Here is a 115,343-nt window from a genome sequence, read left to right as displayed (position 1 = left end):
TGGCGCGCCAGCACCTGGTGCCAACAATATCAAAGTCGATGACCTGTTCGGCTCTAACTTTGATCTGGAAGAAGGCGAGTTGGCGGAGTCGACGACTGAAGAAGCAGCCGTGGAAGACACATCTACCGAAGAGTTGGTAGAGCTGCTCACTTCGCCTGAGCCGGTTGTCGAGCAAACAATCGAATCGACTGAGACCGAACTGGCCAGCGCACCGGCGGTTGAACCACCGGTCGCCCAAGCCGATTCAGATGATGAATTTGCCAGCTCGCCAGTGCGTACTTGGCGCGACAATACCGGCACTTTCGAAGTCACCGGTCGATTGGTAGTCGTGATGCCTGACAAAGTGCGATTGCTGAAAGACAATGGCCGCTTCACCACGGTTCCCATGCGTCGACTGAGCGACGGTGATCGTCAGTATGTCGAACAAGCCGTAGCCAAGAAGAACAACCAACCAGCCAAGTTCATCTCGGTCAAGTAGCGTCGGTTTGCTTTCGTCGTAGCCGAAGTCGCCAGACTTTGGAATCTTGGTAGCCACCGTCGCCAGACGGTGGACGAATAGAGTTTGATTATCCACCGCTTGGCAGCGGTGGCTACGGGTACAATCGCTCTTTCACTCCAGGGATGACGCGCGCTGCGTTGCCGCTATATATCTTCTTGAGCGCTTCGTCGGGCAGGTCAACTCCATAGATCTGCCAGAAACCCTGAGGGGGATACTCTTTCTCTGAGTAGGGAAAATACTGGTCGCGCGTTTCCAGAAAGCGCCAGTAGCGACTGTAACGCAGTTCGGGCCACGGACCATCGGTGCCAAAGAGGACGCGATCTTGATACTTGATCAGGAAGTCGCGCGCTGTGTACGGTTGACGACCAAGTTCGCTGATGCGCGAGGCCAGTTCGACGACCATGTTGGGGTAGCGATCGAGCCACTGGCTGACCTGCTGCAGATCCTCGGCATCGTTGGCCATATGTGCCGCGATGAAAGTAGTTTGCGGATGATCGGCGATAATGTGATTGCGCGCGGCATGCAGTTGGGCGCGATCCGGAAACTTGTCGGACGGAAAGTGCCAATCGGGGTGACGCGATAACTCCTCATAGCGTTCGTTCTCCGGCGTGATCGGTTCAAAGAACGCGCTGGGGTCGGCCGTGTGCATGATTACTGGCAAGCCCTGCCGACCGCAGGCTTCCCAAATGGGATACCAACGCGGGTCGTCGATCTTGATCAGCGAGCCATCGGGGTTGCGATACTCCAGTCCCAACTGTTTGAAAACTTTCAAACCGCTTATGCCGCGCGCCTTGGCATCTTCCAGTTGCATGACTACGCGATGCGCGAAGTCAGCTCGCTGACAATCCCAGGTGGCGGGCTGGTCGGCTGCGCCTGATCCCTGCCAATCGATATTGGCGTAGATCACAAACCGACTGCGATGTTTGGTCCATAAATAGTCGATATGCTCAGTGAGTTTATCGCCCAGCCCGCCATCCAAACTCACCGCGACTGCGATATTGTTGCGATCCATCAAGCTCACAAACGCCTCCAGTGCATCAGGGTCATGACGCAAGCGGATGCGAAAGTGGCTATGACAATCCACTACGGGAAATCGCGCCGCGGCGAGCTCAGTATGCGGCACCTTCAAACTGGTTTTCGGACGAAACTTGGCCAGAGGTAAATCGGCTTCTTGAGCTTGGACGGATTGCCCAGTTTGCCAAATGGACAAAATCACAGCCAGCATGAGTTTCCGTAAATCGAAGTTGGACATTTTTACATTCTAAACATTTGAAAACAGAGAACGGAGTTCTGTCGACGGAAATCTGACGGTTGAGGAGTGCAGACAGCAGCCTGAAACTGGTCAACACACTAGAATACGAGTGCCAGCCCTTGGGCCCTTTCGTCCGCCGAACCCCCGAATTCTGCATGTCCTCTGATTTTACCCAGCAACAGACCGTTGGCGAATTGCGTCAGGCGGAACGTTTAAGCCTTCAAGCGACCGTGCCACCGGCCGAGGTGCCCGGGGTTCGCATCGAACGCCTGGTAGGCCAGGGCGCATTCGGCCAGGTCTGGATGGGCCGTGATCTCAATACAGGTCGCGAAGTAGCTATAAAGTTCTATTTGCATCGCGGCGGAGTGAATTGGTCGCTCTTGGGCCGCGAAGTCAAACACCTGGTCAATATGTCGACCGGACGTTTCATTGTTCAAGTTCTAACCGTGGGGTGGGAGGCCGAGCCGCCTTACTACGTCATGGAGTACTTGGAAAACGGTTCGCTCGAAGACCTGATTCGGCGGCGCGGACGACTGGGTGTTAATGAGTCGGTCGCACTATTTCGCGAAGTGGCCGAAGGACTCAATTATGCTCACGGCAAAGGTGTCCTGCATTGCGATTTGAAACCAGCAAATATTTTGTTGGACCACGATTGGCGTCCACGCCTGGCTGACTTTGGTCAAAGCCGGATGTCTCACGAGCAATCACCTTCCTTGGGCACGCTGTTCTACATGGCTCCCGAGCAAGCCGATTTGGCTGCCTCGGCCGACGCCCGCTGGGACGTTTATGCGCTGGGCGCGATCTTGTATACCATGCTGGTTGGTGCCCCGCCTTACCGCAATCCTGAAGTTGTGGAAACGCTCGATTCGGCAGACTCACTACCGGCGCGCCTCGAACGATATAGAACGGTGATCTACGATTCACCGGTTCCCAAGCACCATCACAAACAAGCTGGCGTCGACAAGGCTCTCTACCAAATCGTTGATCGCTGCCTGGCTAAGCAACCCGCCGAGCGTTACGCCAACGTACAACAGGTATTAGAGGCGATCGCGCGTCGCGATTCCTCGCGCTTTCGGCGGCCGCTGTACTTGCTCGGGATCGTCGGCCCGCTGTTGTTGTTGCTGATGATGATGCTGTTCTTCTTGCGAGGGATCGCGGTAGCCAAAGGCGAATCGCTCGCGCGTGTGGAACAATGGGCGCAGCGTAGCAATGAGTTTGCTGCCAAGTTTGCGGCCCGCACTTTAGAAAGCGAAATAGCATCGCTGTTCCGCTTGGTGGCCGATGAAGCCGATCGCGGGCGACTAGCGCAGTTCCTTAGCGCGACAGTCGCAAACAATAGGGAGTTCTTGAACTCACTGGCCCAAGGCCATGCCGAAGACAAGCAACGCGATTCCTTCTTGCGATCCGATAGCCGCATGCAATTGGAACAGTACCTGGCGCAGAGGCTAAATGAAGTTGCGCATCGCATGCCCAATAAGGACCAGGCTGCTATTTTCAGCAGCATCTTTGTGCTGGATGCTCAAGGCAACAACTTAGGCATCTCGTTTCTGGAAAGCCAAGACCGATTAGAGAAGAGTCCCGTTTCACGCAACTTCGCGTATCGCAGTTACTTTACGGGCTTGCGCGCGGACTTGCCTCCAAACTCTCCTCATCAACCTCCGACGGAGCATTCGCATTTCTCGGCGAGTTTTCGCAGTACGAGCACTGGGAAATGGAAGGTCGGCATTAGTTGTCCGATCTGGCCCGCAGAAACCGCAGAGACCGACCCCGAAGTAGGTAAAAATGAGGCAACTGCCAAGCCCCAACCGTTGGGTGTGCTGGTGCTGACGATCAACCTGGGCGACTTCCAATTATTGGCGGGCGAAGAGGAGGACGACGACAAGAATCGTTTGGCCGTGCTGGTCGATGGTCGCGAAGGAAACCAACAAGGCACGCTGTTGCAGCATCCATTACTAACCGATTTGTCCTCGCAGGCCTCGAGCGTGCGCGAGGCCATGTTGATTCCCCCCATTGATCCGCGCCAGCTAACCAAGCTTCGTAGCGAGGGCATGCGAAATTATCTTGATCCGGCCGCCCAACATCCCGACGGTGAAATTTATAAAGGGGAGTGGATCGCCGCTATCCAGCAAGTTGCGCTACCCAGTCTGGACCAAGGCCACGCAGGCCGAGGCACCGATCTGTGGGTCCTGGTCCAAGAGCGAGCCAGTCGAGCTCAAGATCCCGTACATCAGCTCGGAAATCGACTGCAGAATGAGAGCATGATCGCCTTGGTAACCGTCGTGTTGGTTATCTGTGTACTATGGTATTTTGTATTTCGGCTTAGCGAAGTACGCGATTTTTCACCGTCTGGGTCTGTCACGCCAAATACGCTAAACTACCCCGTTCTCAAATCTACCGTAGATCACGATTAAGGGACGCTCAGTGGAAACGATCGAAAGTGTGTTGCTCAAGCAGTTGGCCGACAAGTTCGGCGGACAGCCTCAATTGAGCGACTCGTTGATCCTGGTAGGCGTCGATTCGGTAGGCATGGCCGAACTCACTTTCGAAATAGAAAAACAATTTGGCATCAGCGTCGACGATGAAGTCCTGGAAGTCGATACCGTGCAAGATCTGGTCAACTACATCCGCCAACGCCAACAAAGCGCAGCCCAGTAATACTCGCGTAGCGGAATGCGTCAAGCATTTCGAATGTCGTAGCGGAATGCGTCAAGCATTTCGAACTGCATTTCCAAACGCGATATCAAACCTCGAAAGCCTTGACGGCTTCCCCTACATGAGCCTCGAAAGCCTTGACGGCTTCCGCTACGGAGGGCGTTACTCGTCGTCGTGATCGGGGTGCAGTGGATCATCGCTGTCGAAAAAGAAGTCGCCTAGTCCCAGCGGCAAACTGTTGGCACCCAGTTCGCGCGAACGACGTTTGGCTAGCGCGTCGAGGTTGAGCGCATCTTCGCCCAGGCAGTACTTCAGGGCTTCATGCCAGGCCTGATCTTTACTGATGGGATGATCCTTCTCCTGCGCCAATCGCTTGAGCGCGAATCGCAACATGTTCAGGCCATCGCGTGCTGAAAAGTCCAGTTTCAATTGATGCGAGCGTTGCAGAAACTCGACCGTCAACGCCAACATCTCGGGTTCGGCAAATGGCAGGTGATACTGCAAAATCGCCAATTCATCTTGGCGCGTCGGAAAACCCAAGGGAAGAGTCGGTTGTAGGCGCGACAGGATATAGTCGGGAATCTCATACGTCGAATCGTCTTGATTCATCGTTACTGCGCAGCGGAAATCACGATGCGCATGAAGCACCACGCCGGCGACGATTGATTCCACATAGCGACGTTGGTCCAGCAGTGGTGCCAGACTGGCCCACGACTTTTCGTTCATGCGGTTGCCTTCGTCCAGCACACACACGCCACCGCGCAGCATGGCCGTTACCAGCGGCGACGCGTGATAGGCGATCTTGCCATCGTGGCTGAGCACCGGCGTAACCAGCAGGTCTTCGGGGCGTGTGTCGGCGGTGCACTGGAATACGTACAGCTCCTGCCCACGCAAGCGGGCTGCGGCCATTGCCAAAGCGGTCTTGCCGATACCGGGCACGCCAACCAGACGTGGGGACAGCGGCAAGTCCATTTGATCGACCACCAACCAGCAAGCCAGCAGCTGATTGAGTATCTCGCGTTGACCGATCCAATCATGCTCGTTGCTCAGCGGCGCGCTGAGTTTCAACTGCACGGAATCGATCTGCACAACGTTTTCGGACTTCATAGGCTACAACAGTCAACGTGTCGAAGGGCGGGTTTTGGGCTCTGTCTTTACCCAGTCAATCTAATCTGACCGCGCACCGAGGCACAAGACCACGTCGCATCCCCGGCACCCTAAATGAATGCCCAGATAGATGCGCACCGCCGCTCAGAAGTGCAGATTGTCGACGCACGCTACGTTAAAATGGAGGCATCATGAAAACGCAGAACTTAAATCCGATCGATAACTACCTGGCCGGTAGCTGGGAAGCACTAGGCAACGGCGCGCCTGTACTGGTGGCGTTGGCTCAGATGTGCAGTCATACCTGGACGCGTGAGGCGCTCGATTCGGCCAGTCAGTCGTCACCGACCCTCGAAGGGCTTAGCGGCGAAGCGCAAGCGATTCTCTTCGCAGCCAAACAGCGTGGCATCATCGAACTGAAAGCGGTCAACACCGCCTTTGATGCCGCTGCGCGCTTGCTGGCTGTCTACGTCGAGGAATCGGACGAACGCACCATTGCTTTCCGCGATGGCCGCAAACCTGAAATCACGGTGCGATTTCTGGACGGTTTTCGCCAGCTGTGCCAACGTGGACTGGTGATCCACCATATCTTCCGCGACTTTTCACTTTCGCCACGCGGGTTCGAATTGGCACAAACGGTGCAGCAGGCTGCTGTGCAAAGTTACTTGGACATGGCTACAGAATTCGGGCTCCACGACTAATGACAGCAGCAACCACCAACCGGCCAGCCGAGCGATTCGTATGGCTAATGTGCAGTACGCTTGTCGGGCTGATGTGCCTGGCCATGGTTGGCCTTTCGCCCTCCACTCCGAAAGAAAGTCTGGTTGATCAACTGGTCAAACAGACACCTGTTCAATCTCCCAGTCCTTCACTTGAGCTTGGCAATGATGCTTCCGGTTCTGGCGCGACTGCTGCCGGCGAAATTCAAGATGATGCCAACGCATCGGCCCACGCGCTGGATCCCGTCTTACAGATTGCCCGCGATTCTCTGACCCGCTTTCGCAGCCAAGTAAACGACTACAGTGGTGTTATTCTCAAGCGTGAACGCATCAGCGGCAGCTTGGGCGGCGAAGCTCGCATGGAATTCAAGATTCGCACGCGCCGCCTGGAAGGTGACAAACTTGTAAGACCACTGCAAGTCTATTTGAAGTACCTCGATCCCTGGCTCTCGCGCGGGCGTGAAGTTATCTGGATCGAGAACGCCAACTCCGGCAAACTGGTGGCCCACGAAGGCGGCTTGAAGAACGTCATGCGTGTCTCCTTAGCGCCTGCCGACAACCTGGCCATGATGGGCAACAAGTACCCAATCACCGAGATTGGCTTGGAGAAACTGATCGAAAAACTGATTGAAAAGGGCGAACGAGACAAATTGGCTGGACCGTGCCAGGTCACTATTACCGAGGGTTTCGAAGTTGGCGGTAGAAAGTGCCAGCGCATCGAGGTTGCTCATCCCACTCCCGATCCACGCTTTGATTTCCACATCGCGCAGATCTTTATCGACATCGAGCGTCAGATACCACTGCGTTACGCGGCTTACCTCTGGCCTGAAAAACCCGGTACCCCGCCGCCACTGGAAGAGGAGTATACTTATACCGATGTGAAATTGAACGTCGGCTTTGTGGATCGCGATTTTGATCCTGAGAACCCGGCCTACAACTTTCCTTGACAAGAGCCGGGAGTCTGTTTGTGATTTTGGGAATGCTCCGACCTGTGGCAAGCAATTGTCTGTGGCACGCGATGTTGGTCGCGCCAGTGATTGCGTTGGTCCTGATTCTCACTCCCTGTTCTCTCTGCTACTCGCAAACCTCACGCGTGCCTGACTTGGATGATGCGCGTGGCCTGTTTCATCAAGGCCAATACGACAAGTGCATCGCCATGACGCGTGCCGAAGTCGAACGTGGCGTGTGGCACGATGGTTGGTCCAAGTTGCTGATGCGCTCGCTGATGGCCCAAGGCAGATATGCAGAAGCCGTCGAAGTCTACGCCGCCGTCGCCGAAAAATTCAGCGCCAGTTTGCCGCTGCGTTTACTGGCCGTGGAGGCGCTGCGTTTTGCAGGTCAACCCAATGAAGCGCGAACCCTGCTCGGTCAAATCCAAGCCTTAGTGGCCCAAGCTCCTTGGCGATTTACCGATCGAGATAATTTGTTGGCCTTCGGTTACTACGAACTGACCCACGGTCGCGATCCACGCGAAGTATTGAACCTGTACTACGATCGGGCATTGAAGAGCGATCCACGCTACGTTGATGCGCAAATCGCGATTGCCGAGTTGGCCCTCAGCAAAAATGATTTCCAAGAGGCGGCCAATGCTCTTAAACAGGCTGAGAAGCTCTCCCCAAGCGATCCACACATTCAGTACTTGCTCGCCAAGACCTGGGCGCCTTCGGATAGCGCCAAAGCCACGGGCCATCTCCAAAAAGCCCTCGAGCTCAACCCCAATCATGCCGAAAGCCTACTGCTGGAATGCGAAGAGCTGATCGATGGTGAACAGTTTGATGACGCGAATAAACTGATCGACGAAGTGCTCAAGGTCAATCAGCTGCACCCCAAGGCTTGGGCGCTACGAGCGGTGATCAATCACTTGCAAGGCAAGTACCGCGAAGAAGGTGAATGCCGAGCCAAAGCCCTCTCGACCTGGCCACAGAATCCGGAGGTCGATTACGAGATCGGTCGCAAGCTGTCGCGATTCTATCGCTTCAGCGATGCCGTGCAGTACCTGCGTCGCTCGATCACGCTTGATGCCAACTTTACTCCTGCTCGATTTCAGCTGGCTCAAGATCTCCTGCGCATTGGCGCGACCGATGAAGGTTGGACCATGGTCGATCAAGTAACCGTGGCTGACAAGTACAACGTGGTGGCCTCGAACCTGGATACGTTGCGCGATCGCCTGGCCCAGTTTACGACGCTCGAGCACGACGGTTTCATCGTCCGCATGGATCGCAAGGAAGCCGAGATCTATGGCGGGCGAGTGCTCAAACTGCTCAGCGAAGCCAAGGAAGTCTTGACGAAGAAATACGACCACCAAATTGATGAACCTATCAACGTCGAGATCTTTCCTCAGCAGAGTGACTTCGCTATTCGCACGTTCGGCTTGCCCGGTGGTGCCGGTTTCTTGGGAGTCTGTTTTGGCAAACTGATCACGGCCAATAGTCCGGCTTCCCAAGGCGAAACGCCATCTAACTGGGAAAGTGTCCTGTGGCATGAGTTCTGTCACGTGGTGACCTTGCAGAAAACGTCCAACCGCATGCCGCGCTGGTTGAGCGAAGGCATCTCGGTGTACGAAGAACTGCAGCGAGACTCGAGCTGGGGACAAACGATGAACCCCATCTATCACAGCATGATATTGGGCGATGATTTTGTGCCACTGTCCAAGCTCAGCAGTGCGTTCTTGCAACCCAAGACACCAATGCACTTGCAGTTTGCATATTTCGAATCATCGTTGGCGGTCAGTTATATGATCGAGCGTCATGGCCTCGAGCGGCTGAAAAAGTTGCTCGTCGATTTAGGCCTGGGTGTACCCATGCAGGAAGCGCTGGCCCGCATCTACGGCGACTCGGAGGTACTGGATAAAGATTTTCAAGAGTACTGCGTCACCGCAGCCGGCAAGTTGTACAGCCAGCAACCGGACGAAGATGCCGAAGTGCCAACCCGCATCTCACTGGATGATTTGGAGAAGTTGGTCGCGGAACATCCCAAACACTACACCGCCATGCGCCAGTTGGCCGCGCGTTATCTGGCCGATGAAAAGTGGGATAGAGCGCTGGTGGTGCTCGAGAAACTGGACAAAGCCTGGTCGGCCGATGCCGAACTGGGTGGGACGCTCGATCAACTGGCAACCGTCTATCGCCGACTGAAGCGCGAGGATGACGAGCGGGCCACGCTCCAGCGCATACTTCAACATTCCAGCGATCACTTGCCGGCCATAACGCGTTTAATCGAGCTAGCCCAAGCGGCAGAGAACTGGGATGACGTATCGCGCTACGCCCAGCGACTGATGGCGGTACAGCCGTTGATCAGTCTAGGTCACACGGCATTGGCAGAAGCTGCCGCCCAGCGTGGTGACACAGCCGCGCGGGCCGAGGCACTGGCGGCTCTGCTACAACTGCAACCAATCGATGCAGGACGTTTGCATTATGAATTGGCCGAGTCGCAACTGGCACTCGGAGATATTGAACAGGCGCGCAAGCATGTTTTGATTACGCTCGAAGAAACACCTCGCTATCGCGCCGCCCAAAACTTATTGGCAAAAATTGTTCAGCAGCGCACCGCACAACAGGCAGCCACTACGCGCACATTGGCACTGCCCGATGAAGGTCAGCCACCGGCCCCCGATATTAGTTTGCCCAAATGAATTGTGGACGTTAACTAAAATGATGCTAACTCGACGCGGTATGCTTCTGGCAGCTCTGATCGTCATCATGTTCAGCACCTCGCTGCTGGCCTGGCAGTGGCAGCGTCGTGGTCGCCGCTCTTCGGAATTTGCATCGGGTGGCTTTTATATTGATCGCGGCGATGTGCCCGTCTGGCCCGTCGACAAAGACTTCGTCCGCGACACCTTCACGTTTGCTCGACTGCGTTACGATTCGCACTACAACGGACGCGGTGGAGACTGGGCAACTGACTTTCCTGACTGCGATCTGAATTTCTCGCTACGCCTGCAGCAACTTACTTCGCTGAAGGTCAACCCGTATCCTACGATTGTGACACTAACGGAAGAACGCGTGTTTGATTATCCGTTTCTGTACATGATCGAACCTGGTCGATTGTACTTTAGCGACGAAGAGGTCGTGGCCTTGCGCAAATACTGTTTGCGCGGTGGCTTTCTGCTAGTGGATGACTTCTGGGGCGACGAAGAGTACGACAATTTTCGCCAGCAGATCAAACGCGTCTTTCCAGAACGCGAGCCAACAGAGGTGCCACTGGAACACGAGATCTTTCATTGCGTTTATGATCTCAAAGAAAAGCCTCAGTTGCCATCGGTGCATGCTGCCCATCGATCCGGTGGCCAGACGATCTCCTGGGAATATCGACCTGGCAGTGATACGAGCATTCCGTACTACAAAGCCATCTACGACGATGACCAGCGTATCATGGTGTTCATCTGCCATAACACGGATTTGGGAGATGGTTGGGAACGCGAAGGACAGAACCAATGGTACTTTGAAGAGTTCTCTGTAAAAAAAGCCTACCCGATGGGCATCAACATCGTGACTTACGCCATGACTCACTGACGAAAGGCCGCCCCAGCGTGAACTTTGCTACACTTTCGGTAGAAGATGAACAACAAACTGTTCAGCACCTGCGCGATAGCCGAACGCGCATCGACCAAGAATTATCCAAGACGATCGTTGGTCAAAAGGAAGTCGTCAATCAACTGCTGATCAGTCTGCTGGCTGGCGGTCACTGTTTAATCACAGGCGCTCCGGGCTTGGCCAAGACACTGCTGGTGCGCAGCATGGCCCAGATCTTCCATTTGAAGTTCCAGCGCGTGCAATTCACGCCCGACTTGATGCCGTCGGATATTACGGGTACTGAAATTCTGGAGCAAGACGCCGATGGTCGGCGGAGCATGCAGTTTGTGCATGGTCCCATTTTTGCCAACGTGATTTTGGCGGACGAAATCAACCGCACGCCACCCAAGACGCAAGCGGCTCTCCTGGAAGCCATGCAAGAACATCAGGTCACGGTGGCCGGCAAGCTTTATCGCTTGGAAGAACCTTTCTTTGTGTTAGCGACACAGAACCCTATCGAGATGGAAGGCACATATCCCCTGCCGGAAGCGCAGCTTGATCGTTTCATGTTCAATGTGCTGATCGACTACCTGCCCCATGCTGACGAATTGGCAGTAGTCATGCAAACCACATCCGAGCGTCCAGCTCCCATTCAACAACTCTTCTCGGGCGACGATGTGCTCAAGTTCCAGGAAGTCGTGCGCCGCGTGCCTATTGCCAAAGAGACCGCCGACTACGCGGTACGCCTGGTCGCAGCCACTCGACCTGGTCGGCCTGAAGCTACCAAGTTTGTCAACGATTGGGTCAGCTGGGGTGCGGGTTTGCGAGCTGCTCAAACACTAGTGCTCGGCGCCAAGGCTCGCGCTCTGCTGGATTGCCGTGAGCATGCCACCAGCGAAGACATTCGCGCCCTGGCCCCACCCACACTCCGCCATCGCGTTTTGTTGAACTACAAAGCCGAGGCCGAAGGCGTCAATGTCGAGAACGTCATTACGTCGCTACTGGATACAGTGAAAGCGTAGAGCGGCTGTCCTCAGCCGCTCCGCACCCTCTAACCAAATTTTCGACCGACCATTGGCCCGGGAGGGCGAAGGTCCTCCTGAGCCCAACACCGCACCGAACAACGGACAACGTCCCGGGGGTAAGTGGTGATGGAAGGACCTGCGTCGGTGTTTTGATGCCAACGGTTAGTTTCCCCGGACCTATGTCCGTTCCTCATAACGGTGTTTGGCTCAGCAGGAGCCTTCGCCCTCCCCCAGCGCTGCCCTCCCGGTTTGAAAGCGATCTTGACGCATCGCGCGGGCATTGTGTACTTCCATGGCCGGGCGCGGGCTGTCGGCCTGCGCTGCGAGAAACTTGAACCGTTCTGTCAAAAATTTCATTGAGATTCCATCAGTGTCCCCGCTGCCCGCCAACCATTCCAGCTCAACGCCATCCCGGGGACAAATCCCGGTGCGCGCTCGGGGTGTGTCCCCGGTGGTGATGGCTATGCTGGCATTGGTGGCTCTGATCCCTGGCGGCTGCGCGCGGCGAGCTTACACCGACGTCTACGTCGAAAACATGGCCGCCGAAATTCGCGATCTGGAAGATCAGCTGTACGAATACGACGGCGAATACCGCCTGATGGAGCAGCAACTGCAATCCCTCAAATCCGAGAATGCTCAGTTGCGAGGGGCCATGCCATCCAAAGGACTGATGAAGGCTGCTCCTTCGCAGCCTGAAACCTTTGTGCCCCGGTCGGGCTCGGGCAACTATCCCCAGAGTCCCAGCGATAGCTCGAACATTGTGCCCTTTGGCAGCGGCCCCAGTCCTGCGCCTGCGATCGAGATCAGTCCGAACAAGCCCAGCACCCATCCACCCTCGATCAATCCAGCGGCACCGCTGCCCGATCCACTGAAGGTGCCGGGGGCTGATGCGAGCGATCCGATGGATCTGAAGGATCTCTCGCCGCCCACGATCGAGCCAGGCGAGCCGATGCCGCCACTGCTGCCGCCACCCAAACGCGATCCCAATACGCCAGTAACGCTGCACACTGAAAATGATCTCGAAGTCGAACTGGGTCGCGTCAACATACCGGCTCAGCTAGCATCCGACACCACCGGTCGCTTGCCCTCACCGGCTGCCATCGATCAAGCTCGCATTCACCCGCCAGCCGAGATGCCCAGCGATACACGCATCGTCGAAATAAAATTTCACCCCACGCTTTGCAAAGCCGTCAACACCGATCAACAAGATGATGAGGACGCGCTCTATCTGGTTCTGCAACCACTCAACGAGCAAGGTGAGTTCGTTCCGCTACCAGCTGACCTGATGGTGATGGCTCTCGATCTATCACGTGATGAGAAGCATGCGACAATCGGACGCTGGACGCTATCGACCAATGATGTGAAGAGCAAGATACAGCCGATTGGCAGCAGTCAAGGAATTCATGTCTCACTGCCCTTCTCAGGACCAACGCCACAGTGTGATCGCTTACTAGTGTTCGCTTACTACACGCTCAGCGATGGACGGCGAATCGTCGCCGAGCAAGAAGTGATGCTGAATAATCTGCATCGCCAAAGCACCGTATGGGTGCCACGTGCCAAAACCTCATCAGCAGTACGCACTGCCAGCGCCACCGGACCTGCCAAGTAATCTCAACGTCGTTTATCGTAGCGGAATGCGTCAAGCATTTCGTGCTCTGCAGTTGACGACAGGAATCGAAAGCCTTGACGGCTTCCGCTACAAAGCTCGCGTTACATTGCAAGCAATGCGAAAGCTGGCGTAATTATGCCAATGTCCCACAAGCACTATAGGCACACGATTGAGTCGCGTTACAATCGCACGCATCTGAAGTGCAGCACCCGTCAGTGAAGACCACATTTGTCACGGAAGACAACCGCTGCTTCAGAACAGTTGGCAAGAGCCAATCAATCGCACTCCAAGTTCCAGGCATGGCGACTGCAAGGATTGCAGTTCATGTCAAGGATGACAGCCGACGGTCAAGGATGACTGCGCCGGAACTGGAGAACCATCAGGCCAGTACTTCAGGCCAGTACTTCAGGCCAGCACAGCTTGGACAACTTCGCCGTGCACATCGGTCAAGCGAAAATCGCGGCCTGCGTAACGGTAAGTTAGTCGCGTGTGATCCAAGCCTAACAAGTGCAATAGTGTCGCATGCACATCATGAAAGTGGACTTTGTCGCGCACGGCAAAGTAGCCGTACTCATCGGATTCGCCATACTTGAATCCACGTTTGAAGCCCCCGCCGCAAAACCACTGCGTCATCGCGTGTGGGTTATGGTCGCGGCCATTGCGATCGCCTTCGCTAACGGGCGTGCGACCGAACTCGCCGCCCCACCAGACGATCGTATCGTCTAGCAAACCGCGGCGTCGCATGTCCGTCAGCAACGCGGCGATCGGTTGATCGACTTCGGCCGCGTTCTTAGCATGCTCGCGCAACAGGTCGCCGTGTTGATCCCATTTGTAGCTGTGCGATATTTGCACGAAGCGCACGCCGGCTTCGGCATAACGCCGCGCCATCAAACATTGGATCGCAAAATTGCGCGTCACTGGGTTGTTGATACCGTACAACTCCAATGTCTCAGGCGATTCATCTGAGAAGTCTTGTACCAGCGGTACTTCGTTCTGCATGCGAAACGCCAACTCAAACGATTCGATGCGACTCTCCAGTTCCTGATCTTCACCCACAGCGTGCATGTGCCGTTGGTTCAGCTCTTTCATCAAGTCCAACTCCAGACGCTGCAACTGCTCGGGAGTCTGCCGCTCGATGAACGGCACCTTGGCTTTATCCGATTCCAACCCCGCATAACCGATGCGCGTGCCTTGATAAACGGCGGGCAAAAACGCGGAGCCCCAGTTGTTGGCTCCGCCATGCGATAGCGATGGGCAAATGGTGATGAAGCCAGGTAGATCTTGGTTCTCGGTACCCAGTCCATAGGTCAACCAACTGCCAATGCTCGGACGAATGAAGGTATCGCTACCGGTGCTCAGTTCCAACAGGGCCGCGCCGTGGCGCGAATTCGATCCGTGCACCGAGTTGATAAAGCAGATATCGTCGACTTGTTTACCAATATGTGGAAACAAGTCGCTGACATAATATCCCGATTCACCGTACGGCCGAAACTTCCAAGGTGACTTCAGCAAATTGCCGGTCTTGCCCGAAACGACGCGTGGCTTGTCGAAGGGTACCGGTTTGCCATCGTCTTTTTCAAGTTGTGGTTTGTAGTCGAACGTATCCACCTGGGATGGTCCGCCGTGCATGAACAAAAAGATGACGCGCTTGGCCTTGGCCGGATAATGCGGCGCGCGCTCAGCCATCGGATTGTCCGAGTTACGCACGCCGACCTCATCAGCTGCTGACAACTGGTTCATCAAACCAGCCAGCGCCAGTGCGCCAAAGCCAACTCCGCTCTGGGACAGCAACTGTCGACGCGACAAGGGTTGTTGATGGGCGGCGTGCCAATGGCGAGGATTGAAAGCGTTCATAGGATCACTTATCCACTATTCGACGTAACTGAATTCGTTGGAAGCCATCAACACACGAGATAAACTCTGCCAGGCAACCGGTGGTTCCACGCCTTGATCGAGCGCATGCTGTATGAACGCACCTGCCGATTCAAGTTCGATGGATGCCGGCGCGCGTCTCAGGATGCGTTCATACACAGTGGTGATGCGCCGGTGACTATCTTCGGCTTGCGCGAGCAATTGATTGGCCGCCGTGAGCGCTTGCTGCTGAACCAGCTGGCTATTGAGCATCATCAAAGCCTGCGGGGCCACGGTCGACGTTTGACGTTCGCCGCTGATCATCGCTGGATCGGGGAAATCGAGCGTTTGCATTTCGTCCAGCACACCGCTGCGAATGACTGGCAAGTAAACGCTGCGACGTGGTTGGCTGTAATCCAAATCACCGCCCGCCGCCGAGTTCACATAGTTGTGGCTCTCAGTCTTCATTAAAGACCCACGCATAGTTAAATCCAGGCCACCACCCACCGTCAGAATCGCATCGCGCGTCTCTTCTGCGGTCAAGCGACGGCGATTGAATTTCCATAACCATGCATTCTCCGGATCCAGCGTCAAACACTCGTCGATGCGCTGTGCCTCCGCTTCATTCTCAGCCTGAGTTCGCGAACTGCGTTGGTAGGCGGCGCTCATGAGTATCTGTTTATGCAAGTGCTTGATCGACCAGTTGTGCTCGACTAGTTCCACTGCCAGCCAGTCCAGCAGGGGCTGGTTCGTGGGGGCTAAGCCTAACAGGCCAAAGTTATCCGTCGTCGGGACAATACCTCGACCAAAATGCCAGTGCCAAATGCGATTGGCAATCACCCGACTGGTCAGCGGATGATCGCCGCGTGTCATCCACTGAGCCAATTGCAGTCGACCGCTGCTCTCACCATTGATAACCGGATCAGTTGGTCGAGCCAGGATGCCAGGCATACGTCGCGAGACAAGTTTGCCCAAGACGACGTGACTGCCGCGCAAGTGGATCTTCAAATCTTCGGGTTTGGCTTCGGCGACACCCATGGCGCTAGGCAGTTGAGGACGTTCAGCTTCGATGGCTGCCAGTTGATCTCGAATTGTCTGGGCACGCTGTTCGTCCACTTCCGTGTAGTAGCGTTCATAGTCGCGCGTGGGACCATTCAGTGGCGATGCCTTGGCTGAAACATGTTTGCGCAGCTCTTGCATCGACTCGTCGTTTTCTGGGGCGAGTATCTGCTGGATAACTTTCGCATAAGTGTCGGCCAGCGCCGCTAATGACGCAGGCGGCTGACTCAAGAGTGCTTCGCGTAGCACAGCGGGAGTTTGTGCATGCAGCGGTGAGTCTGCAGCCAATTGAGCCCAAACTTGTTCAGCCCGGCTGTGAAACTCTGCGGGATACTCGGCCAGGTTCAGCCAGACACCATAGAAATTAAGTTCCGTCGAGTCGACTTTGGTACTGCGTTGGATCTCGGCCAGGTGCGTTCGCCACAAGGCGATCACCGGGAAGGTCATGCCGCTGGTCAGTCCTGACCGCGACAGGGCGACCGGTTCGGTACCAAAAGGCCAGGCAGTGCCGCTGGGTGTTTGATACACCACGGCCAGTTTGTCGATATGCGGAAACGCGCGGCGCGATTCTAACCGCACAACGTGTTTGCCAGCGCTCAATCGAGCCAATCCAGCCACGCTCCAGATCTGACCTTCGTGATACCAACTATCGGAGGTTTCCGTAGCCACACGCGTGTTGATATCTTTGTCGTCAATCTTCAGGCGTAATGGCCGGCGCTCCAGGGCCGCATAACGCAGTTCAATCGCATAGGTCCCGGCCTGCTGGATTTCAATGTCGTACTCGACGTCAGCTGTGCCACTGCTGCCGATGATGCCGATCTCTTTACCGTATTCATCGTAGTCGCGATCCACGCTGCCCCGCTGGTAACCTTCCGCTTCGATCAACGCGTAGCCGTTTTCGATCACGTAAGGTTGATCGGTTCGGTCAGCGAGGTAACCTGGTCCGCGGCTATCGGTGTGATTGACTCCGGTTTTCAACTGCTCGAGCGAGGCGGTGGTGAATTGATCGTACGCAATGGTGGCTTGCAAAGCTGAGCTGATCGAACTGCGAATCTGTTGCTTCTCGCGCTGGGCCACTGCCTGGTCGAGTTGGTTCAGTTCGCTTTGCTGGGCCGCAATTCGCTCGTCGATCAATTTGGACTGGGCAATGATCTCGGGTTCCGCCAGCTGCCGCTGAAACAGCTTGGCCACAACGTTATGGTTCTCCATCGTTTGCGAACTTTTGAAGATACCAGCCAGTGCATAATAGTCGGCCGCCGTCAGCGGATCGTACTTGTGATCATGGCATCGCGCACAGCCGATCGTCATGCCCATAAACGCCTGGCAGAGCACCGTCAACTGTTCGTCGATGATGTCCATCTGCATCTTGACCGGATCGTCTTCCGCCAACATCTTGGCTCCGATCGCCAGAAAGCCGGTGGCGACCAGTCGATCAAACGGCGAAACACCGGGCACAGGATCGTCGTCGACCAACAAGTCGCCAGCGATCTGCTCTTGCACAAAGCGATCAAACGGTTTGTCGTGATTGAAACTATCGATCACGTAGTCGCGGTAACGAAACGCATGCGGATAACCGATGTTCTCATCCAAGCCATTGGAGTCGGCATACCTGGCGACATCCAACCAATGCCTGCCCCACTTCTCGCCATAACGCGCTGAGGCTAACAGGCGATCGATCACGCGTTCATAAGCGTCGGGATCAGAGTCGTTCACGAAAGACTGAAACTCGTCGGACGTGGGCGACAGACCCGTCAAATCATAAGTCACGCGCCGCAGCAATTCTCGCTGGCCGGCAGGTGGATTGGGGCGCAGGCCGTGAGCGGCTAGTTGAGCATTGATCAATGTATCGATGGCTGTATGGGCCAGATATTGTTCATGGCCAGTGTGTTCGGCCAGGACGGGCTGCACGAGTGGCTGATAAGCCCAAAACGATTTCTGCTGGGGCGTGAATTGTGGTTGGTCGTCAACTGTTGGTATGGGTGGCGCAGGCAACGGAGTGGTTGAGTCTTTATTGGGCCAGGGAGCGCCCATCGCCACCCATTGGCTGAGCGTAGCCAGCTGCGTCGTGGTCAGCTTGCTCTTGGGTGGCATCTTCAGAAATTCATCGTGGTTGACGGCGCTAATCAGCAAACTCTCTTTGGGTTTGCCCGGCGTTATGGCCGCGCCCAGTTCGCCGCCGCGCATCAGCCCCGCATACGATTCCAAACTAAGCCCGCTTTCGGGATGTTCATCACTGTGGCATTCGATGCAATGTTCGTGCAGCAGCGGCCGCACTTTGCTTTCGAAGAACTCGATGGCTTCCGCGTCTGGCTCAGCTGCCTGCGCGATCAGACAATGGCTGAACAAAAGTGCAGCGACGATCAAGCGCTTGATCATGGACATGGCATTGGCACATATTGGAGAGGCGGTTTAACGCATGAGGCGGGACCTTTATTGTACCCGCCACTCGGGTAGGTATTCAATACGTCCCGTGAATGTAGAGCAGCTGTCCCCAGCTGCTCAGCACCCTCTAACCGAATTCTCGACCGACCGCATGATGGGGAGGGCGAAGGTCCTCCTGAGCCAACACCGCAGCGAACAACGGACAAAGGCCCGGAGATGGTGAATATTAAAACGCAGAGTCCGCAGAGTGCGCAGAGAAAACGCAGAGGGATTTTCTCTGCGATCCTCCGCGTCTCTGCGTTCATATATGGGAACCCGCAAACCAAATCCCCGACCGGACCAACGGTCGGTCGATGATTTGGTTAGAGGGTGCTGAGCAGCTGAGGACAGCTGCTCTACACCCGCTCTACCGAAAATCACCATCCAGCAGCTTATATGACTTATCAGGCACATCGCTGTTAGCGTCGTGGGGGGCCAGGAGCGATTGATAGACTCGGTAGTCGATGGTGTTGCTCAGCGTTGAAACGCTGCCGCCTAGAAAGGCGACGTTGGCCAGGCCGGTGTGATGCGAATTGGGTTTGGCCCACTGGATGTTGAAGTGGCGCTGCTTGGACCATGACCCGGGCGGGGCTAACTGTTCGTAGTCGGGCACGCCGGCCACTTTCGGCTGAGCTTTATACAGCCACAAAAGTCCGCCATGCGCGCGGATGGAATCGAAGGCGGATGTTTCGTCACCGTAGTAGTCTTGACCGTCGATCGCGGTCTTGGCCCAACCGGTTCGACGTCCGACGTAAGCCCAACTGTCGGTGTACAAATTCTCCGAAATGCCAATGGTCATCGTCAATCCGTCGCGGATGTCGGCCGCACGGGTGGGCCGGTGAGCGGCCGAGCCTAAGATCTTGGCTGGCTGGTTGCCAGTGAGCGTAGATTGCAGCATCGCGGGCAATTGATTGCTGAAGACACCGTTGGCTGGACGCGTCGACTGGAGCACGATGTCATGGTCGTTCAATGATTCGTAGCCAGGTGGTAAGGTATCGGCAAAGAAACCGCAGTTGACCGCAAAGCTGAGCGGAGCCATGGGCTCGCCAGAGTTTGGATCGCTCGAGCACAACAGCACAGCCAATTTGGGATAGAAGTCGCTGTTCATGGGGTTGGTGCCGCCCCCGCGACGATTCCACTGATCGGTCAGCTGCGCGTCCTGCCAGAGTTCGTACAAATGCTCTTGTTCCAAGTAAGGCAAGAGCGCGACGACCCAGGTGCCCACTTTCACGTTACCCAGTGGGTCTTGCCCAAAGGCTTCCACGTAACCCGGATAGCGCTGACGAGCCATTTCGAACTGCTGAACGGCTTTCATCAGCTCGCCTTGGCGATAAGCACATTGCACGCGCCTAGCACGATCGTGCGTGCCATTGGTGGAAGGCATCAGCAGGCCGAGCAGGACGACGAGCACAACAATCGCGACTGCTAGTTCGAGTCGCGTAAAAGCTGGCCGCCAACTCATAACCAGGCTCTCCGCACAAGCGACGATTGGTAAAAGTGAAATGCTTTATATGTAAAGTAAAATGCTTGATGCATCAAGTAATTACCGAAGGCTGTTGTAGGTTGCTTTACATGTGGCCGGTAAACGAAAAAAGGCCCGGCGAAACCGCCGAGCCTTTTAATGGTTGACTTACACGATCGCTTAGCGATAGTCGTCTTCTTTGAGGATGTACGATTTGATAGGTACATCGCTAGCCCTGGTGTGAGGCGACAACAGGGCTTGGTAGACAACGTAGTCGATACCTTCACTGAGCGTACTGACGCTACCACCGAGGAAGGCAGTATTTACCAATCCCGTGTGACCCGAGGATGGTCGTGCGGTTTCTAAACTCAAGGGCACGGAAAACTTATTCGACCCTGCAGGTGCACCGTTGATCTTGTTAGCTGGTTGGACAAGGGGGATGCCCGAGACTCCGTCTGCGCGGAAGAGCCAAACCATTCCAATGTTCAGTCTCGCCGCAGTTGCACTTGTGTCATCGCCGGCATAGGTTGTTCCGCCAACAGTCGTGGTTGGCCAAGCGGTTTCTGGTAAACCTGCGTAACCCCAAGGGCCTGCTTTAAGGTTTTCCGAAAACGCGATGGTTTGGGTCAAACCGTCTCGGATATTGTCAGCACGTGTGGGTGAGTTTGCTCGTGAAGCCAAAACGGCGAGCGTCGTGTTGCCTGTGTAGCAAGTGTTCACTGTCATTGGCACTTGATTGGAGAAGACACCGTTCTGCGGGCTAACGGCCTTCTGGGCAGCTTTGTCAGCTGTTAAAGCTCCGTAACCAGCATAGCCACCGTCATTAAAGAAGCCAGCATTGCATACAAAGCTGTTCTTGGCAAAATCTTCTTCGCTTACACTATCACTCGCACAGGTAAGCAATCGGAGGTTTGGAAAGAATTGCAAGCCGATATTGGCTGAGTTCGGAGAGAATCCACCATTGGCATTCCAAATCGCAGTCGTTGAGGGATCAGCCCAGAGATCGTAGGTCGGTTCCTGCTCGATGTAGGGGAACAGGGCAACTACCCACGTTCCAATCTTCGATGCTCCAGGAATTTGACCGCCACTGTTCTTACCAAATGACTCGAGGTAGCCAGGGTACCGCTTCTTGGCCAGCTCAAACTGTTGAGTAGCTTTGACCAGTTCACCTAAACGTGAGGCACACTCGGTTCGACGAGCGGCTTCGCGAGCAGCTTGGACGGCTGGTAAGAGCAGGCCGACCAGAACGCCGATGATGGCGATTACCACGAGCAGTTCAACCAGCGTGAACGCGTGGCGTGAGGAGTGACGCATGAGATTCCCCTTTGTGCAACGGACGGGCAGAGTTACGACGAGATTAGACCGGTTCAAAAATTACAAAACTCCCCAGGCTCTATTGTTGCAGCCTCCGTGATCCAAGTCCAGTCTCTTGTACCGCATTTTCCCTATATCCTGCCAGCTGCGTGGGCTATCGCCGCTTTCCCATCCAAGTTTCCCCGATCGACACCTTTTCACTGGCCGACATCTAAATGGTGGATCGCTCTGACCGGTATTGGCCCTTCAGGAATTGAATTCGTCATGCGCACGCTTATCTCGCTGGCCGTATTGGTTATCTGTCTGGCTAATTCGGCTCGAGCTGGCTCGCCCAGCTTTCCCTGGCACGCATCGCGCCCCGTCGGCCACGTACCCGTGCGCGCCCTCAGCCGACCAGCCACCACGCCCGTCGAACTCATGCCACCCAAACAAGCCTACCCCTACGGCTGGTTCGGCCCCAATCCGACCAAACACCCCAAACGCAGCTTCGGCAACGCCAAGAATTACACCCAGTGGTCCTGGTGAATGTTGTAGAGCCGCTGTCCCCAGCCGCTCAGCACCCTCTAACGCAATTCTCGACCGACCGTTGGTCCGGTCGGGGATTGGGTTTGCGGGTTCCCATATATAAACGCAGAGACGCGGAGGATCGCAGAGAAGATCCCGCTGCGATTTCTCCGCGCACTCTGCGGACTCTGCGTTGTAATAATCGTCATCCCCGGGACGTTGTCCGTTGTTCTGAGCGGTGTTGGGCTCAGCAGGAGACTTCGTCCTCCCGGGGTCCAGTGTCGGTCGATGAATGGGTTAGAGGGTGCTGAGCGGCTGGGGACAGCCGCTCTACTTCTGCCGCCCTTCCGCACCAAAACTCGACTATAATGCTCCCTTAGCCCTTATCACCCGCTGTTGGAGTTCTGTCGATGCTTATCGGACTTGTCCGCGGATTCTTCTGCGCTTGTTTAACTGTCCTTTTATCTTGTCTGAGTTTGGTTGGCCCGTGTCCGGCAGCGGACGAGAAACCTCTAAGCGTGCTCTTCTTGGGCGATCGAGGTCATCACAAACCCGCTGCTCTGGCAGATGTGCTTGTTCCGGCACTAAAAGAGCGCGGCATCAATATCACCTACAGCGAGAAGATGTCCGAACTGGCGTTGGACAATCTCAAAAAGTACGACGCGCTGATCATCTATGCCAATACCACCGAGATCTCACGCGAACAAGAATCAGCCTTGCTGGATTATGTCGCGGGTGGCGGTGGCTTTGTGCCCCTGCACTGCGCATCGTACTGCTTTCTGAATTCACCGGCCTACATCGATTTGGTCGGTGCTCAGTTCAGCAAACACGGCGGCGAAGTCTTTGCGACCGAAATCGTCCAGCCTGATCACCCCATCATGAAAGGCTTTGCCGGTTTCCAAAGTTGGGATGAGACTTACATCCACACCAAACATAACGATCGCAATCGCACAGTGCTGGAAGTCCGCAAGCAAGGTGGTCAAGCGGATGATCGTCAAGCCGAGCCGTGGACTTGGGTGCGTACGCAAGGCCAAGGCCGAGTCTTCTATACGGCTTGGGGACATGACACGCGCACCTGGTCCAATCCAGGCTTTCAAAACCTGGTCGAGCGCGGCGTGCGCTGGGCCGCGGGTCGCGACCCCAGCGTAGTGGCCCCGTTTCGCGATAAGTCGCTCTTCACCATTCCGTCGATGACGGCTCAACGAACGGATGTCGCCCCATTTGAATACGAAGAAGTTGGTCCCAAGATACCCAACTATATTCCTAGCAATCGTTGGGGCACGCTGGGTGACAACTTGACGAAGATGCAGAAGCCATTGCCAGCGTCTGAATCGATCAAGCACTACGTCACTCCACAGAAGTTTCATCTTGAACTGTTCGCCTCGGAACCGGAGATCCAAGGCAAACCGATCGCGATGAACTGGGACCATCGCGGTCGCCTGTGGCTGTGCGAAACAATTGATTATCCCAATGAATTAAAAGATGCTGTCGAAGGCCGAGATCGCATTCGCATCTGTGAAGACACCGATGGCGATGGCCGCGCCGACAAGTTCACGGTCTTCGCTGAACAGCTGAGCATTCCCACTTCGATCGAGTTCTATCGCGATGGCATCATCGTTCAAGCGGGCACCGAAACATTGCTGCTGCGAGATAAAGACGGCGATGACAAAGCGGATGAGCGCATCAAGCTGATCACCGGTTGGGCGATGGGCGACACGCACGGCGGTGTCAGTAATTTTATGTATGGACTGGACAACCGTTACTGGGCCATGCAGGGGTACAACGACTCCCATCCAGAATATGCACGCGGTAAACACCCTGGATTCCGCCAAGGTCCCTTCAACTTTACGATGGCTCTTGATAAGCCAGAAGTGGCCGACGTCGAGTTCGTGCGGTCGACCACAAACAACAGTTGGGGTTTAGGCATTTCGGAAGAAGGACTCATCTTCGCTTCAACCGCCAATCGCGCCCCAAGCTTCTTTGTGCCGATTCCGAATCGTTATTACGAGCGCGTCAAAGGTTGGACGCCCAGCCTGATGGCCGATCTGATTTCCGATACGCACATGTATAGCAAACCGATCACCGACAAGATCCGGCAAGTGGATCATCACGGTGGTTACACGGCTGGCGCTGGTCACGCGCTGTATACAGCCCGGGCGTATCCATCCGATTGGTGGAACCGCGTAGCGTTTGTGTGTGGACCCGAAGGTCACCTGGTGGGGTCGTTTGTGATCACGCCCGATGGGGCTTCGTTTAACGACACCAACGCCTTCAACCTGGTATCCAGTGACGACGAATGGGCTGCGCCGATCATGGCGGAGGTTGGTCCCGACGGTCAAGTGTGGCTGATCGATTGGTACAACTACATCATCCAGCACAATCCAACGCCCCAAGGTTTTCAAACGGGCAAGGGCAACGCGTATGAATCCGATCTGCGCGACAAAACGCACGGCCGCATCTACCGAGTGGTCTATGAAGATGCCAGTCCCGAGTCGACCACCACAGCCAAACTCGCCAGCGATAAACCAGCGGAATTGGTAGCGGCCCTCAAGCATAACAATCGCTTGTGGCGTCGTCATGCTCAGCGCCTCTTGGTCGAACGCGGCCAGCAAGATGTGGTGCCCGAGTTGATCAAGTTGATCGCGGACAAGCAGGTCGACGATATCGAACTCAACGCCGGTGCGATTCATGCGCTCTGGACTCTCAAGGGTTTAGGCGCACTGGACAAAGCCGGCACACCGGCCTTCGAGGCGGCCGCCGCGGCACTCAAACATGCATCGCCTGGGGTTCGTCGCAATGCAGCCCTCGTATTGCCATCGACCAAAGAATCGGTCGCCGCGATCGCCGATGCCAAACTGCTCGCCGATCCGCAACCACAAGTGCGCTTAGGCGCGCTGATGGCGCTGGCCGATATGCCCGAAGACGCAGCTGCCGGTCAAGCCCTGGCCGCTGCGGCTCGCGACAATGTCAACATGCTCGATCGTTGGCTGAAAGAAGGCATCATCTGTGCCGGCGCGACCCAAGCCACACCACTGCTCATGGGCCTGCTGACGCAAACGGGCAAGCCTGCCGATCAGAATGTGGTAGACGGTCAAGTTGACATGGCTACAGTTCTGGCTGAGCATTTGGCGCGATCGCAGCCGACCAACGCCCAGTTAATTTCGCTGTTGCAATCGATGACCAGCGGTGATAGCCGCCTGGCTGAAGCCATGGTTACCGGCCTGGCTCAAGGTTGGCCGCGCGATTTCAAACCCGAACTCAACGCTGAGCTGGAAAATACGCTTGATCAACTCGTGTCCAAGCTGCCGCTGGGCGCCCGCGGGCAATTGGTTACGCTGGCCAGTGGCTGGGGTAGCGAGAAACTGAAGAAGTATGCCGACGAAATTATCGCCGGCTTGAATCAAACGATTTCGGATATAGAAAAGTCGGCCGACGCGCGCGTGGAAGCGGTCAAGCAACTCTTGCAAATCAGTGGTGGTAACGATGACGTTATTGTTCAACTGGTCGAGATGTTGACTCCTCAAAATCCACCGCAATTGACTTCGGGCATCGTGCGTTCGCTATCAGCCTCCAAGTCGACCAAGATCGCAGCCACTCTGATCGAGCGATGGTCGACGCTGACGCCAAAGCTGCGTGATGATGCCGTGGCCATGATGTTGGTGCGCCCCGAGTCGGCACGGCAATTGGTCGATGCGCTCAGCACAGGGCCGATCACGATCCAAGATCTAACGCTTGATCAACGTCAAACGCTGAAGAATCATCCCAACCGTTCCTTGCGCGATGCTGCCACCAAGGTCATGGCTGCCTCGGGTGGACTGCCCAGCGCCGATCGAGTGAAAGTCATCGAACGCTTTATGGCTACGACCCACGCTAAGGGTGATGCCAAGATTGGTAAGGAGCTATTCAAGAAAGCGTGTGCGAACTGCCACAAGCATTCGGGCGAGGGCCAGGAGATCGGTCCCGACTTGACCGGCATGGCTGTGCATCCGAAAGAGGAATTGCTGGTGCACATTCTCGATCCTAGCCGCAGCGTCGAAGGCAACTTCCGACGGTACACCGTGCTGACGACCGACAATAAAGTGATCGCCGGCATGTTAGCGGCTGAATCTTTATCGGCCATCGAGATCATCGATGCCGAAGGCAAGAAGCAATCGATCTCGCGCGATGACATCGAAGCCATCACGGCCACGAACAAGTCGCTAATGCCCGAGGGTATGGAAGAGACTTTAAAAGAACCCGAGATGACCAACTTGCTCGAGTTCCTGACCAGCAAGGGACGCTTTGTGCCTCTGCCTCTGGCCACCGTGGCCACAGCGATCAGCACGAAAGGTCTGTTCCATGATGGCGATAACGGCCCGGACCGCATGATCTTCCCCGATTGGAAAGGCAAGAGTTTTCAAGATGTGCCGTTCCAATTGGTCGATCCTCAAGGCAAGGGCCGCGCCAACATTGTGATGCTGTACGGGCCGCAAGGTACCGTGCCGCCCAAGATGCCGCGGAGTGTCAAGCTGCCCTGCAATATGCCGATCGGCAAACTGCACATGCTCGGCGGCGTTAGTGGCTGGGGCTATCCAGCGTCCAAAGAGGGCACGACCACGATGATCGTCAAGTTCTATTACGCCGATGGTGAAACTGAAGAGCAGAAGTTGATCAACGGGGAGCACTTTGCCGACTACATTCGTCGCGTTGACGTACCCAAGTCGACCTTTGCCTTCAACGTTCGCGGCCAGCAAGTGCGTTACCTGGCCGTCGAACCCAGCCGCAAAGAAGTGGTCAAAGAAGTTGAACTGCTCAAGGGCGATGACACCACCGCCCCAATGGTCATCGCGCTAACCGCCGAGCAACCGCAGTAGTGTCAGTGTAGAGCGGCTGTCCCCAGCCGCTCGGCACCCTCTAACTCATTCATCGACCGACCACTGGTCCCGGGAGGAACGTGGGCAGAAAGATGGTTGGGCAAAAAAATGATGAGATGTAGAGCGGCTGCCTCCAGCCGCTCCGCACCCTCTAACCCATTCATAGACCGACCACTGGTCCCGGGCGCTCGGTCGGTAGAGCATTTGGTTAGAGGGTTCAGAGCGGCTGGGGACAGCCGCTCTACAACATACCCAGTAGCCAATCGATAGGCTCGCGGACGTACTCAAGCCAGCTGCGGACGTCAACGGAGCCGCCGTGGGCCCAGGCTAAGAGCAAGCCGAGCACAGCCAGGTTGGCTGTGGGCAAGAACATCCAGCAGAATGTAGCCCCGACGCTCTTGAGATCGGTTTGGTTGCGGTGTGTTTCGCGGTAGGTGCTCATAATATGAAAACCCAGAGCGATGCCCAAGAAGAGTCCTTGCCAGGGTAAGATCGACAGGGGCATCAGATATGCCAAGATCAACAAAGCCAGCGCAGCCGTGGGAAAGAAGTAGGGCGCGAGCGTAATCATCCAGTTACCGCGGCCGACAAAACGCACCTCGCCGCCGCGACCTAATGTCGCCTTGATGGCCACGATGCGATGACCGGTGCCCCAGGCAAAGAGCGCATGCGTCAATTCATGTTCCAGCGTAATCAGCCAGCGCCCGATGGAACTATGATCCAGCCAGCGTCTCCACAGCAAGATGAACCCAAAGGTACCGATGGCGATCGGGACCACGCCCAGCGGTTGCAGCAGAATATGGCGGAGTAAACGCAGCAAACCCCACGCAAATAGTGGCAAGGCGCACAGCATGAAGGCAGCCACGGGCCACTTCATCCACTCGACCACCTGATCGATTCTGGCTGCCCATCGCCGGCGTTTGTTCATTTGCCCAGTTAAGTACGTGCTTAGACCGAAAGTTGCACGAGTTGACTGTCGGTGGTCGAACCGTCTACGGTATCCACGGAACCGAACAGCGTATGACTGCTGGCGTCGTGCACCAACACATTCAGCAGGGCGCCAGCTTGCCGCTGATGACCGTCCCAGACCACGATGCGATCGCAGTGGGTGCGGCCAGTCATTTGACAAAACTCACCAACTTCATTTCGTTTGACGGCTAGTTTGCTTGGCCCTTCGACCAGAACTTCTACCCGCTTTCCGAGAAACTTCAGATTGTCTTCTTGGCAAATGGCGTTCTGGATCTCTAGCAATTCGTTGTTGCGAATCTGCTTGATCTGCGGTGGGACATCATCTTCATACAGTTCGGCACCTTTGGTACCGGGACGAACGGAGTATTGAAAGATGAAACTGTTCTTAAAGCGGCACTCGCGGAGCAGTTGGGCGGTTTGCTGGAAATCGGCGTCGGTTTCGCCGCAGAAGCCTACGATGAAATCGCTCGACACAGCCGCCTCGGGCAGAATCGTGCGAATGCGATCCATCATGTCGCGATAGTCGCCCACGGTATAGCCGCGTTTCATACGTTTGAGAACTTCATCCGAGCCACTCTGAGCCGGCACGTGTAAATAAGGGGAACACTTGGGCAAGTCCCGAATCGTCGTCAACAATTCGGCTGTCATGTCCTTCGGGTAGTTGGTTACGAACTTGATGCGTTCGATGCCGTCTATCGCATGGATCATCTCTAGCAAGTCGGCCAACCGCGTGGTTCGATCACCCTCAACGTAGCGATAACTATTGACGGTCTGACCGAGCAAGATGATTTCTTTGCAGCCTTGATCGGCCAGCACTTGAGCTTCGGCCACAATTTGATCGGGAGCGCGACCTTGCTCGGGACCGCGCGTCATGGGCACGATGCAGTAGGTACAAAACTTGTCGCAGCCAATTTGAATGCGGAGGTACGCTTGGAATGGTGTAGGACGCATGGTCGGATCGCGCAGCGGATCAAACGTTTCATGGCTGCGGCGAATTTCCTCTTGACCTCCATCGCGGCGGCCTAGCGAAACAGCCATCTGCCGCCCTTGGCCGGCAGCCACATTGGTTAGCAGTTCAGGAATGCGTTGCAACTGGCCCGGGCCGACGACGATATCGACGTACGGCGCGCGCTCAAAGACCAGCTTTTGGTCTTTCTGGGCCATGCAGCCCATGACGCCGATGATCTTGTGGGGATGGGCGAGCTTCATGCGTTTGAGATGAGCCAGGTTGGTATACACCTTCTCTTCGGCACCCGCTCGAACGCTGCAGGTGTTGAAGAGAATCGTATCGGCGCGCTCGATCGAAGAGGTCAGTTCGTAGCCCTGCCGTTTCAGGCTGGCGACCACCATTTCGCTGTCCAGCACATTCATCTGGCAGCCAACCGTTTCGATATACAGCTTTTTCGTGCTAGAAGTTTCCGCGGATTCCGACATATCATTCCTGGCACTGGTTTCGCAGACATTGGCAATAAGCTCGCCATTGTACCTCCCGCGGCATTGCCATGGGAGGGCGAAGGCGTAGAGCAGCTGTCCTCAGCTGCTCGGAACCCTCTAACCACAGTATCTTCCGACCGAGCGACCAAAGTTACAGCCGAGCGACTTGCCGGGTGCGGAGCCGTAGAGCAGCTGTCCCCAGCTGCTCGGAGCCCTCTAACCACAGTATCTTCCGACCGAGCGACCAAAGTTACAGCCGAGCGACTTGCCGGGTGCGGAGCCGTAGAGCAGCTGTCCCCAGCTGCTCGGAACCCTCTAACCACAGTATCTTCCGACCGAGCGACCAAAGTTACAGCCGAGCGACTTGCCGGGTGCGGAGCCGTAGAGCAGCTGTCCTCAGCTGCTCGGAGCCCTCTAACCACAGTATCTTCCGACCGAGCGACCAAAGTTACAGCCGAGCGACTTGCCGGGTGCGGAGCCGTAGAGCAGCTGTCCTCAGCTGCTCGGAGCCCTCTAACCACAGTATCTTCCGACCGAGCGACCAAAGTTACAGCCGAGCGACTTGCCGGGTGCGGAGCCGTAGAGCAGCTGTCCTCAGCTGCTCGGAGCCCTCTAACCACAGTATCTTCCGACCGAGCGACCAAAGTTACAGCCGAGCGACTTGCCGGGTGCGGAGCGGCTGGGGACAGCCGCTCTACAACTAGCGTAGAGCAGCTGTCCTCAGCTGCTCGGAGCCCTCTAACCACAGTATCTTCCGACCGAGCGACCAACGTTACAGCCGAGCGACTTGCCGGGTGCTGAGCGGCTGGGGACAGCCGCTCTACGCCCCGGGGCGAAAATCTTCATTTGATCTTAACTTTCTGCGAGGCGGGGTTTGGGAGTTGGGCGGTAATGCTATGCTGGTAGGAAAATTCAACCCAGCAGTGCAACTAATGCGGCGCTAACCCCTAGCCCCATTAACTCATGAGGATTCGATGGCTTACGCGCGATTAATGTTTCTAATGGCGGCAATTGTCGGCCATACAGCCGCTTTCTGTACCGCTCAAGGTGGCGTTACCGTCGACCCCAAGCTGCCGGATTACAAGAAAGCTGTCGGCGTTTCGGGCACGTTGAAGTCGGTCGGTTCGGACACGATGAACAACTTGATGACCCTGTGGGCCGCCGAGTTCAAGAAGATCTACCCAACGGTCAAAACCGAAGTCGATGGCAAGGGATCATCCAACGCGATTCCCGCTCTGGTGGCCGGTACGGCTACCTTTGGTCCGATGAGCCGCGATGCTAAAGCGTCAGAGATCAATAGCTTTGAGCAAAAGTTCGGGTACCGGCCCACGCTAGTGCCTTCGAGCATCGATATGTTGGCGGTCTATGTGCATCGCAACAACCCTCTGGAAAGCCTGACGTTTCAGCAGGTCGATTCGATCTTCTCGAGCACGCGCAAATTCGGCGGCAAAGAACAGAGCAAGACTTGGGGCCAGGTCGGCGCCGGCGGCGATGCCGCTGCGCAGAACATCACTTGCTACGGTCGTAATGCAGCTTCGGGCACGTATGGCTACTTCAAAGAGAAGGTCCTCGGAGACGGGGATTACGGGGTGTGGGTTAGTGAATTGCCTGGCAGTTCAGCTGTAGTTCAGGCGGTAGGCGAAAACGCTTACGGCATCGGTTACAGTGGCATTGGGTACAGTACTGCCAATGTCAAAGCGCTGGCGCTGGATAAAGGCGACGGCAAAGCGGTTAAACCGGACCCCGCCAATGCTTTCGATGGCAGTTACCCTCTGGCTCGTTATCTATTCATTGCCGTAAACTACGATGCCCGCGGCGGTAAGAAACTTGACCCACTGCGAGCCGAGTTTTTGAAGTTCATCTTCAGCAAGCAAGGGCAAGAGCAAGTCGTCAAGGACGGTTATCTGCCGGTGCCAGCGCCGGTAGCGAAAAAGGCATTGCAATCTGTCGGACTTTGACGCACCACCAGAGGTTAATCTGTGTCCAGTGACGCGTACGCAGGCGTGCGACGAAGAAAACAAACGCCTTGGCGCGTAAAGTTCGGGGACGCTCTGGTGTCGCGCCTGATCACCATCGGCGGCATGGGGACGATCGCCGCTGTGCTGCTGGTCGTGCTCGTCCTGTTGGGAACCGCCTGGCCACTGCTCAAGTCGCCCAAGGTTTCGCCCTGGCACGTCATCGAATTGGCCGGCGACGGTGCAGAGATCTTACCGAAGTCTGGAATCTCTGGTGAGCCATCATCATCGCCTTTGTCACAATCGATGGTGGCTTGCGGCTGTGATGAGTTTGGTTTGATGGCTTGGCAACTGTTGCTCGATGGACGCGTACTGGTCAACGCGACCATCGACGGTACGCATATAGCCACGTTAGCTTCACCAGCTGAGGCTGAGCGAAAGATTACCAGTCAGTGCTTGAGCATCGATCGCGATCGCATCACTTTAGGTTTTAGCGATGGCACGTTCCAAACTGCGGCCATCAAGTTTGCCTCGGAGTTGATTAACGTCGGGCAACTGCCCGAAGGTCTTCTGTTAGATGCGCAGCATCCGCGCGTGGTCCACGAACAAGCCGTGTATGAACTCTTCGGTGGCGAATCGATTCGCAAGTTAGCGCTGGGCACGTTGGAATGGTCCAAGCCTGAAAAGATCGCTGATGAAGCCCTGGTGGCCATCGACTATGTGGCCGGCGACGCTACCAATCAGTTCACGCAGTCCTCCTCGTCGACGTTGGTGGCTATCGCTGGCAAATCGCTGGTGGTCGCCAAGATTGAACTGCGCGAGAACGTGATGACCGGTGCGGTCACCAGCAGCGTTACCAGCCAATCATGCCCCGCGGAGATCCGCAGTCAACGGCCCCCACTGGGCATCATGCTGGCCAATCGCGATATGCATGCGGTCGTGGCTTGGGATACGGGCACGCTCGATCGGTACGCGCTGGATGCCAGCGGACCTCGAAGCATCGAGTCAGCCAGCGGCTTGCCAGGAGGTGGCCAGTTCACAGCAGCAGCGCCCATGTTGGCACGCCAAACATTCCTGCTCGGTGATGCTGAGGGAGTGTTGCATGGCTGGAACATCATTCAAGCTTCGTCGGAAAACAACATTCAAGGTGCCGCGGGCGATGGCTATCGTTTAACGGCCACTCACGAAGTGCGGCTGGCCAACGAACCGATCATCGCCATCAACAGCAGCGGCACCAGTCACCTGGCTTTGGTGACCAGCCAAAGCGGTCAAGCATCGCTGGTGATGACCACGACCGATAGTCTGCTGCGCACGGTAGCCCCGCCCCTGCAACTGGCCGATCAACTTGCCCTGCGTCAAACTTTTCTAACACCTAAGAATGATGCCATCATGGGCATCGTTGGAAATAAACTGGCCGCTGCCGTGATTGACGTCGCGTATCCGGAAGCGACCCTGCGAGCGCTGTTTGGTAAAGTTTGGTACGAAGGTCATGCCGAGCCCAAGTATATCTGGCAATCATCCGCTGGAACTGAACAATCGGAACCCAAACTGAGCTTGATTCCGTTGATCTTTGGCACACTCAAAGCCACGTTGTACGCTATGGTCTTTAGCGTACCATTGGCATTGTTGGCGGCTATTTATACGAGCGAGTTTTTGACACCTGGCCTACGCTCGCGAGTTAAACCGATCATCGAACTAATGGCCAGTTTGCCCAGCGTGATCTTGGGCTTTATCGCTGCCCTGGTCTTGGCTCCATTGCTTCAGCAGAATCTGTGCGCGGTGTTGCTGGCAATTTTTGTGGTACCAGTAACTTTCATCTATGCCGCACACTTGTGGAATCTACTGCCACTTGAATTTTTAGTGCGAGCGCACGTTTGGCGTTTGTGGTTCTTGATACTGTGTGTGCCAATTGGCTTGATGATCGCGTTTGCGTTGGCACCGCTGGTTGAACACTGGTTGTACGCAGACGATATCGCGCAGTGGATGTGGGGCACGATCGGCAGCGGAGTAGGCGGCTGGATGCTGGTCTTGTTGCCACTGGTCATTGCCTTGGCCACTTTTTTGATGCTTGGTCCACTGGCAACATGGAATCGGCAAGTGGCCATCAATGTGTCACCCAAGGCTTATGCCATTCGCGGCGTGATTCAACTGATCGTTATGACGCTGTGCGTAATTCTGGTTAGCTACGGGATCAGCGCTGTGCTCTCGAGCGTCGGTTGGGATCTGCGTGGTTCGCTCTTCACCGGCTATCAGGAACGCAATTCACTGCTGGTCGGCGCTGTGCTCGGATTCTGTGTAATACCGCTGATCTATACGCTGGCCGAAGACGCGTTGCAATCGGTGCCTCAACAGCTGCGCAGCGCGTCGCTGGGGTGCGGCGCGACGCCTTGGCAAACCACCGTGCGCGTGGTTGTACCAAGCGCGATGAGTGGCATGTTCAGCGCGATTATGATCGGCTTTGGTCGCGCGGTGGGCGAGACGATGGTGGTGTTGATGGCGGCGGGTAACACGCCAATTATGGAATGGAATCCGTTTAATGGCTTTCGCACGCTCAGTGCCACGTTGGCTACCGAACTGCCTGAAGCAGCCAAGGGCAGCACACACTTTCGCACTTTGTTCCTGGCGGCGCTACTACTGTTCATGTTGACCTTGGTGGCCAACACCTTGGCTGAATACGTTCGCATTCGCTTTCGTCGTCGAGGCAGTCAACTATGAGCCCGCGACGCACGTTGCAAAGTGGTTATAGCTTGATGTCTCGCGGCGAGCCCAAGATCTGGCTCACCGGTGGCATGCTGGTTATCTGCCTGGCGATGATTGTCAGCTTGCTGAGCCTGATTGTGATCAATGGCCTGTCGACATTTTGGCCGGGCCCAGTGCACTGGCTGGTGCTCAGCAATGACGAACTGGATGTTGGCGAACCTCAGCGCCAAGAGATTCGACCCGCGACCAGCCAAGCGGCAACTAGTGCTGCCACCTCGGACGCGAGCAAACCCGAAAACTCTGCGAAACAAGGCCAAGCCAAGGCATCGCAGCCCAGCTATTTTTATCGGACCGCTAACTTTGATATTACCAATCGGCACTATCGGTGGTTCCAGCCTGAGGAGTTAGTGGCCGACGGCATTATTGTGCCTGACTGGGCGCTGGTGATTGAGCGTTTGTCGTGGGGCCGCATGTATGCCCTGCCTTCGCGCCTGGCCCTGCCGCTGCATCCCGAGCAACATGCGGAGAGTTCCAAGTTATTGGCTACACTCGCCGACAGCCAGGCCCTGCTGGGCGAGCTGAGCAGTGATCTGCAAGCTCTGGCAACCACTGAGCCAACCGTGCCGCTCGAGGCCATCACTACTGCCGTTCAGCAGCAGATCAACTCCGTGCGCAGCGGCGCTCTGCAGTCCTTGGTCGCTCAAGCCCAGACGGGCGCACAAACCAACAACCCACAGTCGGCCAGTTCCGCATCTGTTGAAGTGCAAGTACAAGCTGAAGAGAGTGGGACGTGGCGCCCGGCGGCTGGCGCGAACAGTGATTCAATGGTAGCTGCTCGCCAAGTCATCGACCGGCCGCAGGCGATACTAGATCGCCTGCAAACGATTCTGTCGGAGCTAACTGCGTCCCGGCACAAGATCGATCACTTGATGCACCAGATCGGCACGCTCGATGGCAAACTATCCGAAGCCCGCATTGCAGTGCGGCAAGCGGAATTGGACACCGGTCGCGTGGTGCTCGATAAACTCGATAGTGTCGCTCCCCTGGTTGATGGCCTGATCAATTACGATCGTACACTCGCGCGTATCCAATCGACTATTGAGTCCGCTGACCAGCTGTTCTCCGACAAGGCTTTGGCTCAGCAGCTGCGAGAGCTGCTAACGCGTTACAAAGAGCAAACGTTGCTGCCGCTGGGCGAAGCGTTCAAGAGCGAGCTACAGTTTTGGCAAGATCAATTTGCGAACGATCCACCCGCGATCCAACGGGCCACAGCTGACTTCGCCCGGGCCTGGCGCGAAGTCGCCGAAAGCAAGTCACCGCTGGAAGCACAGATGCGCGTGCTCGAAACGCAAGGGGCCGGATATGAATTGATCGTCATGGTACCCACTGATGCGGTTCAAATCGAACTGGCCGCGGCTGATAGCGCTGCGCTGCTCGACAGTCAGTGGACGGACGACTTGAAGACTCAACTGCAGTCTCAGTCGGTGGAACCATCCAGTGCCGCGCCCACGGTCACCAAGCTGACCAATCAAGTCACGATGGTCCAGTTCGATGCGGTTTCCCAAGGCAACATGGCACTGTGGTGTATTCAGCGCCCAGGTAGCCCGCCCGTGTGGTTGATGCCTCAACAACGCACCGTCAACTGTGCGGAGATCGTGCGACTGTTTCCGGCCAATCGCCTGAGCGTGGCTGGAAAGTTCGATGTGTACTTCCAACGGTGGCGTGAGTTCTTGCTCGAGAATCCGCGCGAGGGCAATACCGAAGGCGGAGTGTTCCCAGCGATTTGGGGCACGGTTGTCATGACCCTGATCATGACATTGGCCGTAGTGCCCTTCGGAGTGATCGCCGCGTTATATCTGCGCGAGTACACGCGGAGCGGCCCGATCGTGTCGCTGGTGCGCATTTCGATTAACAACCTGGCCGGCGTACCCTCGATTGTCTACGGTGTGTTTGGCCTGGCGTTTTTCTGCTATTCGATGGGTGCGTTCATCGATGGTGGTGCTCGCAATGCACAGTTTGGCATGTTGCCGACGAGTACCTGGTACGGTGTGCTGGCGGGAACCGTGCTAGTGGGCGTAGTGGCATTCCTGTTTAGCATCATGAGTGGTGGCCGCGATCGTTCGACATCGGTTTGGAAGCGTCGCCTGGCGGCCTTGGCACCGCTGGCCTGGTTGTTGTCGCTGATCGGAATTGGCGTGTTGGTCTTCAAGAGTCCATTCTTTGATGGCCTGTATGAAGCTCGATTGCCGTCGCCCACGTTTGGCAAAGAAGGCTTGCTCTGGGCATCGTTGACATTGGCTCTACTAACCTTGCCTGTCGTGATTGTAGCTACCGAAGAAGCGTTATCGGCGGTACCGAATTCGCTGCGCGAAGGGTCGCTAGCGTGTGGTGCGAGCAAATGGCAGACGATCTATCGCATTGTATTGCCGCATGCCCGACCTGGTATCCTGACCGGTGCTATCCTGGCGATGGCGCGTGGCGTGGGCGAAGTTGCGCCGCTAATGTTGGTAGGCGCCTTGCCGGTTGCCCCTGATTTACCCCTGGATAGCGAGTTTCCTTACTTCCATGGTTCGCGCAGTTTCATGCACTTGGGTTACCAGATCTATTGGTTAGGCTTTCAAAGCCAGAACAGCGAAGCCTCGAAACCTCTGGTCTTTACTTGCACATTGCTGCTCATCCTGATTGTCATTTCGCTGAACTTGTCAGCCATTTTGCTGCGTGCCAGACTGCGGAAACGTTTCCAAGGCAATCAGTTTTAGAAGTTGGTCTGTTCAAATACTTCATATATAAACTAATTGTTAGCTACCTGCATGTCGACGCCCAGCCCTCATTTTACTTCCGGCCTTCCCAGTTACGGTGGATCGATGGACGACGCTCGCTCCAATAAACCCAAAGGTAGCGAGCCCAATCGGTTGGCTCGAATCGCTGCCGGCCAAAAGGTCGAAGCGGTCATCCACGAGCAAGTGCTCAAGGAAGATCCGTCGGTCGAGATTCAACATTTCAACTTGTGGTATGGCAAGAAACAGGCGCTGCACGATATCAGCATGCCGATTCCTCGCGGCAAAGTGACGGCCTTGATCGGCCCCAGCGGTTGTGGCAAGTCGACGCTGCTGCGCAGTGTCAATCGCATGAACGATTTGATCGACGGCCTGACTACGCGCGGCGATATTCTGCTGGCCAACGATTCCATTTTTGCTCCTGGCGTCGATGTCATCGAGCTGCGCAAACGCATGGGCATGGTCTTTCAAAAACCCAATCCGTTCCCGATGAGCATCTTCGAAAACGTAGTCTACCCGCTACGCATCGATGGTCAGAGGGATAAAGCGATACTGACGCAAGTCTGCGAAAAGAGCTTGCGTGGGGCGGCGCTGTGGGAAGAAGTCAAAGACCGACTGCATGAAAGCGGACTAGGACTCTCCGGCGGTCAGCAGCAGCGGCTGTGTATCGCTCGAGCCATCGCCAGTGATCCAGAAGTGTTGCTGCTGGACGAACCCTGCTCGGCACTCGATCCGCTGGCCACTCTCAAGATCGAAGACTTGATTGATCAACTGACCAACGAATACACGGTACTGATCGTCACGCACAACATGCAGCAGGCATCGCGCATCAGCCACTACACGGCTTTCATGTATTTGGGACGCCTCATTGAATATGGTCCCACCTCGCAGATCTTCACCAAGCCGCATTTAAAAGAGACAGAAGATTACGTCACCGGCCGATTTGGCTAGTGTCTTCGTTCGCTCCGCGAAAGACAGCGTTCCTTTTGCGGAGCAAAAGGAGACACTGTGACAAACCTACCTGAAAACCTTCCTAGCAGAACGAGAACCAGTAGATCAGCTTTTGCTAGTAAGGGGTAGTCATGCGTAGTCGCAAGAGTCCGCCACGGTCGTGGCGCGTCGAACGATTAGAAGATCGAAATCTATTGGCCGTGGACGTGCAAGTCCTCAGCGGTGACCTGGTCGTCAGCGGTACAGCGGATGGTGAAGTAGTCATCACGGCGCAGGCCGATGGGAGCTACATAGTGACCGACGGTGGTACGACCGTTGGTACCTACACCGGCGTCGATGACGACATCAAAGTCACGCTCGATAGCGACCAAACCGGCAGCGACGATTCTGTTGTTATCGACTTGGGTGGCCAGAGCGTCGATGCGGTGACCGTCACCTTAGGTGAGGGTGACAACTCGCTCGCAATCCAGAACGGCACGGTCAATTCTAGCTTGACGTACAAAGGCGGCTCGGGGGATGACTCTCTGACAATCGACTCGGGGGCGATCATCGCCAAGAACGTCGATGCGCTGCTGGGCAGTGGTGACAACTCGGTGTCGGCAGCTGGCTCGATTGGTCGCTCGCTCGGCGTCACCACGGGCGTGGGCGATGACTTGATCGAACTCTTGGCCACGGCTGCGGTAAGTCGGGGTGTTTCGGTGAACTTGGGCAGTGGAGATAACACGCTGACCTCTGCCGCCGACATCACCGGCCGCTTAAGTTACACGGGGGCCGGTGGTAGTGACTTGGTGACCTTGGCTGCTGACAGCACGATCAACGGCGACGTCGATGTGAAATTGGGCTCAGGCGACAACACTTTCGCACTCCAGGGCAACATAGAAGGCAACTTAAATGCCGTCAGCCGGAATGCTGATGACTCGCTGACGGTATCGGATACCGCGACCGTTAGCGGTGAGACCAACTTGGGTGCGGGCGAGGAACGCAGTTTTCGTCGTCACAGCAGGTTTGGTGGGATGCTGGCCCTGCTCTTCGGTCGCTTCTAGCCACCGGTTGTAGCTGATCTCGCCAGAGATTGGGTAGCCGATCTCGCCAGAGATTGGACGGGTTTGATGATAATAGCGTTAACGCGTCCAAAGTCTGGCGACTTCGGCTACGGGATGGCGTTTAATGATAATAGCGTTAACGCGTCCAAAGTCTGGCGACTTCGGCTACGGGGTCTCAAACCACGTTGACGGTTTGAGGCCGGTAACGGACAATTGGTGACTTGCGTTGGTTTAGCCATTGTCCGATCGTTACCAGAGGAATGCATGAACATTCTCGCCTCTCAGGATCCTGCCGTAGCTGCTGCCATCGACGCCGAGTATCAACGGCAACAAGACGGGCTGGAGATGATTGCCAGCGAAAATTACACTTCGCCAGCGGTTATGCAGGCGGTCGGGAGCGTGCTGACCAACAAATATGCCGAAGGCTATCCTGGTCGGCGTTATTATGGTGGCTGTGAGCATGTCGACACGATCGAGCGGTTGGCGATCGAGCGCGTGTGCCAACTGTTTGGGGCCGAAGCCGCCAATGTTCAGCCTCACAGTGGCTCGCAAGCCAACACGGCTGTCTACATGGCCGTACTGCAACCGGGTGATACCGTGTTGGGGCTCGACTTGGCTCAGGGTGGTCACCTCACGCATGGCATGCATCTAAACATTTCGGGCAAGCTCTATCGCTTTATCCCTTATGGCGTTGATCCACAGACGCATCGTATCGACTTTGACGCAGTGGCGCGACTGGCCCAGTTGCACAAACCCAAGATGATTGTGGCCGGTGCGAGCGCTTATCCACGTGAAATTCCGCATGCCAAGTTTGCGCAGATTGCGCAAGATGTCGGCGCCAAGTTGATGGTCGACATGGCGCATTACGCTGGCTTGGTGGCAGCCAAGGTTCACGACAACCCGGTGCCGGTGGCCGACTACGTGACCTCGACTACACATAAGACGCTTCGCGGTCCGCGAGCGGGTGTGATTCTGTGTAAGCAAGAGAATTTGAAGGCCATTAACAGTGCCGTCTTCCCTGGCTTGCAAGGTGGTCCGCTGATGCATGCCATCGCCGGCAAGGCGGTCTGTTTCGGGGAAGCACTCTCCGATGACTTCCGACGTTACGGGCAACGAATCATCGACAACGCCCGAGCGCTGGCTGAAGCATTGATGCGCGATGGTTTGCGTTTGATCAGCGGTGGAACCGACAATCACTTGATGTTGGTCGATGTGACCAGCATCGGGTTAGGTGGAAAAATGGCGGAGAAGACGCTCGACGAGTGTGGTATCACGGTCAACATGAACATGATCCCCTTCGACACTCGCAAGCCCATGGACCCTAGCGGTATTCGTATTGGCACCCCGGCTTTGACTACGCGGGGTATGGGCACCAGCGAGATGAAGCAAATTGGCAATTGGATCAGTCAAGCCTTGCGTCATCCGGATGATGTTCAGCAGCACAGGGGCATTCGTGAAGAAGTTCGTTTGATGTGCCAGAATTTCCCGGTTCCGGCCGCGGCTTTGGTAGATGCGTAGGCCAGGGTAGTGCCCGGTGCTTTCCCGCGGAGAGAATGGTAGGAGCAGAATGAGTCAAACCAATCGAATACTGATCGCTGACGATCACGCGGCCAATCGAGAACTGTTGGAAGCGTACCTGGCGTCGATCGATTGCGAGATCGGTTTATCGGTTGACGGTCAGGATACGCTCGACAAGGTCAGCTCGTTCGAACCGGATCTCATTCTGCTGGATGTGATGATGCCCAAGTTGAGCGGCTTTGAAGTCTGCCGCAAGATTAAGGATGATCCGAAGACGTCCAAGATCATGGTGTTGATGGTCACCGCTCTGAACGAGCTAGGTGATATCGAGCGGGCTGTCAAATCCGGCACCGACGATTTTTTGTCGAAACCTGTCAACAAATTTGAACTGCTCAAGCGCGTCCAGAACATGTTGCGATTGAAGGATACGACCGACGAACTTGCGCGCCTGCGTCTATACATTCAAGAGATGGATGAACGTGGAACAGTTTCGCGAGATTCTTGAAGTGTATTTTTAACTCACGCAAAGCCTTTGATTCTCGAAGTCAAAAGTGTGATGGCTGGTGTCTGAAGCCAGCTGTCAGGCGTCTCCTCCCCCTTGCCGAACTCTTCGGCATCGTGATACTCTTGGGAAATTTTATTTTTCGGACCCCCTAGCTGGGGTCACAGTTCGCTTTTTGGGATAGACGACTCCAAGTGCCACGCCGTACAGACCTTAAGAAGATAATGCTGATTGGTTCCGGCCCGATTGTGATTGGTCAAGCCTGCGAGTTTGACTATTCGGGCACCCAGGCGTGTAAGGCGCTGCGCGAAGAGGGTTACCAGGTCGTACTGGTCAACAGCAATCCGGCCACGATTATGACCGATCCGTCGTTGGCCGATCGGACTTATATCGAACCGCTGACTTGGGAAGTGGTCGCCAAGATCATCGAGCGCGAGCGACCCTGTGCGATTCTGCCGACCGTTGGCGGCCAGACTGGCCTGAATGTGGCTATGGATCTGGCGCGGCACGGTGTGTTGGAAAAGTACGGCGTCGAGATGATCGGGGCCAATCCCGCCGTGATTGCCAAGGCAGAAGAGCGTGAGCAGTTCAAGCAAGCCATGGAGAAGATCGGCTTGGAGGTTTGCAACGGCGTGGTCGTCCGCACCCTGGAAGCGGCTCGCGAGGCCCTCCCCAAGATTGGCTTGCCCTGCGTCGTCAGGCCCAGCTTTACACTCGGGGGAAGTGGTTCGGCGATTGCTTACAACCGCGACGAATTTGATGCGCTGATCCGCAACGGACTAACTCAATCACCGATTAGTGAGATTCTGCTAGAAGAATCGATCATCGGCTGGAAAGAGTTCGAGATGGAAGTGATGCGCGACATGGATGATAACGTCGTCATCATTTGCTCGATCGAGAACTTCGATCCGATGGGCGTACACACCGGTGATTCGATCACGGTGGCGCCAGCCCAGACGCTGACCGATAAAGAATACCAACGCATGCGCGATGCTTCGCTGGCCGTCATTCGCGAGATCGGCGTCGAGACGGGGGGCTCGAATATCCAGTTCGCTGTCCACCCCGATACCGGTCGCATGATCGTTATCGAGATGAACCCGCGCGTCAGCCGCTCGAGCGCCCTGGCCAGCAAGGCGACTGGTTTCCCAATCGCCAAGATTGCGGCTAAGTTGGCGGTGGGCTATCGCCTGTGGGAATTGCCCAACGATATCACGCAGAAAACCGCTGCCTGTTTTGAGCCAACCATTGATTACGTAGTCACCAAGATTCCGCGATTTGCCTTCGAAAAGTTTCCCGAAGCCGATTCCACGCTGACCACCCAAATGAAGAGCGTGGGCGAAACGATGGCGATCGGACGAACCTTCAAGGAGTCGTTTCAGAAAGCGCTGCGAGGTCTGGAGGTCGGGGCATTCGGTTTTGGTTGCGACAGCAAAGACCTGTGGGGCACCGACCGCCAACCCGATGCCGACGAGATTCGCACCAAGCTCTCACGCCCCAACCCCGATCGCGTATGGTATCTGCGTTATGCGATCAAATCGGGAATGTCGATTCAAGAGATTTACAAGATCACTGCCATCGATATCTGGTTCCTCGATCAATTAAAGGAGATCGTCGAATTGGAAGAGGAGCTAGCCAAGATCGATTCGCTCTCAGAAGCCGATCCGAAAATGATTCGCCTGGCCAAGCAGTTCGGATTCTCCGATCGTCAGTTGGCGACGCTCTTGGGCAGCGATGAACTGGAAGTGCGTAACTGGCGCAAGCAGCACGGCATCATCACCACTTTCAAGGCCGTCGATACATGTGCCGCCGAATTCGAGGCTTACACTCCCTACTATTACAGCACCTACGAACAAGAGAACGAAGCGCCGACCAAGAATCCGAACAAGAAGCGGGTCATGATCTTGGGCGGGGGACCAAACCGTATCGGCCAGGGGATCGAATTCGATTACTGCTGTTGCCACGCGAGCTTTGCGCTGCGTGAATTGGGAATCGAATCGGTGATGGTCAATAGCAACCCCGAGACCGTCAGCACCGATTACGACACCAGCGATATTTTGTTCTTCGAACCGCTGACTACTGAAGATGTGCTGAACATCTGTGATCGCATTGAGCCCGATGGTGTGATCGTTCAGTTTGGTGGTCAAACACCGCTGAATTTGTCGCGAGCGCTCAGTTCGGCTGGCGTGCCGATCATCGGCACCAGCGTCGATACGATCGAAGCGGCCGAAGATCGCGAGAAGTTTCAGAAGCTGCTCCATGAGTTGGGCTTGAAGCAACCCAACAATGCGATCGTGCGCACCATGGCCCAAGCTCGCATCGAAGCTCAGAAAGTGGGCTTCCCGTCGTTGGTGCGACCAAGCTTTGTGCTCGGTGGTCGCGCGATGGAGATCTGTTACGACCAAAGTCAATTCGAGCGTTTCGTCGCCGAAGCCTTTGTGGTCGCGCAAGGTCAACCAGTGCTGATCGATCGCTTCTTGGAAGACGCTATCGAAGTCGACGTTGATGCAATCTGCGATGGAGACGATGTGGTTGTCATGGGCATCATGGAGCACATTGAAGAGGCCGGCGTGCATTCAGGCGATTCGGCTTGTGTGATTCCGCCTTACAGTTTGCCTACGCCGGTCATTCAAGAGATTCGCGAAGCGACCTGGGCGATGGCCAAACGGCTGCGGGTCATTGGTTTGATGAACGTGCAATACGCGGTTAAACACGAAGATGGTCGCGATAACGTTTATGTGTTGGAAGTGAATCCTCGCGCTAGTCGCACGGTCCCGTTTGTGGCCAAGGCGACCGGTGTCGCGGTCGCAAACCTGGCCGCAAAAGTCATGACCGGCGTCAAGCTGGCGGAACTGGGCATTACCAAAGAACCGCTGCCGCGGCACGTTTCGATTAAAGAGAGCGTGTTTCCTTTCCGCAAGTTTGCAGGGGTCGATATCGTGCTGGGCCCCGAGATGCGCAGCACCGGGGAAGTGATGGGCATCAGCGAACGATTTTCGATTGCCTTTGCCAAGAGCCAACTGGCTGCGGGTGTCGTGTTGCCCAAGTCAGGAAATGTTTTCTTGAGTATCAATGCCCGGCAGCGTGGAGGGGTTGCCGAACTGGCTGAGCGTCTGCATGCCTTAGGCTTCAAACTCTTGGCCACTTCCGGTACGGCCGACACGATCGAAGCCGCTTCGATCCCGGTCAGGCGCGTCAAAAAGATTGCTGAGGGCAATCCTAACTTAATCGACTACTTGAAGAATGGCGAAGTGTCGCTGATCCTTAATACGCCCAGCGGCAAAGGCGCGAGGACCGACGAAGGCCGCATTCGCGCCTCCGCGGTGCAACATGGTGTACCGTGTATAACGACCATGGCGGCCGCGGTTGCTGCGCTTAAGGCCATGGAAGCCCTCACGCAAGAAGAACTGACAGTTGAGTCCCTACAAGAACGCTTCGCAGACAACTGATTGTGCCCTAGTCCCGAATTGGATGTGTCCACGTGCTTACAATGAAATTTGATTTGCGTGATTACATTCGCGAGATCCCTGACTTTCCCAAGCCAGGCATTCTGTTTCGCGACATTACTCCGCTGTTGGCTGCCCCGCGCGCATTTCAGTATGCGATCGACCAGTTCGCCGACCATTATCGCGATGCCAAGATCGACAGCATCGTCGCTGCCGAGAGCCGCGGATTCATCTTTGCTGCGCCGCTGGCCCTGGCTCTTAACGCCGCCTTCGTGCCGGTACGCAAGCCCGGCAAACTGCCGTATGCCAAGCACAGTTATTCGTATGATTTAGAGTACGGTAGCGATACACTGGAGATGCATACCGATGCGCTCAACAGTGGACAACGCGTGTTGGTAATGGACGATTTACTGGCGACCGGCGGCACCGTTGAAGCTTGCTGTAAACTTTTGGAGAATTTTCAAGTCGAGATTGTGGGCTGTGCGTTTTGCATCCACCTCAAGGCCCTGGGTGGCGCAGCTCGCTTGACTGCGCCTCTATTCAGTCTACTTGAGTATTGAAATTAATTGAGGCAAATGTGGGCCGGCGGCACTGCGTTTACTAAGCCTGAGACGAACCGATTACCGATTTCGATCATCCCGCGCCGCCACATTTCTTCTTCAGGTGCGAAGACGAGTTCCGGTGTAGCCGGCAACGGCAACCACTGGCCGGAAACAATTTCGCTTTCCAGCTGACCAACTTTCCAGACCATTTGGCCGACTACAATCCGCACTTCGCCGGCATGCGAGGCGACCAACTGCTGAAGTTTGTCGAGGTGGGCTGCAATGTAAACGCCCGCGCCCGCGGCCGCTTCAGCCCACTGTGCCTGATTGTGGAGGGCCAGGATTGGTCCTGACACGGGGCCGCCAAAACGTATAGGTCGCTCTTCCTGCTGGCCGGAAGCCTTCAAAAATTTCCACAGACCCGCGACATCGATGTCCATCGATTTATTTAGGACCAAGCCCATCGACCCTTCGGCACCGTGATGCAGAATAAGGCATACACTGCCTTGGAGCGCATTATCTGAGCAACGGCCGGTCGCCACCAACAAATTGCCACTGAGCGGGAACTTAACATCAGAGCTAGGTATTCGATTGGACATGTCAAAATTGCTTTTTGTGTGTGGCTAACAGGTTCCTGATAAGGGGTAGAATCTGCCGTGTTGACAGCATTGTTTCGGATAAGAACAACCTGAGGCAAAACGCGTGCCAAATCAGTGTTGCTCCCTCCCGCAGAGCGGCTGTCCACAGCACCTGCTAGTTCATTCTCTACCGACTAATCCGCGTTTGGCGACATCGTCCTCTCTGCGTACTTTGCGAACTCTGCGTTTTGAAAGAGGATTTCATTCCCAATTCCGACGCATAAACTCTCAAGTGGCTAACTGTCGTTTGTCGAGAAAAGAAACGGGTTGGTGTCATTTGTATCGAAATGAGATTGTCGGCTCAGCAACCGTTTAGGCTGTGTGCATGTCCAGGGCGCCGCTATCCAAAGAGTTCTGCCAAAGCCTGTTATGCGTCGAGGTGCCGGTCGTGGTTACCTTGGCTCGGACCAGCATGCCGGTCGACAAAGTGCTCAAGCTGGTTCCGGGCGTGATGATTACCTTCGACAAGGGTTGCGATAGCCCGCTGACGGTCGAAGTCGGTAACCAGACGATCGCCGAGGGCGAAGTGGTGAAGGTTGGTGATAAGTTTGGACTGCGCGTCAGTGCCATCTTGCCGCCTGAGGAGCGATTCATTCCGCTGCCGTTCTAGTCCGCGAGCACGAATCGCTGCACTCGACACACTTTCCGAATCGCTCGACGACCACCCTCAACTGCGAATGCGAATTCTCGTCGCATAGGTGCAAGTATGAGTAACTGATGGTGTAGACACTATCGCGTAGGCGGAAGAACGCCAACATCTGGCCATCGTCATAGGCCAGCAGCTGACATTCGTCGCATGTTCTCTTAATCCACTTAGGCAACATGATCGGCACCTTCTCTCGGGCGCGAATATGTTGCTTTGATTTGCAACTAGCGTGCCGTTTGGGCCTTGGAGTGCTGCGGCGTTAGCCGTAGCTTTGATGTGGTAACCAAGCTGTACCGCAGCCTGTACGAACTAGGTGCTCCCAGCGTCCAGGGTGACTCAGGCTGCGATTGATGACCACGCTTACATCAAAGCGGTGCCAGATGGCACCGCACTCCAAAGGCGCTCAGAACGGAAAAGGATTGGCTCTAGGTAGCGATTTGAGCGCAAGTTCGGCGATGCGCATGTCTTCTTTGGTGGTGACTTTGATGTTCAGCAAACTGCAGGGGACGATCTTTACCGGATGGCCACTGTATTCGACGATCGAGGCTTCGTCGGTTGCCTGGCTGGGCGTAGGGTGATCCTTGTAGGCCTGACGCAGTAATTCGGTGCGGAATACTTGCGGGGTCTGAGCCAACCACAAACCCGAACGTGGAATGGTCTCTTGAATAACGGATTGTTGGTCTACGCGTTTGACCGTGGCGTGAATCGGACAACCCAGAATAGCAGCTCCTGTGGCTTTAGCGGCTTTAAAGACATCGTCGATCCAGGGTACCGCCACGCAGGGGCGAGCCGCATCGTGGACCGCGACATAAGGCAGATCGTCTCGCACGGCTTTCAAACCCGCTAAGACGCTGTCTGCCCGCTCGGCACCACCGGTCACCACTTGAATGCCCAGCATGGCCGCGTTGGCAGCAAACTTGTCCGCGAAGATCTCGCGATCCTCGGGTGCGATGACCAGAATGATCTGCCCCACATCATCGCGCTTGGAAAAGGCTTCTGCCGAGTACATCCACATCGGACGATTGGCCAATAGCGTAAACACCTTCTTGGTATATTGATTGCCAAATCGCTCGCTGCGCCCGGCCGCCGCCAAGATCACTGCAAACTTGCTCAAGTCAAATTCCTTCTCCCAGGGATGGCTGTAGCGGAAGCCGTCAAGGCTTTCGTCGTGTTTTGTCATTTAGCGCAATGAAAATCAAGGGATCGAAATGCTTGACGCATTCCGCTACATGATCTTGTTACCCGAAATGTTGACGCATTCCGCTACGGGTTACTTCAAATATTCTTTGTTCAGGCGATCACAGGACCACAGCAGACCTCGAGTAACCAGGTCTAGGTAGCGTGCATCGCCGACGGTATCGTTGTTGTGGCCGAGGGTTGTGGCGAAGACCTTCGTTTTGCCTCGATATAGGTTGGTCCACACGACGGCGCAGTCTTCGACCTTCTCTGCGCCTGCTTTGTCTTTCAGCGTTTGCTTACCGCGGGCCAAAGGGGTGGCCGTTTCGACCAACTTGCCCGAGCTGTTGTTGTAGAGCTCTTCGTTGACTGTAGTCCAATCAGTCAGCGATTCGGTGATTGGACCCGCATTCTTGACGTACGCGATGGCGATCGGCAACTGCGGTCCATGGCCAGTAGATTGCAGCCCCGTAAATTCAAACCAAGGAGTAATCTTTTCGGGATAGCCTTGGCTGCGATAACTGTGGATGCCGCAATGAAGGATCACTGCCGGCAATCCAGCGCGATGGGGTTCCAAGATGCGATCGATCAAGGCCAGGTCTTTCACATCCGAAGTGCATTCATCGTGGATGATAACATCAAAGTCTTTAGCCCAATCAGCCTTCTCGTAAACTGGATTCAGGTGCTGCGTACCCTTGTCAGGGTCATAGGCAATGGTGATCTCTACATGAGCCCGCTGACTGATGCCATCCTTGATCAGTTGCTGCTGGGCTACATAGTCGTGGCAGCACCCGCCCAGCACCAGCAGCGCTCGGATAGGTTTGATCTTCGACTCTTGCGCCAGACAGGGTGCAACCGTTAGCACGAGGCAGCTTAGTAAGGCCAGCAAACACCGCATAGTAAAACTCCACAAGAGAAAAATCTAAAATCTAAAATCGCAAATCTAAAATCGCAAATCTAAAATCGCAAATCTAAAATCGCAAATCTAAAATCTACTTACCTTGGCTGCTTGAGTCGTTCGCGAACGAGTTGCGGCAGGAACTTTACGGGAACTGAGCCGTGGTCGAGCACTGCCTCGTGGAATCGGCCCAGTTCAAACTTGTCTCCCAGTTCGCGCTGGATATCTTGTCTCAGTTTGTAATGCGCCATGCGTCCCACGAAATAGGTGCTGAGTTGCGTCGAGGATTGCTTGGCCCGCACGATCTTCAGTCGGGCTTCGCCCTCGGATTGATAGGCGTCTTCTACTAAAAATTTCAATGCCTGGTCATCGGTCATTTCAGTGCAATGCATCTTATGATCGAGAATCGCGTTGGCGACAGCCCGCAGATAGAACTTCAGTTGGTTCAATCGCAGCGCCAGTTCGCCATCTCCGTAACCTTGGTCGAGCATCATTTGTTCGGTGTAGACTGCCCAGCCTTCGATGAATACCCCCGACTGCAAGACGCGACGGATGAGCGATGGTTCGCGATTGGAGTATTCCAGCTGCACATAATGACCTGGGTAGGCTTCGTGAATCGTCAAGATCTGCAGCATGTGCTTGTTGTATTCTTCAAGAAAGCTGCGCACCTTGTCTGCGCCCCACACCGAAGGTGGCGGGCTGACGGCGTAGTAACTGAAGCCTTGGGGATCCAGCGGCAAGGCGTTATCCAAGTATGCCAACGAATTGCCCCGGCGAAACTCGGGCATTTCGATCACCTGGCAGCGATCTTGTTCAGGCAGACGCAAGATATCCTTATCTGCGATAAATTTTTGAATCGCGCTGACCGTGTTGCGGGCGTCCAGTATGAGCGTCTCTGGAGCGCCATGTTCTTGGCTGACCGCTTGGGTGACCAGCGCGATCGTACTGCGACGGCCAACAGCATCGTCAGGCGGTAACGGTTTGTTTGGGTAATAACGATGCCAAAGTTGTCGAGCCACCACATACATGTCGCGCTGGACGCGCTGGAACTCTTGCTCGGCTTCGGCTAGCACGCGGGCCGCATCCCAACCTGCATCCAGTACTAACTCCAGTTTACGTGAAAAACGTTCTTCACCTAATCGCCATTGTCCGGTGGCCCGCGCGGTGACGTCTTTCTCGAGAAATGTTTGATAGTCCGTAAGAGCTTTGACAGCGGTGCTGGTGGCGGCCTTCAGCTCTTCCAGTTTGTCGGTCGGACCGATCAGGTCGAAGATGTCTTTTTGGTAGAAGCTGATCGCGCCGCGGTTTTGCAGAATTGCGGTATCCAAAATGGTCTTGGGCGGATACGCCAGAGTCTGCTGGGCGATGGCGACGATGCGTGGTATTTGTTGGATGCGCGCCAGCGCGTTAGCGACGTTTCGCTCTTTCGGCAACGTAGATTGGGTCAGCAGCGAATACACGCTGTCGTTAATGTAGCTGCCATAGGTGCGCGGATCATCCTCGAAGGGCTTGGTGTTTTCAGTCAGCCAGATCGAGCGTTCAAGCTCATCGCGGAAGATTTCGAAGTCGATCTTGCCGTCTGAAGAAAGTTGATCCACGATAGCCAAGGCATCCAATGCGCTTAACTGTTTGCGGGTGTGGGTTAACCAGCCAGCTCGAGCTTCCGCGGAGACATCGTCTAACAAATGATCAAAGCGATGATCGCCCAACATGGTGGCATCGAGCGGTCGCATCTGAAAGACTTCTTCCAGATGCTGTTTGAAGAACGATTGCAGCTTTTTGTCGGCGGTTTGGGATTGGGCTATCGGCAAGGAACCCAGAGCCGCGCACCACCCACATACGCTCATCAGCCAGTATTTCACAGTTTCACCGCTCGCAGGAATGGACATCAAGTTAGATTCTTGACACGATGATATAGTTTAATCTCGCTCGGCGAAAGCCAACCGTAAACCTTGCCGCACTGGAGCCCTGGGGATGCCACAATATGTAGTGATTGCTTGGGATGGAACTGACCCAGACGCCCCGGCTCGTCGCGCCGCCGTGCGGGAAGCTCATCTGGACAATGTGGCTCCGATGTTTGCCGACGGCCGCATGAAAGAAGGCGGAGCCATTCTGAATGCTGACGGGCAAATGATCGGTTCGACTTGCATCGTAGAGTTCAACGAACCGAGCGAGCTGGACCAGTGGTTGCAGACTGATCCCTACATCGTCGGCAACGTTTGGCAAAAAATCGAAGTCCATCCATTCCGCTGCGCTCCGCGACGACGGTGAAACGCCTTTGGAGTGCGGTGCCGTGTGGCACCGCTTTGATGTAAGCGAAGTCATCAAACGCAGCCTGAGTCACTCTGAAAGTTTGGAGTCACCTGGTTCGTACAGGCTGCGCTTTGGAGTGCGGTGCCGTGTGGCACCGCTTTGATGTAAGTAAAGTCTTTAGCCGCAGCCTGAGTTACTCTGAATGTTTGGAGTCACCTGGTTCGTACAGACTGCGGAATAGTTGGTTATCACATCAAAGCTACGGCTAACGCCGCAGCACTCCATATGGAGTGCGGTGCCGTGTGGCACCGCTTTGATGTAAGTAAAGTCTTTAGCCGCAGCCTGAGTCACTCTGAATGTTTGGAGTCACCTGGTTCGTACAGACTGCGGAATAGTTGGTTATCACATCAAAGCTACGGCTGCGCCGCAGCACTCCAAAGGGACGCGCTCTACGAAAACAGCGTTACCGAGCTGGTTGCTTGGATGGGTAAGCCGTGAAGGAGTGGGCCGGGAGAGTTGGGTGGCTCGTTGTCGACATTCTTGTCGGCGGCGCCGTCGAGCAGTCGGACCAAGACTTTGCCCGTGGTTGGGATGTAATGAATGTGGCGGGCGTATTGACCGCCCACATTTTCCGCCACAATCGGAATGCGCTCGGTATCCAAGAATTGTTTGACGAACTCGATGTTTCGGGCACCGACACTAGAAACAGCGGTGAGGCTATCAACCACATTGGCACCTCCAAATATTTTGGCTACGAGTTGTCGACGATTGGCGCCGAGTTTCATCATGGCGTTGATCAGCAGTTCCATCGCGTGCACTCCATAGCTGGTGTTCACGCGGCCGCGCATGCTGGACTCCGGTAACATAAAGTGATTCATACCGCCAATACGCTGGGTACCGTCGTATAGGCAGGCGGCGATACACGATCCCAAGGTAGTTTTCAAGACGCTGGGCGTGGACGAGGCTTCGTATTCACCGACGATCAAGGGAATGAGCGGCCAATCGCGGTACTCGGCTAGTCGACTGTCGCTGGCATCGACTCGCTGTTGCCCGGCTGGTGCGGCTGGGGTTTGCGTCGCGACACGCGTGCCGGGAGATGATTTCAGTTTGCCAACTGACGACCCTGGCAGCTTGTCACGGGCCATCGAACGGGCGACCACTTGAGGTTTAACTCGATAAATAGTGTCACCCAGCGAATCGAAGTCGTCCGTAATGGAAAACAGCGACTCTGAGTGGCCGATGACCAATAGTCCGCCGGGCAGCAAGTGTCGACTGAAGTGCTCTACGACTTTGGCTTGCGTCTGCTGGTCAAAATAGATCATCACATTTCGACAGAATATGGCATCGAATCGAACATTGATGGGCCAGGTGGATTCGTTCAGATTGATCTGGCGAAATGTAAGAAGCCGTCTGAGTTCTTCGCGGGCTTCATACATCGGAGTCTCCCCCCGCGAGAGCTTTGTAAAATACTTTGTCTTCAATGAAGCGGGTACCGGATCCAGTTCTGGCTCGGGGTAGATGCCAGCCAAGGCTGTTGCCAGAACTTGGGTATCGATATCCGACGCCAAGATGCGCAGATCCCAATCGGTTTGCGAACCGAAGTAATCGTTTAGTGTTAGCGCCAGCGTGTATGGTTCTTGGCCCGTGGAAGACGCTGCGCACCAAATGCGCACCTTTTTCTCGCGGCCAGAGAGTGTAGCCATACGCAGGGCCGGCAGAAATTCCTGCTTCAAATAATCGAAATGATGAGCTTCGCGATAAAACTCGGTCTTATTCGTCGTCAGCGAGTTGATGAAGTTCTCGACTTCGCCGCTCGAACGTGTCGGATCTTGCAGCAGATCGTAATAGCTGCCATACGATTCGAGTTCCAAGGCGCGCAAGCGACGGGCCAGTCGAGCTTTGACCAGCTCGCGTTTACGATCGCTGAGCGATATACCGGCTAACTCGTAAATGAGCTTGCGGAACTTGTGAAACTCACTGTCTTTCAGTTCGACTTCGATGTTGGCGGCCATAACTTTCGGTGTGCTTTCTGCACTTGGGACTTTCATAAATCGCCGAAGCAGAGAGGATACAAGTCATGGCTTGTATCCTCTGGTCTCTCTGCTTTGTCTATGCATCTGTGCGTCTTATAGACCAACTCGCCAGCCAGTTTGGTCGACGTTACGGTACGGAAACCTGTAACATCGATAGCCACCGATCCGGCTGAGACATCTAAAACTCGAGCAAGCTCTCGTTGCCGCTGGAGGGTGTTACGCCAAGATCGGGCATGACATTGCCCCGACGGCCGTGCGACGTGGTGGGAGCTCGATAGTTATCGTGCTCGCGGGGTCCCGAACTATTTCGAGTTCCCGATAGTTCTTTACCCAGATCGAATCTTCCGACAACTTGCAACAGTTGTTCGGCGTGCGAGAGCAGCGAACCGGCTGTGCCGGAAACTTGCTCGGTCTGTGTGGCGTTGGCTTGGGTCACGCGGTCCATCTGCGCCACCGCTTTGTTGACCTGTTCGATACCGGTTAACTGCTCTTTAGACGCGGCTGCGATTTCAGCGATGATGTCCGTCACGCGTTTGACGCTAGTGACGATTTCGCTGAGCGTATCGCCGGACTTGTTGACCAGCGACGTTCCGTTCTCGACGCGTTGGACCGAGTTCTGGATCAGCGTCTTGATCTCTTTGGCGGCACTGGCTGAGCGTTGAGCCAGGTTGCGAACTTCGGCTGCCACGACTGCAAAGCCGCGACCTTGTTCACCGGCTCGAGCTGCTTCGACGGCGGCGTTTAGAGCGAGCAGATTGGTTTGGAAAGCGATCTCGTCGATCGTCGTGATGATATCTGCAATCTTCTTGGAAGATTCGTTGATTTCGGCCATCGCTTTGACGGCATCGCCTACAACTGCCCCTCCCTTCTCGGCCACATCACGCGAGCTTGTAGCCAGTTGCCGAGCTTGCTGCGCGTTGTCGCTGTTCTGTTTGACCGTCGAGGTGATCTCTTCCAGGCTGCTGGCAGTCTCTTCGAGGTTGGAGGCTTGCGTCTGAGCGCCGGTACTGATTTCGCGTGACGCGCTGCTCAATTCACCTGCGGCCAGGTTGACCGTACTGGCTACTTCGCGAACTTCTTTGAGCGTATTGCGAATCGACACTACAGCTTGACGCAAGGCCGAAGCAACTTGGCCAACAGCGTCGGTACCCAATTCAGGCACATCGACTGCAAAGTTCCCGTCGGCGATGGCATTGACAGCTTGCAAAACAGCGGCAACTTTTGTTTGCTGCTCTTCGGCGCGGCGACGATCTTGTTCGTTGCGATCGCGCTCAGCTGCTTGCGAAGCCTGTTGTTCCTGAACTCGTGTGGTGATATCGCTGGCGAACTTGACGACTTTGAAGGGCCGACCGTTGGGATCCAGGATGGTGTTGTACGAAGCCTGTAGCCAGACTTCGCGGCCGCCTTTACCAAGGCGTTGGAACGTGCCCATGTTGGATTTCCCGTTCCGCAGATCGTCCCAGAAGGTGCGGTACGCCTCACTGTTAGCATCGGCGCTGGTGGCGAACATGCGATGATGTTTGCCGACAATGTCATCCAGGCTATATCCCATCGTGCTCAGGAAGTTCTCGTTGGCCGTGCGGATGGTGCCGTCCAAGTTGAATTCAATCACGGCTTGGGCTTTACCAATAGCGGAAATCTGACCTTCGAAATCAGCATTGCGCAGTTTGGCAGAGGTTATATCGGTGGCCGACATCGATACTTTGAAGGCTGTTCCGCGTTGATCGAGGATCGGGTTGTAGGCCGCTTGCAACCAGATTTCTCGACCCTGCTTGGTCACGAGCGCAAATTCGCCACTGCGATGGCGGCCGCCTTTGAGTTCTGTCCAGAACTGTCGATACTCTTCGGAGTTGGCATAACGCGAGTCGACGAACATGCTGTAGCTGCGGCCTACGATCTCGCCCAGCGAATAACCCAGCATATTTAAAAAGTTTTCGTTCGCGTGGAGAATCGATCCATCGGTCGTCAGTTCGACCATGGCTTGCGAACGATTCATGGCGGCGTCGAGAGCTTCTAACTGACGCTGTTTGGTAACGTCTGCCCATTCGAGCAAGTTGCCGATGTAATTGCCGGCGTCATCCAGTTGCGCGGACACCTGTAACGAGAACGCCAGATCGCCCACGCGAATGTCCGCTTTGTGTGGCAACTTCTTATGATCGGCTAACAAATCACGCTGATGGCGCGGATTCTTGTGGAACATGTCGATGTTCTGGCCGATCATGGCATCCGGATTGAACGTAGGCCATAACTTCCTGAAACCAGCTTCATGCGCCCTAAATAGTTCGAGTGTTCGCTTGTTAACGTAGGTAACCACGAAGTCGCGATCGACCATCATCATGGCTGTCTGCGCGCCGTCGACGGCGTTTTTCATGTTGTTCAAATTGATCAGCTCTTGCGTCGAGATCGACCGAGATTTTGCAGGAGCTTTGGCTTTGGCTTTGCTGGGTGTTCGCGAGGTCTTGCGGGGCTTCGACACAGGTTTCTTGGAAGCGGCCATGTTTGTTGCTCTTATAAATGTATTGAGTTTATGGGACTTGTTAGGTGTTAAGTTGGTAATAGATGGGAAGTGATTACTTGCCGTGCAGACCGCCCTCCCCTTTGCTCGAGCTGGCATCGACATCCAGCAAGCGTTCGAAGTTCAGCAACGTAACCAGGCGATCTTCGGACTTGGCAAGCCCCGTTACAAATGAGGTATCCGTGCTGGCACCCATCTCAGGTGTGGCGACCAATGCATCAGCGTCGACGTTCAAAACGTCCGATACTGCATCCACTACCACTCCCATCACGCGTTGATTAACGTTGACCACGATAATCACGGTGAAGCGGTCGTATTCGACCGGCGACATGCCCAGGCGTATGCGCAGGTCAACGATTGGCACGACGGTACCACGCAGGTTCAATACACCCTTGATGGACGCAGGCATGTTGGGAATTGGCGTCAGTTTGGTGAAGTTGCGAATTTCACGCACCTGCAAGATCTCGACGCCAAAGTCCTGCCCACCTAGCAAGAACGTGAGAAACTGATTGGTAGTGGTGTGAGCAAAACTGGTGGGCGAAACAGCTGCATCGGCGAGCGCATTGGGACTAGCCGCGTTGTTGGTAGTAGTCATCATATATTTAAACTCTTGGTAGTATTAAGCTTCCTGGTTAGGCAAAGAGGGCTTGGTGTTTTGTTTGGCTTCTTGGCTGGCCGCCAGATTGCGTTCGGTTTGCAAGCTGGCAATACCGTACATGTCCAGAATGAGCGCCACACATCCGTCGCCCAGAATGGTAGCCCCGGCTACACCTGGGACCTTGCGGAAGTTGGCTTCGAGATTCTTGATGACAACCTGTTGCTGACCGATCAATTCGTCAACCACCAGCGCCAGCCGGCGGCCTTGTTCTTCGACGATGACCAGTAGTCGCTTGCCCTCTTGTCGCAAGTCGTTCTCGCCTTGCAAGAGTTTGCTCAGCCAGATGACAGGTACAACTTCGCCGCGCAGCATAATGACCTGGCCAGCGCTAACAAGTTCTCTGATGTCCTTCGGACCGATGCTGATCGACTCGACCACCGAGAGCAGTGGAATGACATAAACTTCGTTGCAGACTTGAACCAATAACCCGTCAAGGATGGCCAATGTCAACGGTAGACGAACGGTCATCGTCGACCCATGACCATCGGTCGATTTGACTTGAACGTTGCCTTGCAGGTCTTCTACGTTGCGGCGAACGACGTCCATGCCTACGCCGCGCCCAGAGATATCGGTGATCTCTTTCGCAGTCGAGAAACCGGGTTGGAAGATTAGGTTGCAAATGTCGGCATCGGACAGTATGTCACCGGCCGAAACGATACCGCGCTCGATGGCCTTGGCAGTAATCGCTTGGCGATTTAGCCCGCGACCATCGTCGCTCAATTCGATAAAGATGTTACCACCTTGTTGAAACGCACGCAGGCTAACGCGTCCGGCCGCGGCTTTACCAGCAGCCAAACGGACATCGGGTAATTCGATGCCGTGGTCGACAGCGTTACGGACCATGTGAATCAACGGATCGCCAATCTTGTCGACGACAGATTTATCCAGTTCGGTATCATCACCTTCCGTAACGAAGTCAACTTGTTTACCCAGTTTGCGGCTGATGTCATGGACAACGCGCGCCATCTTTTGAAAGGTGGCCGCAATCGGCACCATGCGCAGCGAGAGACTAAGCTCTTGCAGATCGCGGACGATCTTACCCAATTGCATCATCGCGCTGGATTCCGTACCGCTGCTGGCGGCCAGCACTTCACGCTCGACCATCGATACACCAATCACAAGTTCGCCGATTTGATTGATCAAGTCGTCCAAGCGTCGGCGATCGACACGCACCGTTTCGCTATCGCCGACGGGCGCCGTTCGAGGTGCGCCGCGTTTGTCGGCTGACGCCGCTGCACCTTGCGAGATTGGGAGCGATGATTTCGGGGCGGGTTGGTTAACAGCGGTTGCCATTACAGTTGCGGCACTTGTCATCGGTTGAGATGGAGTGGCCGGCAACTCGGCGGATACCGCTTGTTCGCGCGTTGTGTCTTCGAGGTTGCGAATCTTCACTTGCGACTGATCATCGACGAACATGAACACGTCTTCGATCGCCGATTTGCCTGCAGAGGTTCTCAAATGCATGGTCCAGCCGACGCAGCACTCTTCGGGGTCCAGAGCGGACAGTTCGGGAACGCGACTGGTGTTCAGTACGTTGTTTTCAATCTCACCCAAATCCGCCAACTCGCGTATCAGCAGAATTGGATCTTGACCGCAGCGAAAAAACGCCGCGGATGGTTGGAACAGGATCTCGTACAGCGTTGAGGTTTGGACTGTTTCAGATACGGCATTTCCGGAAGAATCTGCAATGGTCACACTACTGGCAACGCTGGCGTCGGTCCTGGAATTACTGGCAAGTAACTCCTGTCCGGGTGAATGTATGGCTTGGAGCGAAGCGAGCACGGTGTCCAAATCTTGCGGGAGAGGACTGCCATCTTTCTCGGCGGCGATCAATCCCTGAATGATATCCACACTTGAAAAGAGCAGTTCGATCAAGTGATCTGTAACCGTCAGCGTACCTTCGCGAAGTCGATCAAGCAGATTTTCAACCACGTGTGTAAAGCGACTAACGCCTTGCATACCGAATGTCCCGCTGCCGCCTTTGATGGTGTGAGCGGCGCGGAAGATGGTGTTGAGCAGTTCCCGATCATTGGGCGTGCTATCCAACTGCAGCAGCGCTCCCTCCATGGCGTCGAGGTGCTCCGCCGCCTCGACGAAGAATGTCTCGCGAAAATCACTCAGATCAATTCCCACGGCTGGATGTCCCTAATTGCAGTTGGAGTCGCGACACGGTGCCCCTTGCCCGCGTCTTGACTGCGTAAAGTTTCGGAGATGCGCAAGAGAAACTGTTGGCGGAAAGTTGTCACTTTGCATCGGGGGTGAACGATTTGCACCGATTAATGCAGCTTTGCGTGGGCCAGACGCAGAATGACTGAGCGATTTGAACCGATGGTCCTGCAGTGATGTTTGTATAAGACTTGCTGATCCGCGCAGTTGGGAGCCTGCGCCAGGCAGCGTACAATAGCGGCTCCCCCTTTCCTTACAACTTCAACCGGGAGCACACGACAAATGAGCGGACTGTGGCGTTTCATGCTGATTGGACTGAGCCTGATTGTGATCTGCTGTTTGCAAAGCAATTCAGGCCCGCTCGGCGCCGCCGAGCTGAAACTAAAAGAAGGTGACTCGATTTGCTTGATCGGCAATGCTCTGGGTGAACGGTTGCAACATCATCCTCAGTGGGAATCGCTCTTGCAGCAACGTTTTCCCGAACTGAAATTAAGCGTTCGCAATCTGTGTTTCCCTGGCGATGAGCCCGAATTCCGGCTCAGGTCGATGAACTTTGGCGAGCCAGATATGCATCTCAAGCATTCCAAAGCCGACGTTATCTTGTGCTTCTTTGGCTATAACGAATCTTTCGCAGGCCAGCAGGGACTCGACAAATTCAAGCAGGAGTTAAACGAGACTGTTTCGCATATGCTCAAACAGGATTACAGCGGACGCGGCCAGCCACGCATCGTTTTGGTTTCACCCATCGCCTTCGAGACTACAGGCGATCCGAACTTGCCCGAAGGTACCGAACACAATGCCCGCCTGAAGTTGTATACCCATGCGACGCAGCAAGTCGCCCAACAAACGGGTGTCGAGTTTGCCAACGTGTTTGATTCGTCGTTGAAAATGTTCCAGGATAGCGATGCCAGGCTGACGCTGAACGGGGCACACTTAAATGACAAAGGTTACCAGGCGTTTGCTCCACTGCTCAATGACGCCCTGTTCGGCGCTGGTAAGCAGTCGGCTCCCAGCGAGCCGTTGCTCAAGGCGATCGCCGACAAGGACTTTCACTGGTGGCATCGCTATCGCGCCGTCAATGGTTATTCGATTTACGGCAAACGCGGCGAAGCAGGCTTTGACGGCACCTATCGCAATCGCGAAGTCATGGAGCGCGAACGCGAGATCCTGGACCAGATGTGTTTCAATCGCGATGCCCGTATCTGGCTGGCCGCTCAAGGTAAACCGGATACAACGCCTATCGACGATAGCAATACCCTGCCCTTCATCTCGCCAAAGACCAACGTGGGTGGACCGGACGACAAGGAAGCCAAGGCTGGCAAACTCGGCTCGCTCGAATACAAGAGCTCGGAAGAGCAACGCAAGCTGTTCAAATTGCCCGCCGGTTACGAAGTAACTCTCGTTGCCTCGGAAGAGATGTTTCCCGAAATGGTTAATCCGGTCGCGTTGAACTTTGACAATCGCGGACGCTTATGGGTGGCCACCATGCCCAGCTATCCGCAGTGGAAACCCAAGACCAAGCTCGATGACAAGTTGTTGATCTTGGATGACGACAACGGCGACGGAGTCTCGGATCGATGTACGGTATTTGCGGATGGACTGCATCAACCAACAGGCTTCGAACTTGGCCACGGTGGCGTCTACATTGCAGAGCAGCCGGACATTCTGTTCTTGAAAGACAGCGATGGCGATGACAAAGCTGACGAGAGAGTGCGCAAACTCTTTGGCTTTGATTCGGCTGATTCGCACCACGGCCTGGCCGCTTTTGAATGGGGGCCCGACGGCGCGCTTTATTTTCAAGAAGGCACCTTCAAACAATCCCAAGTCGAAACACCTTACGGTGTAAAACGCCTGGCCGATTCGGGCGTGTGGCGCTACGATCCGCGTACTGAGAAACTCGAAGTGCATGCTTCGCTGGCGTTCGCTAATCCCTGGGGCCATGTGTTTGACGCCTGGGGCCAGAACTTCATTTGTGATGCGTCGTCGGGTTTCAATTACTGGGGCGTTACCATTTCAGGTGAAGTCGAATATCCCGACAAACATGCCGGTGGTGCCATGGCCGGTGGCTTGACCAATCCGGGATCCATCATCAAACGCGAACCTCCTCACTTCATCGTCAAACGTACTCGACCAAGTTCTGGTTGCGAGATTGTGTCCAGTCGCCATTTTCCACCTGAGGCACAAGGCAACTTTCTAATCAACAACGTCATCGGTGACCGTTCCGTACTGCAGCACACGCTGGGCGACGCCAATAGTGGATTCGAAGGCAAAGAAATTACACCGCTGCTGTACTGCGAAGATGGCAATTTCCGACCGGTGGATTTGCAGTTCGGTCCCGATGGAGCCCTGTACATAGTCGATTGGCACAAAGCTCTGATCGGCCACTTGCAACATAACCTGCGCGACCCTAGTCGTGATTCATCGCATGGTCGTATCTGGCGGATCACATACAAAGGTCGACCATTGGTCGACCCTGTGGCTATCGCCGATCAACCAGTGACGCAGTTGCTCGAGCTGCTGCGTGCGCCCGAAGATCGTACGCGCTACCGAGTACGACGGGAACTGGCTGATCGAGATTCGAAAGAAGTCACTACGGCGGTCTCGCAGTGGCTAGGCAAGCTGAAAGCGGACGATCCGCAGTCACTGCAGTTGAAGCTGGAAGGTTTGTGGTTACACCAGACGCACAACCAAGTGAACTTGCCGCTGCTGAAGGAACTGCTCACTTGTACCGACCCGCGGGCTCGAGCGGCCGCGACTCGAGTTCTGTGCTATTGGCGAGACCAGGTCGATAACTCCGAAGCTCTACTGCGCGAGCAGTTGAACGACAAACATGCTCGAGTGCGCATTGAAGCAGTGCGGGCTGCTAGCTTCTACCCCAAAAATGCTATGCAAGAAGCCGTGCTGGATGTGCTCAACCATGACATGGATCCCTTTTTGGAATACACGCTGGATGAAACCGTGCGGCATCTAGAAGGCAAATAAACGCGTACCCACCGTCGTCAGACGGCGGAAATCTCGTAGCCACCATCGCCAGATGGTGGACCTGCGTAGCCACCATCGCCAGATGGTGGATTCGACTGCAACGAAATCCACCGCCTGGCAGCGGTGGCTACTGGCAGCGGTGGCTACTGTCCGCGGTGGCTACGGTGGCAACCACTCGCGCCAATCGGTTTGGTAGCACTGCAACAACAGCTCGAACAAGTCGGGATGGTACCGCGCCAATTCGTGAGGTACTTGAAAGAAGAGTTCGCTGCTAACGGCCAGCAACTCGGTCAGCGAGCCCAATCCATAGTCGCTGACCATCACGTTGTAACCTTGAGCAATCCAGTCTCGAAGTTCTTGGAGTTGGTTTTCGAAAGCGGCCTGCCATTGCTGGACATTGACATTGCCTGGCAGCGGCGGGACGCCATCGGCGCTGGGGCCATTGTCGTAGTCCAACACATGCGCCAGTTCGTGGATCGTTAAGTTTTCACCCGCGTTAGGTCCGGCTGCCGCTTCCGCGACGGCTGGCCAATTCAACAGCACGGGCCCGCGAAAGGACGTTTGTCCCAAGCGGGTTGTCTGGCCGTGCAAGCCGATCTGTCCGTTGACCATAAAGGTCACAGATTCCCCGGTGTACAAGACAGGGGCTATTAGTAGAGTCTTACAGCCGTCGAAGTGCCACTTGGGAAATGCCAGAGTCATCAGACTGGCTTGACCGGCAATGATCCACTGATGGTGAGGTTGCAGCTGGAAACCTCGACTGCCTTCCCAATACTTCTCGGCCACAAAGATGCGCAGCCAGGCGATGGCGGCCTCTTCGACATCGTCAGGTAGATACGACCATTGCCATAGGTGCTGACGCAAATAGGCTCTTAAGCCCTGAGGCTCCGGCTGCGCCAGCAGTCGACGTCGGCGCCAAGCTTGAAACATAGCGATCTCGTCAATCTGGACCGAAGCACCATCGCTGCCCGCATCGCCTTGTAGCGGAAGCCGTCAAGGTTTTCGAACTACATTGTAGCGGAAGCCGTCAAGGCTTTCGATGCTTGACCGGGTTCGAAATGCTTGACGCATTCCGCTACACCTTCGAAATGCTTGACGCATTCCGCTACACCTTCGAAATGTTTGACGCATTCCGTTACGGGAATGCGTCTTGCAGTTGGCATGTGTGGGCCTGACTTTAGAACAGGATCTGCGCCCCGAAGGTGGCCCCGTGGATCAGCAGATCGTCTTCGGCATTAACCTTGTCAGCGGTGCTGATGTTCAAGGTCTGCAGCCCTTGCGAGGCAACGGTAGCGACTTGTGGTAGATACCACAGTTCGTAGCCACCGGTCAGCCGGATGCTAGGTGTAACGCTGTATTTGACGTAGCTACCGATCTCGAACATACCGGCAACGTCTACGTCGTTATCGGATTTGCCCATGGGGGCAGTGTTCAAGAACAGTTCGTTGCGGCTGAAGTTGGCCAGCAAGGCAGCTTTGCCTTTGAAACCAACCAACGTTCGCAAGCCGAACGGTTGCATCAAATCACCACCGACTTGCGGGCCGATCATACGGTTGCGAGTAAAGTCTTCGTAGATGCCGATGCCATTGACGCCGCCGTTGCTGATCAGCGCGTAGCCTTCGCGATAATCGACGACGCGCACACCAATCAAGGTTGAGAAGATATCCCAGGCCCACCAGCGGCGATTGAACTCATAGGTGTTCATGCGTGCCTGGTAGGTTTGAAAGTGTGAATCAGCATTATTGAACGGTGCGATCACGGCGGGAACGAAGCCATTGTTGTTGATTCGGCTGTTGATATTACCGGCACCGACCGCCAGGCGATCACGGCTCCACTTAAATGGTCCGGCGTATACAAACTCATAACCGTTAACGCAGTCCTTGACTTGCCCGACGGTGATGCGTCCGGCCCACTCGTAGTCGAACGGAGGCAGCGAGAACTGCGAGAGCGTAAATCGCTCATCGTAGTCGCGGCGCATATATAAGGCTTCAGCATTGCCGTAGTAAGTGAAGTCGCAACCTTCGTCACAAGGGCAAGGCATGTAACCGCCTGCATCGTGCACGGGTTGTTGTTGCATGAAAGGGCCTTGAGCCCACGGCTGGCTGACTAATTTGCCGCCGGATTTGGATCGCTGGGGATCGATAACCGATGGCACGTTAGCCATCGATACCGGACCGCCAGGCCCAACGTACAGGTTAGCGCCGTCGGCCTGAGTCGGCATTGCCCCGTCGCCGAATTGCATGTGCTCGCCTACGGCTGCCGAGCCTATAGGAGCATCGCCCGCATAGGTGAGGCCATCGATCAACTGGGCATGTGCCGACGTGGCGAGCGTTGTTGCACATAGACATGCACTCAAGGCTCGCAACGCAACCCGCCGCTGATCGACGATCTTGGCAATGAGCCGGTTGAGCATGGTTAGACGTTTCGTCATGACTGACCTCAATTTACCGCAGTTGGCTTTAAAACGCATGGGTGTCTCGGGCGCTGTCTGATTCGATCATCTCTACCGATTCAGTAGCTATGATTCGACAACAGATGAGTATCAACTGGACATATTTCACTCTAGGTGTTAACGCTTACAATTCAGTCGATCAGCCGCTGGGCACAAGGATGTCTTGCGCACAAAGGCCATGATCTTGGTGGCTTCATTGCTATCCGCAACTGTGCCATCCACAATCAATCCATCTTCGTTGCAGGAGACTCGTACGCGGCTGTCCGGAAACTTTTGTTTGACAGCTTGTGCAAGCTTCGATGCAATTCGAGCGTAGTTTACTTCTTCATCCGATGTAGGCAGTTCATCATCTTTGGGCATCGATGCCGACACAGTCTTAACTGCCGGTGAAGCATGTTTTGTCGAGGAACGATCGACAACTGGATCGGGCAATTTCATTCTCTGTGCAGCCACAATCGGTGTGGGCGTTGACGGAGATTCTTGCGCGATCATCTTCGAGGGTAATAGCAATGACATGGACTCGGATGATTTAACACCGGTAGGCGCCAGCGGCAGTGGTGCTGCTCCCCTGGCTTCCGGAAGTGGTAACGCGTCCAGTGCGGCCAAAGCTTCATCGATTGACAACGAGTCAACTTTGGCAATCACCGAATCACCTGGCTTAGTAACGGTGGCCTTTGCCTTATCGTTCAATGACAAATGCGTGGCTTTGGACTTCGCCGTGTCTGAGAGTTTTTCGACGACAGCATCCGCAGTCGGTTGCTTGTCGCTCAGCGATAGGCTGGGCGGCTTAGTCGAACTGGGAGCGCTGGCGACCGACTTGCGGTGATTGCTGGCTGACTCGTTGCCTGCGCTGACTGGTGATTTCAGTTCTGGCAACTTAGACGAACGGGCCGCGGTATCGCTAAGCGACATGGCCACTTTGCTGGCCGAACTCTTAACCAGCGATGGGGAATTGGAATCTAATTGTTTGCTCTCAGATTTTTTCGAATCATCAGAGAGCTTGTAGACAGTTGCCTTGTCGACTTTTGACGGTGCCAAGCCTTCGTGCATAGTGACGGTGGCTTTGGAACCAGTTGCGGAAGGTCGATCCGAAAGCGTGTGAGCCACTACTGGCTTGGACGGTGGCAGCATGAGTCCATCAATCAGCGATGGCTGGTTGTTGGACTTTTCGTTGACGACATCTACCGTCTTTGGATCGATGCCACTGACATCTATGCTCAGCAACGATTCGGCTGCATTCAGCTCATCCAGAGGCAGCGGAGGGACTGGAGCAGCAAAGATAGGTCCGCTACCGATGCGTGGTGGTTCGCCTTCGCTGAAGGCATGCGTTACCAGGCTGGGCGGTTCAATGGATTGAACGGTAGAACTACCGCCTTGTAATGCCGCTGGTACTTGTGGCAGTCCGTCATCCACAAACTGCACGGGCATGACCAGCGATTCATCAGCAGGTCCTGGCAAAGCGATCTCTGCGGCGGCGCTGGTGGCCACCACTGGTACGTCGCTAGGTAGCTGTGGTTGAAGCGGAATCTCGGCCATTGGCAACGCTGGCAGTGCAAGTGCGGGCGGAGCGTTCTCTAACGCAGCAAATTCAGGCGGAGTGACGATTTCGACTGCAATTCCGTGGCCCAGGGTTTGGCTGGGCAACTCGGGACATGCCAGCGAGTTGTCACTCTGGAGCGTCGTTCGAGCTCGCAAGCCCAAGATCCACATCGCATGGTGCCTGGCGTTCCAATTGCTGGTTGCACTTACAGGCACGCTTGGCAACTGAGCGAGCTCAGGCAAAGCAGGTAAAGCGGCAAACTCATCGGGTGTTGCTGGTAGCGGCTGTGCTGAACCGGTGCCGGCCAGCAAGCCCACTAGGAGCAAAGACTTGAATTGTGTGCGCGCAACTCGACGCTTGCCCAATTGGTATTTTTTCATCGTTGCTGCATTCCCTTGCCCGAAGTTTGAGCCCTTTGCTTTGGCAAGCTCGCGCCTGCCGACGACTCCCCTAAATGAGCTCATGATCGGGTATCGGGAAAGCAAGCTGTGAAAGTTGAACGATTCTGCCGGAAGCAAGCGTGGTAACCGTGCTGACGCTTGTATTGAATACTCAATTCGTCTTGCGTTGGGACGATCAAACCTGCTATCAGGTCCCAGACTATCCCTAACTCTTTGGCGAGTTAAGCTCATGAAGGTCCGACAAGTTACCGACAATTCAAGGCTCCGCAAATGGATCTGGCCCCTATTGCTAGTGGCCATTTGCTCGACGCTACGGGCCGATGAACCAGCAACCAGCCAAGTTGGAGGGAGTCAGCAAAGTGCTGCCCCGCAACAAGCTGGCCATAAGGCGGTTCCCAAAGCCAGCATTCGTTACGTTCAAGTTGAACAGGCAAACGTCTATGCTGGGCCGAGCGACGACTACTACCCGACATCCACCGTGCATCGTGGCGAAACGCTGGAAGTCTATGACCAGACCAGCAATGGTTGGTTAGCCATTCGACCTCCACAGGGTAGCTTCAGCTGGTTGCCCGCAGCTCAAGGCTTGCTCTTGCCTGGCGGTCGCATAGTAGAAGTTACAGAAAAGAACGCGGTGGCCTGGATCGGTTCCGAACTAGGAACGGCCAAACAATATCGTTGGCAAGTGAAACTCAATCGCGGCGAGCAAATCGCCGTGCTAGGCGAACAGAGTATTCAAGATGCCAACTCTCAATCCAAGGCACTGTGGTACAAAATCGCGCCGCCTAACGGTGAATTCCGCTGGATACGTGCTAATGCCACTAGTGACACATCGCCGGCCGAACCTCCACGTCTGGCCGACAATCAAATCGCTCAATCATTGATCGATAGCGATTCATCCTCAAGTCAAGTTGTTCAAGCCAGTAGCGAAGAACCAGTGGCCAACTCTGCCAGATCCAATAGCGCAGCCTCCAATAGCGTCTCGCGTAAGAAAAAAACGGGCGCTGGCAAAGCCAAGCAAGCCAACGATCCGTGGGAGAGTTGGCACGCCATGGAATTCAAAAATGGCAACTTTAGCTTTCCGGGCCTGGCCAGAATGTTTGGCATGCAGCCGGCTTCGTCCGGGCAAACTGCGCCAGGGAGTGCAGTCGGTAGTCATGATCCCTTTGACTTGAGCGCCCCTCACACGCGAACTCGACAAAACACTGCGAACATTGAAGGCGATGAATCCGTAGAGCAATTGGACGATGCGGTACGGACAGTCAATGGTGAACAACTAGCGGGCCGACAGTCTCGCGCCTGGCGTGACCCACGACAACTGCGAGCTGATCGCTTGCAAGCCTCGTCCACTTCTGACGATGACGCTGCGGCCAGCGATGCCATGTTGGCTCAAACAGAAGTCACCAATGAGTTGACCTCCGATGTCATGGACGCCAGCCTGGCAACCGATCAAGCGATCGGAACGAGCGTGGTCACGGCCGCCGCTGAGAGTAGACCGGCTCGCGATGTCGATCGTGGTAACTGGTATGGAATCAGTCAAGCACCCGATCAATCACGCCAGCTGACCAAGTCGCCCGCAGCAGATTTGGGACAACTGCAATTACAATTGAGCGAGATGGTAGCCGGGCCTGAGCACACTTGGGACTTGGCGCCGATGGCGGCGCGTACGCGGCATTTTATTGAACATGGCACAACTGCGATTGAACGTGGTGAAGCGCGATTGCTCTTGGAACGCATCGAGTCCTTTGCCAAAGTCTCGCAGCAGTCTTCACAACTAGGCATGAGCTTGCCCCCAGCGTCGGTACCAGGTCAAGCCCCGTCGGCAACTGCCGTGCAGCCCGCAGTCGCCGCAAGTCCAGCAGCCATTGGCAATCCTGGTAACCAGTTCGATGCCACAGGTTGGCTAGTGCCCGTGCATAGCAACGGACGCGACATGCCCACGCATGCCCTGACCAATGATACGGGCAAGATCATCGTGTATTTGACCGCCGCACCCGGCATCAATCTCGCGCGATTCGAATCGCAGCAGGTAGGCGTCTACGGTCTTCGAGGCTATCTGCCTCAACTAAAAGCCAACCACGTTCAAGTAGAACGCACCGTCAGGTTGAGATAGTTCTAACTAAACCGCAGGCGTTAGCCTCGGTTGTATCTAACTAAACCGCAGGCGTTAGCCTCGGTTGTTGAACGTTCACGGTTGATGGAGTATTAACCGGGGCTAACGCCCACGGTTTAGTGGCTGCACAGTTCTTGCAATTCTTCATCGGTCATCGTTAGTGGCGGTAGAAATACGACGCGGGTGGCGTAGGGGCCGCTGTAATGCACCAGCAGTCCGGTCTGCAATAACTTGTCGGCCCATGACCGCGCGAATTGGGCTGCGGTTGGAACATCCATCGAGTCGCAGATGAACTCGACACTCACCGCAGCGCCTAGTGTCTCTATCTGGCTGCGAGGTATTTGATTGGTCAACCATGTAGTTAACGTGTCACCGATGTGCACAGCGCGGTCGAGCCATGGTCCACTAGTCAACTGCTGCAGTACTTCGCAGCCGATGGCCGTTGCCAGGGGATTGGCGGCGAAGGTCTCAGATTCGCTGCCCTTTGGCAAGGCATCGATTAGTGACTGAGCACCAATCACGGCCGAGATGGGCACCATTCCACCGCCCAGGCTTTTGCCCAAGACAATTAGGTCCGCTGACCAACCTTGGTGTCGCGACAGTAGCAAGTGCCCAGCGCGCCCTAACCCCATTTGAATCTCGTCAGCGATCATTAATATGCCGTAGCGCGCGGCTACCTCGCAAATATGCTGCCAGTAGGCGGGTGGAGGAGCAATGTAACCTCGAGCACCAATGGCAGGCTCGGCCATGATGGCCGATATCGATGCATGTTCGTGAGCGATCCAGTCCAACAATGTGTGCTGGCACTGGAGGTGACAACCGGGGTACGTCAGCTGGACGGGACAAGCCCGACAGTAGGCAAACTCAGTGATTGGCCGTTGTATGCACAGCTGCGAGTTAAACGCGGGAACTCGAGCCGTATCGCTCAGCAAGGAGGTCGCCAGGGTGCGTCCGTGATAGGCTGGCGCGATGGATACTATCTGGCCACCTGGTCGATGACACCAGGCAATCTTCATGGCCGTCTCAATCGCTTTGGCACCGGACGTATTGAAGATGACGCGATCGCCATCGCGGCCACAGTGTTCGATCAACAGTTCGGCCAACGCCGAACGACCTGGGTGGGAGAGACCAGTTAGATGTGTCAGCGTGTTGAGTTGCTGCTGGGCCACACGCACCAGCGGCTCAAAGGCATGTCCGAAATTGGCGGCGCTGTAGCCGCAAGTCAAATCGAAATAGACGCGGCCATCGGCATCCCACACTCGGCTGCCCTGGCCGCGCACGATGACTGGCCCATACATCGGATCGCTGGTGCGCTGCATGGCTGCACCTAGCGAACGTGTTTCGCGCTGCCGCCAACCAGCGTTGCTCATGACTTGTACTTGGAATCAATTGCTTTACGAGTTCGTCAAGAAGTGACAGATATCACCATCTTGCATGATATAGGCTTTGCCCTCGGTTCGCAGTTTGCCGTTGGCTCGAATATCTTTTTCGTTTTTGAAAGTCTCGAGATCTTCCAGCCGATAGATTTCGGCGCGAATGAAACCTTTTTCAAAGTCGCTGTGAATGACACCAGCCGCTTGGGGCGCGGTGGCTCCGATCGGGATTGGCCAGGCGCGCACTTCTTTTTCGCCGGCCGTGAAGTAGCTCTGCAGTCCCAAAGTTTTGTAGGTCTCACGGGCCACGGTGGCCAGTGCCGGTTCGGTCAGCCCAACGCTATGTAACATCTCAGTGCGATCTGGTTCTTCTAATTCTGCGATTTCGGCTTCCAGCTTGGCACACACCGGCACGACACCTGCCCCTGCCGTGGTCGCATACTCGCGAACTTTCATCACCAGCGGGCTCGTGCCGTGAATGTCTGTCTCGTCCACGTTGGCGATGTACAAAATCGGTTTAGCGGTCATCAAGCCGAAACTGGCGATCGCTTTGGCCTCGGGTTCAGGTAATTCGAGGCTGCGCAGAGGTTTCTCTTCTTTCAGATGAGCCAGGCAGGCTGCAATGGCCGTTACGCGCAGCTTGGCTTCCTTGTCACCACTTTTGGCGGAGCGTTCGGCTTTCGGAGCGGCATTCTCTAGCGATTGGATATCGGCCAGCATCAACTCCATCTCGATGACTTCCATATCCGAGACCGGGTTGACTTCGCCGCCGACGTGAATGACATCCGGATCGGTAAAGCAGCGAACCACTTGCAGAATGGCATCGACTTGGCGAATGTGGCTCAGAAATTTGTTGCCTAAACCCTGACCTTCGCTGGCACCTTTAACGATCCCAGCGATATCAACCAGCTTCAGTACAGCGGGAATGACGACCTTGGGCTTGATGTACTGGGTGATTCTCTGCAATCGATCGTCGGGCACACTGACGATGCCTTCGTTGGGCTCGATCGTGCAAAACGGATAGTTGGCCGCCTGCGCTCCTTGGGTGCTGGTCAGTGCATTGAACAGGGTACTTTTGCCAACGTTGGGCAGGCCAACGATTCCAGCGTCCATGAGGATTGCCGTCTAATTCTAAAGGTATTGGATGGATTCGAACAAAATAACGTAACTGGTGGGATGCGGTCAGAGAGGATTTTAATTTCTTCTACGTGATCTGGGCAGATACCCCCGGTATGCAATACGATATTGCGCATGACAGCCGCGCTTGACGCACTTGCCGTGCGCGAAAACAAGCCGCGACAACCAATTTCTGGTTGGTGGTTTTAATGGTTCATGTAACCGAATTGCCTTCGGGCAGCCCCAGCGGGCATTCTGCGTTCTCTTCTATTGGGCGTGCAATCGATCATGCATCGCACTTGTTGCCCAGCCAGGGACCGATCGCGGTCTTCGTGCATCACAACACGCTGCATGCCTTGGAGGAGCACTCTTTTGCGACCGCAGTTGAAGAGGGTTTAGCCACTTTTGGTGCCCAGCCCTACTTTTCCGAAGCTCGCTATCGACAAGAGATGAAGAAAGGTCGCATCCAAGCGAGCGATCTCGAATACGTCCTCCGTGATCAATTGGGTGACGCAGCCAATGTTGAGGTCCTGGATGGTCGCACGCGTTTCGAGTTGCGCATGGCCATGTTGCAGGCCTCCATTCGCAGCGGGCCCAGCCACGAACTGAAGTGGTTGGTGGCGGAAACCGATGCTCTGCGCGTCTTTCGCCGCGAGATCCCGGCGACCACCGCCGCACGCATGATCGAAGACACCAAGCGCACGGTAATGCGAGACTATCGCAATCCAGCCACCATCAGTGATCCGCTGCTGGCCAATATACTCACCGGTTTGCTCCAAGATTTCGGCGCCAGTCGCATCGAGCACTGGTCCAGGGATGACTGGCAAGCGTTTACGTTGCATTTCATGTGGCGTCTGTGCCAACGCGGGGCCAAGGCGGCCAGCAAACCAGAGCCAATAAATAGTAAATACGAGCGGCCGCGCGATGTGGCCTTGCATGTCGGTTGCAGCGATCCGGATCTGCTGACGCACGATCTATTAATTCGTTACGCTTCGGCGTTTCTGGATCAAGGTTTCGCCGGCTGGCAGCTACCGGACCGCGAGGCTGGCTTTTATTATTCATTCGTCAAGTTGTTTGCGATACCGTCGACGCTCGCCACCGGTTGGCTGCAGCACGTGGAAGCGATCGTGGCAGAAGATCAAGCGCGGGGCTTTACCGCGGATGAATCGATTGCCAACTCGCTGTTGGAACTCGGCATTCCGGAAAGCGACTACGAAGCATTTATCCAGCGGACGCTACTGGCGTTGCCCGGTTGGGGCGGCATGATGTGGCAAATGGAAACCAACGCAGCTTGGACCATTCGCCCGGCTCCCAGCGGCAGTTTGCATCAATTCCTGGCAGTGCGGTTGCTCATCGATCGCGCGTCGCTGGTAGAAGTGGCTCAAACAGTAGTGGGCTCGCAAACCAGCGGGGCTGAATATGTGCGTCAACTAAACCGACTGCGGCCTCAGCCCGAGAGCGATTGCGGTGTTCAACGAGCTTTCAACCTCTATCAAGTTGCCAAACTAATGGGATGGTCGCCGGTACTGTTGTCCGGCTTGAGCAACAGACAGTGGCAACACTTTGTCAGCGAAGTCGAAGCGTTTTCATCGCTCGAGCGCCGACACATTTTTCAGCTGGCGTACGAACATCGCTATACCACCAGTGCGCTTGATGCCATCAGTGCTCGGGCCCACGAGGCGGCGGCCGAGGTGGACGCTCCTAAATTTCAAGTCATGTGCTGCATCGATGATCGCGAGGAATCGTTTCGGCGGCATTTGGAAGAGATCGAACCTCGCATCGAGACTTTCGGCGCGGCTGGATTCTATTCGGTGGCCATGTATTTCCGAGGTGTCGCTGATGCCCACTACATTCCGCTGTGCCCGGTTGTCATTAAACCCAAACACTACGTGGCCGAAACGACTTCGATCACCTTTCTGGAGACGGATCGTCGTCGCGCCGAAACGCGCCGGGCACTGGGCAAAGCGTCGCATCGCGTTCACGTTGGTTCACGAGGCCTGGTTGGCGGAATAGCCACAGCCTTGATTGGATCGGTGGCCTCGGTACCGCTGGTGGCGCGTGTGTTGTTTCCTTGGTTCACGGCCCGCATTCGATCGCTGATCGGAAGCATCGTGCAACCGCCGCCGGTCACTCAATTGCATTTGGAACGCATCGAAAGCGAACCAGGACCCGAGCCAGGGCACCTAGGTTTTTCACTCGATGAAATGGCGGCCATCGTCGAGCGTTTGCTCTACGACACAGGCCTGCTTAAGTTTTCGCCGCTGGTCATGATCGTCGGTCATGGCTCATCGAGTTTGAACAATCCGCATGAATCGGCCTATAACTGCGGCGCTTGTGGCGGTGGTCGCGGCGGCCCCAATGCGCGAGCTCTGGCTCAAATGGCCAACGACCTGCGCGTGCGAGCCAAATTGCGTGAGCGGGGACTCAATATCCCCGATTCTACAGTCTTCATCGGCTCGTATCAAAATACCTGCGATGACAGCCTGACCTATTACGATCTCGATCGCTTGACGCCCAATCAAGCGAAAGGCTTCGCTGAACTGCGCGAGTTGATTGACGAAGCCCGTCAACGCAATGCGCATGAACGCATCCGCCGTTTTGAATCAGCTTCCTTAGCGTTATCACCACGCGAGGCCTTGAAACACGTCGAGGCCCGCGCCGAAGACCTGGCACAAGCGCGGCCTGAATATAATCACGCTACCAACGCTATGTGCGTGGTGGGTCGGCGCTCGCGCACGCGTGGTCTGTTTTTGGATCGTCGCAGTTTTTTGACTTCCTACGATCCAAGCGTTGATGACCAAGACTTCACCATTCTGAATCGCATCCTGCAAGCCGTCATACCAGTCTGTGCCGGCATCAGTCTGGAGTATTACTTCTCATGCGTCGATCCTGTGGGGTACGGCTGCGGGTCCAAACTGCCTCACAATATCACTTCGCTTCTGGGCGTGATGGAGGGGGCTGCCAGTGATCTGCGGACCGGTCTGAGCGCGCAGATGACTGAGATTCACGAACCAATGCGACTGCTGTTTGTGATTGAGACTGGGCCTGAAGCGATTTTGGCCGTCATGCAGCGCAATCCCAATATCGAACAATTGATTCGCAATGAGTGGGTGCAGATCGCGACTTTAGATCCCGACTCACCGAAGCTTCAAATTTATCGCCATGGTCGATTTGAAGAATATCAACCAGGTGACGCCAAGTTGCCCACGGTAACTAACTCGATCGATTGGTATCGAGGCTGGCGAGATCATCTGGGTTTCGCCAGAATCACCGGTTAACACAACCATTTCCGAAGTGGGTTTATCAGTTACACCATGGATGCTGTTCAAGTTATTAATCTTCTGGGCTTGGTAGTCTTGCTATCGCCCATGCTGCTGCTGGTGATGTTGGGGCTGCCGGCTTTGCTGTCGGTCAAGCTTAACGAGCCGTCTATTGCTTATGTGACCAAGTTGCTGGTGTCACTGGGACTGTTGGCCAATCTGGCCATCCTGAGCATCATGCTGGCCACTGGTAAACGTGATATCGAAATCGAGATGGGACAGTTGGCCGCCATCAACTCCGAGCACTTTCACTTTCATCTCAAGTTTGAATTCGATCGCTTGAGCGTACCCATGGCCCTATTGTCGTTTGTGTTGTGCGGTACGATCGGGGCCTTTGCCAATATCTATTTGCATCGCGATGCAGGTTACCGACGTTTCTTTATTCTGTTCGCTATCTTTTTGATTGGCATGATCTTCGCCAGCCTGGCCGGGACAATTGAAACGCTGTTCGTGGGCTGGGAGTTAGTGGGCTTGTCGTCGGCCCTGTTGGTCGCCTACTTTCACGACCGACCAGCGCCAGTTCGCAACGGCCTGCGCGTGTGGGCCGTATATCGTATTGCTGACGCTGCCTTCTTGATCGCGGCGGTCGCCATGCATCATCTGACTGGTGAAGGAGACTTCAGCAAGTTGATGGGCGAAGATCATTGGCCGACCGGTCATGTCGACCTGACCAGCAATCAGGCGCTGTTTATTGGTTCTTTGCTGCTAGTGGCCGCAGCCGGCAAATCGGCGCTGGTGCCCTTTTCGGGCTGGCTGCCGCGAGCCATGGAAGGGCCAACGCCCAGCAGCGCTGTGTTCTATGGCGCTCTGTCTGTGCACCTGGGCGCGTTTCTGCTGCTGCGAGTCAGTCCTTTACTGGAAGCTTCGTTTATCTTAAGCGCTATGGTGGTGGCTCTGGGGTTGACTACCGCCATCTTTGCCGCTTGGACCTCAGCGGTGCAGACGGATGTGAAGAGTTCGCTGGCGATGGCTTCGCTGACGCAAGTGGGCATCATCGTGGCTGAGATTGGATTGGGGCTGCACTATTTGGCGCTGATCCACATTATTGGTCATGCCTGCATGCGTTCGTTGCAGTTGCTACGAGCGCCGACGTTGCTGCGCGACTATCGCACGCTCGAAAACGCCATCGGTGGACGATTGAATCCCGCGCCGCCACGAATCATTCAAACTTGGAGTCCAACTGCTCAACTGCGGGCCTATCGCTTCTTTATGGAGCGAGGTTACTTGGATGCTCTCCTGGACTCGTTGTTTGTGCATCCTTTCCGGCGTTGTTTTCAGTTGTTCGATCGCTGGGAGCGCGGGTGGACCGACTGGCTATCGGGTAAACAATCACGCGAATCGGATGCGATTGTGCCGCACGTAGAACCAGCCGAGGACCTCGTATGATTGAGTTACATTTGCCTTGGCTGGAACTGGCTATCCTGTTGCCGCTCATCGGTGGGCTGTGGGTATCACGTGTGCCTGAAGCCGACCGAGTGCGTCGCATCAGTCTGGTAATATCAGCGCTGTCGCTCGTGTGTACGGTTGGTGCATGGATCGATTTCGGATACCTGCATCAGTTTGTGGCTCATGATCATTGGGACTTGTTGGCGGCGCTGACCGGCGCAGAGTTTTTCGTCATCGACGAACTCTCATCACCTCTATTGCCGCTGGTAGCCCTGCTCTTTTTCTTGACACAACTGGCGACCACGCGCGGTAAAGCCCGGCGATTCTCGTTCGCATGGGCGCTGTTGGGTCAGGCCGTTATGCTGGCTACGTTCAGTTGCCAATCGCCGTGGGGAATCATTGCCTTTTTGACCATTGGTACGTTGCCGCCGTGGTTGGAGTTGCGACATCGCCAGCGTCCGACGCGCGTTTTTGAATTGCACATGGGTTTGTTCATCGTGCTGCTGATCACTGGTTGGACTTTAATCACGACGCACGAAGTCGGCACGTGGCGCACCTTTGGCATGGTCTGCCTGGTGACGGCTGTGTTGATCAGGTCTGGTGCGGCACCGCTGCATTGCTGGATGACCGATTTGTTTGAGCATGCGACGTTCGGCAATTCGCTACTGTTTGTGACTCCGATGGTCGGTGCGTATGCGGCCATGCGTTTGGTCTTGCCAGTTGTGCCCGATGCGGCGCTGCATACGATTTCGATTCTGTCACTGGCCACTGCTTTCTACGCCGCTGGCATGGCTTTGGTACAGCGCGAAGCCCGACGGTTCTTTTGTTTTATTTTCCTTAGTCACTCGTCACTGGTACTAGTCGGATTGGAAACGGCGACAGAATTGGGCTTAGCCGCAGCGCTGTTGGTTTGGGTCTCGGTCAGCATTTCATTACATGGTTTTGGATTAACGCTGCGCAGCGTGGAGGCGCGGACTGGGCGTTTGTTGTTGACAGAGTACCGTGGGCTGGGTGATCAGATTCCTCAACTGGCCGCATGTTTCCTGCTGACCGGATTGGCCAGCGTGGGCTTTCCCGGTACCAGCGGTTTTATTGCCACCGAGTTACTGGTGGAAGCTGCCATCGATCGATCGTCGTTGTATGGTGTAATCGTCGTGATGGCGGCGGCCCTTAATGGAATCGCCGTGCTGCTAGTTTACTTCCGAGTGTTTACCGGCACGCGCCATCATGCGACAGTATCATTGCGGGGACGACTGCCCGAGCAGATTGCTGTCTTAACGCTCTTTGCGCTGATTATCTTTGGTGGCTTGATGCCACAGCCCGGTGTCGAATCTCGCTACCATGCCGCCTCGGCGCTGCTGAAAGATCGCGGAACTCATCTGCACCTGCCTGCCCATTCCGACAAGAACCATCACTGACATCGCAGCGGTCTTTGGAGTGCGGTGCCATCTGGCACCGCTTTGATGTAAGAGAAGTCTCCAGCCGCAGCCTGAGTTGCTCTGAGAGTTTGGAGTCCCTAGCGGGCGGCCTACTCCAATTGATTTGTTGGCGACGCCCAAAGAGGCGGATTCTAACTACAGATTAAGCCTGCGGGGCTGGGAATTGAGAATTCTGAGATTCCGACGCGCAATTCCGTTGACTAAGGGGCCCTGCGGACCCTACATTACAAGTTAATGGGGAAATCAGGACGGCCAAGTGGCGCCTGCTTTCCGTGGTTTTATTTTTCAATTCGGTATGTCGTCCTCGTCAGATTGGGCCCAGTTTATGAAAAGAAAGACAAAAGGCTTTACGCTGGTAGAGCTGCTGGTGGTCATTGCGATCATTGGCATTCTGGTCGGATTGTTGTTGCCAGCCGTTCAAGCGGCTCGCGAAGCAGCCCGTCGCATGAGTTGCAGCAACAATATGAAGCAACTCGCCTTGGCAATTCACAACTACGAATCGGCGACTAAGGCTATTGGTCGTTTGGCATCACCTGGTCAATCCGACTGGGGACAAGATTCGAACTGGAACGGCTACTCGCCGCACACCTGCTTGTTGCCCTATATCGAGCAAGGTTCGTTGTTTGCTCAGGTCTACTTCGGTGACCACCGCGATGCACGGTATCCTCACTATGCAGGGCACCCATGGCAAGGCAACAAGCCAAATCCGCCAGGCAGCAACATGAGCATCAAGGCTCAGTTCGCTAGCAAGATCCCTGGCTTCAAGTGTCCATCGGATCCCGACTACGCCGACCAGAATTATCCAGGTAACAACTATGCCTTCTCGGCTGGTACAAACTTGGGATGGTACGTGGCTGCTGGTGACCAAATTGGTCCCTTTAATCGAACTCGTTACACCAAGTTCGCGGACGTTCCAGATGGATTGTCCAACACCATTTTCTTGGGTGAGTTCATCAAGGGTGATGCGACCTCTTCGTCCTTCACCAACAAAGGTGACATCGCCCGCGGATTGTCATTCCCAGCCGGCACAGGCGCTCGCGCTTGGACCCAGGCACAACTGGACGCGTTCGAAATCACGACCAAAGCTGGTGGTGGTAATCACGTATCGGGTGCCGGTTCTCACTGGATGGGTCCAGGTATGTACAACACTGCCTTTAATACAATTGCGCCTCCCAACTGGAAGGGTGTAGCCGGCAATAACTGCAGTGGTTGCGGTGAAGGCGACAACGACGGCATTTATCCAGCCCGCAGTCGCCACACTGGTGGGGCTATGCATGCGATGGGCGACGGCTCGGTGCAGTTCATCAGCGAATCGATCAACCTGCTGGTTTACCAGGCTCTGGGAACCGCCAAGGGTGACGAGGCAGCTAGCCTAGAACAGTAAAGCAAATTGGCTGGGATTTACCGTCCCGCCTTATTGCGTTGATTGTGGAAAAAGTTAGAGTTTCCTGATGTTTGTCAGGAAACTCTTCTCATTTATCAATACAAGTTTTTTGGGGAGCGAGTTATGCGCTTGGGATTGCTGCTGGTAGGTTGTCTGTTGTGTGCGTCGCCGATGATCGGCTGTGGCGGTTCGGCCAACGATTTCGAAGAAAAGGTCGATATGGATTTCTCGGCCAGGATCAAGGAGGACTTGGAAGCTATCGTCAAGAGTGGCCGGCTAGGCAGCGGAATGCAAACCCTTATTGCTAACGTGAAAGACCTTGCGAAAAAGGACCCAGCCAAGGGTGACGCTCTTACCAAAGGCTTGGACGAGTTGATAAAGGTGGAAGGGGCTGACAAAAAGAAGGCCAAGGCCCGCGAGTTATTGAAGCTGCTGTAATCAAATGGCACTGAGTTTGAGTCGATGAGCCGCAAACACACGGGCAAGCCGACGACCGCACCTCGTCGTCGTCGGCTGTTGCCCCTGATCATTCTGTTGATCGTCTTGGCCGCCATATTTCTAGTGCGAGGCGGCGTCACGGGATTAGCTGTAGCCATGGCCGGTAACGCGGCCATCAACCGGCAACTAACCAAGGCCGAGCGTTGGCTGGATATCGCCCAGTACACCTTGGGCAATCAAGCGCCGGTCGAGTTTCTGCGAGCGCGAGTTGCCCGTCTCAACGGCGACACCCCGACCATGGTCAAACACTTGGTCAAGGCGCATGAACTGGGGTACGACTCGGATGTACTCGACCGCGAACAAGACATTGCCAACCTGAGTATCGGTGAAATGGATGCGCGGCTCGAAGCCCGCGCTCGAGACTGGATTGCAGAGCTCCCGAAAGATATTGGCCTGGTCGTCGATGCGTTTGCTAACGGACTGGCCAGTCAATCACGCTTCACCGAAGCCTCCAGTTTGCTGGACGAATACGAACGAGCCTTTCCGCACGACCCAATGGCCAATTACCGTTTTGGCGTGCTGCACGAACATATTCGCGACACGACCAAAGCCGAGCAAGAGTACACCAAAGCTCTGCAAAAAGACCCCAACCATATTCAGGCGGCCTGGCGATTGGCTCGACTGCAGTCGGGCAAGAATGCACCGCTTGAAGCGCTCGAAATCCTCAAACGCTTCGATTATGGTCCTCAAGCGCTAGCGGTTAAAACGTTTATGGCTCACTGTTACCAACAGTCCGGCGACCTGGATAAAAGTCGAGAGTTATTCAAGTACGTGGCCGACGAAGGTCAGGCAGCCGCCTTGGCCGCTTATCGAGTCGTTGATGAAGTGCCCGAGCGGTTTCTGGCGGCCTCCGAGCTCGGCATGCTGGATGTCAAGCTTGGTAACTGGGAAGAGGCCAAGCAGTACTTGGAGATGGCGCTGGAAGAAGATCCTCGCGATTTCGTAGCTCGTAACTCCTACGGGCAAGTACTACGACGACTGGGCCACAACGAGGAGGCCCAGAAGGTCCTGGCTCAGATAAACGAAGAGCGCAAGGAGTATGACAAGATCACGGTCTTGCGCGACCAGATCAATCAAGATGCCCACAATACGGCCGCGCGTATACAAATGGGCAAGATTCTATTCAAATACGAGTCGGAACGCTTTGGACTGTTCTGGATTCGCAGTGCCTTGGCCTATGACCCGCACTGCCAAGAAGCTCACGAGTTCTTGAGTACCTACTACGCGAACAAGTCGGCTCAAGCCAAGGAGCCTAGTGAAAAGAGAATGTATGACCAAAGAGCCAAGCATCATAGCGCCCAAGTCAACGCAGCCCTCGAATCCGAGCCGGCCACTGCCAGCACCAGTAACGCTGGGTAGTTGGCTGGTCGTTTGTAGCTTGCTACTAACCGGTTGCTCTTCGTCTACGCCGTCTAATAAGTTGTCCAATCCCAGCAAGCCGGCCGCTTCACCTGTCGTTCTGCGCGACATTACTGCCGAAGCGAAGCTGAAACAGTATTACGACAATGGCGAAAGCGCGGGCGAATATGCCATCCTCGAAACCATTGGAGGCGGCGTGGCGGTGGCCGACTTTGATCGCGATGGCTTGGACGACCTGTATTTTGCCTCTGGTGGCAGACTGGATAACCAAACTGTCACAGGGCTAGGCGGAGCCATGTGGCACAACCGCGGTGGCCGTGAGTTCCAGAACACAACTGGGCTCTCGCGCACCGAGTGTCCATCGATTTACACTCACGGCACGATCTCAGGCGATCTGAATAACGACGGTTTCGCCGATATCTTGGTCACGGGGTACCACGCCGCTGCGATCTTTATCAACCAGGGTGATGGCACGTTTATCGAATCGGCGCGTCATATGGGCATGGAGAACCCAGGCTGGGGTACCAGCTGCGCATTCGGCGACTTCGACAACGATAGCGATTTGGATTTCTTTATCGCTCACTATGTCAATTGGTCATTCGAAAACCATCCTGACTGCAAGTCCTTGGGGTTAAAAGATGTCTGTGCGCCCGGCGGTTTCGCCGGCTCGACCGATGCCATCTACATCAACAATGGCGATGGCACATTGACGCTCAGGCAGACCGACATCGGCTTGGCACCCGATGGCAAAGGCCTGGGGGTGATGGTTATGGACATCAATCAAGACTCGCTGGTCGATATCTATGTAGCCAATGATACGACCAATAACTTTCTGTATGTGAACAAGGGAGGACATTTTGAAGAATCGGGGATGGCCAGCGGAGTTGCCGTGGATGATATGGGCACGCCCGAAGGCAGCATGGGCCTGTGTTGCCTCGACTACGACCAAGATCTTCTGCCAGATATTTTAGTATGTAACTATGAAAACCAGGCATTCGCTTTGTACAAGAATGATGGCGATGCCAATTTTCGATACGTGACCACCACGGCGGGATTGATGGCGCTGGGTACGACTTACGTCGCCTGGGGAACAGTGGCCAACGATTTCGATCTAGACGGCGACGAAGACGTGATCATTGCCAATGGTCACGTGATGCGTTCCAAACCACCAGAGCAGTCGCCCATATTTTTGGAGAACTTGGGGAACAAGAAGTTCATCGGTCAGACATTCGACAGTCAGAGTTACTTCTCGCAGACGTGGCGCGGACGCGGCGTCGTGTCTTTTGACATGGAACGCGATGGCGACCTCGATCTGTTGTTCACTCATGTCGATCAAGATGCAGTACTGTTGAACAACCAGTCCGAGCTCAAGGGCAATTGGTGGATGCTGGAACTGGTAGGCACTGTATCCAATCGCGACGCCATAGGCACACGCATTCTGATTACTTCGGACAAACGGACCATGTTGCGAAACGTCGTTTCTGGCGGTAGTTACCTATCACATAAACCCTATTACGTGCACTGGGGATTGCCAGAAAATGAAACGCTTCAGCAAGTCGAAATTATTTGGCCCAACGGCCACAAAGAAGTGCACAAGAACCTGGCTCCCAATTCACGCAGTTTGATAGTCCAGCCTCATTAAGCCACGACCACAGGGGGAGCATAACGCATTATGCCCAGTTCGCGCCGATCGATAGCTGCTAAGCCATTCCTGGGTCAGTCACTGACACTTCGGCTGGGCTGGCTGCTGGTCGTCTGCGGCGGGTGTATCAGTAACTCTGGTACCGACGTCGCGGATGCCCCCGCGGTGGCGAGTTCGAGCGGTGAGCTTCCGCAAAAAACGATTTTCTTAGTCGAGCAGTTCTGCGGCAACTGCCATCCTACGCCGGCACCGACTTCGTTTCCTAAGGCCAATTGGCCGGCGGAAGTGGAACGTGGATTTGGCTTCTACTTCGAATCTGGCCGCCACGATTTACAAACGCCCTTGATGGTCGATGCTATCAAGTATTTTCAAAGTCGCGCACCCGAGACTATCGACCTACCGACACCCGACTCATTTGCAACGGGACCTACAGAGACCAAGTTTGTGCCGGGGCCGCTGCTGCTGTCGGGCGACAAGATCTCTTTGACGGCCGATATCAAGTGGGATAACGTCCGGCAATCGATATTCTTTTCCGATATGGCCAACGCTAAATTGCGTCATCTGGAACTGAAACAACTCACTGAGCTGAGTCAGCAACCTGCAGACCAACTCCTCACTCTGCCAGCAGACTGCGTGGCCTCAGAGGGAAATTACCTGTGCCGGATGACCGCCTGCGACTGGAACGGAGATGGTATCGGCGACTTGATGATTGCCGAGATCGGTTCCATGATCATTAGCGATCAACGATTGGGATGCGTCGCCGTACATCTGGGCCAGGCTGACGGAACGTTCCAGCGCCAGGTGCTGGCCGAGCAACTGGCCCGTCCGGTTGAAGCTGTGCCATTGGACTACGATGACGATGGCGACCTGGACATCCTGGTCGCCGAGTTCGGCTACAACAAAGCTGGCTGCCTAAGTCTATTACGCAATCAGACGACTCCCTCGCCCGCCTCAACCAACGTCGAAGCGATTGCAGAAACGGCCAGCAGCGAAGTGAAAGTCGTCGATCCTGGGCTGCGGTATGAAGTGGTTGATCCGCGACACGGTCACCTGGCGATCATTGTCACCGATATCAACGGCGATGCCCAGCTGGATATCGTAACGGCCATTGGCCAAGAATACGAAATGGTGCAAGTGCGATTAAACGCTGGTCAGGGTCACTATGACAGTCACATCGCCATGGTCTTGCCCGATCCGGCTTACAATACTAGCTCGATACAAGTCGCCGACATCGATCGCGATGGTCTGCCCGATTTGGTCCACACCTGCGGCGACATCTTCGATAGCTTTGTCCCCAAACCGTACCATGGCGTGCGTTGGCTGAGGAATAAAGGCAATGGCTTGTGGGAGACTCGGGAACTGGGCATGTTGATCGGGGCCATGCAGTCGGCGGTAGCCGACTTCGATGGTGATGGCGACGTGGATATCGCCGCTGTCGGCCTCTTCCCACAGAGCACGCGGGATTCGAAAGGCATCTCGCTGGACTCGGTGTGCTGGTGGGAACAACAAGCCGATCTGCAGTTCATTCGTCACTCGATTGAACGCGATCGCAGTTTACATTCCAGTTGCCTGGCTGGCGACCTGGACGGCGATGGCCGTCCTGAATTGATCGTTGGCGAATGGGCTCAAGGCCAAACCCCGGCTTCGCTCCGCGTCTTCTGGAACAAGTAAACGGCTCAAGTCTAAGCACGTGGACGCGTCCCAAGTTACTACCGTCGCCAGCGAATTCGATTATATACAAAAAACGAGATATTATATATAAAATTGCGTTGCCCCAAATATGTGCTGTCGGGTGCAACAGGGTTTAGTTGGCTTTTATCTCGATTCGAGCCGTCGTGGTGTGTTGCGTGCCGGGCGCCAGCGTGATGGCGTAGGGGGCGATATTGGCTGTTTCGATACAGACCATGCCCGTCCATTCGTGGTCACCGAAATCTGGCATGCGCGCACTCTTGGCAATCCAAGGATTCCACACCACGGTTGAACTGGAGCCCGCTTTGTGAACCAGGATTTGACGTTTCATGCCCGGGTCACGCAGTGCACACGTGTCATGGGTGGGAGCATAGATGCGATCGGTCTCAGCGTGAAAGGTAATTGGGCTGCCACTGGCTGCTACCTTCGAAGCACCGTCGACTTTATCGATGTAGCCGATGGACTCCAGGCCTGAGATGGACACCTGGCGTATGTCGCTGATACGGAAGTAAGTATGCAGCGCATCTTCGAATGTCTCGCTGCCTGAGTGGCCGACTGGCAGAGTGGTTGTCAGTGACAGCGTGAGTTGCGATCCAAACACAACTTCATATTCAACATGGAACGGAGGAATGAACGTCTGGCACACCAGCCGCAGACCACCATCCGGCAATTGTTCTTGAGCTGCCAATTGCCACAACTGAGTACGAGCGTTGCCATGCGCCGGAGCTTCTTTATCGGTTGGATGCGGACCGAACCAAGGAAAGCAGATGGGAACGCCGCCGCGAATGGGCCGGCCGTTTTCGAAATACGACTGCGCGCTCATCCACAGCACTGGTTCATGTCCAGCCGGTTGCCAGGCCGTGCAATGAGCGCCTTGTAAGAAAATTTCCCCTGAGGCCAATGCACCCTGATAGACCGCCCGGGTCAAGCCGCCGCGCTGGGTATCAATCGTCAAACCGTCAATGCTGGTTGACTCGGACATCGATGTCGCTCCTGAGAATTCGTCGTCGAGTAAGAATCCAGCTTAGATGATAAAGCAAGGCGACGCATCCATCGGGGCCAGGAGACCTCAAATCCGCGAAAAGACGTCGATTCATGACCCGGGGGAACCGAGGGCTAGAGTCTCCTTTCGCTCCGCGAAAGGAATTTGTCTTTCGCGGAGCGAAAGGAGACACAGCGCTAGGGCCACGATCGGCAAGCCGTCTGGAAAACTCTGCGCCCACAGAATTGATAACCATAGCGTCATACACAGCCAGGCTCCGCGACGCCAGTTAAGCATCACTTGACCAAAGATCGGTACTAGCAACCAAGCCAGGTCATAGAAGTACGCATGGGGGCTAAGCAAGGCAGTAGCGGCCAGCATCAACAGCCACACCTGAGGTTGAGCCAAGCTGGACGCAATCTTTGTGGGCTGGTAAGGCAGCTTCAGTCGGCTGATGATTGCCATGGCGCAAATTCCATAGCCCAACCAACACCACACTCCTTGCAGTCCCGCCCATTTCAGCAGTGTTAGCAGGCTGGTGGACCAACCGCTGTGGTACCCGCCATGCCCTTGATAAGTCGCGCTGCCCATGACAACTTGGGCATAGTCCAGCCATAGTGTCAGTGGAACAAAGACCAGCGAGAACAGAACTAGCCCGATAGCGCCGCCCGCAAATCCGATCACAAATCGCCATTGGCGATTGATCAGCATGACCAGCGGCAGAACCAACACCAACGTGGGCTTGACCGTCAGTAGAGCTGCGACCAAACCCGCTGCCAGCGGTCGTTGTGATCTTTGCAATACGAAACTTGCAGCCAAAATGGCCAGCCACAGCGTGCCCTTCTGGCCCAACACCAAACCAAAGAAGGTGGCTGGGAAGATTAAACACACTGTCCAAAAGACAGCCGCCTGTTTCGCTTGAGCCGCTGACTGGATCGTCGTGCGCATCATCAATCGAGCTGCCCAGGCATAAGCTGCTAACATGCACGTCAGCCACACGTAAACAGCCGCTCGGTACGGTAACCATGCCAACGGAGCCGTTAGTACATAGTAGCTGGGCGGATAGACGGCCGGGTAATACTCGACGGCCGACCAGCTGAACCCCAAGCGACTGGCATTATGTTGCCAGGTATTAAACGCAACTGGATCATAGATGTTATGGGCCGCACCGCTGAGCAGCATGTCGCCCGCTGTCCACTCTTGTAGAAAATCGGCCCCAAAAGGCTCTGTGCGTACATCGCTCCATTGGTAGTTGGGATTGAAGCCAGCTATCGCCAGGCCCAACAGCGCGCACGCCACCCACACTACCCGCCGGTCACCGAATGAAAAATTGGCAGGCACCCTCGCCGACTTTTCAGCTAGGGGCGATACATGGTCGGTTAGCGAAGGTGTGATCGATGGCACAGTGTGTCTTCATGGGCGCGAGGGGGCATGAAATCGTAGCGGAAGCCGTCAAGGCTTTCGGCATTTGCCGGTAGCGGAAGCCGTCAAGGCTTTCGGTGTTCGCGGTAACTACGAAATGCTCGACGCATTCCGCTACTTCGGGAATCTCGAAATGCTTGACGCATTCCGCTACTTCTTGGCGTGCGCGAGTATAGGTCACAATTAGTGACGCGCAGGAAAAATTCCATCTATAATTTCTGCACCTCCCCCGATTCCCCCTCCAAGGTCCTACCTCATGCTGCGCTATCTTTTCAGCCTGCTGTTGGCGTTTTACTTGTGGCCACTTCCACTCCCTGCCGCTCAGCCACCCAACATCGTCTTCATTCTGTGCGATGACTTAGGCGTGGGCGATCTGAAGTCGTTCAATCCCAGCAGCAAAATTGCGACTCCGCATATCGACCAACTGGCTGCTGCGGGCATGCGGTTCAGCGATGCCCATTCAGGTTCGGCGGTCTGCACGCCGACGCGCTACGGAATCATGTGTGGGCGTTACGCATGGCGGACACGTTTACAGAACGGCGTCTTGGGTGGCCTCAGCCCCAGTCTGATAAGTGACCAGCAATGGACTGTGCCTAAACTATTAAAGCAACGCAACTATCACTCAGCCTGTATTGGCAAATGGCATTTGGGGCTCGACTGGCAACGCCTGGAAGGCAAGACGATAGCTGAGAACTCGATCGAATCGCCCGAGCAAGTACACAATGTTAACTACGATCAGCCGTTTGCTGGCGGTCCGCTGGCGGCCGGCTTTGATGAGTACTTTGGGATCAGTGCGTCGCTGGACATGGTGCCTTATGTTTATCTAAAAAATGATCGCGTAACGGAATCACCTACTGCCGAAAAATCTTTCGGATTGAAGCATGCCGACGACCAAGGCCAGACTCGGCTCGGACCAGCTGCGCCTGGTTTTACGGCGGAAGATGTATTGCCGCGTTTGACCAAGGAAGCCATCACCTATATTGAATCGCGTGCCAGTGATCCAAGTAAGCGGCCCTTCTTTTTGTACTTGCCCTTTGCATCGCCACATACACCCATTGCGCCCAGTCCGCAGTGGCTAGGTAAAAGCGGCCTCAATGCGTATGCTGATTTTGTGATGCAACAAGATGAAGCAGTTGGACAGGTCTTGGCGGCGCTGGAGCGTTTGAAGCTGTCCGAGAATACTGTAGTATTCTTCACTAGTGACAATGGCTGTTCACCCCAAGCGGATTTGCCAGCCTTGCGCGAGAAGGGACATGATCCTTGCTGGCCGTACCGTGGACACAAAGCGGATATCTACGAGGGTGGGCATCGCGTGCCATTGATTGTGCGTTGGCCGGGCATGGTTGGCCAAGGTGCTCATGCGCAATCGACGATCTGCTTGACCGATTTCCTGGCCACCGCTGCGGATATCGCCGGGGTCGATGTGCCCGACTCGGCTGGCCCCGACAGCTATAGCTTTTTGCCGACGCTGCAGAACGAACAAGCCGTTCCTCTGCGCGGCTCGACGGTACATCACTCCATCAATGGCTCTTTTGCACTGCGTCGCGGCAATTTCAAATTGTGTTTCTGCGATGATTCGGGAGGCTGGAGCGAGCCGCGTCCTGGCAAGCTGAATCCAGGTGCAGGCGTGCAGTTGTTTGATTTGGCCTCTGACCTGGCGGAGACCAAGAACATTGCGGCTGATCATCCAGAATTGGTGCGCAACCTCAGTCGCGAAATGGAGCAGATCATTTCACGCGGTCGGAGCACAGCTGGTCCGGATCTCAAGAATGACGTTAACGTTGAGTTGTGGAAGCGATCCAAGCGGCCCGCTAGTCTAGACGATGCTCCGGTAGCTCGCTTGGTTGCCCCCAAACCTTGGCAAGTCATTCAGCGTCGCCATCATGTGCCTCAGTTTGCCAATGCGCATCATCCAGGTGGACCGGCTCGCGGCTTTGCGGATGTTACGGTTCAACTTCACAGCGACTCATCGGATCTCACCACATGCGAATATCGCGTGACCCAGGCCACCGATCCCACGCGCGTGGTTGTACCCTGGACGAAGACTGAGATCGCGCAAAATCCAAGCTTCTGGACAGTGCGAGTTCCGGCGGGTGGTTGGTATGCGTTGGAGGTCAAGCTCTTTCGCAGTGAGCGCCTGGTTCAGTCCATCACTTCGGATCCATTTGCTGTCGGCGAAGTCTTCGTGGTTGCTGGTCAATCGTATGCCACGAACACGAACGAAGAAAAACTGCAAATACGCGACCCGCGGCAGCGAGTTGCCGCTTATGAACTTCGATCGCAAACTTGGCGCGTCGCGCATGATCCCCAACCGGTGGTCGACAATTCTCATTTCGGCTCGATATGGCCGGCGGTTGGCGATCAGTTAGTTGCCACGCTGGATGTGCCAGTCGGTTTTGCCAATGTCGCTTACGGTGGCACCTCTTCTACGCAGTGGCTGCCCGAAGGTGATTTGCATCGACAGCTAGTTGATGCAGGCAAACAGTTGGGTAACTTTCGCGGCGTCCTGTGGCAGCAGGGTGAATCGGATGTTATTGAGCAAGCCACTACGGCCGCGTATGTGGAACGCATGGTGAAGATTCGTGACGCAGCTCAGGCTCAGTGGCAGTCAAAGTATCCCTGGTTCTTGGCCAAATCAACATTGCATCCAACCGTATATCGACGGCCCGATGGCGAAGCTCGCATTCGTATGGCCATGGACCAATTAGTAAACCAACACGCGTTTTCGATGGGTCCCGATACGGACATGTTGGCCGATGCCAATCGCGGTCCGGTTGGTTCCAAACGTCACTTCAGTGCCAGTGGTCAACAGCATGCAGCGAGCATGTGGTACGCGACGTTGGTCTCTTTTGTCCAACAACCTCGACCGACCTTCGAAGCCGTGATCGAAAAATTGCCCGACCTCTATTTGCATGAAACGCCTTGGCAAAACGACCCAGCGGATAACGGCATCATCCATCGCGAAAGCAGCGTGCTGATTCAAGCTGAGTCCGACGGCCCGGTGGAAGCTCGTTTGGCATTTCCGGCTGAACAGATAGTCTCCGTAGCGACTGCCGATGGGAGCAAGAGTTTTCAGCTGGACCGAGATTTCAAGCTCAGCGAAGATCGATTGCGACTGGTATGGATCGGCCCACCCGGAGTTGAAGCGATCACCACCGCGCAGATGTTTCCTCCCAGAGACGCGCCTAACAGTTATCGACATCGCGCCAGCAACCCTGAACAAAACATGTTCTATGCTCCAGGCAGCTATTTTCATCTACATGACATCGAGATCACCTATCGTCGCTCGGATGCAACTGCACCTCAGGTCACACACGACGGTGGATTGCCCCGCACGCTTGAGAAGCTGGCAGCCAGGCAGCCCCTGCGCATCGCCGTTAGCGGTGATAGTATTTCGACTGGACTGGACGCATCAGGAACAACTCTGACGCCGCCCAACCAACCTGGTTATCCTGACCTGGTTGCCGCCCAACTAGCCCATGATTTCGGCAGTGAAATCCACTTGACCAATCGCGCCGTTAGTGGCTGGAGCGTGGCCAATGGTGTAGAGGACCTGGACGCACTGCTAGAGAGTCGACCTGATTTGTTGATCGTGGCCTATGGTATGAACGACGTTGGTCGAAAGGATCCAGCTTGGTTTTTGAAGCAATCGCAAATGATCGACCAACGGGCGCGCGAAAAGTTTCCTGACATCGAGGTCATCTGGGTGGCCCCGATGCTGGGGCACAGCCAGTGGGCTCATACGCCGCGCGAAATGTTTGACCAGTATCGCGACCAGTTGAGAACGCTAGTTGGTCCGCATAGTCGCCTGGCCGACTTGACTGCCGTGTGGACCAAGCTGCTCGAGCACAAACACGATTTCGACTTAACCGGTAACGGCCTGAATCATCCCAACGACTTCGGTCACCGGCTCTACGCCCAATGCATCGTGGATCTGTTCACAACCAAGCCGTAGGCGTTAGCCAGAACTAAGCCGTAGGCGTTAGCCTCGGTTTATGAAGTGCAGTGCCGAACTAAGCCGTAGGCGTTAGCCTCGGTTAATGAAGTGCTGTGTGGCTAACGCCACCGCACTCCAAAGAAAACCGAGGCTAATGCCTACGGCTTAGTTAGCGGCTATTTGGTTTGCATCCGACTTTGCAGACGCTGCAGGCGGAACCGCAACCTTTCGCGTCACTCGTGCCGCAGGCTGGTCCGCAACCCGTCTCTACTTGCTGCGCAAAGCTGCTGGCCGCGACGGTTTGCTGAAAGATGTTGGCCAGGTGATCGACCTGCAAACTGGTTTCTGGGGAAACCGTATTGAGAAAGTGAAAATAGAGCGTCCGGCCATCTAGAAGTGGTTCGACTTCCAACAATTGATCCGGTAGTTGTTGATCGGCTAGCCACTTCTGGCAGACCGCAAACGCCTCGTTAGCCAAGTCCACCAAGTGATTCCACAGTAGATGGTCCTCAGGGGCCATGAGACGCAGCACCTGGCCATCACATTGGGACTCTGGCGAATTGGAAAGGCGGTTCAGCACGGTCCCGACTTCGATACCTCGCTGTGTGCGACATACAACTTGGGCACTGCGTGCCAAGTGAGCCCCCGTGGTGACAAAGCGACCGACTTGCCCGTGCATGCCAACGCGAAGGGCAAACTGGAGCGGACCGTCGACTGGCTGACCAGCATCGCTATCAATTGATTCAAGGGCAGTTTGTGGGGCCATTTTTGGGCTTGGTCCTATCGTGTACATTTATGTCGCACCCGTAGCATAGATTACGTCGGGGCGTCGTGCGAGTGCTGCACATCCTAACCATTCACCCCTTTGGCTGACATAACCCATGATTTTGACTGCAAACGAAAGCTCCACCACCCACGCCGGTTCGGTTTGGCACCGCCTGGCGGACGAAGTCCTGGCCGGCCGGCCGATCGATCATCAGCAGGCGGAAGCGATTCTGCATTCCAGTGACCTCGAATTGCTCGACTTGATTGGGGCGGCGTATCGTTTGCGTCATCGTCATTTCGGTAACACGGTGCAGCTCTACTTCCTGGTCAATGCCAAGAGTGGTTTGTGCCCGGAGGATTGTTCGTACTGTTCCCAGTCGAAAATCTCAAGTGCACCGATCGAAAAATATCGCATGCTCAGCGTCGATCAACTTCTGGAAGGGGCTCAACTGGCCAAGGAGCGAAACTCCAAGACCTACTGCATCGTCATCAGTGGTCGCGCACCCAGCGAGCGCGAACTGACTGCCGTGGAAACCGTGGTCCCTAAGATCAAAGAGCAGTTTGATCTCAAAATTTGCGCGTGCCTCGGTTTGCTGACACCTGAAAATGCTCAGCGATTGAAATCTTGTGGTGTCGATCGGGTCAATCACAATTTGAACACGGGTGAAGCGCACTACAGCGAGATCTGCAACACGCATACATATCAAGATCGTTTGACCACGCTGCGCAACGTTCGCGCCGCTGGGCTCGAGCTTTGCAGTGGTGGCATTATCGGTATGGGTGAACAACCGTCCGATACTGTTTCGATGGCCATGGAACTGCGTGGACTGGGTGTCGAGTCCATTCCACTGAATTTCCTACATGCCATCGAAGGCACGCCGTTGGCAGGTCAAGATGAGTTATCGCCACAGCGCTGTTTGCGAACACTTTGCATGTTTCGATTCGTCAATCCAGCCAGCGAACTGCGTATCGCTGGTGGTCGCGAGAAACACTTGCGTTCGCTACAACCGCTGGGATTGTATGTAGCCAATAGTCTGTTCGTCGGCGACTACTTGACCACGCGCGGGCAGCCGCCGGCTGAAGATTACCAAATGATCCGCGATCTTGGTTTCGAGATTACCACCCGAGGCTGAAAACAGCTGAACGTAAGGCACTCCGGTAGTTTATTGTTTTGCAGTGCCTAAGTTGTTACTTTGTGCATTGAGTGCCGTCGAGGATCATTATGCGTTTGTGCCGTTTTGAGGATGCCGGTCAAGTTGGTTGGGGGCTGTACGAAGCCAATTCAATATTGGCGGTCAACCAGCTGGCCGCGAAAACATTGGCACCTCTGTTGTCCGATCGCCTTCGATTGCATGCCCACCATATTCCGGTTGAAGTTAGTTGGGAAGCCGCGCTGCCGGTGGGTAGCGCAGCGTGGGTGGCCTTGCTGTCGATGCTGAAGGAGTTTTGTCGCGAATGGGAGGAAGTGCGTTCGTCGTGTGAGCCTGGCACGGGCGCGATAGCCGCTGGTTGCCAACTCCATTCCATAGAGAGCGTCAGACTGTTGCCGCCCCTGGCTGCGCCGCCCAAGTTACTGTTGTTGGCTGGCAACTACGCTGAGCATGTAGTCGAGCAGGGTGGAGTTGCGGCCGAAAAAGAACGCACTTTTCCGTATGTCTTCATGAAGCCACCGTCCACCACGCTCGTTGGCAGTGGCACGCCTTTTGTCATACCGCCAGCTTCGCCCGATAAGCTGGACCATGAAGTAGAGTTAGGCGTCGTCATTGGAAAGCAACTGCATTCAGCCACGGTCGCTCAAGCCAAGGATGCGATAGCTGGCTATACGATTATCAATGACATATCCAACCGCGGATTTCGTCCTAACCCGCAGCGCGAAGCGCGACCACGCGATACGTTTTTTGATTGGCAACATGGCAAGTGGCATGACGGCTCTTGCCCTTGTGGTCCGTGCATCACCCTCGCCGAAGCCATAGCTGACCCTCACCAGTTGCAATTGACATTATCGATCGACGGCCAGTTGCGTCAGTCGGGTTCGACGGGCCAGATGATCTTTAACATCTATGAATTGATCGAGTTCATCAGTTCGTTCATGACGCTCGAGCCTGGCGATATCATCTCCACCGGCACGCCGTCGGGTGTAGGCAATGCCACCGGCCGCTTCTTGGCGCGGGGAACTACCATGGTGGCCGCCATCGAGCAGATCGGCCAGCTAGTTACACCGGTGCATTGAGGATGTCACCTCCCCCGCGCAGCGGGGGAGGTCGCAGACGAGGCGTTCAGCCTTCGTCTGCGGGAGGGGGCATTGCGCTACGTAAGACGCCTGCGGTACTAACCACATTCACTGCGCAGACCCCTCCCGAATCTCGCCAAGCCTCGATTCGACCTCCCCAAGGCGAAGCCTTGGAGAGGTGACTGTCACCTCCACCGCGCAGAGAGCGATGCGATAATAGCAAAGCGTAGTCTCTTATTGATGTGGGGCGGTTGTTTTTTTGCTGACTCAACGCGCTGGGGAGGTTGTTATTTACGAATCCTGGTTCGTCTCGAGGCGAAATTTAGCCCAGACTGCCCAAAGCGGCGATTTGAACGGCTTTTTTCACCCGATTGCGACAGTCGGTGCGCAGCGCTCCACGGCAAGCAGTTTTGCCAGTCGTTTGACGTTCACTGTGAAGCATGTCATCAGTTGTTGGATCTTCACTTTTGCCAGACCGCAGTATCTTGCACAACGACCGCGCCCGTGCCGAGCCACTTCCCCTAACTTCCGTTCGATGGCCGGATGCTCACGCCGGACTTGTTGGTATTGCTCTGTCTTGGACTTCTGACGAGCACGTTTGTATTCTTCTTCATACTCATTCCTATTCACTCGTCGACCTCGACGGCTGGTCTCTTTCATCTTGGGGTTGCACTGCGCGAGCAACGGACAGCCCCAACATTTCTTAGCCGGAAAGTCGAACGTCGTGCGGTTAGGCTTCGTGGCATCTTGAAATCCTTTATTGGATGTGTGGCCAGCTGGACATGTCACATGCTCGCCGTCTGAGGTCAATGCAAACGCCGTCGAAGCAAAGCCTTCATCGTTGCCGAAGTCACGCGGCGGTGTGATCACATCAACTTCCATCCCGCCAGGGCCTTCCAACGCGCGCAGCATTGGCCCGTTAAATCCCGCGCCGTCAAGGGATAGCTGTTCGATCTTGTTGCCATGAGCTTGCTGTTCGCGTTCAATCAGATGAACCGCGTCTTGGGCCTCAGCACCGTTTGCCGGAAGCACCTCAAGTTGAGTGATCAGCTGGCTATCGGCGTCCATCAACACATCGACCAAATAGCCGTCGTAAAACTCGCCATGCATTCCGCGGCGGGCATCGCTATCAACCACGCTCAGCGTGCGATCACCCTGACCTGGGTTCAAGCAATCGCTCACGATCTTTTGAGCGAGCGCACGTACTTCGATGAATCGTTTCCAAGACTCTTGGCAATCACTCTCTTGGGATGGATCGGGCTGCTCGAGCATCCACGTCAGGATGTCGCCGACTAAATCCAGACGAGCATCAAGGCGAATCTCCTCGGATTCTTTCTCGGTTTCGACGCGGCTTCGATCGGTTCGGATACGGAATCCTTGAGCGACCTCAGCATCAATGGGCTCGATAGCAGCGAGCATCTTTTCTCGCAGCTGCGCCAGCAGTTTCAACGTGGTGGGCACAGCAATATTGGCATAGACGTGTGTGGCATCTTTAAGTCGCAACCGATCGCTGACAAGGCCCTTGCTGCGCGCGAAGCTGATCAGTCGGTCGAAAACTTTCTGCATCCCCTCTTCTCCGATGCGACCCCGAAAGCGACTCAAAGTACTTCCGTCCGGCAACTTACAAGTAATCGGCACTTGCAGAAACCAGCGGAACAATAAATCCGAACTGGCTCTTTCTAGGACTTTGCTGTCTGATAGATGATAGAGATATTGCAGGTACAACACCTTCAGGAGGAGGATTACTGGCAGGGTGGGCCTACCTCCCTCACGACAATAATACTTCTCCAGCTCAGGCCGGAAACTTTCCCAGGGGACTATCTCCAACGCATCTAAAAGGGGCGACTTGAGCGGCAGCACACGCTTATAGATCGCCAGATCCGACGCACGAATCTCAAACAAAAAATCGCGATGGTTCGTTAGCATAATGATTGCACCGAGTTGGAACGTCGGCCTCTTCAACCATAATACCCATGCCAGAGCAAATTGGAATTAAATCAGCACTCTCTGCGCAGCGGGGGAGGTCGCAGACGAGGCGTTCAGCCTTCGTCTGCGGGAGGGGGCATTGCGCTACGTAAGACACCTGCGGTACTAACTAACCTTCACTGCGCAGACCCCTCCCGAATCTCGCCAAGCCTCGATTCGACCTCCCCAAGGCGAAGCCTTGGAGAGGTGACTGTCACCTCCACCGCGCAGCGGGGGAGGTCGCAGACGAGGCGTTCAGCCTTCGTCTGCGGGAGGGGGCATTGCGCTACGTAAGACACCTGCGGTACTAACTAACCTTCACTGCCCAGACCCCTCCCGAATCTCGCTATGGCTCGATTCGACCTGCCCGAGGCGAAGCCTTGGGGGGGGTGACTGCACTTTTGCGTTTCGACAAAGTTATCAGGGCTACGCCGACGATGATGACGGCCGCGGCTAAGAAGATGCGTGGGCTAACTTCTTCGTTCAAGATCAACCAACCTAAAAATACCGCCACTATCGGATTGACGTATGCGTAGGTAGAAACCAACGTGGGTGAACAGTGCTTGGTCAGCCAAACAAAAGTAGTGAAGGCGATGAGGGATCCAGCCACGAGCAAGTAGCCCCAGGCCAACCAAGACTCAACCGAGATGCTCTGCCAATTCCATTGGGATGGTTCGCCCAACAGCATACCGCTCAGTCCCAGCCATATCCCTCCGCCGAGCATCTGAATGGCAGCACCGCTGAATGGATCAGTTGGGCGGCTGACTTGACGCGTGGCAAACGTGCCGATGGTCCAGCTGATGCAAGCCACTAATAAAGCAGACAGTCGCAGTGGATCAAGTTTGCTGGAATCGGGTGCCCACATCGACGGCCCCACCAATAATCCCAGACCAACAAAGCCCAGGAACAGTCCTAGCCATGTCAGGCTGTGGGCGCGGGCGTAACCTGAGCTCGCACCGAACTTCGACCACAAACCGGCGGCCAATATCCATTCGCCCATGACCACAAATAATGGGTTGGTGGATATGACCAGTGTGGCAATACCTGAAGGAACCTCTTTCTCCGCCCACACCACCAGGCCATTGCCGCCCAAGAGCATAAACGCACCGATGATCACGTTGTCACGCCACTGTTTGCGATCAGCTTGAAAGCGCCCTCGTATCATGAGGAAGGTCATCAGGATCGTGCCGGCCATTATAAACCGCGAGCTGGCCATCAACATCGGGGGCATTGTTTGCACTGCAACACGTATGGCCAAGTACGTGGAACCCCAAACCAAGTAGATAGCCAAGAAACCTGCGACCAGAGCGGGCAACGATGGTTGAGAGTAACGTGCGGTGGTTGCTTGCAACTGCGTATGCGCAAGCTCCGCACTATCACCAGCCTGCTCCATTGTCGATCGTGCCATTTACGTACTTAATTTAAGTGCTGATTTCGCGTTTGGAGCTAGTACGTGGCTCAAATCGCCGAATCGGCTGTGTTTAGTTGTAGTCGAACATTGCCAGATAGTTATTGCCGCCGACCAACTGTCCTGCAATGGCACGCTGCTTGCCTACTCTTTTAATCGTGTTCCGCAGGCATGAATGCCTGCTGATTGCGGTCGACGATACATCATGTCGCGCGTATTGCAACCAGAACGTCATAGACAGCTTTTCATGAACAGAGGTTCGACGATGAAGAAAATTATGCTAGCCACATTGGCTACGGCAAGTTTGTTGGCTACACCTGCATTGGCGCAGTTGGACGTAGGCGGCGCAATATCGGGCGCAATCAGGGGCGCCACAGGTGGTAACCAGGCTGGCACTACTGCAGGTGCTCAAGCAGGCACCCAAGCCGGCGCAAATGCTACCGGCGTGCTGCCGGGCGGTACGGTAAACTCGGGTGCTCAGGTGGGCGCTCAAGGTACAACTAATCAAACCTGGCTGGGACGCGTCGGTAACGACCTGCGCAATGCGATTCAGCCCGGAGCCAATGGCTCGTTGCAATTGCAAGACAATGTAAATCCATCGCTCCAGCAGTACGGTTTCCGCTCCGGTGACCAAATTATAGGTGCCAACGGTCAACCGCTGACGCAAGCCCAATTCGATCAATATCTCCAACAGAATCAAGGCCAAGTCCGCGTCTTGCGCAACGGTCAGACGGTTGTGCTGGGCGGAAACGCAGGTTATCAACAGCCAGGGCAAGTCTACGGACAGCAGGGCCAAGTCTATGGACAGCAGGGCCAAGCCTATGGACAGGGTCAAGCATATGCTGGTGGACAGGCACATAGTGGCTCCAGGAACACTGGTCGTCAACGTTTCGGCATCACGATGAATCCATCCAAAGATGGCGTAGTCGTCTCGGCCGTTACCATTGGCAGTCCAGCATCGAAAGCCGGCATTCGTCCGGGCGACCAGATTATCTCGGTCAACGGACAAGCGGTGAACAATCCTAACGACATGATTCAGTTAGTCGGCAGCGCCGAAGCGAATGATAATCTTGACGTCCAGTTCACACGTCAAGGCCAAGAGATGCAGAGCCAGGTAGTCTTGGCCAGTGCCACCAATATGCAGTCCGGTGGAGCCTATCAAGCCGGTTATGCTCAAGGCATGGACGGTCAAAGCGGTTCCAACAGCGGCAGCATGCAACAGCGTTTAGACAAGCTCGAGCGCATGGTTCAAGAACTACGCGACGAACTACGTCAACAACGCGGACAATCGTCCGGCAATAGTAACGAGCAAAACGGCGAAACCACCAACAGCGGTGATTCCAATAGTGGAGATAGCAACAGCAGCGACAGTGATGGCGCTAACAACCCTCCACAACCACCGGCACCACCAGAAAATAAGTAGCCAAATACGTAGCCGAACTCGCCAGAGTTTGGATCAGCTAACCGAATACTCAAAATCCGTTGTGCGGGTGAGTGATGAGAGGACACCCGGTTCAACTTAGGTTGAGCCGGGTGTTTTAATTCATCATCTATCGAAGCTATGGCACTCGCCGTTTGATCTCATCCATAACTGCTTGCACTTGAGCCTCGAGTTGAGGCGGTGTAATCCTCTGCATGCGTGCACCCCATTCTTCCGCAACGTTCCATTGTCTTTGCGCTTTATAGAACAGGACAACGGCCTGCGTGTATTCAAAGCTGTGTGGCTCAAGTTCCGCAGCCTTCAGAAAATGGTCGATCGCTTTCTCTTTCTGGCCGTCCAAGTAGAGTGCTTTGCCGTATGCAAATTGTAGTTGTGCAGCCGATGGCAAAAAACTAACGTCGCGGGCAATCAGCGTAAGTTCTTCTTTGCGCAGTGCATCAATCTCAGCCACAATCGGTGACTCTGCAGGCGCGGCGGCACCGCGCAATTGAGCTGCGAGGTTAGCATCCAGGAGGGCAGCCAGGTTGGTGCGCGCACCCGTGACACCCGGCTCAACGCGAATCGCATCGCGATAGTGACCGATAGCCGATTGCAAGCGTCCTTCTTGTTCCGCCATTGAGGCTAGGAACAGATGCGCCCCGGCGCGGTCGAAATCATTCTTGACACCCGTCAAGATCTCGCCGGTCACATGCCGCAGCCGCGGAGTCGCACCTAGGGGATGTTGTGACGGTGGAAATTGCAGCAGGTTGCGGGCGGCTGCAGTGCGCACCACTCGCACTGGATCGTTCATTGCTTGTGCCAGTAAACTGGCGCTCTGCATGGGGCTCAAGTTTCCCAACAGCGCATCACAAGCCGCTGCGCGAACGAGCGGGTGTGGGTCGTCGACCATCGTCGTGGCCGCTTGACCGGCGGCGGCGAAATCGACTTCACTGAGCGTTTGCAACATGGATGCGCGAGCGATCGCTGGGACTTCGCTCGTAGGTTTGCCCAACCAACGCAAAAGTTCGCTCGTCGCATTCTCGGCATGGTTTTGACCAGCGGCAATCGCCTGACCGAAGTGTTCTTCGCGGCGACGTTTGTCACCGTACCACTTGTCACAAGCCTCGTCACACCAGCGATTGGCCCGCTCCAGTTCCGCTTGGACTTCTTGATCCCCTTCCCTGGCCAACGACATCCAGTCTTGGTAGAGCTTCAGTTGATCGCGTTTGTCGACTGCCACGTTATCGAGTTTCAGGTGACACCCTGTGCATGCGTTGGGTGTACCGATCTTCAAGCTGAGATCGGGGCGTGGAACTCGCAGGCTGTGATCGTGTCGCGCGTCGACGGCCATGTAGGTCGTGGGTGGCATGTGGCAATTAACACAGGCAGCCCCTGGCGTGCCGGGTTGATGGAAATGATGCGCTACGCTGTCGTATTTGGCCGTGGGATGCTGATGACATGATGTACAAACCTGGTTGCCATCGTGTTTCAGCCTGGCAGTATGCGGATCGTGGCAATCGGTGCAGCGAATGCCCTTGTGATACATCTTGCTTTGAATAAACGAGCCATGAATGTAGTCTTCATCCAAGACCTGGCCATCAGGATAGTACACGCCTCGCGTGAGCAGGTTGTCAGTGAAGTATTCATAGAAGTGATCGCCCGCTTTGAAGCCGGTGGCTACCTGGCTACCGCGGCGACTGTGGCACGGACTGCACGCCTCGATTTGATCTTCTGCCGAGCGTTTTAAATTCGCCAGGCCGTAGCCGCGGCTGCGACTCCAACCGGGAAACCACTGCTGAGCCAATTCGATATGTTTGCTTGCCGGGCCATGGCAGGCTTCGCAACTGACATCGATCTCGCTAAACGTGGTGTGATAACGGAGCGAATTGAGATCGAATCCTTTTTGGAGATTGGTGCTATGACAATCTGCACACATATTGTTCCAGCGCTGCGCCACGCCGGTCCAGTGCAAATCGTCCGTCGGCGCGAGTTTGCCAGCTACGTCAGGCGGATCCAAGTGAAACCACTTCTTGGCCAGCGTATCCCAACTGACTCGCAAAACTTGGACACGCGGCAGTGACTTACCAATCTGCTCTTTAGCTGCAGTTGCAGGATCGTCGCTGGCTCTAGCTTTTTGATTTTTACTACTCTCAATGGCGTTATAGTCAGGTTCGTTAGGCGATGGCGGGACCGAGTCAAACTCGACCATGTATTGTTGAAGTGGGGTGACACCGAAGACGTACTTGATTTCGTAGTCGTGCAACTGGCCGTCTGGTCCTTCGGTATTGATCATGAACTTGTCACCGCGGCGAAACATGCGACTGGTGACACCGTGATGCTGGAGGGTGACCCCTGAGAAATCGCCGAGGACGGTTTGGGGAGTTGCCAAGTCCATAGCTAGGTCGTGGTGCGAGCCTTGGTACTTGTTGACTTCCGCCGCGTGACACTGAGCGCATTGGTCGCGGCCCACGTAGGTTGCCTGGCTGAGATCAAACGGCTTGGACTGACCTTTAGGGAAGCCGATTCCGGGGACCAGCAGCGATCCAAATGAAATCACTCCGACCAGGCACAAACCTCCCAACAACCACCAACGGCCACGCAGTCGGCGTCCGTGGCCGCGCAGTGGAGTGGATTTGGAGGGTGCGGAATTTCGTTTAGAACGCGTTACCACTATTGATCAAACATGCAGCGGCCCGAACCGCATTGAGGACGACCGCAACCGCCACCATCATGACTAGCCACTGGTAACGATCCGGATCCGATGGCCGGTGAGGCGGGGACGGAGAGAAGTTTCTGGAGTTTGATTGAACCGCAGTCGGGGCATTCCGGTTTCTCGGTGGCGTTGCGCACCAAGACCTCGACGTCATGCTGGCAAGCGTCGCAATGAAATTCGTATAGCGGCATAGTTGTATTGAGGTAGCGAGAGTTTCGGGACGTTAACAACACCTCCCATTCTACTGACTCCTGCCTAGGCCCGGTAGCGGAACGCGTCAAGCGTTTCGAGCATTTCGTAGCGGAACGCGTCAAGCGTTTCGGCGCATTTCGTAGCGGAACGCGTCAAGCGTTTCGGCGCTTCTCCCTTTCGCCGCGAATAAACGCGGGCGTCGCCCTGCGATCGAAAGCCTTGACGGTTTCCGCTACAGGACTCACACGCCTTGACAGCTTCCGCTACCCTGCGAAAGGGAAATCGAGTTACAATTGGTGGGTAAACAAAGTTGCTGCCTCGAAAGTCAGGGTAATGTTCGCGTGCGAATGGCAAAAGTAGCAGGGCCCGTAGTGGTTCATCTGCGTAAAGATCTGACGCGCGATATCAAACGCGGGCATCTGTGGATCTATGGAGACGCCATCGATCGTCCACCTGCGGCAAGCGGTACCGTGGCGTTGCTGGTTGATCGTCGTGGGCAAAAAGTGGCATCGGGCATTTATGACCCGCGTCACCCTATTCCGTTGCGTATCTGTCGACAGTCACCGCCATGGGAACTGAACTATCAGTGGTTCGATGAACGCATGCGACAGGCGATGGAACTGAGGCGGGTGATGCTGCCACCACAGACCAGTGGGTATCGCTTGGTCAATGGCGAAGGCGATGGCTTGCCGGGGCTAGTCGTAGACATCTACGCGGACACGGCTGTGGTGAAACTTGATGGCGGCGCTCCGCAGAACTTTTACGACGTGTCGCAAATCGCCCGCTGGCTGGCAGAGAACATGTCGGCAACGACAGTGGTGCATCGCCCGCGCGAGCGCGGACAAGCGGGCCTCTCTGTTTTGGGCGAGTTGCCTTCAGAACCTGTGCCCTTCACGGAAAACGGTTTGCACTTTACGGCTAACGTCGTGCACGGTCAGAAGACTGGCTTCTTTCTCGACCAGCGCGACAATCGAAATTTGATTCGACAATTGTCTGCTGGCCGCAGTGTGTTGAATCTGTTCAGTTTTAGCGGCGGCTTTTCCGTAGCTGCGGGTGTCGGTGGATGTCAGCAGGCGACATCGGTTGACTTGGCTCCGGCGGCCATCGAAGACGCCAGTCGACATTGGCAGTTGAACAACTTGCCGGCAGAAAAACATACAGGCGTCGTCAGTGACGTCTTCGAATTTCTGGAACGCGAGCATGGTGGGCGAACTTGGGATGTCGTTATTTGCGATCCACCTTCATTTGCGCCTAGTCAGCGCACGCGTGGCGCGGCTGAAGAAGCGTATCAGCGATTGGCTACGCTTTCTGCTCGGCTGGTCAGCCCGGGTGGTCTGTTGGCGCTTGCCTCTTGTTCTAGCCATATAGATAACTCAACGTTCGAAGCGGTGAACCTGGCAGGCATCGGTCGTGCACGGCGGATTGCGACGATGATTGCCAATCGTGGAGTTCCGGGTGATCATCCCTCGCCGATGGCGATGCCCGAACTGCGCTATTTGAAGTTTCAGTTAATGCGTCTCTCTTGAGCTGTGATCACAACGGATTGTTCTTCGCATGCAAGCTGTCTCGATTGTTTTGGTGCTGTTGTATTTGGTAACGCTTTTGGCAGTGGTTACCAAAGAGTGGACGATTCCCTATCCGACTGTGATGGTCTTGACGGGATTGGCTGTGGCGCTGGTGCCGGGCTTGCCTGCCGTACAACTGACGCCCGAGTTGGTGTTTCTGATCTTCTTGCCGCCATTGCTGTATGGTGCGGCTTGGAATACATCGTGGTTGGATTTCAAGAAGAACATCGCGCCCATTTCGCTCTTAGCGATTGGTTTGGTGTTACTGACTACCATCCTCGTAGCCTGTGTCGCCAAGTTGTTGATACCGGACATTTCTTGGGCCGCAGCCTTTGCACTGGGAGCCATCGTCTCACCACCGGATGCCGTAGCGGCGACCAGCGTTACCAAGCTGTTGCCCATTCCACGCCGGATCATTGTGATCCTGGAAGGCGAGAGTCTGATTAACGATGCCACGGGCTTGGTCACCTATCGCTTGGCGGTGGCGGCCGCGTTGGCAGCAGCGGCCGGCGAATTTTCGCTGACCGAATCGCTGGTTGCGTTTTTGGAATCCGCGTTAGGTGGAGTTGTAGTGGGACTGATTGGCGGTTGGATGGCCGTGCGCGTTCACCGCTTGTTGGATGATCCGGTCATTGAAACCACGTTGACGCTCTTGACACCTTATGCCGTCTATATGCCCTGCGAAGCCATGCATGTCAGTGGTGTGTTGGCGGTCGTGACATGTGGACTGTACGTTAGTCAACAATCGGACTGGCTGATGTCGTCGGCCACGCGTTTGCATGCCAGAGCGGTATGGGAGAACGCGCTGTTTGTATTAAACGGCTTGACCTTCATCTTCATTGGACTGGGATTGCGGAGCGTAACGGCGGCCATTAGCACCGAGCCTTGGACCGTGACGATTGGCGTTACTTTGGCTGTGTTGGTCGCCACGATTTTGCTGCGCATTGCCTTTGTGTTTGCGATTGCCTATATGCCGCCTTACATGTTGACACAGTTTGGACGACCGAAAGCTTATCCGCATTGGCCGCACGTATGGTTGATCGCTTGGACAGGAATGCGGGGTGTGGTGTCACTGGCGGCAGCCCTGGCTTTGCCGCTACAGTTTCCCAAACGGGATTTGATTCTTTTCATCACATTCGGCGTGATCTTGGGGACGTTGGTCGTGCAGAGTCTGACGCTGCCCGGCTTTATTCGCCGCTTGGGAATTGGTCGACACGGTCGATCGCGGTTGGAACAAGAGTTAGATGCGCGACTGGCGATACTGGCAACGGCGAACACTTACTTGGAAAGTCACGCTGCCGTCAATCAGCAGGGGCTACGCGATCTACAATATTTGCGCGCCCACATCGAATTGCAGGCTGATCGCATCGTTTCCAAGTTGCGTTTGGAACTGGAGGAGGTACCTGTGGACACGGAGGTCTGGATGCAAGGTCCCATGTGCAAGACGCTCTACATCAACACGCTGAATGCTCAGCGCATGCGTCTGCGGCAGTTGGCCCAGGAAGAACTGCTCGACGACGAGCTGACCAGCAAACTGAGGCATGAAATCGACTTGGAAGAAAGCCGGCTGCATTCCTCGTCAGCCATTCACGATTAGATTTTGCTATCGAGATTTGGTAAACTGTTGGTATGGCAAGTATCGAAATCAAAGCCGACCTGGTTATCCCTGACGATCAAGTGCGTTGGACTTATGCGCGTAGTGGTGGCCCTGGCGGACAAAACGTTAACAAGGTCAACAGCAAAGCTACCTTGCGCTGGAAACCGGCCGAAGGATTTCTTTCGGCCGCCGCTTGGTCGCGTTTCAAGAAATTAGCGGCTCGTTATGTGACCGATGATGGCGAAGTTGTTATTGCCAGCGATGAGTACCGCGACCAACAACGTAACATCGACCGCAGTTGTGAAAAGTTGCGCGCGCTGATTCTTACTGCCTTGGTACCACCCAAGCGACGCATTGCCACCAAACCCAGCAAGGCCTCGCGCAAGCGCCGCCTGGACGACAAGCGCCGCGAAAGCGAAAAGAAATCGCGCCGCACTAAGCTGGACTAAGGTGCATCTCGTTTAACCCGTAGCCGCCAGGCGAGGTGCACCCTCTAACCAATCGCTGCGTTTACCTGAGCATCATCGTTTAACCCGTAGCCGCCAGGCGAGGTGCACCCTCTAACCAATCGCTGCGTTTACCGGAGCATCCAGTAGCTACGTGACCTCGCGATGCGATGCCATTCCTTCGGTCCCTAGCCTGCGGCAACGGGTTAAACGATGTAGCCGTCAGGCGAGGTGAACTGTTGATCTCAATGTGACGGTTGTGCGGATAAATAGTTTTAGGCTTGTCCTTCGACGGCTGCGCCTTGTGCGGCGCGTGACCGAACTTCGAACTAGAATAAACCAAGTCGTTTTCTCACTGCTCATTTTCGCTTTTGACGGGCAACTGGCCTTCAATGGCAGGTTCGGGACCTCAGCCACTTTTCGACGTTCCTGTGGATGTAACCAGTGTCTCAACGACTGGCCCGACAGCGCCTGCGCGCAGTGCGACAGTTACTGATGCGGACCGGCCATCAGCCAGTGATGAGACCTTGGCTGACAGCAGTGAAGCTGTCGAGCAGTCGCAGAGATCACGCATACTGGGGCGCGCATTTGAGTTGGTGCGTGCGTTGGCCCGCAATCGATCGGCTCCAGGATTCTTGTTCAGCTTTATTCTGCATACTGGTCTGTTACTGGGGCTGGCGATTTGGACCATCGCTGGACCAGGCAGAGGAGGATTCTCCAGCGGCATTATCGAAAGCCACACAGTTCAACCGGTGGAAGCCGAACTGGAGATGCTGGTCGATCCCCTGTTGGCATCGGGTGCGGTGTCCGAGGATGCTCGCGATACGGCTGACGCCGCAGCACTACTGGCCCGCGAAGCGGATCAGACCACAAACTCAGGTGCTTTGGGAGCCGCGCTCAGCAGTGTGGCGCACGCTACTGACCTTGGTGCCGGTACGGTGGCGCCTGTTACGCAGACAGCAGCGGGACTGGTCAACAACTCGGTTGCCAGCAGTATGAACGCGTCTCTGGCTGCCACCGGTGTTGAAGGTCGCGCGCCAGAGTCGCGAAATAGGCTGGCGATGGAGCGCGGTGGCAGTGGTGAAAGCGAAGCTGCGGTCGAACTGGCGCTCGCGTGGTTAGCTGCTCATCAAAAAGGCAATGGCAGTTGGAGCCTGGTGCATACCAAAGCAGAGTGTGGTCCTTACTGCACACATCCGGGCACGCAGGAGCAGTTTGAACCAGCCGCGACCGGCTTGGCCTTGCTGGCTTTTCTTGGCGCAGGTTATACGCACCGCGATGGCAAGTATGCCGATACGGTCAAGCGCGGTGTTTATTACTTGTTGCAAATCATGGCTCGTACCGACCAGGGCGGCAGCTTCTTGTTTAACAGTCAGCAGGGCATGTACAACCAAGGCATTGCCACCTTTGCGCTTTGCGAAGCTTATCAGTTGAGCAAAGATGAGTCGCTGCGCGATCCTTGTCAGCAAGCGATCAACTTTATTGCCTACGCGCAAGATGATCGTGGTGGTGGTTGGGGTTACTTGCCCGATCGCCCGGGCGACTTGACGATCACTGGTTGGCAAACGATGGCCCTCAAGAGTGCCGATGCTGCGGGGTTATACATCCCTGCTACGACTATCGTACGCATTGATGATTTTTTGGATTCGCAAGGCGATAAGGACAAGATTTTTTATGGCTACGGCGCCCCAGCACCCAAGAACGAAACTTGCACCGCGATCGCCTTGTTGATTCGCATGTTCCGCGGCTGGCCCAACTCCGATCCTCGCGTCTTGACCGCTGCCACCTATTTAGAGCGCCAGGGGGTATCGAGTCATGACATGTATCGCAACTATTACTTAACGCTGATGCTCTTTCATGTTGGCGGTCGTACATTCCAAGAGTGGAATCCTGGGATGCGCGATGCACTCATTAAGACTCAGAGTCAATCGGGGCATGCCAAGGGCAGCTGGTTTTTTGAAGACCGCTGGGGCGACGTGGGCGGCCGCCACTACACCACGGCCATGGCCGCTATGACGCTAGAAGTCTACTATCGCTTCTCGCCACTGTACCTGAACTCAGACAAGCCCTTCGATTTCTAGCTCCACCATTCGAAGTGTCTCCCTGCTAGCAAAGCCCTTAGTTCGAACCGCGCCGATTAGCTAGCGCTCCGCTGAGCCTGTGCTCTGTCCCCGCACACACTGAGGTGGTACCGCTTTTCTGGACAGTCCAGTCTCTTGCGCTTCAGGACTGGGTTGATTCGAACTGGACTGGACTGAGATAGCCAAGAGAAGAGTGCCTTCTCTCGACGTTGTAGTATTCGATGTAGGAAGCTATGTCTTTGAATGCTTCCTTGGTAGTACTGTATTCGGTTATCTCCAACTCTCTCTTGAGTGTTCCAAAGCAAGATTCCATGGCTGCGTTGTCGTAGCAGTTATCTGCTCGAGACATGCTTTGGCGCATGGCTGCTCGTTTCAGGATTTGACGATATTCTTTGCCTGCGTACTGTCCACCACGGTCGGTATGATGGATCAAGCCAAGCGATGGCTGTCTCGCGGTGATCGCGTTGCGCAGTGCGGTTAGCACTAGTTCCTCGGTCATGTCATTACTTAGATGCCAACCTACAATTCGACGCGAGTATGCATCCATCAAAACGGCCAAGTAGCAGTAGTGACATTCAGCACACGGTATGTAAGTAATGTCTCCTACCCACACCTGTCCGATGCCATTTGCGCTTTCACTTAAAAGCAGATTTGGGTTGTATCCTAAGCGGTGCTTACTTTCAGTACTGCGAGGCTTAAATGACTTGGGTTGAATCGCACGAAGTCCCTGCATTTTCATTATCCGACGGGCTTTGCGACGACCGCATTTCATGCCTTTCTCCGTGAGCTCAGTTGCAATTCGACGGCTACCATATCGACGACGATGATGCCTGAAAGCTTCGCGCACCTTAGGCGAGAGAATACGATCCTCCTCATCGCGCTGTGTGTCGTCAGAATTAAGCCACGAGTAGTACGCACTACGGGTCAACTCTAGCACTTCACAGATCTGGGTGATCGGTGCCACTTCCGTCTGTTCAATGGCCTGAACGACTGCGTAAAGCTCTACGAGTCGTTCCGGCCTAAAATACCCAAAGCTTTTTTTAAAATGTCTCGCTCACGCTCCACGCGGTGAAGCTCCGCCTGCATCTGCTTTAGCTTGGCATCCATTGCGTCAGCGACTGGGCCTGCGTCTGTGACCAATTCTTGCTTCCATTTGTACAGCAAGTTCCTTCTGGGGATCCCAAGCCGTTCACAAATCGACGAAGCTGAATGCCCGTCAAGGTGCATTTGTACAGCTTCTTGCTTCAGGTCTTCCGGATAAACTCTTCGCGAATTCTTTAGCTTCTTTTGAGGCTTCATGCCGTCTCCTTAGATTGCTCATTCTAAGAGACTGGACTGTCCGGAAAAGCGGTACCACCTCACACCGAGGCTGGGACGGACCTGTGGTTTGAAGATACATGGTTAGAAGGTGCTGAGCGGCTGAGGACAGCCGCTCTACGAGCCCGCGAGCGGGGACAGACACCGCGCCGATTAGCTAGCGTTGCGTGAGCAGGTGCTCTGTCCGCTCTGTCCCCGTTCGCGCCGGGGGACAGAGCAGGGTAAAAGCTGGCGTCGGATTCTCGACGACCCGTGGTCTGTCCCCACACCGAGGCCGGGGACGCACACCGAGGCTGGGACGGACCTGTGGTTTGAAGATACATGGTTAGAAGGTGCTGAGCGGCTGAGGACAGCCGCTCTACGAGCCCGCGAGCGGAGACGCTCTATGTGCGGGCAGCAACTAGCCGTCGCCATAGATGAGGTGCACAACTAAGTACAACTGCGCTACGGCCACAGGCATGGCTACCAAACCGGCTACTCGCACGCGCCAGTGGGCCAGCCCCTGGATGGCGATCATCACTAGCAGCGTGCCAATGAACTTGGCTGTTATAAAGGCCGCGATCTGCTGCGTCTCAGCTACCGGACCTTGATCGAGCCCCATCAGCCAACGACCAAGCGGATTCTGTTCGTAGACATCCAACGAAACTGCATACTTGATGGTCAGGTAGGTGTCGAAGGCGGATACCAATCCGATTACGGATTTGCATGCCAACAACATCCACACACTGCTCAACACGCCCAAGCCAATTTGCTTGACCATTAGCCAAGCTCGCCCACCGCCGCGATGCATCGCCAGGGCAAATCGCATGGTGAGTTCTCGTACACGTAACTGGCGGGCCGGCAAACTGCCGGAAATGGTCGCGGGCGACTCGGCAACCGCGATGGCAGGACAACTCGACATCCTCGTTCACTCCCCTAACATGACAACCGCCTGTTGTCAGGACTTGATTCAAATCATCATTTCCGTGAACTACCCCCAGGGCACACGGCTGACGACAGAACGCCTGCAGTCGCAAAGGTGGTGCCATATCCGTTACGAATACGAAAAGAAACATCAAGGGCACTGCATGCGCCCTTGCGGCGAGCCGACCGATTGATATCACGGCTGTCCAGATGGGGGAAGTGCCGTGGAGTCTTTTGCATGCGTAAGTGTTGAGCACTTGGTGCGCAGAAAGCAGGCGAGCGTGCCTTCACTCTGCCGGTTGATCCTGAGCCAAAGTGGATCCAGCCGATGGCTCTTTTGCGGGATTGCGGATAGACTCGTTGTTTACTTCTTGTGCTTCAAACATTGGTCTCCGCAAGCACATCTTTTACCTTCTATTGGTTGGTTCTGATCGCATGGTTCGGATGTCATTGACGCGTCGCCTGAGCTTCGCACTCGCAGTCGTTGTTTCCCTAACCTTCACTATCGTCGCCAGCGCGGTACCACCGGCGAAAGAATCGGATAAGGCAACGCCAGCGACCGAGCCACACCCCGCCGGCGGTAAGGCCGCTGAAAAAGTGGCTGATGCTTCCGACGAAGGTCGACAAGCGATGGGCGGTTTCCGCAAACCCGATGGCTGGCAAGTCTCGCTGTTCGCCGCCGAACCCGAACTGGCCAACCCGGTAGCTTTGTTCGTCGATCGACTCTCACGCGTCTTCGTGTGCGAATCCTTCCGTCAAGGCAATGGCGTTACCGACAATCGCGGACATGATCAAGAATGGCTGCATGCCGACCTGGCAGCCCTGAGCGTGCAAGATCGCATCGACTATCACCACCGATTGTTGGGCGATAAAGCACAAGAGATGATCGAGCACGATGATCGCATTCGCTTGCTAGTTGACTCCGACGGCGATGGCGCAGCTGACAAAGCGACCGTCTTTGCCGATCAGTTCAACAAGATCGAAGATGGCACTGGCGCAGGCGTGCTTGAGCACAACGGTGATGTCTTCTTCACTTGTATTCCTAAACTATGGCGACTGCGCGACAAAGATGGCGACGGCGTAGCTGAAGAGCGCGAGGCACTGTATGACGGCTTTGGTGTGCGCGTCGCGTTCCGTGGTCACGACATGCACGGACTAGTGATTGGTCCCGACGGTCGGCTTTATTTCAGCATCGGTGATCGCGGTTACAACCTCAAGACCAATCAAGGCGCGTTCGTCGATCCAGAAAGCGGAGCCGTTTTTCGCTGTGAGCTGGATGGTTCCAATCTCGAAATCTTTGCTACTGGTCTGCGCAATCCGCAAGAGTTGGCTTTCGATGATTGGGGCAACTTGTTTACAGGCGACAACAATTCAGACAGCGGCGATAAGGCCCGCTGGGTCAATGTGCTCGAAGGTGGTGATACCGGTTGGCGGATGATGTATCAATACATCTCAGACCGCGGCCCGTTCAATCGCGAAAAGATTTGGCATCCTTATGCACCAGAGGTCACACCGGCCTACATCGTGCCCCCGGTCGATAATATCGCGGATGGTCCATCAGGCTTGACCTATTATCCCGGTACCGGCTTAACCAAAGAGTATCGCAATTGTTTCCTGCTGGTAGACTTTCGCGGTGGAGCCAGCAACAGCGGTATACGCCTGGTGAAGGTCAAGCCGAAGGGGGCCTTCTGGGAGATCGATCGCAATGAAGAATTGATTTGGAATATCTTGGCCACCGATGCGGACTTTGGACCTGACGGAGCCTTGTGGGTTTGCGATTGGGTCGATGGTTGGGAAGGTGAAGGCAAAGGCCGCATCTATCGCTTCTTCAATCCGAAAACTCAGGCGTCGCCGCTGGTTGAAGAAGTGCAAGCCATCTTAAAGGACGGCTTTCAACAGCTCGACAACGAACTGCTCGGACAATTGCTGGGGCATCCAGATCGACGCGTGCGCAGCGGCGCTCAACTGGAACTAGCCGCGCGCGGCGATAGCCGACAGTTCCAGCAGATGGCCACCAACGCCAGCGCCGATGTGTTTCCGCGACTCCATGCTGTCTGGGGATTGGCACAAGTGGCACGCCTAAAAACGGACGACCGTGGTGCAAATGTCAAAACGCTGGTCGCACTCTTAAACGACAAAGAGAGCGCGGTGCGCATCGCAGCAGCTACAGGCATCGGCGACGCGGGACTCGCAGCCAACCAAGCCAGCAGTGTAGCCAGCGCGCTCCTGGCAATGCTGGACGATGAAGAGCCCCGTGCTCGTTACGCAGCCGCGCTGGCGTGCGGCAAGCTGCAAGTGGCCGATGCGTTTGACGGCGTTACGAAGTTGTTGACGGACAATGCCGACCAAGACCCGGCCCTGCGTCACGCTGGCATCATGGCACTGCGCGGCATGCCCGATACCACCCGCGTGTTGAGCTTGAGCAAACATCCATCTAAGAGTGTGCGGTTGGCGGCTGTAGTGGCCCTACGCAAACGGCAAGACCCACGCGTTGCCGAGTTTCTGACTGATAGCGATGCAGCGGTGCAAACCGAAGCCGCTCGCGCGATCAATGACGTTACACAACTGCATGCCGCTTTAGATTCTCTAGCCAAAGTTCAACTAACGGCGGACTCTCCCGAACCTTTGGTCCATCGAGTCCTGAATGCCAACTATCGACTAGGCGGTGCGAGCCATGCCCAAGCCCTTGCGGCTGTGGCTGTTGACAAGGCGCGATCGGAGGACATGCGTGTCGAAGCGCTAGAGATGTTGCGCAGTTGGGCGGAACCTGGCCACTTGGATCGCGTCATGAATCGGCATGACCCATTGCCCGCACGCGATGAAGCACCGGCCCGCGATGCGCTCTCTGCCGTGCTGAAGGATGCTTTGGCTGGTCCTGAATCGCTGGCATCGTTGGCTCTAAGCGTGGCGGCGGATCTAAAGATCGAAGCCATCGCGCCCAATCTTGAAAAACTGGCGCGCGATGCTGGCAAGTCCGTCGCGGCTCGCGTCGATGCCATCAAGAGTCTATTGCGGTTGAGCGCTACCACGGCTGCACCCGTGGTCAAAGACCTGGCTGCCGATCCTCAAGGGGCCGTGCGCGCAGCGGCTCTAAGTGGACTCGCGCGGGTGGATGCAGCCACCGCAGTGCCGCTCTTGGCGGCCGCCACCCACTCCGATGACGTTCGCGAACGTCAAAGCGCCTGGGATACTTTGGCTGATGTCCAGTCGCCTGAGGCCACTCGTGTAATTGTCGAAGGTCTACAGAAATACGTGGCTGGCCAACTGCCAGCTGACGTGTGGATGAATGTTATCGAGGCCAGCGAGGGCCGCATCGATAACCAGACCCAAGCCGCTCGCGCCGCCTTCGAAGCCAAAGCTGCCGAGACCGATCCTTTGGCCGCCTATCGCGATTGCATCACCGGCGGCGATGTCAATGTTGGCAAGCAGATCTTCATGACGCGCACTGAGTTATCCTGCGTGCGTTGTCACAAAGTTGGAGATCAGGGTGGTGAAGTCGGACCAGCTCTAACAGAAATTGCCAAGACCAAAGATAGTCGTTATCTGCTGGAAGCGATCGTCAATCCCGATGCCAAGATCGCTGAGAACTTTGAAACGGCGATTATCCTCACCGATGAAGATCAAGTGCTGACCGGTATCGTCAAGAAAGAAACGGCCGAGATGGTTAGCCTAATGACGGCCGAAGGCAAAGTCATCGACGTACCTATCGATTCGATCTCGCAACGCAAGAAGGGCAAATCTTCGATGCCAGGCGATCTGATCAAACACATGACCCGCCGACAGTTGCGAGATCTGGTAGCTTATCTGAGTTCGTTGAAGAGTTAGGCGGAGTGCGCTCGTAATAATTCAGAGCGACCTCTGCGTTGGATGATCCACAGTTCAAAGGCGGAGAGCATGCGGATTGCAGTTCGGAAGGAAACCAGCCCTGGCGAGACTCGGGTGAGTATCGTCCCGGCGTCGGTGCCCGCCCTCATCAAGGCAGGATTCGAAGTTACCGTTGAAGCTGGGGCTGGATTGGCCGCCGGTCATAGCGATGCGGCGTATCAGCAAAAAGGTGCCAGCGTTGCCCGCGGCATCGATCAAATGCAATCGGCCGACATCTGCCTGGCGGTGCGCGCGGCCGGCGCGCATAAAAGCCAGTCGTGGCTAGGCGAGCTGCGCTCCGGGCAGACGGTGGTGGCGATGTGCGATCCGCTCGGATCACCCGAACCACTAACGGCCTGGGCCAGCAGTGGTATCACGCTCTTCTCGCTGGAACTGATTCCGCGCATCACAAGGGCTCAGAGTATGGATGTGCTCTCTTCGCAGGCGACCATCGCTGGTTATCGAGCTGTATTGCTGGGAGCGATTGAACTGCCCAAGATGTTTCCGATGTTGATGACAGCCGCAGGTACAATCACTTCTGCCAAAGTACTTGTACTGGGTGTCGGTGTGGCCGGCCTGCAAGCGATTGCGACGGCGCGCAAGTTGGGTGCAGTCGTCTCCGCCTATGATGTTCGTGTAGCCACGCGTGAACAGGTTGAAAGCCTGGGTGCGCGTTTTGTAGACTTGGGGCTGGATACTTCGTCGTCGGAAGATCGCGGCGGTTATGCCAAGGAACAGGATTTGTCTTTCTACGCGCGGCAACGTGAGTTGCTGGGCAAAGTCGTGGCTGGCCATGATGTCGTGATTTGTACGGCGGCTATCCCCGGCAAACGTTCGCCGCTTTTGGTTACAGCCGAGTCAGTAGACAACATGAGACCGGGTAGTGTTATCATTGACCTGGCCGCCGAACGCGGTGGCAACTGTGAAGTTACCGTCGCCGATCAGCGCGTCTTGCGTGGCGGCGTAACCTTGCTCGGCCCTACCAATATCGCCGCTGAAGTAGCCGCGGATGCCAGCCAGATGTTCAGTCACAACTTGACCAAGTTTCTTGGCAATCTAGTCGAGCACAAAAAGTTGCGGCTGGATGCCGACGACCAGATCATTCGCGAAACATTGGTAACGCACGACGGAAGAATCGCCAACGCGCGTGTCAACGCGGTGTTGGATAGCCACGAATAGTTTCCCATAGCTCAAACTCAAAATCTCATATATGACGACACGGCCGTTTGTTCATTTACATTGCCATAGCCACTACAGTTTATTGGATGGCGCCAGCCCGATATCGAAACTCATCAACCGAGCCAAGCAGCATGGCATGAATGCCTTGGCCCTCACCGATCACGGCAATCTGCACGGCGCACTGGAATTCTACAAAGGTGCCAAGGCCGCGGGGATCAATCCGATCATCGGGTACGAGGCCTATGTCGCTCCTGGCAGTCGCTTTACTCGCGGCGACGCGTCCAGTTCCAAAGATGCGACCTATCACTTGACGCTCCTGGCCAAGAACCGCACCGGCTTTCGCAACCTGGTGCGTTTGGCCTCCAAAGCCAGTTTGGAGGGTTTCTATTACAAGCCGCGTATCGATCGCGAGTTGCTGGAAGAGCTAAACGAAGGCATCATCTGTTTGAGCGGTTGCGTATCAAGCGAGTTCTCGCGCGCGATCCTGAAAGGCGGTGATACGAGCAGCATCGAACACGAAGCGGCCGAAGTGGCCGGTTGGTTCGCCAATGTTTTCAAAGACCGTTACTTCATCGAAATCATGAACAACGGTCTGCCCATCCAGCGTCAACAACTGGAAGGGGCCGTCGATATCGCTAATAAACTTGGGTTGCCGCTGGTGGCCACCAGTGACGCTCACTACGCTGATCGCGAAGACGCTTCCAGTCAGGATGTGCTGCTGTGCATCAATACTGGCAAGTTTCGCACTGACACTAATCGCATGCGTATGGAGAACGACGAGTTCTACTTGCGACCGCCGGAGGAGATGTATTCTCACTTTCCCGGGTTGGAATCGGCCGTCGCTCGGAGTCAAGAGATTGCGGACTCGGTATCGATCGAGCTGGAATTAGGCAAACGGAATTTTCCGCGCTACAGTGTGCCGCAGGAAAAAGATGCCGACGATTACTTGCGCGAAGTTTGCATGCTGGGCCTGCGCGATCGCTATCGCGATGATGACGAGATGTTGCCCGGTGGCGAACTAGCTGAAGTCGTCATGAATCGCCTCAATCGTGAATTGGGTGTGATCAAGAAATTAGGCTTTGCCAATTACTTTTTGATCGTATGGGACTTTGTGCGCCATGCGCGCGAGATTGGCGTACCCGCGACGGCTCGTGGTAGCGGGGTCGGGGCTCTGGTCTGTTACGCGCTTTACCTAAGCCACGTTTGTCCGATCAAGTACGACTTGCTGTTCGAACGATTCCTGGACGAGAACCGCCTGGAAGCACCCGATATCGATATCGACTTCTGCAAAGACCGGCGCGGCGAGATCATTCAATACGTGCGCGATAAGTACGGTGAAGCCAACGTCGCCCAAATTGGTACCTTTGGCACCTTGCAGGCCCGCGCCGCGATCAAGGACGTCGGCCGCGCGCTGGGGATGCCTTTGCCGGTGGTCAACGCGATCACCGAAATGATTCCCGATGAGCTGAAGATCACGATCAGCAAAGCTCTCGAACAAAATCCCGAGCTGCAGGCGCTCTACAACTCCGACAAGGATGTCAAAGAGGTTCTCGACTTTGCCAAGAAACTCGAAGGCCTGGCTCGCAACATCGGGACCCACGCTGCCGCAGTGGTTATCGCCGATAAGCCCCTGACCGACTATGTGCCGCTCAGCCGTGTCTCGGGCAAGAGCGATATTATCACCCAGTGGTCGATGGGTGACGTCGAAGCGGCCGGTCTGTTGAAGATGGACTTCCTGGGTCTACGCAACTTGACGATCCTCGCCAAAGCCGTGCAGGTGATCGAGCAGACTACGGGCAAGCAACTCGACATCTTGCGTTTGCCGCTAGATGATCGCGAGACCTTTGCACTGTTGCAGCGTGGTGAAACCAAGGGTGTGTTTCAGTTGGAAAGCGGTGGTATTCGCGACTTGCTGCAACGCATGAAGCCTGACCACTTCCGCGACATCATCGCCACCAATGCTCTCTATCGCCCGGGACCACTCGAAGGCGGTATGGTCGACGACTACGTGGCGGTGAAACACAAACGCAAGACTCCGGAATATTTACACCCGGTCTTGAAAGAGATCTTGGAAGAGACCCACGGGGTGATGGTCTACCAAGAACAGGTGATGCGCATCCTGAATGGGTTGGGCGGTATCGAACTGGCCAGTGCCTATACATGTATCAAGGCGATCAGCAAGAAGAAAGAAGACTTGATCGCCAAGAACGAATCCAAGTTCATGGAAGGTGCGACCGAGAAGGGGTTGACTGAAAAACAGGCTCGCGAAATGTGGGAGATGATCCTCAAGTTCGCGGGCTATGGCTTCAACAAGAGTCACTCGACCGCTTACGCACTGGTCGCCTATCAGACGGCCTTCCTCAAGGCTCACTATTCCGTCGAGTTCATGGCCGCGCTGCTGTCGGGCGATATTCCAGGCCGCAATTTCAAACGCAAGGACTCGCTCGTCGAGCACTTGGAAGATTGCGCCCGCATGAACATTACGGTTGTCCCACCCAGCGTAAACACAGCGGATATCGACTTTACGGTCAAAGACAAACAGATCTTCTTTGGATTGTCCGCCATCAAGGGTTGCGGTGGTTCATCGGGTGAAGCCATTGTGAAAGCCCGCGTAGCCGGTGGTCCCTTCACCGATATCTTTGATTTCTGCGAACGCGTGGATCCATCGGAATGCAATCGCTCGACCATTGAAACGCTGATCAAGGCCGGTGCGATGGATTGTTTTGGCGCACGTCGCTCGCAGCTGATGGCCGTGATCGATAAAGCCATCCAGGCTGGCGCGGCCGCGCTGGCTGATCGCAAGAGCGGTCAAATGAACTTTTTCGATGATATGGAGGCCGATGAGCCTCAGGGCAAGAGCGGTGTCAGTAACTCATTACCGGATATTCCCGAGTTCCCAGATAACACGCGCCTATCGATGGAAAAAGAAGTGCTGGGCATGTATCTGTCCAGCCATCCCCTGGCGCAATTCGAGCAGCAGTTGCGGATGTTTGCCACGCATACATCGGTGACGA

At 55.3% G+C, this 115,343-nt stretch carries 74 protein-coding genes and 1 pseudogene (2 of these 75 cut by a window edge); 43 read left to right on the top strand and 32 right to left on the bottom strand.

Features of this window, described 5'->3' with window-relative positions; all coding sequences use genetic code 11:
- Positions 1-478: the 3' portion of an SHD1 domain-containing protein gene (locus tag SH573x_RS21190; protein ID WP_479349772.1), read on the top strand. Its footprint begins 1,184 nt before the window's first position; 478 of the gene's 1,662 nt are visible here — the last part of the coding sequence; its start codon lies beyond the left edge, outside the window; its stop codon occupies positions 476-478.
- Positions 479-590: 112 nt separating this feature from the next.
- On the opposite strand, the gene SH573x_RS21185 is transcribed toward SH573x_RS21190, so the two are convergent.
- On the bottom strand, positions 591-1,724 hold the full coding sequence (locus SH573x_RS21185; RefSeq protein WP_479356781.1) for an amidohydrolase family protein: 1,134 nt from the start codon (positions 1,722-1,724) through the stop codon (positions 591-593).
- Positions 1,725-1,906: 182 nt separating this feature from the next.
- On the opposite strand from SH573x_RS21185, the gene SH573x_RS21180 reads away from it, so the two are divergent.
- Complete coding sequence (locus SH573x_RS21180; protein ID WP_479349770.1) at positions 1,907-4,162, top strand: serine/threonine protein kinase; 2,256 nt, start codon at positions 1,907-1,909, stop codon at positions 4,160-4,162.
- A gap of 10 nt (positions 4,163-4,172) precedes the next feature.
- Positions 4,173-4,406 (top strand): acyl carrier protein, encoded by a 234-nt coding sequence (locus SH573x_RS21175; RefSeq protein ID WP_479349768.1) that lies wholly within the window; start codon positions 4,173-4,175, stop codon positions 4,404-4,406.
- A 159-nt stretch (positions 4,407-4,565) separates the two neighbouring features.
- Here the strand turns inward: SH573x_RS21175 and SH573x_RS21170 are convergent, their stop codons facing one another.
- A complete protein-coding gene (locus SH573x_RS21170) occupies positions 4,566-5,510 on the bottom strand; it encodes an AAA family ATPase (protein ID WP_479349767.1) in 945 nt (314 codons plus the stop codon).
- Positions 5,511-5,701: 191 nt separating this feature from the next.
- Here SH573x_RS21170 and SH573x_RS21165 point away from each other — a divergent pair, with 191 nt between their 5' ends.
- The 6 genes from SH573x_RS21165 (at position 5,702) to SH573x_RS21140 (ending at position 13,371) form a co-directional block, all read left to right on the top strand.
- A complete protein-coding gene (locus SH573x_RS21165; RefSeq protein WP_479349766.1) occupies positions 5,702-6,208 on the top strand; it encodes a hypothetical protein in 507 nt (168 codons plus the stop codon).
- Positions 6,208-7,173 carry a DUF1571 domain-containing protein gene (locus SH573x_RS21160; RefSeq protein WP_479349765.1) on the top strand — a complete coding sequence of 322 codons (966 nt, stop codon included), beginning with the start codon at positions 6,208-6,210 and terminating at the stop codon, positions 7,171-7,173. The genes SH573x_RS21165 and SH573x_RS21160 overlap by 1 nt, the downstream gene beginning before the upstream one ends.
- 146 nt (positions 7,174-7,319) lie before the next feature.
- Positions 7,320-9,857 carry a tetratricopeptide repeat protein gene (locus tag SH573x_RS21155; protein ID WP_479349763.1) on the top strand — a complete coding sequence of 846 codons (2,538 nt, stop codon included), beginning with the start codon at positions 7,320-7,322 and terminating at the stop codon, positions 9,855-9,857.
- A gap of 19 nt (positions 9,858-9,876) precedes the next feature.
- The gene (locus SH573x_RS21150) at positions 9,877-10,737 is read left to right on the top strand and encodes a DUF4159 domain-containing protein (RefSeq protein ID WP_479349762.1); all 861 of its coding nucleotides are present in this window, start codon (positions 9,877-9,879) and stop codon (positions 10,735-10,737) included.
- A gap of 17 nt (positions 10,738-10,754) precedes the next feature.
- Positions 10,755-11,759: an AAA family ATPase gene (locus tag SH573x_RS21145; RefSeq protein WP_479349761.1), complete on the top strand. Its 1,005-nt coding sequence runs from the start codon at positions 10,755-10,757 to the stop codon at positions 11,757-11,759.
- A gap of 373 nt (positions 11,760-12,132) precedes the next feature.
- Complete coding sequence (locus SH573x_RS21140) at positions 12,133-13,371, top strand: hypothetical protein (protein WP_479349759.1); 1,239 nt, start codon at positions 12,133-12,135, stop codon at positions 13,369-13,371.
- Between the two features lie 405 nt (positions 13,372-13,776).
- Here the strand turns inward: SH573x_RS21140 and SH573x_RS21135 are convergent, their stop codons facing one another.
- The 4 genes from SH573x_RS21135 to SH573x_RS21120 form a co-directional block, all read right to left on the bottom strand.
- Positions 13,777-15,225 (bottom strand): DUF1501 domain-containing protein, encoded by a 1,449-nt coding sequence (locus tag SH573x_RS21135; protein ID WP_479349758.1) that lies wholly within the window; start codon positions 15,223-15,225, stop codon positions 13,777-13,779.
- 15 nt (positions 15,226-15,240) lie between these two features.
- Positions 15,241-18,663 carry a DUF1549 domain-containing protein gene (locus tag SH573x_RS21130; protein ID WP_479349757.1) on the bottom strand — a complete coding sequence of 1,141 codons (3,423 nt, stop codon included), beginning with the start codon at positions 18,661-18,663 and terminating at the stop codon, positions 15,241-15,243.
- Positions 18,664-19,069: 406 nt separating this feature from the next.
- Positions 19,070-20,164, bottom strand: coding sequence for a DUF1559 family PulG-like putative transporter (locus SH573x_RS21125; RefSeq protein WP_479349756.1), 1,095 nt, complete (start codon positions 20,162-20,164; stop codon positions 19,070-19,072).
- A gap of 180 nt (positions 20,165-20,344) precedes the next feature.
- Positions 20,345-21,478 (bottom strand): DUF1559 family PulG-like putative transporter, encoded by a 1,134-nt coding sequence (locus SH573x_RS21120; protein ID WP_479349755.1) that lies wholly within the window; start codon positions 21,476-21,478, stop codon positions 20,345-20,347.
- A gap of 264 nt (positions 21,479-21,742) precedes the next feature.
- On the opposite strand from SH573x_RS21120, the gene SH573x_RS21115 reads away from it, so the two are divergent.
- Both SH573x_RS21115 and SH573x_RS21110 read left to right on the top strand, forming a co-directional pair.
- Positions 21,743-22,003 (top strand): hypothetical protein, encoded by a 261-nt coding sequence (locus SH573x_RS21115; protein ID WP_479349754.1) that lies wholly within the window; start codon positions 21,743-21,745, stop codon positions 22,001-22,003.
- A gap of 389 nt (positions 22,004-22,392) precedes the next feature.
- Positions 22,393-26,835 carry a PVC-type heme-binding CxxCH protein gene (locus SH573x_RS21110; protein ID WP_479349753.1) on the top strand — a complete coding sequence of 1,481 codons (4,443 nt, stop codon included), beginning with the start codon at positions 22,393-22,395 and terminating at the stop codon, positions 26,833-26,835.
- A gap of 241 nt (positions 26,836-27,076) precedes the next feature.
- Here the strand turns inward: SH573x_RS21110 and SH573x_RS21105 are convergent, their stop codons facing one another.
- Complete coding sequence (locus SH573x_RS21105) at positions 27,077-27,763, bottom strand: M50 family metallopeptidase (protein WP_479349752.1); 687 nt, start codon at positions 27,761-27,763, stop codon at positions 27,077-27,079.
- A gap of 20 nt (positions 27,764-27,783) precedes the next feature.
- Positions 27,784-29,238: a tRNA (N6-isopentenyl adenosine(37)-C2)-methylthiotransferase MiaB gene (miaB, locus tag SH573x_RS21100; RefSeq protein WP_479349750.1), complete on the bottom strand. Its 1,455-nt coding sequence runs from the start codon at positions 29,236-29,238 to the stop codon at positions 27,784-27,786.
- A gap of 974 nt (positions 29,239-30,212) precedes the next feature.
- Between miaB and SH573x_RS21095 the strand changes: the two genes are divergently transcribed.
- From SH573x_RS21095 to SH573x_RS21055, 9 genes are all read left to right on the top strand, one after another.
- Positions 30,213-31,196, top strand: coding sequence for a PstS family phosphate ABC transporter substrate-binding protein (locus tag SH573x_RS21095; RefSeq protein ID WP_479349748.1), 984 nt, complete (start codon positions 30,213-30,215; stop codon positions 31,194-31,196).
- A 21-nt stretch (positions 31,197-31,217) separates the two neighbouring features.
- Positions 31,218-33,908 (top strand): ABC transporter permease subunit, encoded by a 2,691-nt coding sequence (locus SH573x_RS21090; protein WP_479349747.1) that lies wholly within the window; start codon positions 31,218-31,220, stop codon positions 33,906-33,908.
- Entirely contained in the window at positions 33,905-36,652 is a 2,748-nt protein-coding gene (locus SH573x_RS21085; RefSeq protein ID WP_479349745.1) for a phosphate ABC transporter permease PstA, read from the top strand. The genes SH573x_RS21090 and SH573x_RS21085 overlap by 4 nt, the downstream gene beginning before the upstream one ends.
- Before the next feature lie 105 nt (positions 36,653-36,757).
- The gene (pstB, locus tag SH573x_RS21080; protein WP_479349744.1) at positions 36,758-37,621 is read left to right on the top strand and encodes a phosphate ABC transporter ATP-binding protein PstB; all 864 of its coding nucleotides are present in this window, start codon (positions 36,758-36,760) and stop codon (positions 37,619-37,621) included.
- A gap of 131 nt (positions 37,622-37,752) precedes the next feature.
- Positions 37,753-38,664 carry a hypothetical protein gene (locus tag SH573x_RS21075; RefSeq protein ID WP_479349743.1) on the top strand — a complete coding sequence of 304 codons (912 nt, stop codon included), beginning with the start codon at positions 37,753-37,755 and terminating at the stop codon, positions 38,662-38,664.
- 264 nt (positions 38,665-38,928) lie between these two features.
- Entirely contained in the window at positions 38,929-40,182 is a 1,254-nt protein-coding gene (glyA, locus tag SH573x_RS21070; protein ID WP_479349742.1) for a serine hydroxymethyltransferase, read from the top strand.
- A gap of 49 nt (positions 40,183-40,231) precedes the next feature.
- Positions 40,232-40,687: a response regulator gene (locus SH573x_RS21065; protein WP_479349741.1), complete on the top strand. Its 456-nt coding sequence runs from the start codon at positions 40,232-40,234 to the stop codon at positions 40,685-40,687.
- Between the two features lie 191 nt (positions 40,688-40,878).
- Complete coding sequence (gene carB, locus SH573x_RS21060; RefSeq protein ID WP_479349740.1) at positions 40,879-44,130, top strand: carbamoyl-phosphate synthase large subunit; 3,252 nt, start codon at positions 40,879-40,881, stop codon at positions 44,128-44,130.
- 41 nt (positions 44,131-44,171) lie between these two features.
- Positions 44,172-44,687, top strand: coding sequence for an adenine phosphoribosyltransferase (locus SH573x_RS21055; protein ID WP_479356779.1), 516 nt, complete (start codon positions 44,172-44,174; stop codon positions 44,685-44,687).
- A 2-nt stretch (positions 44,688-44,689) separates the two neighbouring features.
- Here SH573x_RS21055 and SH573x_RS21050 read toward each other — a convergent pair whose 3' ends face one another.
- On the bottom strand, positions 44,690-45,268 hold the full coding sequence (locus SH573x_RS21050) for a YqgE/AlgH family protein (protein WP_479349739.1): 579 nt from the start codon (positions 45,266-45,268) through the stop codon (positions 44,690-44,692).
- A gap of 364 nt (positions 45,269-45,632) precedes the next feature.
- On the opposite strand from SH573x_RS21050, the gene SH573x_RS21045 reads away from it, so the two are divergent.
- Positions 45,633-45,917 carry a FliM/FliN family flagellar motor switch protein gene (locus SH573x_RS21045; RefSeq protein ID WP_479349738.1) on the top strand — a complete coding sequence of 95 codons (285 nt, stop codon included), beginning with the start codon at positions 45,633-45,635 and terminating at the stop codon, positions 45,915-45,917.
- 439 nt (positions 45,918-46,356) lie between these two features.
- Here the strand turns inward: SH573x_RS21045 and ispD are convergent, their stop codons facing one another.
- The 3 genes from ispD to SH573x_RS21030 all read right to left on the bottom strand — a co-directional run bounded on the left by ispD (position 46,357) and on the right by SH573x_RS21030 (position 49,916).
- Positions 46,357-47,133, bottom strand: a complete 777-nt coding sequence (ispD, locus tag SH573x_RS21040) for a 2-C-methyl-D-erythritol 4-phosphate cytidylyltransferase (RefSeq protein ID WP_479349737.1) — start codon at positions 47,131-47,133, stop codon at positions 46,357-46,359.
- Between the two features lie 90 nt (positions 47,134-47,223).
- Positions 47,224-48,027: a ThuA domain-containing protein gene (locus SH573x_RS21035; protein WP_479349736.1), complete on the bottom strand. Its 804-nt coding sequence runs from the start codon at positions 48,025-48,027 to the stop codon at positions 47,224-47,226.
- Between the two features lie 98 nt (positions 48,028-48,125).
- The gene (locus tag SH573x_RS21030; protein WP_479349735.1) at positions 48,126-49,916 is read right to left on the bottom strand and encodes a DUF885 domain-containing protein; all 1,791 of its coding nucleotides are present in this window, start codon (positions 49,914-49,916) and stop codon (positions 48,126-48,128) included.
- An 85-nt stretch (positions 49,917-50,001) separates the two neighbouring features.
- On the opposite strand from SH573x_RS21030, the gene SH573x_RS21025 reads away from it, so the two are divergent.
- Complete coding sequence (locus SH573x_RS21025) at positions 50,002-50,298, top strand: YciI family protein (protein ID WP_479349734.1); 297 nt, start codon at positions 50,002-50,004, stop codon at positions 50,296-50,298.
- Positions 50,299-50,729: 431 nt separating this feature from the next.
- On the opposite strand, the gene SH573x_RS21020 is transcribed toward SH573x_RS21025, so the two are convergent.
- The 4 genes from SH573x_RS21020 to SH573x_RS21005 all read right to left on the bottom strand — a co-directional run bounded on the left by SH573x_RS21020 (position 50,730) and on the right by SH573x_RS21005 (position 57,619).
- Positions 50,730-52,328, bottom strand: a complete 1,599-nt coding sequence (locus SH573x_RS21020; RefSeq protein ID WP_479349732.1) for a CheR family methyltransferase — start codon at positions 52,326-52,328, stop codon at positions 50,730-50,732.
- Positions 52,329-52,491: 163 nt separating this feature from the next.
- Entirely contained in the window at positions 52,492-54,810 is a 2,319-nt protein-coding gene (locus SH573x_RS21015) for a methyl-accepting chemotaxis protein (RefSeq protein WP_479349731.1), read from the bottom strand.
- 73 nt (positions 54,811-54,883) lie between these two features.
- Positions 54,884-55,426, bottom strand: a complete 543-nt coding sequence (locus SH573x_RS21010) for a chemotaxis protein CheW (RefSeq protein ID WP_479349730.1) — start codon at positions 55,424-55,426, stop codon at positions 54,884-54,886.
- A gap of 21 nt (positions 55,427-55,447) precedes the next feature.
- Positions 55,448-57,619 carry a chemotaxis protein CheA gene (locus SH573x_RS21005; protein ID WP_479349729.1) on the bottom strand — a complete coding sequence of 724 codons (2,172 nt, stop codon included), beginning with the start codon at positions 57,617-57,619 and terminating at the stop codon, positions 55,448-55,450.
- 315 nt (positions 57,620-57,934) lie between these two features.
- On the opposite strand from SH573x_RS21005, the gene SH573x_RS21000 reads away from it, so the two are divergent.
- Complete coding sequence (locus tag SH573x_RS21000; RefSeq protein WP_479349728.1) at positions 57,935-60,634, top strand: PVC-type heme-binding CxxCH protein; 2,700 nt, start codon at positions 57,935-57,937, stop codon at positions 60,632-60,634.
- A 159-nt stretch (positions 60,635-60,793) separates the two neighbouring features.
- Here the strand turns inward: SH573x_RS21000 and SH573x_RS20995 are convergent, their stop codons facing one another.
- The 4 genes from SH573x_RS20995 to SH573x_RS20980 all read right to left on the bottom strand — a co-directional run bounded on the left by SH573x_RS20995 (position 60,794) and on the right by SH573x_RS20980 (position 65,006).
- Positions 60,794-61,564, bottom strand: a complete 771-nt coding sequence (locus SH573x_RS20995) for a zinc-dependent peptidase (RefSeq protein WP_479349727.1) — start codon at positions 61,562-61,564, stop codon at positions 60,794-60,796.
- Positions 61,565-61,641: 77 nt separating this feature from the next.
- The gene (locus SH573x_RS20990; protein ID WP_479349726.1) at positions 61,642-61,797 is read right to left on the bottom strand and encodes a hypothetical protein; all 156 of its coding nucleotides are present in this window, start codon (positions 61,795-61,797) and stop codon (positions 61,642-61,644) included.
- A 14-nt stretch (positions 61,798-61,811) separates the two neighbouring features.
- Positions 61,812-63,065 (bottom strand): hypothetical protein, encoded by a 1,254-nt coding sequence (locus SH573x_RS20985; RefSeq protein WP_479349725.1) that lies wholly within the window; start codon positions 63,063-63,065, stop codon positions 61,812-61,814.
- A gap of 138 nt (positions 63,066-63,203) precedes the next feature.
- Entirely contained in the window at positions 63,204-65,006 is a 1,803-nt protein-coding gene (locus SH573x_RS20980; RefSeq protein ID WP_479349724.1) for a hypothetical protein, read from the bottom strand.
- 250 nt (positions 65,007-65,256) lie between these two features.
- Between SH573x_RS20980 and SH573x_RS20975 the strand changes: the two genes are divergently transcribed.
- Positions 65,257-67,137 (top strand): SH3 domain-containing protein, encoded by a 1,881-nt coding sequence (locus SH573x_RS20975; RefSeq protein WP_479349723.1) that lies wholly within the window; start codon positions 65,257-65,259, stop codon positions 67,135-67,137.
- A 116-nt stretch (positions 67,138-67,253) separates the two neighbouring features.
- Here SH573x_RS20975 and SH573x_RS20970 read toward each other — a convergent pair whose 3' ends face one another.
- Positions 67,254-68,507 carry an aminotransferase class III-fold pyridoxal phosphate-dependent enzyme gene (locus SH573x_RS20970; RefSeq protein ID WP_479349722.1) on the bottom strand — a complete coding sequence of 418 codons (1,254 nt, stop codon included), beginning with the start codon at positions 68,505-68,507 and terminating at the stop codon, positions 67,254-67,256.
- 24 nt (positions 68,508-68,531) lie between these two features.
- On the bottom strand, positions 68,532-69,623 hold the full coding sequence (ychF, locus tag SH573x_RS20965) for a redox-regulated ATPase YchF (RefSeq protein WP_479349721.1): 1,092 nt from the start codon (positions 69,621-69,623) through the stop codon (positions 68,532-68,534).
- Between the two features lie 212 nt (positions 69,624-69,835).
- On the opposite strand from ychF, the gene SH573x_RS20960 reads away from it, so the two are divergent.
- From SH573x_RS20960 to SH573x_RS20925, 8 genes are all read left to right on the top strand, one after another.
- On the top strand, positions 69,836-72,904 hold the full coding sequence (locus SH573x_RS20960; protein WP_479349720.1) for a DUF2309 domain-containing protein: 3,069 nt from the start codon (positions 69,836-69,838) through the stop codon (positions 72,902-72,904).
- 36 nt (positions 72,905-72,940) lie between these two features.
- The gene (locus SH573x_RS20955; RefSeq protein ID WP_479349719.1) at positions 72,941-74,332 is read left to right on the top strand and encodes a proton-conducting transporter transmembrane domain-containing protein; all 1,392 of its coding nucleotides are present in this window, start codon (positions 72,941-72,943) and stop codon (positions 74,330-74,332) included.
- Positions 74,329-75,750, top strand: a complete 1,422-nt coding sequence (locus tag SH573x_RS20950) for a proton-conducting transporter transmembrane domain-containing protein (protein ID WP_479349718.1) — start codon at positions 74,329-74,331, stop codon at positions 75,748-75,750. Before SH573x_RS20955 ends, SH573x_RS20950 begins: the two co-directional genes overlap by 4 nt.
- Positions 75,751-76,096: 346 nt before the next feature.
- Positions 76,097-77,155 (top strand): DUF1559 family PulG-like putative transporter, encoded by a 1,059-nt coding sequence (locus SH573x_RS20945; protein ID WP_479349717.1) that lies wholly within the window; start codon positions 76,097-76,099, stop codon positions 77,153-77,155.
- Between the two features lie 123 nt (positions 77,156-77,278).
- Entirely contained in the window at positions 77,279-77,593 is a 315-nt protein-coding gene (locus SH573x_RS20940; protein ID WP_479349716.1) for a hypothetical protein, read from the top strand.
- Between the two features lie 24 nt (positions 77,594-77,617).
- Entirely contained in the window at positions 77,618-79,012 is a 1,395-nt protein-coding gene (locus SH573x_RS20935) for a tetratricopeptide repeat protein (RefSeq protein ID WP_479349715.1), read from the top strand.
- The gene (locus SH573x_RS20930; RefSeq protein WP_479349714.1) at positions 78,924-80,654 is read left to right on the top strand and encodes a CRTAC1 family protein; all 1,731 of its coding nucleotides are present in this window, start codon (positions 78,924-78,926) and stop codon (positions 80,652-80,654) included. Before SH573x_RS20935 ends, SH573x_RS20930 begins: the two co-directional genes overlap by 89 nt.
- Positions 80,655-80,684: 30 nt before the next feature.
- Complete coding sequence (locus tag SH573x_RS20925) at positions 80,685-82,325, top strand: FG-GAP repeat domain-containing protein (RefSeq protein WP_479349713.1); 1,641 nt, start codon at positions 80,685-80,687, stop codon at positions 82,323-82,325.
- Positions 82,326-82,458: 133 nt separating this feature from the next.
- Here the strand turns inward: SH573x_RS20925 and SH573x_RS20920 are convergent, their stop codons facing one another.
- Together SH573x_RS20920 and SH573x_RS20915 are read right to left on the bottom strand one after the other, a co-directional pair.
- Entirely contained in the window at positions 82,459-83,325 is an 867-nt protein-coding gene (locus SH573x_RS20920; protein ID WP_479349712.1) for a D-hexose-6-phosphate mutarotase, read from the bottom strand.
- A 111-nt stretch (positions 83,326-83,436) separates the two neighbouring features.
- Complete coding sequence (locus SH573x_RS20915) at positions 83,437-84,729, bottom strand: glycosyltransferase family 87 protein (protein ID WP_479349711.1); 1,293 nt, start codon at positions 84,727-84,729, stop codon at positions 83,437-83,439.
- A gap of 274 nt (positions 84,730-85,003) precedes the next feature.
- On the opposite strand from SH573x_RS20915, the gene SH573x_RS20910 reads away from it, so the two are divergent.
- Positions 85,004-88,702, top strand: a complete 3,699-nt coding sequence (locus tag SH573x_RS20910; RefSeq protein WP_479349710.1) for a sulfatase-like hydrolase/transferase — start codon at positions 85,004-85,006, stop codon at positions 88,700-88,702.
- A gap of 151 nt (positions 88,703-88,853) precedes the next feature.
- On the opposite strand, the gene SH573x_RS20905 is transcribed toward SH573x_RS20910, so the two are convergent.
- Entirely contained in the window at positions 88,854-89,450 is a 597-nt protein-coding gene (locus tag SH573x_RS20905; RefSeq protein WP_479349709.1) for a PSP1 C-terminal domain-containing protein, read from the bottom strand.
- A gap of 115 nt (positions 89,451-89,565) precedes the next feature.
- Between SH573x_RS20905 and bioB the strand changes: the two genes are divergently transcribed.
- Together bioB and SH573x_RS20895 are read left to right on the top strand one after the other, a co-directional pair.
- On the top strand, positions 89,566-90,582 hold the full coding sequence (gene bioB / locus SH573x_RS20900) for a biotin synthase BioB (protein ID WP_479349708.1): 1,017 nt from the start codon (positions 89,566-89,568) through the stop codon (positions 90,580-90,582).
- Positions 90,583-90,671: 89 nt separating this feature from the next.
- Positions 90,672-91,679, top strand: a complete 1,008-nt coding sequence (locus tag SH573x_RS20895; protein ID WP_479349707.1) for a fumarylacetoacetate hydrolase family protein — start codon at positions 90,672-90,674, stop codon at positions 91,677-91,679.
- 363 nt (positions 91,680-92,042) lie between these two features.
- Here SH573x_RS20895 and SH573x_RS20890 read toward each other — a convergent pair whose 3' ends face one another.
- Positions 92,043-93,605 carry an IS1182 family transposase gene (locus SH573x_RS20890; RefSeq protein WP_479349706.1) on the bottom strand — a complete coding sequence of 521 codons (1,563 nt, stop codon included), beginning with the start codon at positions 93,603-93,605 and terminating at the stop codon, positions 92,043-92,045.
- Positions 93,606-93,990: 385 nt separating this feature from the next.
- Positions 93,991-95,052, bottom strand: coding sequence for an EamA family transporter (locus tag SH573x_RS20885; protein WP_479349705.1), 1,062 nt, complete (start codon positions 95,050-95,052; stop codon positions 93,991-93,993).
- A 265-nt stretch (positions 95,053-95,317) separates the two neighbouring features.
- Between SH573x_RS20885 and SH573x_RS20880 the strand changes: the two genes are divergently transcribed.
- The gene (locus SH573x_RS20880) at positions 95,318-96,475 is read left to right on the top strand and encodes a PDZ domain-containing protein (RefSeq protein ID WP_479349704.1); all 1,158 of its coding nucleotides are present in this window, start codon (positions 95,318-95,320) and stop codon (positions 96,473-96,475) included.
- Between the two features lie 136 nt (positions 96,476-96,611).
- Here the strand turns inward: SH573x_RS20880 and SH573x_RS20875 are convergent, their stop codons facing one another.
- Positions 96,612-99,143, bottom strand: coding sequence for a multiheme c-type cytochrome (locus SH573x_RS20875; protein ID WP_479349703.1), 2,532 nt, complete (start codon positions 99,141-99,143; stop codon positions 96,612-96,614).
- Positions 99,143-99,376, bottom strand: coding sequence for an FmdB family zinc ribbon protein (locus SH573x_RS20870; RefSeq protein ID WP_479349702.1), 234 nt, complete (start codon positions 99,374-99,376; stop codon positions 99,143-99,145). The genes SH573x_RS20875 and SH573x_RS20870 overlap by 1 nt, the downstream gene beginning before the upstream one ends.
- Positions 99,377-99,724: 348 nt before the next feature.
- Between SH573x_RS20870 and SH573x_RS20865 the strand changes: the two genes are divergently transcribed.
- From SH573x_RS20865 to SH573x_RS20850, 4 genes are all read left to right on the top strand, one after another.
- Positions 99,725-100,903, top strand: coding sequence for a class I SAM-dependent rRNA methyltransferase (locus SH573x_RS20865; protein ID WP_479356777.1), 1,179 nt, complete (start codon positions 99,725-99,727; stop codon positions 100,901-100,903).
- A 28-nt stretch (positions 100,904-100,931) separates the two neighbouring features.
- Entirely contained in the window at positions 100,932-102,539 is a 1,608-nt protein-coding gene (locus SH573x_RS20860) for a Na+/H+ antiporter (protein WP_479349701.1), read from the top strand.
- Between the two features lie 32 nt (positions 102,540-102,571).
- Positions 102,572-102,988 (top strand): alternative ribosome rescue aminoacyl-tRNA hydrolase ArfB, encoded by a 417-nt coding sequence (gene arfB, locus SH573x_RS20855; RefSeq protein WP_479349700.1) that lies wholly within the window; start codon positions 102,572-102,574, stop codon positions 102,986-102,988.
- Between the two features lie 389 nt (positions 102,989-103,377).
- On the top strand, positions 103,378-105,066 hold the full coding sequence (locus SH573x_RS20850; protein WP_479349699.1) for a prenyltransferase/squalene oxidase repeat-containing protein: 1,689 nt from the start codon (positions 103,378-103,380) through the stop codon (positions 105,064-105,066).
- A 142-nt stretch (positions 105,067-105,208) separates the two neighbouring features.
- Here the strand turns inward: SH573x_RS20850 and SH573x_RS20845 are convergent.
- From SH573x_RS20845 to SH573x_RS20835, 3 genes and pseudogenes are all read right to left on the bottom strand, one after another.
- Positions 105,209-106,048, bottom strand: a pseudogene (locus tag SH573x_RS20845) (IS3 family transposase); the annotation flags it as partial.
- A 20-nt stretch (positions 106,049-106,068) separates the two neighbouring features.
- Complete coding sequence (locus SH573x_RS20840; RefSeq protein WP_479349698.1) at positions 106,069-106,365, bottom strand: transposase; 297 nt, start codon at positions 106,363-106,365, stop codon at positions 106,069-106,071.
- Positions 106,366-106,783: 418 nt separating this feature from the next.
- Entirely contained in the window at positions 106,784-107,284 is a 501-nt protein-coding gene (locus SH573x_RS20835; protein WP_479349697.1) for a hypothetical protein, read from the bottom strand.
- 437 nt (positions 107,285-107,721) lie between these two features.
- On the opposite strand from SH573x_RS20835, the gene SH573x_RS20830 reads away from it, so the two are divergent.
- The 3 genes from SH573x_RS20830 to dnaE form a co-directional block, all read left to right on the top strand.
- Positions 107,722-111,111, top strand: coding sequence for a PVC-type heme-binding CxxCH protein (locus SH573x_RS20830; RefSeq protein ID WP_479349696.1), 3,390 nt, complete (start codon positions 107,722-107,724; stop codon positions 111,109-111,111).
- Positions 111,112-111,180: 69 nt separating this feature from the next.
- A complete protein-coding gene (locus SH573x_RS20825; RefSeq protein ID WP_479349695.1) occupies positions 111,181-112,329 on the top strand; it encodes an NAD(P) transhydrogenase subunit alpha in 1,149 nt (382 codons plus the stop codon).
- 31 nt (positions 112,330-112,360) lie between these two features.
- A protein-coding gene (dnaE, locus tag SH573x_RS20820; protein WP_479349694.1) for a DNA polymerase III subunit alpha crosses the window boundary here: on the top strand, positions 112,361-115,343 show its 5' portion. Its footprint extends 593 nt past the window's final position; 2,983 of the gene's 3,576 nt are visible here — the first part of the coding sequence; the start codon lies at positions 112,361-112,363; its stop codon lies off the right edge, out of view.

The organism is Rania fehmarnensis (genome assembly GCF_056494185.1).
This window is presented reverse-complemented; position numbering and strand designations above follow the sequence as displayed.

What these genes read in the sequence shown, in the direction of transcription:
- SH573x_RS20830 (WP_479349696.1), top strand. Translation starts at nt 107,722, where the DNA reads ATGGTTCGGATGTCATTGACGCGTCGCCTGAGCTTCGCACTCGCAGTC.
- SH573x_RS21020 (WP_479349732.1), bottom strand. Translation starts at nt 52,328, where the DNA reads ATGAAAGTCCCAAGTGCAGAAAGCACACCGAAAGTTATGGCCGCCAAC.
- SH573x_RS21095 (WP_479349748.1), top strand. Translation starts at nt 30,213, where the DNA reads ATGGCTTACGCGCGATTAATGTTTCTAATGGCGGCAATTGTCGGCCAT.
- SH573x_RS20955 (WP_479349719.1), top strand. Translation starts at nt 72,941, where the DNA reads ATGGATGCTGTTCAAGTTATTAATCTTCTGGGCTTGGTAGTCTTGCTA.
- SH573x_RS20960 (WP_479349720.1), top strand. Translation starts at nt 69,836, where the DNA reads ATGGTTCATGTAACCGAATTGCCTTCGGGCAGCCCCAGCGGGCATTCT.
- SH573x_RS20895 (WP_479349707.1), top strand. Translation starts at nt 90,672, where the DNA reads ATGCGTTTGTGCCGTTTTGAGGATGCCGGTCAAGTTGGTTGGGGGCTG.
- SH573x_RS20890 (WP_479349706.1), bottom strand. Translation starts at nt 93,605, where the DNA reads ATGCTAACGAACCATCGCGATTTTTTGTTTGAGATTCGTGCGTCGGAT.
- SH573x_RS21050 (WP_479349739.1), bottom strand. Translation starts at nt 45,268, where the DNA reads ATGTCCAATCGAATACCTAGCTCTGATGTTAAGTTCCCGCTCAGTGGC.
- SH573x_RS20945 (WP_479349717.1), top strand. Translation starts at nt 76,097, where the DNA reads ATGAAAAGAAAGACAAAAGGCTTTACGCTGGTAGAGCTGCTGGTGGTC.
- SH573x_RS21135 (WP_479349758.1), bottom strand. Translation starts at nt 15,225, where the DNA reads ATGAACGCTTTCAATCCTCGCCATTGGCACGCCGCCCATCAACAACCC.
- SH573x_RS20950 (WP_479349718.1), top strand. Translation starts at nt 74,329, where the DNA reads ATGATTGAGTTACATTTGCCTTGGCTGGAACTGGCTATCCTGTTGCCG.
- miaB (WP_479349750.1), bottom strand. Translation starts at nt 29,238, where the DNA reads ATGTCGGAATCCGCGGAAACTTCTAGCACGAAAAAGCTGTATATCGAA.
- SH573x_RS20980 (WP_479349724.1), bottom strand. Translation starts at nt 65,006, where the DNA reads ATGAAAAAATACCAATTGGGCAAGCGTCGAGTTGCGCGCACACAATTC.
- SH573x_RS21065 (WP_479349741.1), top strand. Translation starts at nt 40,232, where the DNA reads ATGAGTCAAACCAATCGAATACTGATCGCTGACGATCACGCGGCCAAT.
- SH573x_RS20865 (WP_479356777.1), top strand. Translation starts at nt 99,725, where the DNA reads ATGGCAAAAGTAGCAGGGCCCGTAGTGGTTCATCTGCGTAAAGATCTG.
- SH573x_RS20935 (WP_479349715.1), top strand. Translation starts at nt 77,618, where the DNA reads ATGAGCCGCAAACACACGGGCAAGCCGACGACCGCACCTCGTCGTCGT.
- SH573x_RS21120 (WP_479349755.1), bottom strand. Translation starts at nt 21,478, where the DNA reads ATGCGTCACTCCTCACGCCACGCGTTCACGCTGGTTGAACTGCTCGTG.
- SH573x_RS20870 (WP_479349702.1), bottom strand. Translation starts at nt 99,376, where the DNA reads ATGCCGCTATACGAATTTCATTGCGACGCTTGCCAGCATGACGTCGAG.
- SH573x_RS21160 (WP_479349765.1), top strand. Translation starts at nt 6,208, where the DNA reads ATGACAGCAGCAACCACCAACCGGCCAGCCGAGCGATTCGTATGGCTA.
- SH573x_RS21115 (WP_479349754.1), top strand. Translation starts at nt 21,743, where the DNA reads ATGCGCACGCTTATCTCGCTGGCCGTATTGGTTATCTGTCTGGCTAAT.
- SH573x_RS21010 (WP_479349730.1), bottom strand. Translation starts at nt 55,426, where the DNA reads ATGATGACTACTACCAACAACGCGGCTAGTCCCAATGCGCTCGCCGAT.
- SH573x_RS21055 (WP_479356779.1), top strand. Translation starts at nt 44,172, where the DNA reads ATGAAATTTGATTTGCGTGATTACATTCGCGAGATCCCTGACTTTCCC.
- SH573x_RS21030 (WP_479349735.1), bottom strand. Translation starts at nt 49,916, where the DNA reads ATGTCCATTCCTGCGAGCGGTGAAACTGTGAAATACTGGCTGATGAGC.
- SH573x_RS21180 (WP_479349770.1), top strand. Translation starts at nt 1,907, where the DNA reads ATGTCCTCTGATTTTACCCAGCAACAGACCGTTGGCGAATTGCGTCAG.
- SH573x_RS21085 (WP_479349745.1), top strand. Translation starts at nt 33,905, where the DNA reads ATGAGCCCGCGACGCACGTTGCAAAGTGGTTATAGCTTGATGTCTCGC.
- SH573x_RS21125 (WP_479349756.1), bottom strand. Translation starts at nt 20,164, where the DNA reads ATGAGTTGGCGGCCAGCTTTTACGCGACTCGAACTAGCAGTCGCGATT.
- SH573x_RS20910 (WP_479349710.1), top strand. Translation starts at nt 85,004, where the DNA reads ATGCTGCGCTATCTTTTCAGCCTGCTGTTGGCGTTTTACTTGTGGCCA.
- SH573x_RS20925 (WP_479349713.1), top strand. Translation starts at nt 80,685, where the DNA reads ATGCCCAGTTCGCGCCGATCGATAGCTGCTAAGCCATTCCTGGGTCAG.
- SH573x_RS21000 (WP_479349728.1), top strand. Translation starts at nt 57,935, where the DNA reads ATGAGCGGACTGTGGCGTTTCATGCTGATTGGACTGAGCCTGATTGTG.
- pstB (WP_479349744.1), top strand. Translation starts at nt 36,758, where the DNA reads ATGGACGACGCTCGCTCCAATAAACCCAAAGGTAGCGAGCCCAATCGG.
- SH573x_RS20990 (WP_479349726.1), bottom strand. Translation starts at nt 61,797, where the DNA reads ATGCCAACTGCAAGACGCATTCCCGTAACGGAATGCGTCAAACATTTC.
- arfB (WP_479349700.1), top strand. Translation starts at nt 102,572, where the DNA reads ATGGCAAGTATCGAAATCAAAGCCGACCTGGTTATCCCTGACGATCAA.
- SH573x_RS21015 (WP_479349731.1), bottom strand. Translation starts at nt 54,810, where the DNA reads ATGGCCGCTTCCAAGAAACCTGTGTCGAAGCCCCGCAAGACCTCGCGA.
- SH573x_RS20860 (WP_479349701.1), top strand. Translation starts at nt 100,932, where the DNA reads ATGCAAGCTGTCTCGATTGTTTTGGTGCTGTTGTATTTGGTAACGCTT.
- SH573x_RS20940 (WP_479349716.1), top strand. Translation starts at nt 77,279, where the DNA reads ATGCGCTTGGGATTGCTGCTGGTAGGTTGTCTGTTGTGTGCGTCGCCG.
- SH573x_RS20905 (WP_479349709.1), bottom strand. Translation starts at nt 89,450, where the DNA reads ATGGCCCCACAAACTGCCCTTGAATCAATTGATAGCGATGCTGGTCAG.
- SH573x_RS20975 (WP_479349723.1), top strand. Translation starts at nt 65,257, where the DNA reads ATGAAGGTCCGACAAGTTACCGACAATTCAAGGCTCCGCAAATGGATC.
- SH573x_RS21035 (WP_479349736.1), bottom strand. Translation starts at nt 48,027, where the DNA reads ATGCGGTGTTTGCTGGCCTTACTAAGCTGCCTCGTGCTAACGGTTGCA.
- SH573x_RS21150 (WP_479349762.1), top strand. Translation starts at nt 9,877, where the DNA reads ATGATGCTAACTCGACGCGGTATGCTTCTGGCAGCTCTGATCGTCATC.
- SH573x_RS20850 (WP_479349699.1), top strand. Translation starts at nt 103,378, where the DNA reads ATGGCAGGTTCGGGACCTCAGCCACTTTTCGACGTTCCTGTGGATGTA.
- SH573x_RS21045 (WP_479349738.1), top strand. Translation starts at nt 45,633, where the DNA reads ATGTCCAGGGCGCCGCTATCCAAAGAGTTCTGCCAAAGCCTGTTATGC.
- SH573x_RS20970 (WP_479349722.1), bottom strand. Translation starts at nt 68,507, where the DNA reads ATGAGCAACGCTGGTTGGCGGCAGCGCGAAACACGTTCGCTAGGTGCA.
- SH573x_RS20920 (WP_479349712.1), bottom strand. Translation starts at nt 83,325, where the DNA reads ATGTCCGAGTCAACCAGCATTGACGGTTTGACGATTGATACCCAGCGC.
- SH573x_RS21165 (WP_479349766.1), top strand. Translation starts at nt 5,702, where the DNA reads ATGAAAACGCAGAACTTAAATCCGATCGATAACTACCTGGCCGGTAGC.
- SH573x_RS21130 (WP_479349757.1), bottom strand. Translation starts at nt 18,663, where the DNA reads ATGTCCATGATCAAGCGCTTGATCGTCGCTGCACTTTTGTTCAGCCAT.
- glyA (WP_479349742.1), top strand. Translation starts at nt 38,929, where the DNA reads ATGAACATTCTCGCCTCTCAGGATCCTGCCGTAGCTGCTGCCATCGAC.
- SH573x_RS20930 (WP_479349714.1), top strand. Translation starts at nt 78,924, where the DNA reads ATGACCAAAGAGCCAAGCATCATAGCGCCCAAGTCAACGCAGCCCTCG.
- SH573x_RS21185 (WP_479356781.1), bottom strand. Translation starts at nt 1,724, where the DNA reads ATGCTGGCTGTGATTTTGTCCATTTGGCAAACTGGGCAATCCGTCCAA.
- SH573x_RS21170 (WP_479349767.1), bottom strand. Translation starts at nt 5,510, where the DNA reads ATGAAGTCCGAAAACGTTGTGCAGATCGATTCCGTGCAGTTGAAACTC.
- SH573x_RS20880 (WP_479349704.1), top strand. Translation starts at nt 95,318, where the DNA reads ATGAAGAAAATTATGCTAGCCACATTGGCTACGGCAAGTTTGTTGGCT.
- bioB (WP_479349708.1), top strand. Translation starts at nt 89,566, where the DNA reads ATGATTTTGACTGCAAACGAAAGCTCCACCACCCACGCCGGTTCGGTT.
- ispD (WP_479349737.1), bottom strand. Translation starts at nt 47,133, where the DNA reads ATGACAAAACACGACGAAAGCCTTGACGGCTTCCGCTACAGCCATCCC.
- SH573x_RS20840 (WP_479349698.1), bottom strand. Translation starts at nt 106,365, where the DNA reads ATGAAGCCTCAAAAGAAGCTAAAGAATTCGCGAAGAGTTTATCCGGAA.
- SH573x_RS20835 (WP_479349697.1), bottom strand. Translation starts at nt 107,284, where the DNA reads ATGTCGAGTTGTCCTGCCATCGCGGTTGCCGAGTCGCCCGCGACCATT.
- SH573x_RS21110 (WP_479349753.1), top strand. Translation starts at nt 22,393, where the DNA reads ATGCTTATCGGACTTGTCCGCGGATTCTTCTGCGCTTGTTTAACTGTC.
- SH573x_RS20825 (WP_479349695.1), top strand. Translation starts at nt 111,181, where the DNA reads ATGCGGATTGCAGTTCGGAAGGAAACCAGCCCTGGCGAGACTCGGGTG.
- SH573x_RS21025 (WP_479349734.1), top strand. Translation starts at nt 50,002, where the DNA reads ATGCCACAATATGTAGTGATTGCTTGGGATGGAACTGACCCAGACGCC.
- SH573x_RS20985 (WP_479349725.1), bottom strand. Translation starts at nt 63,065, where the DNA reads ATGACGAAACGTCTAACCATGCTCAACCGGCTCATTGCCAAGATCGTC.
- SH573x_RS20885 (WP_479349705.1), bottom strand. Translation starts at nt 95,052, where the DNA reads ATGGCACGATCGACAATGGAGCAGGCTGGTGATAGTGCGGAGCTTGCG.
- SH573x_RS20995 (WP_479349727.1), bottom strand. Translation starts at nt 61,564, where the DNA reads ATGTTTCAAGCTTGGCGCCGACGTCGACTGCTGGCGCAGCCGGAGCCT.
- SH573x_RS21075 (WP_479349743.1), top strand. Translation starts at nt 37,753, where the DNA reads ATGCGTAGTCGCAAGAGTCCGCCACGGTCGTGGCGCGTCGAACGATTA.
- SH573x_RS21105 (WP_479349752.1), bottom strand. Translation starts at nt 27,763, where the DNA reads ATGAACAAACGCCGGCGATGGGCAGCCAGAATCGATCAGGTGGTCGAG.
- ychF (WP_479349721.1), bottom strand. Translation starts at nt 69,623, where the DNA reads ATGGACGCTGGAATCGTTGGCCTGCCCAACGTTGGCAAAAGTACCCTG.